Source organism: Roseomonas genomospecies 6 (assembly GCF_008365375.1).
GTDB lineage: Bacteria > Pseudomonadota > Alphaproteobacteria > Azospirillales > Azospirillaceae > Azospirillum.
Window position 1 is genome coordinate 1 of record NZ_QOKW01000023.1, and the last position, 105,184, is coordinate 105,184.

Annotated in this window: 91 protein-coding genes, 1 tRNA gene and 1 CRISPR repeat array; of the genes, 62 read left to right on the forward strand and 30 right to left on the reverse strand. The window is 68.7% G+C overall.

Annotation, left to right across the window (positions count from 1 at the left end):
• Positions 1–276 precede the first annotated feature (276 nt).
• Positions 277–3,210, forward strand: a complete 2,934-nt coding sequence (locus tag DS843_RS23075) for a 2-oxoglutarate dehydrogenase E1 component (RefSeq protein WP_149471185.1) — start codon at positions 277–279, stop codon at positions 3,208–3,210.
• A 42-nt stretch (positions 3,211–3,252) separates the two neighbouring features.
• Positions 3,253–4,500, forward strand: coding sequence for a 2-oxoglutarate dehydrogenase complex dihydrolipoyllysine-residue succinyltransferase (odhB, locus tag DS843_RS23080; RefSeq protein ID WP_149471186.1), 1,248 nt, complete (start codon positions 3,253–3,255; stop codon positions 4,498–4,500).
• 125 nt (positions 4,501–4,625) lie between these two features.
• Here the strand turns inward: odhB and DS843_RS23085 are convergent, their stop codons facing one another.
• Entirely contained in the window at positions 4,626–6,857 is a 2,232-nt protein-coding gene (locus tag DS843_RS23085; RefSeq protein WP_149471187.1) for an ATP-binding protein, read from the reverse strand.
• 249 nt (positions 6,858–7,106) lie between these two features.
• On the opposite strand from DS843_RS23085, the gene DS843_RS23090 reads away from it, so the two are divergent.
• From DS843_RS23090 to DS843_RS23115, 7 genes are all read left to right on the forward strand, one after another.
• On the forward strand, positions 7,107–8,492 hold the full coding sequence (locus tag DS843_RS23090; RefSeq protein ID WP_149471188.1) for a diguanylate cyclase: 1,386 nt from the start codon (positions 7,107–7,109) through the stop codon (positions 8,490–8,492).
• Positions 8,493–8,742: 250 nt separating this feature from the next.
• Positions 8,743–9,900, forward strand: a complete 1,158-nt coding sequence (zapE, locus tag DS843_RS23095; protein WP_149471189.1) for a cell division protein ZapE — start codon at positions 8,743–8,745, stop codon at positions 9,898–9,900.
• Positions 9,901–10,243: 343 nt separating this feature from the next.
• A complete protein-coding gene (locus DS843_RS23100; protein WP_149471190.1) occupies positions 10,244–12,850 on the forward strand; it encodes a tetratricopeptide repeat protein in 2,607 nt (868 codons plus the stop codon).
• Between the two features lie 14 nt (positions 12,851–12,864).
• Complete coding sequence (locus DS843_RS31350) at positions 12,865–13,536, forward strand: hypothetical protein (protein ID WP_167525430.1); 672 nt, start codon at positions 12,865–12,867, stop codon at positions 13,534–13,536.
• A complete protein-coding gene (locus DS843_RS31355; protein WP_167525431.1) occupies positions 13,533–14,348 on the forward strand; it encodes a M48 family metallopeptidase in 816 nt (271 codons plus the stop codon). Before DS843_RS31350 ends, DS843_RS31355 begins: the two co-directional genes overlap by 4 nt.
• A 51-nt stretch (positions 14,349–14,399) precedes the next feature.
• Positions 14,400–15,971 carry a hypothetical protein gene (locus DS843_RS23110; protein WP_149471192.1) on the forward strand — a complete coding sequence of 524 codons (1,572 nt, stop codon included), beginning with the start codon at positions 14,400–14,402 and terminating at the stop codon, positions 15,969–15,971.
• Positions 15,972–16,093: 122 nt separating this feature from the next.
• Positions 16,094–16,507 (forward strand): hypothetical protein, encoded by a 414-nt coding sequence (locus tag DS843_RS23115; protein WP_149471193.1) that lies wholly within the window; start codon positions 16,094–16,096, stop codon positions 16,505–16,507.
• Between the two features lie 9 nt (positions 16,508–16,516).
• Here DS843_RS23115 and DS843_RS23120 read toward each other — a convergent pair whose 3' ends face one another.
• Both DS843_RS23120 and pdxY read right to left on the reverse strand, forming a co-directional pair.
• A complete protein-coding gene (locus DS843_RS23120; RefSeq protein ID WP_149471194.1) occupies positions 16,517–17,095 on the reverse strand; it encodes an LOG family protein in 579 nt (192 codons plus the stop codon).
• A gap of 46 nt (positions 17,096–17,141) precedes the next feature.
• Positions 17,142–18,002, reverse strand: a complete 861-nt coding sequence (pdxY, locus tag DS843_RS23125) for a pyridoxal kinase PdxY (protein WP_149471195.1) — start codon at positions 18,000–18,002, stop codon at positions 17,142–17,144.
• A 157-nt stretch (positions 18,003–18,159) separates the two neighbouring features.
• Here pdxY and DS843_RS23130 point away from each other — a divergent pair, with 157 nt between their 5' ends.
• Positions 18,160–19,041, forward strand: a complete 882-nt coding sequence (locus DS843_RS23130) for an HpcH/HpaI aldolase/citrate lyase family protein (RefSeq protein ID WP_149471196.1) — start codon at positions 18,160–18,162, stop codon at positions 19,039–19,041.
• Between the two features lie 30 nt (positions 19,042–19,071).
• Here the strand turns inward: DS843_RS23130 and DS843_RS23135 are convergent, their stop codons facing one another.
• On the reverse strand, positions 19,072–19,590 hold the full coding sequence (locus DS843_RS23135; RefSeq protein WP_149471197.1) for a hypothetical protein: 519 nt from the start codon (positions 19,588–19,590) through the stop codon (positions 19,072–19,074).
• A 196-nt stretch (positions 19,591–19,786) separates the two neighbouring features.
• Between DS843_RS23135 and DS843_RS23140 the strand changes: the two genes are divergently transcribed.
• The gene (locus tag DS843_RS23140; RefSeq protein ID WP_149471198.1) at positions 19,787–20,107 is read left to right on the forward strand and encodes a con-10 family general stress protein; all 321 of its coding nucleotides are present in this window, start codon (positions 19,787–19,789) and stop codon (positions 20,105–20,107) included.
• Positions 20,108–20,185: 78 nt separating this feature from the next.
• On the opposite strand, the gene leuB is transcribed toward DS843_RS23140, so the two are convergent.
• Entirely contained in the window at positions 20,186–21,301 is a 1,116-nt protein-coding gene (gene leuB / locus DS843_RS23145; protein WP_149471199.1) for a 3-isopropylmalate dehydrogenase, read from the reverse strand.
• Positions 21,302–21,371: 70 nt separating this feature from the next.
• Complete coding sequence (gene leuD / locus DS843_RS23150; RefSeq protein WP_149471200.1) at positions 21,372–21,983, reverse strand: 3-isopropylmalate dehydratase small subunit; 612 nt, start codon at positions 21,981–21,983, stop codon at positions 21,372–21,374.
• 255 nt (positions 21,984–22,238) lie between these two features.
• On the opposite strand from leuD, the gene DS843_RS23155 reads away from it, so the two are divergent.
• From DS843_RS23155 to ftsY, 7 genes are all read left to right on the forward strand, one after another.
• Positions 22,239–23,876: a hypothetical protein gene (locus tag DS843_RS23155; protein WP_286192271.1), complete on the forward strand. Its 1,638-nt coding sequence runs from the start codon at positions 22,239–22,241 to the stop codon at positions 23,874–23,876.
• Positions 23,877–23,988: 112 nt separating this feature from the next.
• Positions 23,989–24,963, forward strand: coding sequence for a glycosyltransferase family 2 protein (locus DS843_RS23160; RefSeq protein ID WP_167525435.1), 975 nt, complete (start codon positions 23,989–23,991; stop codon positions 24,961–24,963).
• 2 nt (positions 24,964–24,965) lie between these two features.
• Entirely contained in the window at positions 24,966–25,400 is a 435-nt protein-coding gene (locus DS843_RS23165; RefSeq protein WP_149471202.1) for a GtrA family protein, read from the forward strand.
• A gap of 155 nt (positions 25,401–25,555) precedes the next feature.
• On the forward strand, positions 25,556–25,891 hold the full coding sequence (locus DS843_RS23170; RefSeq protein WP_149471203.1) for a hypothetical protein: 336 nt from the start codon (positions 25,556–25,558) through the stop codon (positions 25,889–25,891).
• A 95-nt stretch (positions 25,892–25,986) separates the two neighbouring features.
• Positions 25,987–26,847 carry a diaminopimelate epimerase gene (gene dapF, locus DS843_RS23175; protein ID WP_149471204.1) on the forward strand — a complete coding sequence of 287 codons (861 nt, stop codon included), beginning with the start codon at positions 25,987–25,989 and terminating at the stop codon, positions 26,845–26,847.
• A 7-nt stretch (positions 26,848–26,854) separates the two neighbouring features.
• Positions 26,855–28,114: a tRNA (N(6)-L-threonylcarbamoyladenosine(37)-C(2))-methylthiotransferase MtaB gene (mtaB, locus tag DS843_RS23180; protein WP_149471205.1), complete on the forward strand. Its 1,260-nt coding sequence runs from the start codon at positions 26,855–26,857 to the stop codon at positions 28,112–28,114.
• 268 nt (positions 28,115–28,382) lie between these two features.
• A complete protein-coding gene (gene ftsY, locus DS843_RS23185) occupies positions 28,383–29,360 on the forward strand; it encodes a signal recognition particle-docking protein FtsY (RefSeq protein ID WP_475849352.1) in 978 nt (325 codons plus the stop codon).
• 13 nt (positions 29,361–29,373) lie between these two features.
• Here ftsY and DS843_RS23190 read toward each other — a convergent pair whose 3' ends face one another.
• Positions 29,374–29,781 carry a hypothetical protein gene (locus tag DS843_RS23190; protein ID WP_149471207.1) on the reverse strand — a complete coding sequence of 136 codons (408 nt, stop codon included), beginning with the start codon at positions 29,779–29,781 and terminating at the stop codon, positions 29,374–29,376.
• Between the two features lie 103 nt (positions 29,782–29,884).
• Between DS843_RS23190 and DS843_RS23195 the strand changes: the two genes are divergently transcribed.
• The 26 genes from DS843_RS23195 to DS843_RS23320 all read left to right on the forward strand — a co-directional run bounded on the left by DS843_RS23195 (position 29,885) and on the right by DS843_RS23320 (position 58,088).
• Positions 29,885–31,408, forward strand: a complete 1,524-nt coding sequence (locus tag DS843_RS23195; protein WP_475849346.1) for an AMP nucleosidase — start codon at positions 29,885–29,887, stop codon at positions 31,406–31,408.
• A 95-nt stretch (positions 31,409–31,503) separates the two neighbouring features.
• A complete protein-coding gene (locus tag DS843_RS23200; RefSeq protein WP_475849348.1) occupies positions 31,504–32,538 on the forward strand; it encodes a lipid A-modifier LpxR family protein in 1,035 nt (344 codons plus the stop codon).
• A gap of 51 nt (positions 32,539–32,589) precedes the next feature.
• A complete protein-coding gene (locus DS843_RS23205) occupies positions 32,590–33,159 on the forward strand; it encodes a septation protein A (protein ID WP_149471209.1) in 570 nt (189 codons plus the stop codon).
• Positions 33,160–33,194: 35 nt separating this feature from the next.
• A complete protein-coding gene (puuE, locus tag DS843_RS23210; RefSeq protein ID WP_149471210.1) occupies positions 33,195–34,112 on the forward strand; it encodes an allantoinase PuuE in 918 nt (305 codons plus the stop codon).
• 181 nt (positions 34,113–34,293) lie between these two features.
• Positions 34,294–35,457, forward strand: a complete 1,164-nt coding sequence (locus DS843_RS23215) for an SPOR domain-containing protein (RefSeq protein ID WP_149471211.1) — start codon at positions 34,294–34,296, stop codon at positions 35,455–35,457.
• Positions 35,458–35,676: 219 nt separating this feature from the next.
• Complete coding sequence (locus DS843_RS23220; RefSeq protein ID WP_149471212.1) at positions 35,677–36,093, forward strand: response regulator transcription factor; 417 nt, start codon at positions 35,677–35,679, stop codon at positions 36,091–36,093.
• A complete protein-coding gene (locus DS843_RS23225) occupies positions 36,090–38,306 on the forward strand; it encodes a 3'-5' exonuclease (protein WP_149471213.1) in 2,217 nt (738 codons plus the stop codon). The genes DS843_RS23220 and DS843_RS23225 overlap by 4 nt, the downstream gene beginning before the upstream one ends.
• Entirely contained in the window at positions 38,303–38,536 is a 234-nt protein-coding gene (locus DS843_RS23230; protein WP_149471214.1) for a hypothetical protein, read from the forward strand. Before DS843_RS23225 ends, DS843_RS23230 begins: the two co-directional genes overlap by 4 nt.
• A 1-nt stretch (position 38,537) precedes the next feature.
• Positions 38,538–41,276 carry a sensor histidine kinase gene (locus tag DS843_RS23235; RefSeq protein WP_149471215.1) on the forward strand — a complete coding sequence of 913 codons (2,739 nt, stop codon included), beginning with the start codon at positions 38,538–38,540 and terminating at the stop codon, positions 41,274–41,276.
• A gap of 181 nt (positions 41,277–41,457) precedes the next feature.
• Positions 41,458–41,769 (forward strand): STAS domain-containing protein, encoded by a 312-nt coding sequence (locus tag DS843_RS23240; protein WP_149471216.1) that lies wholly within the window; start codon positions 41,458–41,460, stop codon positions 41,767–41,769.
• The gene (locus DS843_RS23245) at positions 41,766–42,131 is read left to right on the forward strand and encodes a response regulator (RefSeq protein ID WP_167525432.1); all 366 of its coding nucleotides are present in this window, start codon (positions 41,766–41,768) and stop codon (positions 42,129–42,131) included. The genes DS843_RS23240 and DS843_RS23245 overlap by 4 nt, the downstream gene beginning before the upstream one ends.
• 31 nt (positions 42,132–42,162) lie before the next feature.
• A complete protein-coding gene (locus tag DS843_RS23250; RefSeq protein ID WP_149471218.1) occupies positions 42,163–44,409 on the forward strand; it encodes a chemotaxis protein CheA in 2,247 nt (748 codons plus the stop codon).
• Between the two features lie 10 nt (positions 44,410–44,419).
• Positions 44,420–44,977: a chemotaxis protein CheW gene (locus DS843_RS23255; protein WP_149471219.1), complete on the forward strand. Its 558-nt coding sequence runs from the start codon at positions 44,420–44,422 to the stop codon at positions 44,975–44,977.
• 112 nt (positions 44,978–45,089) lie between these two features.
• Positions 45,090–48,020 carry a methyl-accepting chemotaxis protein gene (locus DS843_RS23260; RefSeq protein ID WP_167525433.1) on the forward strand — a complete coding sequence of 977 codons (2,931 nt, stop codon included), beginning with the start codon at positions 45,090–45,092 and terminating at the stop codon, positions 48,018–48,020.
• On the forward strand, positions 48,017–48,925 hold the full coding sequence (locus DS843_RS23265; protein WP_149471220.1) for a CheR family methyltransferase: 909 nt from the start codon (positions 48,017–48,019) through the stop codon (positions 48,923–48,925). Before DS843_RS23260 ends, DS843_RS23265 begins: the two co-directional genes overlap by 4 nt.
• A gap of 3 nt (positions 48,926–48,928) precedes the next feature.
• On the forward strand, positions 48,929–49,555 hold the full coding sequence (locus DS843_RS23270) for a chemotaxis protein (protein WP_149471221.1): 627 nt from the start codon (positions 48,929–48,931) through the stop codon (positions 49,553–49,555).
• Positions 49,556–49,558: 3 nt separating this feature from the next.
• On the forward strand, positions 49,559–50,623 hold the full coding sequence (locus DS843_RS23275; RefSeq protein ID WP_149471222.1) for a protein-glutamate methylesterase/protein-glutamine glutaminase: 1,065 nt from the start codon (positions 49,559–49,561) through the stop codon (positions 50,621–50,623).
• An 11-nt stretch (positions 50,624–50,634) separates the two neighbouring features.
• Positions 50,635–51,816, forward strand: a complete 1,182-nt coding sequence (locus DS843_RS23280; protein ID WP_149471223.1) for a methyl-accepting chemotaxis protein — start codon at positions 50,635–50,637, stop codon at positions 51,814–51,816.
• 117 nt (positions 51,817–51,933) lie between these two features.
• Positions 51,934–52,239: an STAS domain-containing protein gene (locus tag DS843_RS23285; RefSeq protein WP_149471224.1), complete on the forward strand. Its 306-nt coding sequence runs from the start codon at positions 51,934–51,936 to the stop codon at positions 52,237–52,239.
• A 5-nt stretch (positions 52,240–52,244) separates the two neighbouring features.
• The gene (locus tag DS843_RS23290) at positions 52,245–52,973 is read left to right on the forward strand and encodes an ATP-binding protein (RefSeq protein WP_167525434.1); all 729 of its coding nucleotides are present in this window, start codon (positions 52,245–52,247) and stop codon (positions 52,971–52,973) included.
• The gene (locus DS843_RS23295) at positions 52,973–54,157 is read left to right on the forward strand and encodes a response regulator (RefSeq protein ID WP_149471226.1); all 1,185 of its coding nucleotides are present in this window, start codon (positions 52,973–52,975) and stop codon (positions 54,155–54,157) included. The genes DS843_RS23290 and DS843_RS23295 overlap by 1 nt, the downstream gene beginning before the upstream one ends.
• Positions 54,154–55,350, forward strand: a complete 1,197-nt coding sequence (locus tag DS843_RS23300; protein ID WP_149471227.1) for a PP2C family protein-serine/threonine phosphatase — start codon at positions 54,154–54,156, stop codon at positions 55,348–55,350. Before DS843_RS23295 ends, DS843_RS23300 begins: the two co-directional genes overlap by 4 nt.
• A 5-nt stretch (positions 55,351–55,355) precedes the next feature.
• The gene (locus tag DS843_RS23305; protein ID WP_149471228.1) at positions 55,356–55,997 is read left to right on the forward strand and encodes a DUF3800 domain-containing protein; all 642 of its coding nucleotides are present in this window, start codon (positions 55,356–55,358) and stop codon (positions 55,995–55,997) included.
• A 248-nt stretch (positions 55,998–56,245) separates the two neighbouring features.
• Complete coding sequence (locus tag DS843_RS23310) at positions 56,246–56,701, forward strand: putative toxin-antitoxin system toxin component, PIN family (RefSeq protein ID WP_149471229.1); 456 nt, start codon at positions 56,246–56,248, stop codon at positions 56,699–56,701.
• 121 nt (positions 56,702–56,822) lie between these two features.
• Complete coding sequence (locus DS843_RS23315) at positions 56,823–57,275, forward strand: hypothetical protein (RefSeq protein WP_149471230.1); 453 nt, start codon at positions 56,823–56,825, stop codon at positions 57,273–57,275.
• A 237-nt stretch (positions 57,276–57,512) separates the two neighbouring features.
• Complete coding sequence (locus tag DS843_RS23320; RefSeq protein ID WP_286192272.1) at positions 57,513–58,088, forward strand: DedA family protein; 576 nt, start codon at positions 57,513–57,515, stop codon at positions 58,086–58,088.
• 81 nt (positions 58,089–58,169) lie between these two features.
• Here the strand turns inward: DS843_RS23320 and DS843_RS23325 are convergent, their stop codons facing one another.
• The 3 genes from DS843_RS23325 to DS843_RS23335 are packed head-to-tail and all read right to left on the reverse strand — an operon-like array spanning position 58,170 to position 60,439.
• Complete coding sequence (locus DS843_RS23325) at positions 58,170–59,339, reverse strand: PP2C family protein-serine/threonine phosphatase (RefSeq protein ID WP_149471232.1); 1,170 nt, start codon at positions 59,337–59,339, stop codon at positions 58,170–58,172.
• A gap of 19 nt (positions 59,340–59,358) precedes the next feature.
• Positions 59,359–60,129, reverse strand: coding sequence for an ATP-binding protein (locus DS843_RS23330; RefSeq protein WP_149471233.1), 771 nt, complete (start codon positions 60,127–60,129; stop codon positions 59,359–59,361).
• 7 nt (positions 60,130–60,136) lie between these two features.
• A complete protein-coding gene (locus tag DS843_RS23335; RefSeq protein WP_149471234.1) occupies positions 60,137–60,439 on the reverse strand; it encodes an STAS domain-containing protein in 303 nt (100 codons plus the stop codon).
• Between the two features lie 235 nt (positions 60,440–60,674).
• On the opposite strand from DS843_RS23335, the gene DS843_RS23340 reads away from it, so the two are divergent.
• From DS843_RS23340 to DS843_RS23350, 3 genes are all read left to right on the forward strand, one after another.
• Positions 60,675–63,011, forward strand: a complete 2,337-nt coding sequence (locus tag DS843_RS23340; RefSeq protein WP_149471235.1) for a PAS-domain containing protein — start codon at positions 60,675–60,677, stop codon at positions 63,009–63,011.
• Between the two features lie 10 nt (positions 63,012–63,021).
• On the forward strand, positions 63,022–65,922 hold the full coding sequence (locus DS843_RS23345) for a hybrid sensor histidine kinase/response regulator (protein ID WP_149471236.1): 2,901 nt from the start codon (positions 63,022–63,024) through the stop codon (positions 65,920–65,922).
• Positions 65,923–66,035: 113 nt separating this feature from the next.
• Positions 66,036–67,376, forward strand: a complete 1,341-nt coding sequence (locus DS843_RS23350; protein ID WP_149471237.1) for a DUF1329 domain-containing protein — start codon at positions 66,036–66,038, stop codon at positions 67,374–67,376.
• Between the two features lie 34 nt (positions 67,377–67,410).
• Here DS843_RS23350 and DS843_RS23355 read toward each other — a convergent pair whose 3' ends face one another.
• Positions 67,411–67,635 (reverse strand): hypothetical protein, encoded by a 225-nt coding sequence (locus DS843_RS23355; RefSeq protein WP_149471238.1) that lies wholly within the window; start codon positions 67,633–67,635, stop codon positions 67,411–67,413.
• Positions 67,632–68,099 carry a Fur family transcriptional regulator gene (locus DS843_RS23360; protein WP_286192273.1) on the reverse strand — a complete coding sequence of 156 codons (468 nt, stop codon included), beginning with the start codon at positions 68,097–68,099 and terminating at the stop codon, positions 67,632–67,634. The genes DS843_RS23355 and DS843_RS23360 overlap by 4 nt, the downstream gene beginning before the upstream one ends.
• Before the next feature lie 462 nt (positions 68,100–68,561).
• Here DS843_RS23360 and DS843_RS23365 point away from each other — a divergent pair, with 462 nt between their 5' ends.
• Entirely contained in the window at positions 68,562–69,998 is a 1,437-nt protein-coding gene (locus DS843_RS23365) for a DEAD/DEAH box helicase (protein WP_149471239.1), read from the forward strand.
• 85 nt (positions 69,999–70,083) lie between these two features.
• Here DS843_RS23365 and DS843_RS23370 read toward each other — a convergent pair whose 3' ends face one another.
• From DS843_RS23370 to DS843_RS23405, 8 genes are all read right to left on the reverse strand, one after another.
• A complete protein-coding gene (locus DS843_RS23370) occupies positions 70,084–71,157 on the reverse strand; it encodes a sn-glycerol-3-phosphate import ATP-binding protein UgpC (protein ID WP_149471240.1) in 1,074 nt (357 codons plus the stop codon).
• Positions 71,158–71,162: 5 nt separating this feature from the next.
• On the reverse strand, positions 71,163–72,035 hold the full coding sequence (gene ugpE / locus DS843_RS23375; protein WP_286192274.1) for a sn-glycerol-3-phosphate ABC transporter permease UgpE: 873 nt from the start codon (positions 72,033–72,035) through the stop codon (positions 71,163–71,165).
• Positions 72,032–72,916 carry a sn-glycerol-3-phosphate ABC transporter permease UgpA gene (gene ugpA / locus DS843_RS23380; protein ID WP_149471241.1) on the reverse strand — a complete coding sequence of 295 codons (885 nt, stop codon included), beginning with the start codon at positions 72,914–72,916 and terminating at the stop codon, positions 72,032–72,034. The genes ugpE and ugpA overlap by 4 nt, the downstream gene beginning before the upstream one ends.
• A gap of 120 nt (positions 72,917–73,036) precedes the next feature.
• Positions 73,037–74,374: a sn-glycerol-3-phosphate ABC transporter substrate-binding protein UgpB gene (ugpB, locus tag DS843_RS23385; RefSeq protein ID WP_149471242.1), complete on the reverse strand. Its 1,338-nt coding sequence runs from the start codon at positions 74,372–74,374 to the stop codon at positions 73,037–73,039.
• A gap of 276 nt (positions 74,375–74,650) precedes the next feature.
• Complete coding sequence (locus DS843_RS23390) at positions 74,651–75,070, reverse strand: hypothetical protein (RefSeq protein ID WP_149471243.1); 420 nt, start codon at positions 75,068–75,070, stop codon at positions 74,651–74,653.
• A 195-nt stretch (positions 75,071–75,265) separates the two neighbouring features.
• Positions 75,266–75,754, reverse strand: coding sequence for a ribonuclease toxin HepT-like protein (locus tag DS843_RS23395; protein ID WP_149471244.1), 489 nt, complete (start codon positions 75,752–75,754; stop codon positions 75,266–75,268).
• Positions 75,726–76,082: a nucleotidyltransferase family protein gene (locus tag DS843_RS23400; protein WP_149471245.1), complete on the reverse strand. Its 357-nt coding sequence runs from the start codon at positions 76,080–76,082 to the stop codon at positions 75,726–75,728. The genes DS843_RS23395 and DS843_RS23400 overlap by 29 nt, the downstream gene beginning before the upstream one ends.
• 77 nt (positions 76,083–76,159) lie before the next feature.
• Positions 76,160–77,290: a PAS domain-containing sensor histidine kinase gene (locus DS843_RS23405; RefSeq protein WP_149471246.1), complete on the reverse strand. Its 1,131-nt coding sequence runs from the start codon at positions 77,288–77,290 to the stop codon at positions 76,160–76,162.
• 199 nt (positions 77,291–77,489) lie between these two features.
• Between DS843_RS23405 and DS843_RS23410 the strand changes: the two genes are divergently transcribed.
• Entirely contained in the window at positions 77,490–78,305 is an 816-nt protein-coding gene (locus DS843_RS23410; RefSeq protein WP_286192275.1) for a M48 family metallopeptidase, read from the forward strand.
• Here the strand turns inward: DS843_RS23410 and DS843_RS23415 are convergent.
• A complete protein-coding gene (locus DS843_RS23415) occupies positions 78,260–78,730 on the reverse strand; it encodes an MgtC/SapB family protein (protein ID WP_149471247.1) in 471 nt (156 codons plus the stop codon). The two genes, DS843_RS23410 and DS843_RS23415, sit on opposite strands and share 46 nt — an antisense overlap.
• 442 nt (positions 78,731–79,172) lie before the next feature.
• On the opposite strand from DS843_RS23415, the gene DS843_RS23420 reads away from it, so the two are divergent.
• Positions 79,173–80,309 (forward strand): type III PLP-dependent enzyme, encoded by a 1,137-nt coding sequence (locus DS843_RS23420; protein WP_149471248.1) that lies wholly within the window; start codon positions 79,173–79,175, stop codon positions 80,307–80,309.
• Between the two features lie 161 nt (positions 80,310–80,470).
• Here DS843_RS23420 and DS843_RS23425 read toward each other — a convergent pair whose 3' ends face one another.
• Complete coding sequence (locus DS843_RS23425; RefSeq protein ID WP_149471249.1) at positions 80,471–80,689, reverse strand: DUF1127 domain-containing protein; 219 nt, start codon at positions 80,687–80,689, stop codon at positions 80,471–80,473.
• Positions 80,690–81,000: 311 nt separating this feature from the next.
• Between DS843_RS23425 and DS843_RS23430 the strand changes: the two genes are divergently transcribed.
• Together DS843_RS23430 and DS843_RS23435 are read left to right on the forward strand one after the other, a co-directional pair.
• The gene (locus DS843_RS23430) at positions 81,001–81,693 is read left to right on the forward strand and encodes an HAD family hydrolase (RefSeq protein WP_149471250.1); all 693 of its coding nucleotides are present in this window, start codon (positions 81,001–81,003) and stop codon (positions 81,691–81,693) included.
• Positions 81,694–81,707: 14 nt separating this feature from the next.
• Positions 81,708–82,064: a cupin domain-containing protein gene (locus DS843_RS23435; protein WP_149471251.1), complete on the forward strand. Its 357-nt coding sequence runs from the start codon at positions 81,708–81,710 to the stop codon at positions 82,062–82,064.
• Positions 82,065–82,072: 8 nt separating this feature from the next.
• Here the strand turns inward: DS843_RS23435 and DS843_RS23440 are convergent, their stop codons facing one another.
• From DS843_RS23440 to DS843_RS23465, 6 genes are all read right to left on the reverse strand, one after another.
• Positions 82,073–82,471 (reverse strand): hypothetical protein, encoded by a 399-nt coding sequence (locus DS843_RS23440; protein ID WP_149471252.1) that lies wholly within the window; start codon positions 82,469–82,471, stop codon positions 82,073–82,075.
• A gap of 96 nt (positions 82,472–82,567) precedes the next feature.
• Positions 82,568–82,972 (reverse strand): gamma-butyrobetaine hydroxylase family protein, encoded by a 405-nt coding sequence (locus DS843_RS23445; protein WP_149471253.1) that lies wholly within the window; start codon positions 82,970–82,972, stop codon positions 82,568–82,570.
• On the reverse strand, positions 82,972–83,208 hold the full coding sequence (locus DS843_RS23450) for a Trm112 family protein (protein ID WP_014238566.1): 237 nt from the start codon (positions 83,206–83,208) through the stop codon (positions 82,972–82,974). The genes DS843_RS23445 and DS843_RS23450 overlap by 1 nt, the downstream gene beginning before the upstream one ends.
• 48 nt (positions 83,209–83,256) lie before the next feature.
• Positions 83,257–83,949, reverse strand: a complete 693-nt coding sequence (locus DS843_RS23455) for an LON peptidase substrate-binding domain-containing protein (protein WP_149471254.1) — start codon at positions 83,947–83,949, stop codon at positions 83,257–83,259.
• A gap of 82 nt (positions 83,950–84,031) precedes the next feature.
• Positions 84,032–84,979, reverse strand: coding sequence for a thioredoxin family protein (locus tag DS843_RS23460; protein ID WP_149471255.1), 948 nt, complete (start codon positions 84,977–84,979; stop codon positions 84,032–84,034).
• A 54-nt stretch (positions 84,980–85,033) separates the two neighbouring features.
• Entirely contained in the window at positions 85,034–85,600 is a 567-nt protein-coding gene (locus DS843_RS23465; protein ID WP_149471256.1) for a prolyl-tRNA synthetase associated domain-containing protein, read from the reverse strand.
• A 150-nt stretch (positions 85,601–85,750) separates the two neighbouring features.
• Between DS843_RS23465 and DS843_RS23470 the strand changes: the two genes are divergently transcribed.
• From DS843_RS23470 to DS843_RS23490, 5 genes are all read left to right on the forward strand, one after another.
• Positions 85,751–85,825 (forward strand) — tRNA-Gly (locus tag DS843_RS23470).
• Positions 85,826–86,517: 692 nt separating this feature from the next.
• On the forward strand, positions 86,518–87,195 hold the full coding sequence (locus DS843_RS23475) for an RraA family protein (RefSeq protein ID WP_149471257.1): 678 nt from the start codon (positions 86,518–86,520) through the stop codon (positions 87,193–87,195).
• Positions 87,196–87,274: 79 nt separating this feature from the next.
• On the forward strand, positions 87,275–88,204 hold the full coding sequence (locus tag DS843_RS23480) for an AEC family transporter (protein ID WP_149471258.1): 930 nt from the start codon (positions 87,275–87,277) through the stop codon (positions 88,202–88,204).
• Between the two features lie 545 nt (positions 88,205–88,749).
• Positions 88,750–89,733, forward strand: coding sequence for a Bug family tripartite tricarboxylate transporter substrate binding protein (locus DS843_RS23485; RefSeq protein ID WP_149471259.1), 984 nt, complete (start codon positions 88,750–88,752; stop codon positions 89,731–89,733).
• A gap of 239 nt (positions 89,734–89,972) precedes the next feature.
• Positions 89,973–91,601, forward strand: a complete 1,629-nt coding sequence (locus DS843_RS23490; RefSeq protein ID WP_286192276.1) for a methyl-accepting chemotaxis protein — start codon at positions 89,973–89,975, stop codon at positions 91,599–91,601.
• A 115-nt stretch (positions 91,602–91,716) separates the two neighbouring features.
• Here DS843_RS23490 and DS843_RS23495 read toward each other — a convergent pair whose 3' ends face one another.
• Positions 91,717–92,688 carry a tripartite tricarboxylate transporter substrate binding protein gene (locus DS843_RS23495; protein WP_149471261.1) on the reverse strand — a complete coding sequence of 324 codons (972 nt, stop codon included), beginning with the start codon at positions 92,686–92,688 and terminating at the stop codon, positions 91,717–91,719.
• A gap of 163 nt (positions 92,689–92,851) precedes the next feature.
• Complete coding sequence (locus tag DS843_RS23500; protein WP_149471262.1) at positions 92,852–94,519, reverse strand: HD domain-containing phosphohydrolase; 1,668 nt, start codon at positions 94,517–94,519, stop codon at positions 92,852–92,854.
• A gap of 219 nt (positions 94,520–94,738) precedes the next feature.
• On the opposite strand from DS843_RS23500, the gene DS843_RS23505 reads away from it, so the two are divergent.
• From DS843_RS23505 to DS843_RS23525, 5 genes are all read left to right on the forward strand, one after another.
• Positions 94,739–99,595, forward strand: coding sequence for an NAD-glutamate dehydrogenase (locus tag DS843_RS23505; RefSeq protein WP_149471263.1), 4,857 nt, complete (start codon positions 94,739–94,741; stop codon positions 99,593–99,595).
• Between the two features lie 138 nt (positions 99,596–99,733).
• The gene (locus tag DS843_RS23510) at positions 99,734–101,371 is read left to right on the forward strand and encodes a tetratricopeptide repeat protein (RefSeq protein WP_149471264.1); all 1,638 of its coding nucleotides are present in this window, start codon (positions 99,734–99,736) and stop codon (positions 101,369–101,371) included.
• Between the two features lie 250 nt (positions 101,372–101,621).
• A CRISPR array of direct repeats spans positions 101,622–103,006; the repeat unit is 37 nt; unit sequence GTCTTCCCGGGCAGAAATGCCCGGGCCTCATTGAAGC.
• A gap of 114 nt (positions 103,007–103,120) precedes the next feature.
• On the forward strand, positions 103,121–103,351 hold the full coding sequence (locus DS843_RS23515; RefSeq protein ID WP_149471265.1) for a hypothetical protein: 231 nt from the start codon (positions 103,121–103,123) through the stop codon (positions 103,349–103,351).
• Positions 103,352–103,359: 8 nt separating this feature from the next.
• Positions 103,360–104,670 carry an MFS transporter gene (locus DS843_RS23520; protein WP_149471266.1) on the forward strand — a complete coding sequence of 437 codons (1,311 nt, stop codon included), beginning with the start codon at positions 103,360–103,362 and terminating at the stop codon, positions 104,668–104,670.
• Between the two features lie 81 nt (positions 104,671–104,751).
• Positions 104,752–104,988: a hypothetical protein gene (locus tag DS843_RS23525; protein WP_149471267.1), complete on the forward strand. Its 237-nt coding sequence runs from the start codon at positions 104,752–104,754 to the stop codon at positions 104,986–104,988.
• Positions 104,989–105,184: the final 196 nt, after the last annotated feature.

Sequence of the window (105,184 nt, forward strand, 5' to 3'; positions counted from 1 at the left end):
GCGGTGATCTCCGGCGGCAACGACACCGCCGACTTCAAGATCGAGTTCATGAAGAGCGCGGGCATCGCCGTGGCGGACAGCCCGGCCAGCCTGGGCTCCACCATGCTCAAGGTCTTCAAGGGCTGATAAAGCCGTAGGCGGGAACCCATATTCCCGCACGCCGCCAAAGCCCGAACGGTCCCTGGGTTCTTCTTCGGAAGGCCAGGGACCGTTCGGGCCACGGCGACAAACAAAAAAACTCTCTGAGGGAACCGGGCAAACGCCCGAGGCAAACATATGTCCGCTAATCTGGAGAAGACCTCGTTCCTGTTCGGCTCGAACGCCGAATATGTCGCGGAGTTGTACGCGCGCTTCCTGAAGGACCCCTCCTCGGTGGATTCGAGCTGGAACGGCTTCTTCAAGGAGCTGGACGACGACTCCCGCGCCGTGCTGGACGAGCTGAACGGCCCGTCCTGGAGCCTGGAGGACGGCGCGCTCGCCAACGGCACGCTCGACCCCGTCGCCGCCTCGCTGGAAGGCATCGGCGCGCCCGCCGCCGGAAGCAATGGTTCCGGCAACGCCGGCCTCGTGGCCCATGCCCAGCAGGTGTATGGCGGCATCAGCCACCAGCAGCTCCGCGCCGCGACGCTCGACAGCATCCGTGCGCTGATGCTCATCCGCGTCTACCGCGTGCGCGGCCACATGAACGCGCATTTCGACCCGCTGGGCCTTGAAAAGCGCGAGCCGCACCCGGAACTGGACCCGGCGACCTACGGCTTCGGCCCGGGCGACATGGACCGCCCGATCTTCCTGAACTACTCGCTGGGCCTGGAAACGGCGTCGCTGCGCCAGATCCTGGAAATCCTGCAGAAGACCTACTGCGGGAACATCGGCGTCGAGTTCATGCACATCCAGGACCCGGAAGAGAAGGCCTGGATTCAGGAGCGCATCGAGGGCGGGCGCAACCACACCGACTTCACGGTGAACGGCAAGCGCGCCATCTACGAGCGCCTGATCGCCGCCGAGGGCTTCGAAAAGTTCCTCCAGCTCAAGTACACCGGCACCAAGCGCTTCGGCCTTGAGGGCGGCGAGTCGATGATCCCCGCGCTGGAGCAGATCCTGAAGCGCGGCGGCCAGCTCGGCCTGAAGGAGGTCGTCGTCGGCATGGCCCACCGCGGCCGTCTGAACATGCTGACCAACTTCATGGGCAAGCCCTTCGCCGCCGTCTTCTCGGAGTTCCAGGGCAACCCGTCCAGCCCGCAGGACGTGCAGGGTTCCGGCGACGTGAAGTACCATCTGGGCACCTCGTCGGACCGCGACTTCAACGGCAACATCGTCCACCTGTCGCTGACCGCCAACCCGTCCCACCTGGAATGGGTCAATCCGGTCGTCCTGGGCAAGGTGCGCGCCAAACAGGCGCAGCGCAACGACCTGGACCGCGAGCAGGTCATGGGCGTGCTGATCCACGGCGACGCCGCCTTCGCCGGCCAGGGCATCGTGGCCGAGACGCTGGGCCTGTCGGAGCTGCGCGGCTACCGCACCGGCGGCACCGTGCACTTCATCATCAACAACCAGATCGGCTTCACCACGAACCCGACCTATTCGCGCTCCGGCGTCTACTGCTCGGACATGGCGAAGATGGTCCAGGCGCCGATCTTCCACGTCAACGGCGACGACCCCGAATCCGTCGTCCACATCAGCCGCATCGCCGCCGAGTTCCGCCAGAAGTTCAAGCGGGACGTGGTGATCGACATGGTCTGCTACCGCCGCCACGGCCACAACGAGGGCGACGAGCCGGGCTTCACCCAGCCGCTGATGTACAAGAAGATCCGCGCCCACGCGACCACGCGGGAGCTGTACGGCAAGCAGCTCGTCGAGGAGAACGTCCTCACCCAGGCCGAGTCCGATCAGATGATCCAGGACTTCATGAAGAAGCTGGAGGGTGAGTTCGAGGCCGCCAACTCCTTCAAGCCGAACAAGGCCGACTGGCTGGAGGGCAAGTGGTCCGGCCTGGAGGCCGCGAAGACCGACGACGAGCGCAAGGGCAACACCGGCGTGGCGATCGACGTCCTGCGCGAAGTCGGCAACAAGCTCTGCGAATACCCGAAGGACTTCGCGATCAACTCGAAGATCGCCCGCCAGCTCGAAGCCAAGAAGAAGTCGCTGGAGACCGGCGAGGGCATCGACTGGGCGACGGCGGAGGCGCTCGCCTTCGGCACGCTGCTGGTCGAGGGCAACGGCGTCCGCCTGTCCGGCCAGGATTCGGGCCGCGGCACCTTCTCGCACCGCCACGCGGTGATGTACGATCAGAACACCGAGGCCAAGTACATCCCGCTGAACCACCTCAGCCCGAACCAGGGGCCGTTCGAGGTGCATGACAGCCCGCTGTCCGAGGCCGCCGTGGTCGGCTTCGAATACGGCTACTCGCTGGCCGAGCCGCACAGCCTCACGCTGTGGGAGGCGCAGTTCGGCGACTTCGCCAACACCGCCCAGACCATCATCGACCAGTTCCTCTCGTCGGGCGAGTCGAAGTGGCTGCGCATGTCCGGCCTCGTGATGCTTCTGCCGCACGGCTACGAGGGACAGGGGCCGGAGCACTCGTCGGCCCGTCCGGAGCGCTTCCTGCAGATGTCCGCCGAGGACAACTGGCAGATCTGCAACCTGACGACCCCGGCGAACCTGTTCCACGCCTTCCGCCGCCAGATGCGCCGCCCCTTCCGCAAGCCGCTGGTGCTGTTCACGCCGAAGTCGCTGCTGCGCCACAAGCTGTGCGTCTCCAACCTGTCGGAACTGGCCGAGGGCACGAACTTCCGCCGCGTTCTGGGCGAGACGGCGACCGACCTGCTGCCGAACGAGCAGATCCGCCGCATCGTGGTCTGCACCGGCAAGGTCTATTACGACCTGCTGCAGGAGCGTGCGGCGCGCGGCATCAAGGACGTGGTGCTCGTCCGTCTGGAGCAGCTCTACCCGTTCCCGCGTTCCGCCCTGACCGAGGAGTTCGCCCGCTATCCGAACGCCGAGGTCGTGTGGTGCCAGGAGGAGCCGGAGAACCAGGGCTACTGGACCTTCGTCGACCGCCGTCTGGAAGGCGCGCTGACCTCGATCGAGCACAAGGCGCACCGCCCCAGCTACGCGGGCCGTCCGGCCGCCGCGTCGCCGGCCACCGGCCTTCTGAAGCGTCACAACCAGGAGCAGGCGAAGCTTCTGGAAGACGCCCTCGTCATCCGCTGACTCGACGCCCAGGCGTAAAACAAGAAAGAACGAGAGGAACTTATGGCTACCGAAATCAAGGTCCCCACCCTGGGCGAGTCCGTCTCCGAGGCGACCGTTGCCCGTTGGCTGAAGAAGGTCGGCGAGGCGGTCGCCGCCGACGAGCCGCTGGTCGAGCTGGAGACCGACAAGGTCACGCTTGAGGTGAACGCCCCGACCGCCGGCACGCTGGCGGAGATCGTCGCCGCCGACGGCGCCAACGTCGGTGTGGGCGCCCTGCTGGGCGTTCTGGGCGAGGCCGGCGCCGCCGTCGCCGCCCCAGCGGCTGCCGCCGCTCCCGCCGCCGCCGCTCCGGCCCCGGCCGCCGCCCCGGCTGCCGCTCCGGCCCCGGCGGGCGCCGCCGCTCTGGCCGACGCCGGCCCGGCGGCCCGCAAGCTGGTCGCCGAGAAGGGCCTCGACGCCTCCCAGATTGCCGGCACCGGCAAGGACGGGCGCATCACCAAGGGCGACGTGATCGACCACGCCGCCAAGCCGGCCCCGGCCGCCGCTCCGGCAGCCGCGCCGCAGAAGTACCAGTGGGCCGCCGGCACCGCGGGCGACCGTCCGCGCGCCGCGCAGGAGGAGCGGGTCCGCATGACCCGTCTGCGCCAGCGCATCGCCGAGCGTCTGAAGGAGGCCCAGAACAGCGCCGCCATGCTGACCACCTTCAACGAGGTGGACATGACCAACGTCATGGCGCTGCGCAACGAGTACAAGGACTACTTCGAGAAGCGCCACAAGGTGCGTCTCGGCTTCATGTCCTTCTTCGTCAAGGCCGCCATCCAAGCGCTGAAGGAAATCCCGGCGGTCAACGCCGAGATCGACGGCACCGACATCGTCTACAAGAACTACTACGACGTCGGCGTCGCCGTCGGCACGCCGCAGGGTCTGGTGGTTCCGATCGTCCGCGACGCCGACAAGCTCGGCTTCGCCCAGATCGAGGGCAAGATCGGCGAGCTGGGCAAGAAGGGCCGCGACGGCAAGCTGTCGATGGACGAGCTGACCGGCGGCACCTTCACCATCTCCAACGGCGGCGTCTACGGCTCGCTGATGTCCACCCCGATCATCAACCCGCCGCAGTCGGCCATCCTGGGCATGCACAAGACCCAGGACCGTCCGGTCGTCGTGAACGGGAAGATCGAAATCCGCCCGATGATGTATCTGGCCCTGTCCTACGACCACCGGATCATCGACGGCAAGGAGGCGGTGACCTTCCTCGTCCGCATCAAGGAAAACATCGAGGACCCGCGCCGCCTGCTGCTGGACGTCTGATACGAACAAAGGGAATGCGGGAGGCATCGTCCTCCCGCACCCGACCGTCGGGGACGAAAGCCCCCGGACCTAAAAAAGGCGCCGCAAGGCGCCTTTTTCTTTGCCGTGGCATCTTTGGACGTCTGTCACACCAACGCGGCGGCGATCTTCGCGGCGGTGTCTTCCGGCTTAACGACCCGTTCGGCGGGCAGGCGCAGGGTCATGGTGGTGCCGGCGCCGAGGGTGCTGGCGCAGGTCAGCGAACCGCCGTGCAGCTCCATGAAGTTCTTGGAGATGGACAGCCCCAGCCCGGTGCCCTCGAACTGGCGGCTGGAGGAGTTGTCGGCCTGCCGGAAGGGCTGGAACAGATGCTCCATGAATTCCTTCGGAATGCCGATTCCCGTGTCGGTCACGGACAGGGCCAAGGCGCCGTCCTCCTCGACGCGGGCGGTCAGGGTGACGCTGCCGCCCTCCGGCGTGAACTTCACGGCGTTGGACAGCAGGTTCAGCAGCACCTGCTTGAAGGCGCGGCGGTCCACCCAGACGGCGGGGAGGCCTCCCGATACGGTGTTGTGCAGATCCACCCCACTGTCGGCGGCGCGGTCGCGGACCATGGTCAGGCACTGGACCGCCGCCTCGCAGGGGTCGATCACCTCTTCCGACAGCTCGTAGCGGCCCGCCTCGATCTTCGACATGTCGAGCACGGCGTTCACGATGTCCAGCAGGTGCTTGCCGCTGTCGTGGATGTCCTTGGCGCAGGCCTTCTGGCGGTCGTTCAGCTTGCCGAAGAACTCGCTGTCCAGAATCTCCGAAAAGCCGATGATGGCGTTCAGCGGCGTCCGCAGTTCGTGGCTCATGTTGGCCAGGAAATCGGACTTGGCGCGGTTGGCCATCTCCGCCTGACTCTTCGAGGCGAGCAGTTCGGCCTCCTGCTGCTTGCGCTTGGTGATGTCGCGGATGACGCCGACGAAGACGCGGCGCGCGGCCTCGCCCTGCCCGTCCGGCCCGCCCAGCCGCAGTTCGCTGACCGCCAGGTTCATGGGGAAGGTGCTGCCGTCGCGGCGCAGCGCCAGAACCTCGCGGTCGTTGCCGATGATGCGCGATCCGGCGTTCGGGCGGTATTCGGCCATCGACCGGTCGTGGCCGGCGCGGAAGGCTTCCGGCAGCAGGATGTTGACGCTCTGCCCCACCACTTCCGCCTCGGCGTAGCCGAACATGCGTTCCGCCGCGGGGTTGAAGGTCTCGATGACGCCGCGGGAATCGATGGTGACCACCGCGTCCACCATGGATTCCAGGATGCCGCGGATGCGGCGGGAGGCGCGCTCCAGCCGGTTCTGGTCCTGCTCCCGCCGGGCCTGCTGCCGCTCCACGTACCAGGTCAGCAGCGCGATCACGACGGACATGGCGAGGCCCATCGCGATCCACACCGCGCTGTCACGCTTCCATTCGCCCAGCGCCTCGGCCTTCGGCAGGGTGGCGGCGACGATGAAGGGATAGTCGGCGACGCGGCGGACGCTGGCGACGCTGGGGCGCCCGTCGGTGGGCAGCACGGTGTCCAGGGTCGCCGCGTCCCGCGCGCTCAGCACGGCGTCGACCTCCGGCCAGTCCGCCAGGCGGGCGAGACGCCGCCGGCCTTCGTCCCAGGGGCGGTGGATCAGCACCGTGCCGTCGGCCAGCGCCAGGGTGACGGTGCCCTCCAGCCCCAGCCGCAACCCTTCGAAGCCGGCCCCCAGCCGCAACGGGTTGATCATGGCCACCACCACCCCGGCGAAGCTGCCGTCCGGGTGCGACCAGCGGCGGCTCATCGGGATGACGTAGGTGCCGGGGAAGGCGACGCTGGGGATCGGCGCCCCGACATGCAGGCCGCCGCCCGCGCCGCCGCCGCCGTTGCCGCTGCCGTCGCGGTGGACCGCGAAATAGGGCCGGTTGGTCAGGTCGAAGCTGGGCGGGCTGGTGTCGGCGGAATGGTGCAGCGCACGGCCGGTCTCGTCAACCACGACCAGACCGGAAATCGGGCTGATGACGTCGCGCCGGTGGCGCAGAAGCTCGCTGACGACCGGCGCGCCGGCGTTGCGGGCCTGCGGGTGGGTGTCCAGGATGGTCACCAGATCGGACAGCAGCAGGTCCACGCTGAACACCGTGCGGACCGCCTGCTCCTCCAGGATTCGGGCAAGGTTGCGGGTGGAGCGCTCCGCCCCCTGGACGGCCTCGGTGTGGCGCTGCCAGACGCCATAGCCGATCATCGCGTTCACCACGATGATGAAGGCGACGCCGGACGCCCTCATCAGGAAACGCACCGACCCCAGAACTTCGAACAGCCGCTCCCCCATTCCGGCGGGCGGCGGGTTCGCGTCGCGAACCGGATTGCGGCTGGCCATGGCTGTGAACACTTCTCCGCACTCAGTCCAAACGGGCCGCCCGCATGGAACACCCCCTGCAAGCCTCACCCAACCGAGGCGGTCCCGCCCCCGGCACACCGCCAATCTTGCGCGAAAACCATAATGGAAGTTTAACCTTAGTGCATCAATGAACCCGCCTGCGGGCAAGCGATTGCCGCTTTGCGTAACGGTCCGCGGGCGCTACAAATCCGGAAGGGTTAGGGCACGGCGCGCAAAGGAACAGGGACGATGGACAGCCAGAAAGACCGCAAGGCAGCGATCCTCGCCGCCACGCTGTCGTCGCTGTGGGCGGACACCGAACCCGCCGTGCGCGAGCGCGTGACGGCCATCGCGCTCGCCGACGCCGAGGCCATTTCGGACATCTTCTACGCGATCCTGCTGGACCGCCCGGACAGCAACAGCTTCCTCAGCCACACGCTGGTCCAGGAACGGCTGCGCCCGTCGCTGGCCCGCTGGATCGGCGCCCTCTTCACGGCCTCCACCGATCAGGCCATCGCGGCGGTTCTGGAACAGAACTACCAGATCGGCCTGATCCACGCCCGCATCAACATCCCGCTGACCCTGGTCAACGCCGGGATGCGCATCATCAAGAAGGAACTGTCCACCCGCCTGCTGGCCGCCGACCTGGACCGCACGCAGACCGCCGCCGCCATCCTGTTCGTCGGCGAATTGCTGGACACCGTGCTGGACAACATGCACGAGGCCTATCTGGGCGACCTGCTGGGCAACGTGCGCCACCAGCAGTCGCTGAAGATGTTCATGAGCGGCGCCAATCTGGCGCTGGAGGGCGAGCGGCTGAAATCGTCGCTGTTCGATTGGCTGCGCAACACGGTCGTCGCCTTCTACGCGCACGAGGACAGCAACCACGCGAACCCGCCGCCCATCGAATCCTCCGATTTCGGCCTGTGGCTGAACCACAAGGCGGAGCTGACCTTCGGCCGCGTGACGGAACTGGACCGCATCCGCGAGAGCACCAACCGCATCAGCGCCAAGGTCACCGCCGCGGTGGAAGGCGGATGGATCACCCCCGCCTTCGTGAAGGGGTTGAACAACGACGTCACGGAGATCGCCTATTTCCTCGGCACCATCATCGAGAAAGCGATGGAGATCGAGGGTGGACGCGACCCGCTGACCCGCCTGCTGACGCGGCGCTTCATGCCGGCCATCTTCCAGCGCGAGGTGTCCATCAGCCTGCGCCATGGAAAGCCCTTCGCCGTGCTGCTGATGGACGCGGACCATTTCAAGACGATCAACGACACGCAGGGTCATCAGGCGGGCGATTCCGTCCTGTCCGACATGGCGGAGCTTCTGCACACGAACGTCCGGGCCGGCGATTTCGTCTTCCGCTACGGCGGTGAGGAGTTCCTCGTCCTGCTGACGGAGATGGACGAGGCGTCCCTGCGCATGAAGGCCGAACGGCTGCGGCAGATCGTGGAGGAGCACCGCTTCAACGGTCCAGGGAAGGGTGGCGCGGCGAGCGGGTTGCGGGTCACCGCCTCGATCGGGGCGGCCCTGCACGACGGCCACCCGGATTACGAGCACACCGTCCGCCGGGCCGATGCCGCGCTCTACGAGGCCAAGCGCCAAGGCCGCAACCGCGTGGTGTTCGCCTGATCCGGTAAATCCGCTTTGTGAAGGAGATGAACCACGAAAGACACGGAGACACAGAGAGGCGAACGGCAAAGCGTCGTCTCCACGCCCGCCGTTACGAAGCCCCAGCCTCTCCCATCCCTCCGTGTCTCTGTGCCTCTGTGGTGAAAGCCCCGACCGCCGGCAGGACGGACCAGCATCCCGGCATCGGGCGTTGCCCTGCGGTGCGGCATCGGCTACGTAAGACCTTTCCCAGCCGAGACCCGCGAATTCCATGTCTGACGGACCGCTTTCGCTCTACCGGGCCCGCCGCGGCACCGGGACGCTGCGCCCCGACCCCGACCAGGAGCTGGCCGCCGAAAAACTCCAGAGCCTTCACAAGGCGCTGAAGGGCTACAGCCCCCTGCCCGCCAGCGGGAAGACCGGCGGCGCCAAGGCCGGCTGGCTGGAGCGGTTCGGTCTGGGCCGCCCGCGTCCGGAGCCGGTGGAGGCGCCGCAGGGCCTCTACATGTACGGCGGCGTCGGGCGCGGCAAGTCGATGCTGATGGACCTGTTCTTCGACACCGCCCCGGTCGAGAAGAAACGCCGGGTCCATTTCCACGAATTCATGCTGGAGGTGCACGAGCGCATCCACCAGCATCGCCAGTCGGGCAGGAGCAAGGGCAAGGACGCCGACGATTCCCTGCCCGAACTGGCCCGCGCGCTCGCCGACGAGGCCTGGCTGCTCTGCTTCGACGAGTTCCACGTCACCAACGTCGTGGACGCGATGATCCTGGGGCGGCTGTTCACCAGCCTGTTCGACCTGGGCGTGGTGGTGGTCGCCACCTCCAACTGGCCACCCGACATGCTCTACAAGGACGGGCTCCAGCGGGAGCTGTTCCTGCCCTTCATCGCCCTGCTGAAGGACAAGCTGGACGTGCTGGCCCTGGAGGGGCCGACCGACTACCGGCTGGACCGGCTTCAGGGCAAACCCGTCTATTTCTGGCCGCTCGGCCCGGACACCGATTCCCGAATCCGCGGAACCTTCGAGACGCTGACCGACGGCGCCCGGGGCGAGCCGACCCATCTGCTGGTCCAGGGCCGGCGGGTGGAGATCGCCTGCGCGGCCAAATGCGTGGCCATGGTCGATTTCTGGAGCCTGTGCGGCAAACCGCTGGGGGCCGCCGACTACATCGCCATCGCGACGCACTTCCACACCGTGCTGATCCACGGCGTGCCGACGATGAAGGACGAGCTGCGCAACGAGGCCAAGCGCTTCATGACGCTGATCGACGCGCTCTACGAGCACAAGGTCAACCTCGTGGTCGCCGCCGAAGGCCCGCCGGAACGGCTGTACCCCGAAGGCACCCACGCCTTCGAATTCGAGCGCACGGTCAGCCGCCTGATGGAGATGCAGTCCGAGGACTATCTGCGGCAGCAGCACCTGACCTGACGGTCGCCGTTTCCCTCGACCCTCGGTCCCGGACGACGAAGCCACTGCGATGCGGTTGCCGAACGCGCAGCCGCCTCCCCTCACTCTCATACACCCGCATGGATTGACCACCCCCAGGAGATGAAGCCGGGGGTCGGTAAGATTCATGTTGGAGAATCGTGAGAATTTTGCGATAAAAAAGGGAGCAAAGTCGTCGAGCAATGTCCGAATACGGACGTTGCTGTCTTTTTCATCACCTTTAAGCGGTACGGCCCGCCCGCAAGAAGTATTCCTGAGCTGAATACTCTGGAATGCAACCGCGTCTTGCGACCAAGCCTGTTCGCCAGAGGTCGGGGAAACGATCGTGACCGGTGCAACGGACCTCCTGCTTTCCGAAGCCAAGCGCTTGGCCCCGGCTCTGCTTGCCCTGGTCGATGGCGAAGGTGGGGAGCCGGGGCTGGAGCAGGTACGGCACCGGCTGAAACGGGCCAAGAGCCGCGTCGGTGCCGCCGGCCTCGGCGCGGCGCTGGGCCTCGACCCGCGCAACGAACTGGGCGTGTTCGAAGGCATCCTGAAGGATCTCGCCGAGCGCGCGGGCCGTGTGGCCGATGCCCCCGGGGAGCGCAGCGTCGAAGAGCGCAATCTCCGGATCGCCGCCCTGCGCTTCCTGGATTTCTGCGCCCTCGTCAGCCACCGGCTGGATCGCCCCGAACTGGCCCCCCGCTACGAACCGTCCACCGACGAGCAGTTGGGGAGGCGGCAGCTTCGCGCGCTGGAGCTGCTGGTGCGCAGCCTCGTCAACGAAACCGCGGACGGGCAGGAGACCCTGCGCCAACGGCTGGAGGCGGCCTTCGGGGCCGAGCGTGTCCAGACCTGGATGAAGACGGCGGACCCCGGCGACTTGCTGTCCGGCACGACCTTCAGCGAACTGGTCAGCATCTTCGTCGACAAGGACGCCTTCCGCACCCACCACGAAACGCTGTTCGAGGAAACCCGCTACCTGCGCTACCTGCGCAACAAGCGCGAGACCATCCGCAGCTTCCTGGAGGATGTCCGCCGCCTGCGCAACATCGTCGCCCACAACCGGCGCATCACCCCGGTCCAGCTCGCCCTGCTCGACCACTATTACGAGGAGTTGGCCCAGCCGGTCGGCGAAGCGTTCCGCAGCAGCAGGACCACGGTCGACCCGCAGGAGTTCATGCAGGTTTCGGGCGCGCAGCTCGACGGCTGGTTCAACGCGCTGAAGGAGGATGTCGGGGCGATCCGCGAGGACCTGCGCGGCCTGACCGGGGTGACGCGCGGCATCGACCTGCGCACCCGTTTCATCGAGCTGAGCACCGGGCTGATCGACCGGCGGACCCAGGTCATCTCCGCGGGCGTCAAGGCGCTGCTGGTGGTGGCGGTGCTGGGGGCGCTCATCCCGCTGTGGGAGGTGGTCCTCTACGTCACCCAGCGTTGGGAGGCCCGCGCCCTGGCCGGGCAATACGCCGGGGTCGCCGACGAGATCTACCACCGCGAGAACAACCCCACCGTCGCCCAGTCGCTGATCGAGCGGGCCATCGCCCTCGACCCCGGCAACCCCCGCCTGCAGACCAGCAAGGCCTACATGGACGGCATGGCGGCGGTGCGCGAACTTCTGAACCTCGACCGCCCGCTGTTCAAGGAGGAGCTGGACCGCGCCCACACGGCCCTGGCGAGTGCCGCATGGCTGGAACGGCTGGACGAAAGCCAGCCGGAGCCGCACATCCTGCGCGGCCAGATCTACATGGCGCTGGACCAGAAACGCGACGATCTGGCCCGCGCGGCCTTCGAACGGGCGGTCGCCATCGCGCCGCGCAACGTCTTCGCCCTGATGCGGCTCGCCGCGTTGAAGCAGCGCGCCGGCGATGCCGAGGGCGCTCTCGCGCTGCTGGACCGGGCGCTGGAGATCGATCCGCGGGACAAATGGTCCTGGCTGTGGCGCGGCATCGTGCACGCCGACACCCTCAAGCAATGGGACAAGGCCCGCGAGGACTACGCCCGCGCGCTGGAGATCGACTCCCGCTTCGACCTCGCCCACTACAACATCGGCTGGACCTGGATCAACCAGCCCCCCGCGGACTACGCCAAGGCTCTGGAATCCTTCGAGCGGGTGCTGCAGATCAATCCCAACTACAAGGAAGCCTACCACGCCATCGGCTTCGCCTTCGCCAACCAGAGGCAGTACGAGGTGGCGAAGTTCCATTACAACCGCGCCCTGCAACTGGACCCGAACTATGTGACCGCCTGGAAATGGCGGGCGGTGATCAATCAGGACATGGGGCTGCGGAAGGAGGCGCTGGCCGATTTCGCCCAGGCGATGGAGCTGTCGCCGCGCGACCCGGATCTCTACGTCCGCCGCGCCCGCACCTACCAGCTCGAAAACCAGAACGATCAGGCCATCGCCGATCTGACCTTCGCCAGCCAGCTCCGGCCCGGAATCGCGCGCATCTGGACCACGCTGGGCGACGTGTACCGCCGCACCCATCAGCACACCGCGGCGATCGAAAGCTACGGCCGGGCGCTGGAGATCAACCCGAAGGACGAGGTCGCCCTGATGGGCCGCGCGGAATCGCGCGGCGCCAACGGCGACCCGGACGGCGCGCGGGAGGACTTCAGCGCGGCCTTCGCCGCCGTCAACTACCGGCCCGAGCGAATCTGGCTCCGCCGCGGCCAGTTCAACCAGCAGTACGGCGACCACGAACAGGCCCTGGACGATTTCCGGCAGGCGCGCAAGGCGGCGCCGCGCGATTTCGAAAGCTGTCTGGCCGAGGCCGCCCTGCTGGTCCAGTTGGTCCGCATCAAGGAGGCGGACGCCGCCATCGCGTCCTGCCGCCGCCTGCGGCCCCAGGACACGACCCTGAACGAGCTGCGGGGGCAGCTCCAGCTCCTGATCGACCGCGCCGCGGCGGAGCAGGAGGGGGACAGGAACGACGACAAGGACGCCAATTGAAGGGGGAATGACCGATGGACCTGAAACCACGTCCCTGGCTGGCCGCCCTGTGCGGCGCCGCGGCCATGGGCCTGCTGGCGGGATGCGTGCCGTCGATGGACAAGCTGCGCGAGATGGCGGACAAGCCGGTCATCTACGGCACCAACATCGACCTGAACAGGCCGGCCTTCGTGGCCTGCCGCGACGCGGCGCTGCTGTCCTCGCCCCAGCGCATGGCCCCCAGGACCGCGGTTCTGGCCTATGGCAGCGCGGTCACGCCGCTCGACTACGCGGGGGAGTATCTTCTGCCGGACTCCCAGCAGGAGAAGCATTCGGGCCGCGAGAGGGCGCCGGAGAAGAAGCACTCCGCCACCTGGACCAAGGTCCGATCGGACAAGGGCGAGGGCTGGGTCGCCACCCTTTGCCTGGCCGACGCCACGCTGCAGGCGCGTCAGGACCCGAACGGCAAGCCCCCCGCCGCCACCGGCGGCACCGCCGTCGCCAGCGCCCGCGGCTTCAGCGAGGCCCAGGTGGCCGACCAGTCGGTGATGCGCGGCGGCACGGGCGCCCTGCGGCGCGCCGCCTGCACGGGCGACTGCAACGGCCTGCCCATCGTGGATCGCCTGATCGCCGACACGCCCATGAAGGATGCGGCCGACTCCACCCGCGCCTTCCGCACCGCCGGCAAGCTGGGAGAATTCAAATGACCACCCGCCGCTTCTTCCTCGCCTCGGCCGCCGCCCTCGTCGCCGTCGGCCCGCAGGCGGCCCTTGCCCAGAACCAGAAGGGCCTGACCATCGCCGACATCCTGAAGGACGCCGAGGCGGCCCGCATGGGGCCGGTCGACCAGTACCAGCTCGGCCGTGGCGCCGCGGCGAACCTCGTCGCCGGTCAGAAGCTGCTGCCGGTGTCCTCCGCTCCGGCGGTCTATGTGCGGCAGGTTCTGGACACGCTGACTCTCGGCTCCCTCCAGCCCTTCACCTACCGCGGGCCGGTGCTGGGCCTGATCGTCTCCGGCGAGTTGAACGCCTATGCCGCTCCCGGCCCCTTCGTCTTCGTCACCACCGGCATGCTGCGCTTCCTTCAGGACGAGGAGGAGCTGGCCGCCATCCTGGCGCACGAGCTGGCCCACACCGAACTGGGCCACACCGTCTACGGCGTGCAGAACGCCAAGGCGGGCATGACCTTCATGAAGGCGACCGATGGCGGCTTCAAGGATCTGCTCACCGACATGACGGAGACCATCCAGAACGGCTATTCGGTGGAGATCGAGGCCGAGGCCGACGCCCGCGCCGTGGAGCTTCTGTCCGCCGCCGGCTACCGTCCGATGGCGCTGGCCGATCTGCTGGAGCGGTTCAAGGCCCGGACCAACAGCTACGGCGGCGCCAAGTATCCGCAGCAGCGCACCCACTATCTGATGCAGAAGGTGGCCGGCCTCGCCTCGCCCGACCCTTCGGCCATCGCGATCCGCGCCGAGCGGTTCCGCAAATCCATGGCGGCGCTTCCGAAGAACGCCTGACCGGCCTTCCGGTGCCGAAGAGTTCCCAATAGCGGACGGAGCGGGACGACCATGAGCGACACGGCCATGAGCGACACGGCCATGAGCGACACGGCGATGACCATCGGCACGCTGGCCGAAGGCGAGGGGCTGATCCGGGCGGGCGATCCGCCCCGGATCGTCGCCGAACACGCGGTCTTCCTGTTCTATCCGTTCCGCCACGGCACCGCATCCTGGCCGCTCAAGCCCACGGAGACGCTCGGCTCGCTGGCGGGGCAGGATTGGCTGCCGAACATCGGGGGGGAACCGAGCGATCCGAAGGGGCAGAGTCTCTGGAAGGAAAGCCCCTGGCCCTTGACGGACCTCGATCCCCAAGTGACGGAACAGTTGACCGTCAGGGACGGCCAAGGCGCCCTGAAGGTCCTGGCGCTCCCCTCCCAACGGAACATCCGGAAATGGCTGACCGGTGGGCAGGTGTCGGAATTGCGGCTTCGGTTGCCCTTTTCGGCCTCCGCCCGGAAACGGCTGGAACGGCGTGGTCTTCCACGGATCGACTCGGTCGGGGTGGACTTCGGCTCGATCCGTCTTCTGCCCTTCCGCACCGGACAAGGGGTGCTTCTGGTCGAGACGCGGTTCGTCACCGGCGGGCCGATGCCGGACACCGTGCTGGTGGAAGCCGCGACCGCTCTCTGCCACGACCGCGGCCTGGAATGGCGGCTCACCAACGGCGACCATGTGCCGACGCGGGGCGGCAAGGACCGCTTCACGCTCGCGAGCCTGCTCGGCAGCCTTGTCCAGGACACCGCGCTCCAGCCGCTGAACGGCCGGCGGTTGTTCAGCTACGCCTTCGCCGCCTTCGACGAACGGCTGGACGACCAGCGGCGCGACCGCCTTCTGGTTCAGTTGAGCCGCAAATACACCGACGACTACCGGATCATGGACCCGCTTGGGGACGCTTCGCATGTCCGGGTGTTCGACACCGTCGCCCACGCCGCCTATTCCGAAGGTTGCGCGACGGTGGTCGAGCGTTTGCCTGCGAATGGAGCCGACAAGCCGCCCGATTTCCTGACCGGGTTCCTGAAAAACGCGGTGGAGGCCCGTTATCTGGGCGTCGCGGCGCTGGACGTCCATGCCCGCGAAGCGCTTCTGACGCTGTCGCGGGACAGCACCTTCTGGCCAGATATGGACAATCCAAGCGAAGAGCAGATCGAGAGTCTGAGCCGCTTGCAGAAGCAGATCCTCGCTTACCGGCTCCGTTGCCGCGTCTCCCGCGTCAGCCCGATCAGCATGCACAACAGCTTCCATGAAATCCTGTCCAACGCTTTCCGGCTGGACGGTATCCTGCGGGACGTCAACGACGACGCTCAGGAGATCGGCACCTACCTGCAAGAGCGCCAAGCCGAACTGAAGCGAGAATCAGAAAAGATCTGGCGCCTTCTCATTAAAATGATCGCAGGCGCCTCCATCCTCAGCGTCGTCACAGATCTTTTGAATTTTTTCGGCATTAAATTCTACAGCGGCGATGCTGCGATCGTTCTGGATTTCGACAGTTACTTGTTATACATCGTCGTGCTGATTTTTATATTTTCTTTCGCATTGTTCTTTGCACCATTGATTTTCCTCAGGAATTCCCGGGACGACTGACCTCCGCAATCGCCCGTGTTACCACGTTCATACCGCCCTACTCCCGTTTCGCGCCGAAGATAATTGGGCGCTCGGCGTTGTATTGCTGAACGCTGGTCCAACGGCAAGGGAGACGGCGGCGCATGCCATGGCGGTTCCGGTGCGGTGCACTGCTGACGCTGGCGCTTTGTCTGACGGTTCCACCGGCCCCCGCCACGGCGGCGGCGGGCAGCGTCGATTGCTGGCTGCTCGACGGGGAAGCGCTGACCCGGGCGCGGGCGAACGGCTGGTGCAAGGACGCCTTTTCCCGGAATTCGCAGACCGGGGCGGCGCCCGTCGTCACGGTCACCGCCGCCCCCCTTCCCGTCCGCAAGCCCGACCCGCCCCCGAAGAAGCGGACCGTCACCGTCCAGCGCAAGGCGAAGGCGCAGCCCGATTCCCAGGCGGCGGCCATCGTCCGCCCCGCGGGCCGGAGCGGTTCGGCCGAAGAGTGGGATTTCGGCACGCAGTTCAAGCGCGACTGGAACGCCCTGATGAAGAAACTCCTGGAGCCGTGAGGAGCCGGATCAGGTGCGGGCCTCGTCCAGCCACTTCCTCACCGCCGGCGGTTCATAGGCGGCGAAGGCGTCCAGGATGCCCGCCGCGCTGTCGCGGACGATCAGCATGTCGCGGTGTTTGGGCTGCATGAAGCGCTCCGCCGCCACATGGTCGAGGAAGCCGGCCAGCCCGTCGTAGAAGCCGGAGGCGTTGAGCAGGCCGCAGGGCTTGTCGTGGCGGCCGAGTTGCGCCCAGGTCCACACCTCGAACAGCTCCTCCAGCGTGCCGATGCCGCCGGGAAGCGCGATGAAGCCGTCCGACAGCTCGGCCATCAGGGCCTTGCGCTCGTGCATGGTGGAGACGATCCGCAACTCCTGGAGGCCCTGATGCCCGACCTCCTTGTCCATCAGGAATTGCGGGATGATGCCGGTGACGGTGCCGCCCGCCGCCAGAACCGAGTCGGCGATCCGCCCCATCAGGCCGGTCCGTCCGCCGCCGTAGACGAGGCCGATGCCACGCTCCGCCATGAGGCGGCCAAGCTGCTCCGCGGCCTCGCCATAGGCCGGGTTGGTGCCGGGGTTGGACCCGGCATAGACGCAAATCCGCATGTCGTTCCTCTGTTCGCGCCGTCTGTGGGCGCTTTTCGTGAATGGCTTACCGGACGCGGGTGACCGTGAAGCGCTGGGAGGGGTTCACGAACTCGTCCTGCGCCGCGATCAGTTGCAATTCCCGCGTGCCCATCCGGCGGGTGGTCTGGAAGATGGCGTAGATGGCCGCCGCCGCCTGCTCCAGCGCCTGGGCCGGGTCGAAGGCCTTCAGGTAGTGGGCCAGGAACAGCGCCGCCACCGCGTCGCCGGACCCGTTGGGCGGCGGGTCCAGCGGCAGGCGCGGGGTGGAGACCAGCCAGGCGCCGTCCCGGTCGTCGGCAAGCATCTCGATGTGGCCGGGGTCGGCGTCCTTGCGGGTCAGGCTGGTCACCAGGACCAAACGCGGCCCGCGCGCCCGCAGCGCCGCGGTGGCGGCCAGCGCGTCGTCCAGCGTCTCCACCATCCGGCCCGTCAGATACTCCAGCTCGAACTGGTTGGGGGTCATCAGATCGGCGGCGGGGACGGCGTGCTCCCGGATGAATTCCGGCAGGCCCGGACGCACGAAGAAGCCGCGCCCGACGTCGCCCATCACCGGATCGCAGGCGTAGACCGCGCGGGGGTTGGCGGCCTTCAGCCGGCCCGCCGTCTCGATGATCACCTGCCCCAGCCCGACGTCGCCCATATAGCCGGACAGCAGCGCGTCGCAGGTCGGCAGGACGCCGCGCGCGGCGACGCCGTCCATCAGATCGGCCACATGCTCCGCCTTGAAGACCTGCCCGGTCCATTCGCCGTAACCCGTGTGGTTGGAGAACTGCACCGTGTTCACCGCGATGGCGTCGCAGCCCAGCCGTTGCAGCGGGAACACCGCGGCCCGGTTGCCGACATAGCCGTAAGCGACGTGGGACTGGATCGAGATGACGGTCTTCATGGGCGGACGGTCCGAAAGGTTGGGGGCGCATCGTAAACCGTCCGCCCCGCGGGCTGGGCAAGCATTCCGCGCAAACCAGCCCTACGCGCCGCATGGACAGCGGGTTTCCTTGCGGCTAATCCTGCGGCAACGACACGGAAACGCTTGAGGGAATGCCATGGCCGCCACCGCCCGCCCGCGCCGCAGCGTGCTCTACATGCCCGGTTCCAACGCCCGCGCGCTGGAGAAGGGGCGCTCGCTGCCCGCCGACGGCCTGATCCTCGACCTGGAGGACGCCGTCGCCCCCGACTCGAAGGCCGAGGCCCGCGCCACCATCAAGGCGTCCATCGCCGCGGGCGGCTATGGCGGGCGGGAACTGGTGGTCCGCACCAACGGGCTGAACAGCCCCTGGGGCTACGACGACCTCGTGATGGCGGCCTCCAGCGGGGCCGACGCCGTTCTGCTGCCGAAGGTGGAGAGCGCCGACATGGTCCGACAGGCGGAGGCCGTTCTGCGGGCCAACGGCTCGCCGGAGGGGCAGACCATCTGGTGCATGATGGAGACGCCGCTCGGCATGCTGAACGCGAAGGAGATCGCCGGGGCCAGCCCGAAGCTGGGCGGGCTGGTGATGGGCACCTCCGACCTCGCCAAGGATCTGCACGCGGCCCACACGCGCGACCGGCTGCCGATGCTGACCAGCCTGGGCCTCTGCCTGCTGGCGGCGCGGGCCTACGGCCTCGCCATCCTGGACGGGGTGCATCTCGACCTGAACGACGACGCGGGTTTCGCCGAGTCCTGCCGGCAGGGGCGGGAGCTTGGCTTCGACGGGAAGACGCTGATCCACCCGAAGACCATCGCCGCCTGCAACGCGGCCTTCGCCCCCGGCGAGGACGAAATCGTCCAGGCCCACCGGATCATCCAGGCCCATGCGGAGGCCCTCGCCCAAGGCAAGGGGGTGGTGCTGGTGGACGGACGGCTGGTCGAGAACCTCCACGTCGAGAACGCCCGGCGCCTCGTCGCGATGGCCGAGGCGATCCGGGCGCTGGAGGCGGCGGGCTGACGCCCACCGCCCCGCCTTCATCGCGCTGTATCAGGAATCGCGGCGCGCCTGGGCGTCCTTGACGAACTGCGACACGCGCCCGATCTCGCGCGGATCGGTGTCCACCGTCCGGCGCCCGCTGGGGATGGACCGCATCCCCTTGCGCGGGGTGCGCCCGGGCGACGGGTGCCGGGGCTGCGCGTCCTTCCTGCGCTTCAGCGCCTCCTCAAGGTTTGCCTGGATGATCTCGCGGCGCCGCTCGGCGCGGAACCGCTCCAGCCGTCCGTTCACCCGTTTCAGGGCGCGCGCGTAGACCTGCTTCTTGGCCGACAGGCCGCGCTCGCTGGCGTCCGCCGCCTGCTGCCCGGTGCCGGCGGCCTTGCCGCGGCGCCCGCGGCGGCGCGAGGCGATGATGTCGCGCGCCCGGTCGCGCTCCCCGCGCAGCCAGCGGGCCAGCGACAGGGTCTCGTCCGGTTCCAGGGACGCCAGATCCGGATAATGGCTGCGGCGGACCTGCTCGAACTCCTTTTCCGAAAGCAGCCGCCGTTCGGCCGCAAGCTCAACTCCCATCGTCAAACCTCCCGGTTCATGGTCCCGCTTCGGCTTCACCCCATCCGGTCAACCGTTCGGGGTGGAGGGCGTTCCCGTCAGCCGTCCGATTCGCCGCCTGCCACTTATGGGTGCCGACGAATTCGGGATCACGCCCCGTGCGGAACCAAGTCGCACCCCATCGGTTTCCGACATGTGGCAGAGGTGGAGGTTGAAGATGGCCTCGAAAGACAACGGCCAGAGCGAAGGCCAAACCGGGAGCGGTCGCACGTCGAACCGCGGCTTCGCGTCGATGGACCGTGACCGGCAACGCCAGATCGCCAGCAAAGGCGGGGAAAGCGTGCCAGCGGACAAGCGCAGCTTTTCCAAGAACCCGGAACTCGCCGCGGAGGCGGGGCGGAAGGGCGGACGAAGCGTGCCGGCGTCCTCCCGCAGCTTTTCCAAGAACCCGTCCCTGGCCGCCGAAGCCGGGCGGAAGGGCGGGCAGGCGAGCCATGGCGGGCGCGGGGCCGCCATACGCCCCGGCGAAGGCGACTGACGGCAACGACGAAAAAAGCCCCTCTCCGGATCGGAGAGGGGCTTTTCTTTCGGCGCGTTATCCGTTCCGCGGGGCCCGTCAGGAGGCCAGCTTCTCCAGCTCGCGCAGGATCGAGTCGCCCATGACGGTCGTGGAGCAGCGGGCCATGCCCGGCGCCATGATGTCCGCCGTGCGCATGCCGCCCGACAGGACGTTCTGCACGGCCCTCTCCAGCATCTTCGCCTCCTCGTCCATGTCGAACGAGTAGCGCAGGCACATGGCGAAGGACAGCAGCGTGGCGCAGGGGTTGGCGAGGTCCTTGCCCGCGATGTCCGGGGCGGAGCCGTGCACCGGCTCGTACAGGGCCTTGCGGTGGCCGTTGGCGTCCGGCGCGCCGAGCGAGGCCGACGGCAGCATGCCGAGCGAGCCGGTCATCATCGCCGCCTCGTCCGACAGGATGTCGCCGAACAGGTTGTCGGTGACGATCACGTCGAACTGCTTCGGGTTCTTCAGGAGCTGCATGGCGCCGTTGTCGGCGTACATGTGCTCCAGCGTGACGTCGGAGAATTCCTCCTGATGGAGCTTCGTGACTTCCTGGCGCCACAGGAGGCCCGATTCCATCACGTTGGCCTTCTCCATCGAGTGGAGCTTGTTGCCGCGCTTGCGCGCCAGCTCGAAGGCCACGCGGGCGACGCGGCGGATCTCGCTGGTCGTGTAGACCTGGGTGTTGACGCCACGGCGCTCGCCGTTGCCGATGTCGGTGATGCCGCGCGGCTCACCGAAATAGACGCCGCCGGTCAGCTCGCGGACGATCAGGATGTCCAGGCCCTTGATGATCTCGGGCTTCAGGGTCGAGGCGTCGACCAGCGCGTCGAACACCACCGCCGGGCGCAGGTTGGCGAACAGGTTCAGCTCCTTGCGGAGCGTCAGCAGGCCGGCTTCCGGACGCTTGGTGTAGTCGGTCGGGTTGTCCCACTTCGGGCCGCCGACCGCGCCCAGCATCACCGCGTCCGCGGCCAGCGCGTCGGCCAGCGTCTCGTCCTTCAGGGGCACGCCGTAGGCATCGATGGCCGCACCGCCGACCAGCCCTTCGGTGACGTCGAAGGTGACGTTGCGCTTGCGGTCGAGCCAGTCGATGACCCGGCGCACCTGGCGCATGACCTCCGGACCGATCCCGTCGCCGGGCAAAAACAGAAGCTTCTTGTTGGCGGGCATGGCGCACGCACTCCCCATTGGAGACTTTATCAGTATCAGTGTTGTCTAATCCGCGAGCCGGCGGACCGGATCAGCCCCACAGCCAGGGCTGGCCGCCGCGCTGCTTGCCTTCATACTGGTCGATGAAGGCGGCCTGCTGCATGGTCAGGCCGATGTCGTCCAGCCCGTTCAGCAGGCAATGCTTGCGGAAGGGATCGACCTCGAAGGCGATCTTGCCGCCGTCCGGCCCGGTGATTTCCTGCTTCTCCAGATCCACCGAAACGATGGCGTTCGACCCGCGCGAGGCGTCGTCGAGCAGCAGGTCCACCTGCTCCTTCGGCAGCCTGATCGGCAGGATGCCGTTCTTGAAGCAGTTGTTGAAGAAGATGTCCGCGAAGCTCGGCGCGATGATGCAGCGGATGCCGAAATCGGCGAGCGCCCACGGCGCATGCTCCCGCGAGGAGCCGCAGCCGAAATTGTCGCCCGACACCAGGATCTTGGCGCTGCGGTAGGCCGGCTTGTTCAGGACGAATTCCGCGACCTCCGCGCCGTCCGGGGTGTAGCGCATCTCGTCGAAAAGATGCTTGCCCAGCCCGGTCCGCTTGATGGTCTTCAGGAATTGCTTGGGAATGATCATGTCGGTGTCGACGTTGATCATCGGCAGCGGCGCCGCAACACCGGTGAGTACCGTAAACTTTTCCATCGCCAGAATCCTGTCGCGCAAAGAGGCGCAAGCGTGTGCATGCGGATTTCCGGTGAATAGCAGACCCGTCCGGCCAATGCCAGAGGAAGCTTGCCGCAATCCCCGCCCGCGCGGCGCGATTCCGTATCCCGGAACACAGCCGGACGAAACGAAATTGCTTCCAATTTCCCTCCGCCACTCTCGAAGCCGCCTCCGGCCCGGCATCCGGTCCTTGATGCGGGCCGCCCCCTCGCCTACCAAGGAGCCGACATTCCCTTGGGCTCCGCCACCTCCATGACGCTTCTCCCGACCGCCCGCCGCCCGCGCACCGCGGCGCTCGCCTTCCTGCTGCTGGCGCCGCCGCTCTACGGCCTGTTCGGGCTGGCGCTGGGCATGGACGCCAACTGGGACTTGCGGAACTACCACTGGTACAACGCCTACGCCCTGCTGACCGGGCGGCTGGGGATGGACATGCTGCCGGCGCAGATGCCCAGCTTCTACAACCCTCTGCTGGACCTTCCCTTCTATCTGCTGGCCACCCATCTGCCGGCCCGCGCGGCGGGATTCGTCTGGGGGACGCTGCATGGGCTGAACCTCGCGCTGGCCTTCCTGCTGGCCCACGCCACGCTGCGCACCGGCACCGCCTGGGGGCGGGTGGCGCTGGCCGCGCTGCTGGCGGTCATGGCGGGCTTCGGCGGCGGCACGCTGGGGCTGCTCGGCACCACCTTCCACGACAACATCGTCAGCCTGGGGGTGCTGGGCGCGCTGGTCGCGGTCGCGGGGTCGCTGCCGGGGCTGATGGACGGGCCGGCGCCGGGAGCCTTCGCGCGGGTCGTGGGGGCGGGGTTGATGGCCGGGGCCGCGATGGGCGCGAAGAATCCCACGGTGATCTACGCCGTCGGGCTCTGCCTCGCCTTCCTGGCGCTGCCGGCGCGGCCCTGGCGGCGGCTGTGGCTCTCCTTCTTCTTCGGCGTCGGGGTGCTGGGCGGCTTGGCGCTGTGCGGCGGCTTCTGGATGGCCAATCTGTGGGTGGAGTACGGCAACCCCGTCTTCCCGCACATGAACCACGTCTTCAAGTCGCCCTTCGCAGCCCTCTCCGGCTACGTCAACGTCAGCTTCTTCCCGGAGTCGCGGCTGGAGCGGCTGTTCTTCCCCCTGGTCTTTCCCTTCGCCCCGCTGAAGGTCGGGGAGGTGCCCTTCTTCGACCTGCGCGTCCTGGTGCTGTTCCTCCTGGTGCCCGTCGCCGCGGCGCTGGCTCTGCTCGGGCGGGCGTTCGGGCGGCCTTCCGCAGATTTGGCGGACAGGGCCGCCACCCGCTACCTGCTGACCGCCATGGCGGTGGTCTACGCGCTGTGGGTGGCGATGTTCTGCATCTACCGCTATCTGGTGCCGCTGGAGATGCTGGCCCCGCTCGCCATCGTCATGGCCGCCGGGCTGCTTCCGGTGCCGCGCCGGGCGGCGCTTGCCCTGGCGGCGGCGCTCCTGCTGCTGGTCCAGGCCACCGCCCGTCCCGCCGATTGGGGCCGCGTGCCGTGGAGCGCCCATTGGGTGGAGGCCCAGGTGCCGCCCATCGGGTCCCCGGACGACACGATGGTGCTGATGGCCGGCTATTGGGCGATTTCCCACGTCATCCCGGCCTTCCCGCCGCGCATCCCCTTCGTGCGCATCCAGTCCAACTTCCTTCAGCCGGATTCGGTCGGCAATGGCTATCTCGCCCTGCTGACGGACAAGGTGGCGGCGCATCGCGGACGCTTCCTGATGCTGAGCACCATCCCCGACACACCGGGCGCTGCGAAGGCCGCCGCCCTGCTGGGGCTGCGGGTGGATCAGGACGACTGCCGCACCATCCCGAACAACCTTGGCGAGCCGCTGAACCTCTGCGCCGTGCAGCGAATGGAGAACCATAAAAGGTGAGTGGATTAAATCAGGCGACTGTGCTGTTTAACTCCACACCGGCACCGTTTCGAAGCGCATCGCCATGACCGTCTCCACCATCGACCGCCCCGCAACGACCGCAGCCCCGGCCATGGACCCTCATTCGGCGCCCGTGGCGGCGCCCATCGTCGCGGTGCTGATCCCCTGCTACAACGAGGAGGCGGCGATCGCCGCCGTCGTGCGCGACTTCCGGGCGGCCCTGCCCGACGCCACCGTCTACGTCTACGACAACAACTCGTCGGACCGCACGGTGGAGGTGGCGAAGGCCGCCGGAGCGGTGGTCCGGCACGAGCCGTTGCAGGGCAAGGGCAACGTCATGCGCCGCATGTTCTCCGACATCGAGGCGGACGTCTATGTGCTGGTGGACGGCGACGACACCTACCACGCCCCCTCCGCCCCGCTGATGGTGAAGCGGCTGTGGGACGACCAGCTCGACATGGTCAACGGCGCCCGCGTCACCGAGATCGTGAAGGCCTACCGGCCCGGCCACCGCTTCGGCAACAAGCTGCTGACCGGCATGGTCGCGCTGATCTTCGGCAACCGCATCGGCGACATGCTGTCCGGCTACCGCGTCTTCTCGCGGCGCTTCATCAAGTCCTTCCCGGCGCTGGCCAGCGGCTTCGAGACGGAAACGGAGCTGACCGTCCACGCGCTGGAGCTGAACATGCCCATCGCCGAGATCAAGGCCCCCTACAAGGACCGCCCGCCGGGCTCGCACAGCAAGCTGAACACCATCCGCGACGGCGTCCGCATCCTGCGCACCATCGTCAATCTGGTGAAGGAGGAGCGGCCCCTGCCCTTCTTCTTCGCCATCTTCGCGGCGCTGGCCGCGGCGTCGGTGATCCTCGCCTGGCCGGTGGTGGCGACCTATCTCCAGACCGGGCTGGTGCCGCGCCTGCCCACCGCCGTGCTGTCCACCGGGCTGATGCTGCTGGGCTTCCTCAGCCTGACCTGCGGGCTGATCCTGGACACGGTGACGCTGGGCCGGCGCGAGGCCAAGCGCATGCGCTACCTGTCCATCCCCGCGCCGGGTGTCCATCCGGTCCGCAAGGCCGCCGGGTCCTGACCATGGGCGGTCTTCTCAGCGCCCTGACCGGCAGCCGCCTCGGGCCGCTGGCCGTGCAGTTCGGCAAGTTCGGCCTCGTCGGCGTGGTCGGTCTGGTGGTGGACACGGCGGTCGTCTACGCGCTGGTGTTCGGGGCCGGGCTGGAGTTCTTCGCCGCCCGCATCCCGGCCTATCTGGCCGCCGCCACCACGACCTTCGCGCTGAACCGCGCCTTCACCTTCCGCGGGGCCGCCGACGCGCCGCTCCACATCCAGTGGGCCAAGTTCCTGGCCGCCAATGCCTTCGGCGGGGCGGTGAACTACGGCGTCTCGGTCGGGCTGGAGGCCGCCCTGCCGCTGGCCGAGGCCCACCCGGTGCTGGCCGTCGCCGCCGGCTCCCTGGCCGGCATGGCCCTGAACTTCGCCGCCTCCAAGCATCTGGTCTTCAAAGGCGCCTGACGAAAGGCGCCCGGAAAGGGGCGCCCCTCCATCCGGATATGACCGGAAGCGGCATTGTGCACCGCCGCAGACACCCGACCTCCATGAAATGGGGCGCATCCTTCGGGAAAGGCCCCCTTCACCGCCCTGCCTCGGCGAGGAGCCGGGAGGTTGCCATGAACAACAGCGATGTGCTGTGGGCCTGGGTGGCCGGCGTCACCGTGTCGCTGGCCCTGCTGGCCGGACTGTCCGGCGCGGAGGGACCGTCACCCCACCCCGCTGACGGACATTTCATGCTGCCGGAGGTGGCGATGGGCGCCGCGGGCTGGGATTACGAGGCGTGGGAGCGCACCGGCGGAACGCCGCCGCGGCCCGAGTCGGGCGATGCGCTCGCCCGGATGCTGGATCTGCTGGAAGGCGTGATGCCCGCAGCCGACGCAGCGTCGCCCGATGCCACCATGCCCGATGGGGACATGGCGGACACGGACACCGGCACGGTGGAGACGCAGTGAACTCTTTGCCGTGAACTCTTTGCCGTGAACTCTTTGCCGCGGCCCCTCCGTGCGGCCATGGACTCCGCGGGTCCGGTCGCCATATAACGGCGGTCATGACCCGCGAATTCCTGAAGATGCACGGGCTCGGCAACGACTTCGTCGTGATCGACGCCCGCAACACGCCGTACGCGCCGGCCGAGGCCGAGGTGCGCGCCATCGCCGACCGCAAGACCGGGGTGGGCTGCGACCAGTTCATCGTGATCGAGCCGGCGAAAACGGAAGGCACCGCGGGCTTCATGAGAATCCGCAACGCCGACGGCGGGGAGGTGTCGGCCTGCGGCAACGCCTCGCGTTGCGTCGGCTGGCTGCTGATGGAGGAAACAGGGGCGGAGCGCGTCGCCTTCGAGACCAACGCCGGCATCCTGGAAGCCTTCCGCGCGGACAACGGGCGCATCACCGTGGACATGGGTCCGGCCCGCCTGGATTGGGCGCAGATCCCGCTGGCCGGTCCGGCGGACACGCTGCGGCTGGACGCGGTGTCGCACGGCGGCTTCGCCGGTCCCACCGCCGTCAGCATGGGCAACCCGCACGCCGTCTTCTTCGTGGACGACGCCGAGGCCGTTCCGCTGGCCGAGGTCGGCCCGGTGTTCGAGCATCACCCGGCCTTCCCGGAACGCACCAACGTGGAGTTCGTCCAGATCCTGTCCCCCGGCAGCGTCCGCATGCGGGTGTGGGAGCGCGGGGCCGGCATCACCCAGGCCTGCGGGACCGGCGCCTGCGCCACCGCGGTCGCCGCGATCCGCCGCGGGCTGACCAACCGCAAGGTCGACGTGATCCTGGACGGCGGCACCCTGACCATCGAATGGCTGGAGGACGGCCGCGTCCTGATGACCGGCCCGGTCGCCCTCAGCTTCTCCGGGCGGCTGTCTCCGGATCTGACGGCGTCCCTGATCGACGACAGCCCCTTTCAGTGACAGAGTAATGAGCGACACCGTGTCCAACGAGCCGGAGATCGTCACCTTCGGCTGCCGCCTCAACACCTACGAATCCGAGGTGATGCGCACCCACGCCCGCAACGCTGGGCTGGGGGACGTCGTCATCGTCAACACCTGCGCGGTAACCTCGGAGGCCGAGCGGCAGGCCCGGCAGACCATCCGCAAGCTGCGGCGCGAGCGCCCGAACGCCCGCATCGTGGTGACCGGCTGCGCCGCCCAGATCGACCCCCAGCGCTATGGCGCCATGCCGGAGGTGGATCAGGTCCTGGGCAACCAGGAGAAGCTCCAGCCCGAAAGCTGGGGTCTGGCTCCGGCGGAGAAGGTGCTGGTCAACGACATCATGTCGGTCAAGGAGACCGCCGGCCACCTGATCGGCGGGTTCGAGGACCGGGCGCGCGCCTTCGTCCAGGTCCAGCAGGGCTGCGACCACCGCTGCACCTTCTGCATCATCCCCTATGGCCGCGGCCCCTCGCGCTCCGTCCCCATCGGGGCGGTGGTGGAGCAGGTGCAGGCGCTCGTGAAGGCCGGCTACAACGAGGTCGTGCTGTCCGGCGTGGACATCACCAGCTTCGGCCCCGACCTGCCGGGCACGCCGACCCTGGGGCAGATGGTGCGCCGCCTGCTGGCCCTGGTTCCGGAACTGCCGCGGCTGCGCCTGTCCTCGCTCGACTGCATCGAGATCGACGACGACCTGTGGCGCCTGATCGAGACGGAACCGCGGCTGATGCCGCACCTTCACCTGTCGCTCCAGGCCGGCGACGACATGATCCTGAAGCGCATGAAGCGCCGCCACAGCCGCGCCGACGCCATCGCCTTCTGCAACCGCGTGCGGTCCTTGCGCCCCGACATGGTGTTCGGCGCCGACTTCATCGCCGGCTTCCCCACGGAAACCGACGAGATGTTCGAGAACACGCTGCGGCTGGTCGAGGAGTGCGGCCTGACCTGGCTGCACGTCTTCCCCTACAGCCCGCGCCCCGGCACCCCCGCCGCCCGCATGCCGCAGGTGGACGGCGGCGTCCGCAAGGAGCGCGCGGCCCGTCTGCGCGCTCTGGGCGCCGAGGCGGAAGCCCGCACCCTCGCGTCCCTGGTCGGGCGCGAGGTGTCGGTGCTGGTCGAGAAGGATGATCTGGGCCGCACCCAGCACTTCGCCGAAATCCGCCTGGGCACGTCCCAAACCCCCGGCTCCGTCCTGCGCGCCATGGTCACCGGATTGGCCGACGGCAAGCTGACCGGCACCCCCCTTTGAGAACAGTGGACACGCCATGATCCTGCGTTGGTTCGGCCGCAAGAAGCCCGAAGAGGAAGCCCGCAAGGACGAGCCGTCCGCCCCGCGTCCGGAAGCGGTCCCCGCCGAGCCCGCGCCTGCGGAGCCCGTCGCCGAGGAACCGCCCCCCGCGCCTGCGCCCGAGCCGGTGCCCGAGCCCGAGCTGCCGCCCCCGCCCGCGGTCGAGACCCCGCCCCCGCCCCCTGTCGCCCCGCCGTCCGGACCGGAGGAGCGCGAGGACGCACCGGAGATCGTCCGCGAGGAAGCGCCCGCCGCCTTCGCCGCGGAGGAGGAAAAGCCCAAGAAGGGCTGGTTCGCGCGGCTGAAGGACGGCCTGTCCAAATCCTCGTCCAAGCTGACGGAGGGCATCTCCGGCATCTTCACCAAGCGCAAGCTGGACGACGAGGCGCTGGAGGAGCTGGAGGAGCTTCTCATCACCGCCGACCTCGGCCCGACCACGGCGGCCAAGGTGACGGCGGAGCTGGCGCGCACCCGCTTCGGCAAGGAGGTCAGCCCGGAGGAGGTCAAGGCCACGCTCGCCGCCGAGGTGGCGAAGATCGTCGGCCCGGTCGCCAGGCCGCTGGAGATCGACGCCGCGCTGAAGCCCCACGTCATCCTGGTGGTCGGCGTCAACGGCACCGGCAAGACCACGACCATCGGCAAGCTGGCGCGCCAGTTCCGGGCCGAGGGCAAGACGGTCATGCTGGCGGCGGGCGACACCTTCCGCGCCGCCGCCGTCAGCCAGTTGAAGATCTGGGGCGAGCGCACCGGCTGCCCGGTGATCGCCCGCGACACCGGCGCCGACGCCGCCGGCCTCGCCTTCGACGCGCTGGAGGAGGCGCGGCGCCAGGGCGTGGACATCCTGCTGATCGACACCGCGGGCCGCCTTCAGAACAAGGCCGGTCTTATGGAGGAATTGCGCAAGATCGTCCGCGTCATCAAGAAGGTGGACGAGAGCGCCCCGCATACCACCCTGCTGACGCTCGACGCCACCACCGGCCAGAACGCGCACAATCAGGTGGAGGTGTTCCGCGACATGGTGAACGTGTCCGGCCTGATCCTGACCAAGCTGGACGGGTCGGCGCGTGGCGGCGTCCTGGTTTCGCTGGCCGAGCGGTTCAAGCTGCCGGTGCATGCCATCGGCGTCGGCGAAGGCGTCTACGACCTGCGACCCTTCGACGCCGACCAGTTCGCCAAGTCGCTGATGGGGTTGGAGGAGGTGCGCTGAGCCCCTCCCGGCGTCAGCCCCCCTGCGCGCTGCGGCCGGGCGGCGGCGTGTAGCCGAGCGTGGTGGGCTGGCGCCGGCTGATTTCCTCGACCCGGCCACGCAGTTCGTAGAATTCGGCCGCCGACGGCATGGCCGCCAGCTTCTCGTCGATGCGGATCATCATGGGCATGAGGTGAGACAGCATCGACTTGATGTCCGTCACCTCGCCACGCAAGGCATGAACCTCGCCGCGCAGAGTGCCGACTTCGCCGCGCAGAGTGCCGACCTCGCTGCTCAGCGCCAACTGGCCGGTGCGCAGGACTCCGACCTCGTCACGCAAGGTGTGAACTTCGCCCCGCAAGGTGCCGACCTCGCCGCTCAGGGTCATCTGCCCATGCTCCAGCCGGCTCAGCCGCTCGCGGAACTCGTCGTCGGTCATCATCGCCTCTGAGGAACGTCCATCGGTTGAAGGATAGGCGCATGCATTCGCATTGTCGAGTCCGCCTCCATGCGGCCTTTCCTCCGGGCCGGCGAGTGTCTATCTGATGAACATGACGCACCGCACACCGCTTCCCCCCGGTCCCGTCGAGCAATTCTCCGACGCGGACGCCGCCCTGGCCCTCGTCAAGGACCTCTACGACCGCAACACCGCCTATCTGCGGGACCGCTTCGCGGCCTTCACCGGCGGCAAGGACGGCGGGCGGCGGGAGCAGGCGCATTACCCCTATGTCCGGCTGATGACCGCCTCGGCGGCCACGGTGGACACGCGTCTGGCCTACGGCTTCGTCGAGGGGCCGGGCACCTATTCCACGACGCTGACCCGCCCGGACCTGTTCGACCGCTACTACCGCGAACAGTTCTCGCTGCTGCTGCGCAACCACCATGTCCCGCTGGAGGTCGGCGTCAGCGACGAGGCCATCCCCATCCACTTCGCCTTCCCCCAGGGCATGCATGTGGAGGGCGACCTGACGCCGGAACGGCTGACCGGTCTGCCCGACCTGTTCGACCTGCCCGACCTTGCCCGCATGGACGACACCATCGTCAACGGCACCTACGAGGAGTCGCTGGACGCGGTGAAGCCGCTGGCGCTGTTCACGGCACCACGGGTGGACTTCTCGCTGCACCGGCTGCGCCACTACACGGCGACGGCGCCGGAGGATTTCCAGAACTTCGTCCTGTTCACGAATTACCAGTTCTATGTGGACGAGTTCATCCGCATGGCCCGCGAGATCATGGAGCCGACGTCCGACCCGGATCTGGCGGCCTACCGCAGCCAATACGACCGCTTCGTCGAGCCGGGCGGTGTCGTCACCTGCAACGCCAACCTGGGCGGCGATCCCGGCGATGCGCCCGTGAACGGCGCCCGGCTGCTCCGCCTGCCGCAGATGCCGGCCTATCACCTGACCCGCCCGGACGGGAACGGCATCACGCTGGTCAACATCGGCGTCGGCCCGTCCAACGCCAAGACGATCACCGACCACATCGCCGTCCTGCGCCCGCACGCCTGGATCATGCTGGGCCACTGCGCCGGGCTGCGCAGCACGCAGCGGCTGGGGGACTATGTGCTGGCCCACGGCTATGTCCGCGACGACCATGTGCTGGACGCCGACCTGCCGACCTGGGTGCCCGTTCCGGCGCTGGCCGAGGTGCAGCGCGCCCTGGAAACCGCGGTGGAGCGGGTGACCGGCCTGTCCGGCTACGCGCTGAAGAGCATCATGCGCACCGGCACGGTGGCGACCATCGACAACCGCAACTGGGAACTGCGCGACCACCGCGAGCCGCTGATGCGCTTCAGCCAGAGCCGCGCCATCGCCCTGGACATGGAAAGCGCCACCATCGCCGCCAACGGCTTCCGCTTCCGCGTTCCCTACGGCACGCTGCTCTGTGTCTCCGACAAGCCGATGCACGGGCAGTTGAAGCTGCCGGGCATGGCCGACCGTTTCTACCGTGAGCGGGTGGACCAGCATCTGAAGATCGGCGTGCTGGCCATGGAGCTTCTGCGGGAGCATGGCATGGAAACCCTGCATTCCCGCAAGCTGCGCAGCTTCGCCGAGGCCGCCTTCCAGTAAGCCGTTCCGCCTTCATCCGAAAGTGCAGGCGCCAAAGGGTGCCCATGCACTATGTTAGGGTGCTCGGCAACGGAGGGAAGTGGAAGGCTATGGCCGTGCGTGCAGGTTGGAGCGTCGTCGCAGCCCTATCCATCGGGCTGACGGCAGGCCCGGTGCTGGCCCAGGACGGCGCTTCGCAAACGGGCACCACCCCCCGCTCCGGCCCGTCCATCGGCTTTTGGGTCGACAACGACCTGTTCGGCGGCGGGACTGACCGCTACTACACGAACGGTTTCCAGTTCCACTACGTCTCCGGCGACCGCCCGACCTACGGCAACATCGACTGGCTGGCCAACCTCGTTCCCTGGATCGGGGCGCACGGGGTGCGGCGCTACGGCATCGCCTTCGGCCAGAACATGTACACCCCCAGCGACATCACCAAACCGAACCCCGATCCGACCGACCGCCCCTACGCCGGCTGGCTGTACGGGCGCCTCTCCGTCATTTCGGAGGAGACGCGGCAGGTGGACCGCATCGACCTGGATGTCGGCATGGTCGGCCCGGCCTCGCTGGCGGAGCAGACCCAGAAGGCCGTGCACCGCGTCGTGCCCGGCGCCCGCTGGCCGGAGGGCTGGGACTACCAGCTCAAGAACGAGCCGGGCATCATCCTCAGCTACGAGCATGTCTGGCGCGCGGAACGCCCCACCCGCATCGGCCCCTTCGAGGCGGACATCAGCCCCCACGTCGCGGGCAGCGTCGGCAACGTCCTGACCTTCGGCGGGGCGGGCGTCACGCTGCGGCTGGGAGGCAACATGGCGCCGCCGGTCGGCGCGCTGATCCTGCGCCCGACCTCCAGCATCCCCTATCAGGACGACGTGGCCGCGGGCGGACCGCGCCCGCCCTTTTCCTGGTACGTCTATGCCGGGGCGGAGGGGCGCGCCATCGCCCGCAACATCTTCCTGGACGGCAACAGCTTCCGCGACAGCCGGTCGGTGGACAAGAACAACTTTGTCGCCGCCTTCCAGCTCGGCCTTACGATGCGCTACGGCCCGTTCGGCGTCTCCTACGCCCAGAATTTCCTGACGCCGGAGTTCGAGGGGCAGAAATCGATGACCAACTACGGCTCCATCCGCGTGTCCTACCAGTTCTGACCGGCCCGCTTCCCTCTTTATCCGGACGCCGGTTCGGTCTATGTGAGGTTCATGAACCAATACGCCCGACTGCTGATCGAAGCCGGCCCGCTGGCGGCCTTCTTCATCGCCAATTCCCAGGCCGGCATCATGATCGGCACCGCCGTGTTCATGGTGGCGACCAGCATTTCCGTCCTGATCTCCTGGCGGTACGAACGGAAGGTGCCGGTGATGCCGGTGGTCGGGGCGGGCTTCGTCCTGCTGTTCGGCGGGCTGACGCTGTGGCTTCAGGACGACCTGTTCATCAAGATCAAGCCGACGCTGGTCAACCTGCTGTTCGCCGCGGTCCTGTTCACGGCGCATCTGACGCGGCGCAACGTGCTGAAGCATGTCCTGGGATCGGTGCTGAACCTGTCCGACGCCGGGTGGCGCACGCTGGCGATCCGCTGGGCGTGGTTCTTCCTGCTGCTGGCCGTGCTGAACGAGGTGGTGTGGCGCAGCATGACCACCGACGCCTGGGTGAACTTCAAGGTGTTCGGCATCATGCCGCTGACCCTGCTGTTCAGCGCCTTCCAGGCTCCGCTGATCCTGCGCCATCAGGTGCCGGAGGAGCAGCCGGCCGAGAAATCCTCCGCTTCCTGATCCCTCCCCCGCCCTTCCCTGACGGAGCGCTCCTCATGTCCCAGAGCTACCCGCGCGACCTGATCGGCTACGGTTCCCATCCGCCGCACGCCAACTGGCCGGGCGGGGCGCGGGTGGCGGTGCAGTTCGTCATCAATTACGAGGAGGGTGGGGAGAACTGCGTCCTGCACGGCGACCCCGCGTCGGAAGCCTTCCTGTCGGAAATCGTCGGCGCCCAGCCCATCGTGGGCATGCGGCACATGAACATGGAGTCGATCTACGAATACGGGTCCCGCGCCGGCTTCTGGCGGCTGCACCGGATGTTCACGGAGCGCGGCCTGCCGGTGACCGTCTACGGCGTCGCCATGGCGCTGGAGCGCAACCCGGAGGCCGTCCGCGCCATGCTGGACGCCGGGTGGGAGATCGCCACCCACGGCTACCGCTGGATCGACTACCAGCATCTGCCGGAGGAGGTGGAGCGCGAGCACATGCTGCGCGCCATCGAGATCCACACCCGCGTCACCGGCTCCCGCCCGCTCGGCTGGTATCTCGGGCGGTGCAGCCCCAACACCTGGAAGCTGGTGTCGGAGGAGGGGGGCTTCCTCTACAACGCGGACAGCTACGCCGACGACCTGCCCTATTGGGACGACCGCTTCGGGCGCCCGCAACTGATCGTGCCCTACACGCTGGACGCCAACGACATGCGCTTCGCGACCAACCAGGGCTTCAACACCGGCGAGCAGTTCTTCACCTATCTGAAGGACAGCTTCGACGTGCTGTACGCCGAAGGGGCCGATCAGCCGAAGATGATGTCGGTCGGGCTGCACTGCCGTCTGGTCGGGCGCCCGGGGCGCGCCGCGGCGCTGGCCCGCTTCCTCGACCATGTGCGGGGCCACGACAAGGCGTGGGTCGCCACCCGGCTGGACATCGCCCGTCACTGGATGGCCGAACACCCCTACCGGTCGGCGGCCTGAGCGGGGAAAGGACGTCCGGAAAGAGGTCCCGGCCCAACTTTCTCACGCCAATTCGTCGCATCGCCGTTTGAACGAACGTCGAAATACAGTAGAAGGTCTTTGGATCGTGGCGCGGCCCTTCGGGGCCGCGTTCCCGTGACTGCCGACTCCTTGCGATCTTCAACTGGGTGCGCACGCCGCCGTGACGTTCAAGGATGAGATGAAGGCCGCCGGACAGGCGGCGGAGCACAAGGCGGACGCCCCCACCGGTGATGCCGGGGAGCGGGACGACATCGCCCGCCTTCTGCGCGCCCTCAACGACGATCTGAAGGCCGATCCGGCGGAAGACGGCGACGACGACCCGCTCGCCCCGGACGCCGGGCGGAAGGCGGAGCGGCATCTGCCGATCGGCAAGATCGCCGCCGCGCTCGCCGCCGCCGTGGGCATCGGCGCGGCTGTCGTAATGCTGGACCAGAGCGGGGAGCCTCCGCCTGCACCGCCCGCGCCGCTCATCACCGCCGTTCCCAGCGCGCCCGCGACCGGCGGCGCCTCGCCCAACGCCACGGCACTGGCTCCCGCCCCGGCCAAGCCGGAACCGCTCATCACCCGCGCGGCGCCCGCACCGGCGCAGCAACCGCCGGCCCCACCGATGCAGACGCAGACCGTCGTCGCACCGGCGCCCACCGTGACGCCGACAGTGACGCCGCCGCCCGTGGCGCTGCCGCAGATTCCGCCGCCCGCCCTGAAGGTGCCGGAGCCGCCGTCCCTGCCGCCCCCCGCTCCCGCCGCCGTCACCCGGCCGACGGACCCCGCGCCGCACGCCATGGAAACGGCGGAGAGCGCAAAGCCCCACGCCCATGCTCCGGCTCCCGCCGCTCCACAGGCGGTACCGGCGGAGACCGCCAAGGCACCGGCCGCCGCGAAGCAGGAAACGGCGGAGCTTCAGGCCATGCTGTCGGCCCCGCCCCCGCCGGCCGCGGCCCAGCGGCAGGCCGCCGCGCCGCGCCCCGCGCCGCAGCCCCCCAAGCCCGCGCCGAAGACCGCCTCCACCCCGCCCGCCACGGCCCCGTCCTCCGGCGTGCTGACGCCCCCGTCGTCCGCCGTGGCTGCGCCCGCCGCCGTTCCGGACGGGCGTTACGCCGTGCAGGTCGGCTCCTTCCAGCAGGCCGACAACGCCGAAGGGCTGGTCCGCCGCCTGCGCGGCCTCGGCTTCAACGCCTACGCGCTCGACTGGACCGACGCACAGCAGCGGTCCTGGCATGTGGTCCGCGTCGGCGGCTATGCCGACACGGCGTCCGCCCGGCAGGCCGCCGCCGGGCTGAAGGACAAGGTGGAAGCGCAGCCCATCGTGGTCTCCACGCGCTGATCGCAGGCAACGGCAGCGCCGCGACAAACTGTCGCCCCCTCCATTTCCGCTTCTTTCCTTTGGGAATGCCCGTCCGCAATTTCGGTGTTGCGGGCGGGCTGCGTCTTGATCTGTCGTTCTCCTTGCCGCTAACATGGGGTTGAACAGGCACGCATATTAGAACAAGCGCAGCCGCAAGAAGCCGGCGCATCAGACCGGCGAACCGGAGGAAACCCTGGTATGAAGCCGACGATCCTGGTCGCCGACGATGAGCCCAGCATCGTCCTGTCCCTGCAGGTTCTGTTGCAGAAGGCGGGCTTTGCCGTGCGCATCGCCCGCAACGGCGAAGAAGCCCTTCAATCGGTTGCGGAAAGCACGCCCGACCTGATCCTGCTGGACGCGATGATGCCGCGGCGCGACGGGTTCGACGTCTGCCAGTCGCTGCGCGCCAACCCCGCCTACCAGTCGCTGCCGATCATCATGCTGACGGCCAAGAGCCGCGACGTGGAGCGGCAGAAGGGCATGGCGCTGGGCGCCACCGACTACATCACAAAGCCCTTCTCCACCCGCGACCTCGTCACCACCGTCCGCAAGTACCTCAACCCGGAAGGCACGCCGGGCAGCGCACAAGGCGGCGATGCGGAGCCCCGGCCATGAGCGGGCCGGCGACGGGAACCGGAAACGCCGGTGCAGCGCCGACACCGGTTGCGGCGGCCCCGGCGGAGCCGCGCCGGATCATTCCCCTGGCCTTCCGCGCCGCCGGAGTCGGCCTGCCCCTGCTGTCGGTCGGCGCCGCCGTCGGCTTCGGCGGAGAGAACGATCCGAACGCCTTCATCTCCTACGCCTTCGTCATGACCGCCGCCGCCACCGTCACGGTCTGGGGCCTGTGGGGGCTGGTGAGCCAGCGGCTTCTGCGCGCGTCGGACACGCTCAGCCGCGAAATCGGGCTGGTCGCCCACGGCGCGGCGGACGGCAAGGCCGGGGCGCGCATTCCGGTGGCGCGCTACGGCGACCTCGCCCCGGTGGCGAAGGCCGTCAACGAACTGTCGGACAAGCTGGCCGCCGCCCGCCGCGACACCGCGCGCATCGTCGCCGAATCGACCGCCAAGGCGGAGGAGCAGAAGACCCGCCTCGCCGCCGTGCTGCGCGACCTGCATGAGGGCGTGCTGGTCTGCAACCTGAAGCACCAGATCCTTCTGTACAACCAGACGGCGCTGGACATCCTGCACCTGACCGGCGACCTGGGGCTGGGCCGCTCCCTGCTGCATTTCGTGGTGGCGGAGCCGGTCACCCACACGCTGGAGCGGCTGACCCTGCGCGTGCGCGAGGGGCGGCACCTCAACCACGAGCATGGAACCGCCGCCCAGTTCGTCGGCGCCACCACCGATGGGCGCATCCTGCTGACCGGGCAGATGAGCGCCATCCTCCAGGACCCGCCGGAGGGGTCGGACGAGCCGCCGACGATAACGGGTTACGTCATCACCCTGTCGGACGCGACCAGCGAACTGGCGGCCCTGGGCCAGCGTGACGCCCTGCTGCGCGAGGCGACGGAGGGTTTCTGCGCCCCCATCGCCAACCTGCGCGCGGTGCTGGAGACGCTGGAGGACACGCCGGAACTGGGACCGGAGGAGCGCGCCGCCTTCCAGGCCGCGCTGATGGACTCGTCCAACAGCCTGTCGGAGCGGCTGGCCCACGTCACCAACGAATACCGCAGCGTCGTCACCGGCTCCTGGCCGATGAGCGACATCCACTCCAACAACCTCATCAACCTGATCCGTCACCGCGTCGGGCCGGACGCGCAGTATGGCGTGACCCTGACCGGCCTGCCGCAGTGGGTGCACGGCGACAGCTACAGCCTCGTCATCCTGTTCGGCTATCTGATCGAGTATGTCTACGCGCTGACCGGGGTTCCCGCCTACGACCTGTCGGTGGAGGCCGAAGGCAACTGGGTCTATCTGGACATCACCTGGCGCGGCCCGTCGGTGCCCAGCGGCATCGTGGACAGTTGGCTGGACCACCCGCTTCCCGACGCGCTGGGCGGCCTGACGGTGGGCGACGTGCTGCAGCACCACAAGAGCACGATGTGGAGCGAGCCGGTCAAAGGCCCCGGATCGGGCGACGAGCTGCTGTCGCGCCTGCGCGTCCCGCTTCCGCCCGCGCTGAAGCCGCCCTCGGCCCACACGGCGACGCGCGGCGCGGCGCGGCCCGAGTTCTTCGACTTCAACCTGCTGCACCAGCCGCTCGCCACCAGCGAGCTTGGCCGCACACCGCTCGACCAGCTCCATTACGTGGTCTTCGACACCGAGACGACGGGCCTGTCCCCCAGCAACGGCGACGAGATCGTCCAGATCGCCGCCGTGCGCGTCGTCGGCGGGCGCATCCTGACGGGTGAGACCTTCAACACGCTGGTCAACCCGAAGCGGACCATCCCGCCGGAGTCGATCCCCTTCCACGGCATCACCGACGCGATGGTGGCCGACAAGCCGACCATCGACAAGGTGCTGCCGCAGTTCCGCAACTTCGTGTCCGGCGCGGTCCTGATCGCCCACAACGCGGCCTTCGACCTGAAATTCCTGAAGATGAAGGAGAAGGCGTCGGGCGTGCGGTTCGACAGCCCGGTGCTGGACACCATGCTGCTCTCCCGGATGCTGCTGGGCGAGGGCGGCGACCACACCCTGGACGGCATCGCCGAACGGCTGGGGATCGAGGTGGTGGACCGCCACACGGCGCTGGGCGACAGCCTCGTCACCGCCGCGGTCTTCCTGCGCATGGTGGAGATGCTGAAGGAACGCGACGTCCGCACGCTCGACGACGCCATCCGCGGCGCGAACATGATCGTCGAACTGGCGGCGCGGGAGCGCGCCTTTTGACCGGCGGGGCCGCTCCGCCCCCCGCACCTCCCCCGCCGCGCCGGGCGGGCGCCGACCGTCTGATCGCCCTGTTCCTGTTCGGGCTGGTCGCCTTCAACCCGCCGCTTCTGCGCGTCTTCGGCGCCGGTGACACGCTGTTCGGCCTGCCGTTGCTGTACCTGTACGCCCTGGGTGTGTGGGGCGGGGTGATTGCGCTGTTCGCGGTGCTTCTGGAACGCAGGGGGCATTGACATGCCCTGGCCCACCATCGTCGCCGCCAGCTTCGCCTACCTGCTCCTCCTCTTCGCCATCGCCTGGTGGGCGGACCGGCGGGCGGACGCGGGGCGCAGCGTCATCGCGTCGCCGTACGTGTACGCGCTCTCCCTGGCGGTGTACTGCACGACCTGGACCTTCTACGGCTCGGTCGGGCGGGCGGCGTCGCTGGGCATCGGCTTCCTGCCGATCTATCTCGGCCCGACCCTGCTGATGCTCCTGGGACCGCTGGTGCTGCGCAAGATCCTGCGCATCGCCAAGGCGCAGCGCATCACCTCCATCGCCGACTTCCTGGCCTCCCGCTACGGGCGCAGCCAGGGGCTGGGCGGGCTGGTGGCGCTGACCGCGGTGATCGGGGTGACGCCCTACATCGCCTTGCAGCTCAAGGCCGTCGCGGTCAGCTTCGACGTGCTGTGGGGGACCGACCCGTCCGGCACCACCGGCGGCCTGTCCCTGCCCTTCGTTCTGGACAACGCCTTCTACGTGGCCATCGTCATGGCGGCCTTCGCCATCATGTTCGGCACGCGCCACATCGACGCCGCCGAGCATCACGAGGGCATGGTGGCGGCCATCGCCTTCGAATCGGTGGTGAAGCTGGTGGCCTTCCTGGCGGTCGGCGCGGCGGTGGTCTGGGGGATGCACGACGGACCGGCCGAGCTGTTCGCGAAGGCGGCGGAGCATCCGGAGATCCGCAGCCTCTTCACCTCCGCCCCGGCGCTGGCGGACGGGTCCTGGCTGACCATGACGATGCTGTCCATGGCGGCGGTGCTGTGCCTGCCGCGCCAGTTCCAGGTGACGGTGATCGAGAATGTGGACGAGCGGCACCTGACCCGCGCGCTGTGGCTGTTTCCGCTCTACATGCTGCTCATCAACCTGTTCGTCCTGCCGGTGGCGGTGGCGGGGCTGATGCGCTTTCCCGGCCACGCGGTGGACCCGGACATGTTCGTGCTGGCGCTGCCGCTGGCGGCGGGGAGCGATTGGCTGGCGCTTCTGGCCTTCGTCGGCGGGCTGTCGGCGGCCACCGGCATGATCGTGGTGGAGGCCATCGCCCTGTCCACCATGGTGTGCAACGACCTCGTCATGCCGATCCTGCTGCGCGCCCGCAGCGCCCGGCTGGAGCGGCTGCACGACCTGTCGCCGCTGCTGCTGACGATCCGGCGCGCCGCCATCGTGGCGATCCTGCTGCTGGGCTACCTGTATTTCCGCATCGCCGGTTCCGCCTACGCGCTGAGCGCCATCGGGCTGATCTCCTTCACGGCGGTGGCCCAGTTCGCTCCGGCGCTGGTCGGCGGCGTCTATTGGGCGGGGGCGACCCGGCGCGGCGCGCTGGCGGGGCTCAGCGCCGGCATCCTGATCTGGGCCTACACGCTGCTGTTGCCCAGCTTCGCGCGCTCCGGCTGGCTGCCCGCCGCCTTCATCGACCAGGGCCCCTGGGGGATGGCTCTGCTGCGGCCCTACGCCCTGTTCGGGCTGGAGGGGATGGACCCGCTGACCCATGCGCTGTTCTGGAGCATGCTGCTGAACATCGGTCTCTACGTCGTCGTCTCCCTGCTCGACCGGCCCGGCTTGGGGGAGCGGGCGCAGGCCACCGCCTTCGTGGAGGTGTTCCAGCACCGCGACACCCCCCTGCCCGCGGGCGCGTGGCACGGCAAGGCCACGGTCGGCGACCTGCAGCGGATCGTCGCCCGCTTCCTGGGGCCGCAACGCGCAGAGGCCGCCTTCGCCCAGTTCGCCCGCCGCAACGGGGCGCTGGAGCCGGACCGCCGGGCCGGGGCGGAGCTGGTGCGCTTCGCCGAACGGCTGCTGGCCGGGGCCATCGGCGCCGCCTCCGCGCGGGTGGCGCTCGCCTCCGCGGTCGAGGGTGGGGAGGTCAGCTATCCCGAGCTGATGCGGATGCTGGACGAGACCAGCCACGTCATCGAATACAGCCGCCAGCTCGAACACAAGACGGCGGAGCTGGAGCGCGCCTCCGCCGCGCTGCGCGCCGCCAACCTGCGGCTGAAGGAGCTGGACCGGCTGAAGGACGAGTTCCTGTCCACCGTGACGCACGAGCTGCGCACGCCCCTGACCTCCATCCGCGCCCTGACGGAGGTGCTGCACGATAACCCCGACATCGAGCTGGAGCAGCGGCAGGAGTTTCTCGGCCTCGTCATCACGGAGAGCGAGCGGCTGACCCGCCTCATCAACCAGGTCCTCGACATGGCGAAGATCGAGGCGGGGGAGATCGTCTGGAAGGTCGCCCCGATGGACCTGGGTGCGGCGCTGGAGCAGGCGGCGGCGGCGACCGCCCGGCTGTTCCACGAGCGCGGCATCGCGCTGGAGGTCGCCATCCCGCCCGGCCTGCCCCCGGTGCGCGGCGACCACGACCGGCTGGTGCAGGTGGCGGTGAACCTGCTGTCCAACGCCGCGAAATTCACCCCGGCGGGCGGCCGCGTTTCCCTGATCGCGGCGGCGGAAGGCGACCACCTGCGCGTGTCCGTCACCGACAGCGGCCCCGGCATCGCCCCGGAGCATCAGGCCATCGTCTTCGAGCGCTTCCGGCAGGTCGGCGACACCATGACCGACAAGCCGCAGGGCACCGGCCTGGGTCTGGCCATCTGCAAGCGCATCGTCGAACATCTGGGCGGGCGCATCTGGGTGGACAGCACTCCCGGCGCCGGCTCCACCTTCGCCTTCACCGTGCCCCTGGCGGGTGCGGAGGTGGAAACCGCGACCTGAATCAATCACAACGTGAAACAATCGCGGCGCACCCTCAGATAACGCCGCGGTTGACTCAGGTCAGTCCAGTTGCCTTAACGAATCCTTATACGTGTTCCTGGCAGGGTTTTTGACAAATGCCGGACATGCTAAAGCCCATCCGGATCGGGTTCTGCCCAGCCGGGTGGCAAGGAGACGAGCGGTGACTTTGATCAAGTGGAGCGACGAAGGAGGGCCGGTGCGGCTGGGCCTGCCCAGCGATCTCGACCTCGCCATGGCGCAGCCCCTGCTGGACAGCCTGCGCGCCGGCTTCGCCGCCTCCGACACCGTGATCGCCGAGGCCGGGGCCGTGGAACGGGTCAGCACCGCCTGCGTCCAGGCGCTTCTGGTCGCCTCCCGGCATGCCGCCGAACACAACCGGACGTTCGCCATCGCCCAGCCGTCCGAGGTCCTCGCGGAAGCCTGCGAGGATCTCGGGCTGGACGGCTGGTTGAAGCAATGGAGCCAAGCGTGAAGAAGAAGGTACTGACCGTCGACGATTCGCGGACCATGCGGGACATGGTCTCCTTCACGCTGAAGGGCGCCGGCTACGACGTGGTGGAGGCCGCCGACGGGCAACAGGCGCTGGGCGTCATCGGTGCCAACAAGGTGGATCTCGTCATCACCGACCTGAACATGCCGGTCATGGACGGGCTGACCCTGATCCGCCGCCTGCGCGCCACCCCGGCGCACCGCACGCTGCCCATCCTGATGCTGACCACCGAGGCCGACGACAAGAAGAAGGCCGAGGGACGCGCGGTGGGGGCGACCGGCTGGATCGTGAAGCCCTTCAACCCGGAAAAGCTGATCTCCGTCGTGCAGAAGGTGTGCGGCTGACGCCGCGTCCTGGCTTTGTGAGGGCACGCCCGTGGAAGACCTGAGCCGGTTCAAGCAAACCTATTTCGACGAAAGCGCGGAGCTTTTGGCCGTCGCCGAATCCGGCCTGCTGCGGCTGACGCCGGGCGATGTCGATTCCGACGAGGTGAACGCCATATTCCGCGCCGTCCATTCCATCAAGGGCGGCGGCGGCGCCTTCGGCTTCACCGAACTGGTCGCCTTCGCGCACGAGTTCGAGACGGTCATGGACGGGGTGCGCAACAACACCGTCCCCGTCACGACGGAGCTGGTGGACACGCTGATCCGCGCCAACGACCTGCTGGGCCAGATGCTGGCCTACGCGCGCGAGGGCGATCCCGCCCCGGCGGGAACGACGGACGGCACCGTGGCCGCCCTGCGCCGCCATCTGTCCGGCGGCGGCGCTCCGCAGACCCAGGCACCGGCGGCTCCGTCCACGCCCCCGGTCCAAGCTCCCGTCCAAACCTATGCGGACGAGGAGGACGACGAGGCCGGCCTGTTCGGCGACGCCATGGCGGCCATCGCCGCCGCCCGCGCCGATGAAAACGCGGTGCCCCCCGGCAAGGTTCGCTGGACCATCGTCTTCCGGCCCAAGACCGATCTGCTGATGTCGGGCAACGAGCCGACCTTCATGCTGCGCGCCCTGCGCCGGCTGGGGGACGCGGAGATCGCGTGCCACACCGACGCCCTGCCCAACCTCCAGAACCTGGAGGCGGAGCTTCTCCACCTCTCCTGGACGGTCACGCTGATCGCCGATCCGGACGTGGATCTGGACAAGATCAACGACGTCTTCGAGTTCGTGGCCGACGAGTGCGACATCCGCATCACCGCGGAAGCCCCGCCGCCCGCCCTCACGGAACCCGCCTCCGAGCCGCCGGCGCCCGTCACCGACCCGGTTCCCGTCGCCGCCGCCGCCGCCGCCCCGCCGGCCATCGCTCCCGCCAAGGCTTCGGAAGCCCCGAAGGCCGAGGCCGCCCGCCCGCGCCCCAACGGCGGCGGGGCGGAGCATGCCGGACTGACCAGCCACACCATCCGCGTGGACCTCGACAAGATCGACCGGCTGGTCAACATGGTCGGCGAGATGGTCATCACCCAGGCGATGATCGCGGAGCATGTGCGCGAACTGCCCCCCGGCGAGTTCCAGGAGCTTCTGGAAGGGCTGGAGCAGTTGGCCCAGCACACCCGCGAGCTGCGCGAGAACGTGATGTCGATCCGCGCCCAGCCGGTGTCCAGCGTCTTCTCCCGCATGCCGCGGCTGGTGCGCGAATGCGCCGCCGCGACGGCCAAGGAGGTGCAGCTCGTCACCAGCGGCGAGACGACGGAGGTGGACAAGACGGTGGTGGAGAACCTCGTCGATCCGCTGACCCACATGATCCGCAACTCCATCGACCACGGCCTGGAAAGCCCGGAGGAGCGGGAGCGCATCGGCAAGCCGCGCGCCGGCACCGTTCATCTGTCGGCGCAGCACCGCTCGGGCCGCATCGTCATCGAGATCACCGACGACGGGCGCGGCATCAACCGGCCCAAGGTGCTGTCCAAGGCCATCGAGAAGGGACTCGTCCAGCCGGGCGCCAGCCTGTCGGACGAGGAGATCGACAACCTCATCTTCCTGCCCGGCTTCTCCACCGCCGATCAGGTGTCCAACCTGTCGGGCCGCGGCGTCGGCATGGACGTGGTGGTGCGGAACATCACCTCGCTCGGCGGGCGCATCGGCGTCTATTCCACGCCCGGCGAGGGCTCGCGCTTCGTGCTGTCGCTGCCGCTGACCCTGGCGGTGCTGGACGGCATGGTGATCTCCGTCGGCGAGGAGCGCTTCGTCCTGCCCCTGACCAACATCGTGGAGAGCCTGCGCCCGAAGGCGGCGGACCTGCACGGGCTGGTCGGCAAGTGCGACGTGATGATGGCCCGCGGCGAGTATGTCCGGCTGGTCTACCTGCACCACCTGTTCGGCATCCCCGGCGCCGTCGCCGACCCCACCGGCGCGCTGGTCGTTCTGGTGGAGACGGAGGACGGCTCCCGCCTCGGCCTCGTCGTGGACGAGGTGCTGGGCCAGCAGCAGGTCGTCATCAAGAGCCTGGAAGCGAACTTCCGCCGCCTCGACGGCGTGGCCGCCGCGACGATCCTGGGCGACGGGCGCGTCGCCCTGATCCTGGACGTCGCCGGCCTGCGCGAAATGAGCCGTCACATGGAATCCAGGGCCCCGCGTCCGCCGTCCCCGGCGGCGGCCGCGCTGCCCGCCCCCGCACTCGAACCGGTCTGAGGCCACAGCGATGAGCAGTTCCACCGCGCTCGCCACCGTCGGAGGCACCCGCACCGACGCCCGAAACGACGTCATGTCGGTCAACGCCGCCGAGGAGCAGTACGTCACCTTCACCGTCGGCAGCGAGGAATACGGCGTCAACATCCTGTCGGTCCGCGAAATCCGCGGCTGGACGCCGGAAAGCCGCCTGCCGAACCTGCCGGACTATGTGCGGGGGGTCATCAACCTGCGCGGCATCATCATCCCCATCTTCGACCTGCGCGCCCGCTTCGGCGGCGGCGCCACGGCGGTCACCAAGCGCCACGTCGTGGTGGTGATCCAGGTGGGGGAACGCACGCGCGGCATCCTGGTGGACGCCATCTCCGACATCCTGGCGATCGGCCACGACGCCATCAAGCCGCCGCCCGACGTGGACAGCGGCATGGTCGACACCGAATATCTCAGCGGCCTCTACACCGCCGACGACCGCATGGTCACGCTGCTGAGCGTGGAGAAGCTGTTCTCCGTCGAGAACGGCGCGCTGGACGCCGCGGCGAAGGCGCTTCCGGCGCTGGAGCGGGCGTCCTGAGCGGCACACCCCCGTGACGTCGACGGGGGGGTGCGTCATGTCGCGGCTTTCCACAAGGACAGGTTTCGAATAGGGCTGACGCCGACATGACACGGCGGGCAAGGGGGATTGCATGGCGCAGGGGCTCGGTTCGTTCGTTGGGGCAATGGGCATCTCGAAGCGGTTGTGGCTGGCCTTCGGCCTTCTGCTGGCCCTGCTGACGGCGCAGGTCGGCGCCGGCCTGCTGAGCATCCGCAGCCTGAACGGCAGCGTTGACGGCGTGCTCGCCAGTTCCGAACTCGCCAGCTTCGCCAAGGAGCTTTCCGCCCGCCTCGCCAACCAGCGCATCCACGGGCGCGACTATCTGGTCTCCGGCGACCCCGCCGCGCTCGGCCGCCAGCGGACCCTGCGGGCCGAGTTCGATCAGGCGATGGCCGCCCACGAAGCGGCCGTCAAGCGCTCCTCCCAGGCCGCAGCCTTCGCCGAGCTGGCGCGCCTGCACGCCGAATACCACACGCAGTTCGAGGCGATCCGGACCGTCCGGGAACGCTACGACGCCGCCATCCGCCAGCGCATGGACCCGCTGGGCACCCAGATCACCGAAACGCTGGAGCGCATCGTCGAAGGCGCCCAGACCACCGGCGACAAGGACGCCGCCCTGGTCGGGGAGGAGATGGTGAAGCACTGGGTGCTCACCCGCCTCTTCGCCAACCGCGCGCTCGGCATGCGCGACGCCGCCGCTCCGGCGCCGATGGAGAAGAATCTGGCCGAGATGCTGGAGCATGTGCGGGAAGCGCAGGCCCTGCTGACCGAGCCCCGTCTGGCCGCCATGCTGCGCGATGTGGAGGAGCGGGCGCCGGGCTACCGCACCGCCTTCCGCGACGCCGTCGCCGCCGACCGGGAGATCGACCGCCTGCGCGCCGAGGTTGTCGCCAAGGTGGTCTCCGCCCTGAACAGCACCCTGGACTCCATCGGCACCGCCGTCCAGTCCGAGCAGGCCGCGATCGAGGCGCGCGCCGAGGCGGAGGTGAGGAACAGCCTCATCCTCGCCCTGGCGCTGGGCGGCCTGTCGCTTCTGCTGGGCATCGGCGCCGCGCGGGTCATCGCCCGCTCGATCACCGGCCCGGTCCAGGGCATCCGCAAGGTGATGACCGACCTGACCGACGGCCATCTGTCCGTCACCGTCCCCCACACCGACGGGCGCGACGAGCTGGGCGAGATGGCCCGCGCCGTCGCCGCCTTCAAGGAGGACGCGGTGACCGCCGTGCGGGCGGGGATCGCGCTGGACCGCGTGTCGTCCTGCATCATGACGGTGGGCGAGGACGGGACCGTCACCTACTGCAACGCCGCCGCCCTGGCGATGTTCAAGGCCGCCGAGTTCGACCTGCGCCAAGCCCTGCCGGCCTTCGACGCCAACGGGCTGATCGGGCGCACCGTCGACGCCCTCGACACGGAGGCGCCGCGCCTGCGCAACAGCCTGACCGGCCTCGCCAGCCCCTACAAGGGCATGGTGAAGGCGGGCCGCCGCAGCTTCGAGATCACCGCCAGCCCGGTGACCGGACGCCATGGCGAGAAGCTGGGCCTCGTCGTCGAATGGCGCGACCTGACCGCCGAACTGTCCATCGAGGCGGAAATCGCCGACATGGTGGACAGCGCGGTGCGCGGCGACTTCTCCCAGCGGATCGCGCTCGACGGCAAGACCGGCTTCTTCCGGCTGGTCAGCGAGGGCATGAACCGGTTGGCCGTCAACATCTCCGGTGTGACCGAGGATCTGGCCGCCATGCTGGAATCGCTCTCCCAGGGCGACCTGTCGCGGCGCATCGACAAGCCGTACGAGGGCGTGTTCCTGCGCCTGAAGGACGATTTCAACGGCACGGTGCAGAAGCTGTCGGAAATCGTCCGCCGGATCAACGGCGCCGCCGAATCCATCGCCGCGGCCAGCCGCGAGATCGCCGACGGCAGCCTGGACCTGTCCGAGCGGACGGAGCAGCAGGCCTCCTCGCTGGAGGAGACGGCGGCGAGCATGGAGGAGCTGGCGGCCACCGTCCGCTCCAACGCCGACAACGCCCAGCAGGTCAACGCCTTCGCCAACGACGCCCGCCGCGCCGCGGAAAAGGGCGGTCAGGTCGCCGTCAGCGCCGTCGAGGCGATGCGCGGGATCGAACGGTCGTCGCAGAAGATCTCCGACATCATCGGGGTGATCGACGAGATCGCCTTCCAGACCAACCTGCTGGCGCTGAACGCGGCGGTCGAGGCGGCGCGGGCCGGCGACGCGGGCCGCGGCTTCGCCGTGGTGGCGCAGGAGGTGCGCAACCTCGCCCAGCGCTCCGCCCAGGCGTCCAAGGAGATCAAGACCCTGATCCTGGACAGCGGGACGCAGGTGAAGGAGGGGGTGGAGCTGGTCCGCTCCGCCGGCTCCTCGCTGACCGACATCGTGGCGGGCATCGCGCGGGTCGCCGACCTCGTGTCGGAGATCGCCCGCGCCACCGCGGAGCAGGCGTCCGGCCTGGACGAGGTGAACACCGCCGTCGCCCAGATGGACGAGATGACCCAGAAGAACGCCGCCCTGGTGGAGGAAAGCACCGCCGCCGCCCGCTCGCTGGAGGAGCAGGCCGGGCAGCTCCGCCAGCAGATGGCCTTCTTCTCCCTGGACGGCGGCGGCCAGCGGGGCGGCGCATCCGATCTCGCCCGCCACGTCCAGTTGATCGAGAACACCAAGATCGACCATGTGACCTTCCGCGAGAACGTGCTGAAGGCCGTCCAGGGCCATGGCGACGCCACCGCGGACCGGCTTTCCGACCATCACGGCTGCCGGCTGGGCAAGTGGTACGACACGGTGACCGACGAGGCCGTCCGCTCCAGCCCGGTCTTCGGCCAAATCGCCGAACCGCACGCCCGCTTCCACGAGGCGGGAAAGCGCGCGCTGCGCGCCCATGAGCAGGGGGACGACGCCGCCACGGCCCAGGCCCTGGCCGATCTGGAGCGGCTGTCGGGCACCGTGCTGGGCCTGCTGGACAAGCTGGCCGCCGACGTCCGGGCCAAGGCCCGCGGACGGGCTGCATGACCACCGCGCCCACCCCCTCCCCGGTGCCGCCGGACCGCGCCGCGGTCTCTCCGGCGGTGTCCGGCCGGCGGGAGTTCCCGTTCGAGCGGCGGCACTTCGACTTCATCGCCCGCATGCTCTACCAGCTTGCCGGGATCGCGCTGGCCCCGCACAAGATCGAGATGGTCTATTCCCGCCTCGCCCGGCGGCTGCGCGACCTGCGCCTGGCGGACTTCGACACCTACTGCGCCCTGCTGGAGAGCGAGGAGGGGGCGAACGAGGTCGGTTTCCTGGTCAACGCCCTGACCACCAACCTGACCAGCTTCTTCCGCGAAGCGCACCATTTCGACTTCCTGGCGAAGAAGGCGGTGCCCGAAATGCGCACCCGTCACGCCGGGGAGTCCTCCCATCCGCGGCTGCGCATCTGGTCCGCCGGCTGCTCCTCCGGGCAGGAGCCCTACACCATCGCCATGGTGCTGGCCTCCAGCTTCGGGCCGGAGCTGCGGCGCTGGGACGCCAAGATCCTGGCGACCGACATCGACACCCACATGGTGGACACCGCCCGGCGCGGGGTCTACGCCGCCGATCTGGCGGCCAGCATCCCGGCCCCCTTGCGCGACCGCTACACCCGGCGCCTGCGCGAGGACGGCGAATCGTCGGTGGCGATGGAGGAGGAGCTGAAGCGGCTCATCACCTTCAAACCGCTGAACCTGCTGGAGCGCTGGCCCATGAAGGGGCCGTTCGACGCGATCTTCTGCCGCAACGTGCTGATCTATTTCGACCGCGTCGGGCGGACCCAGGTCATCGGCAACTTCGCCCGCATGCTGGAGCCCGGCGGCTATCTGTTCCTCGGCCATTCGGAGAGCCTGTACGGCGTGTCGGACCGCTTCCGCCAGACCGGCCCCACCATCTACCGGAGGCTGTGAGGCATGACCGCTTTCGCAAGCCGCCGCGCGGCGGACGCCCGGCAGACCGGCGGCTACTTCCACCCGCAGTTCCGCGCCCACACGTTGAAGGTCTTCCTGGGCCATCATCTGGTCAGCGACCGGTCCGACGTGATGATGGTGACGACGCTGGGGTCCTGCGTGGCCGCCTGCGTGCACGACCCGGCGACGGCCATCGGCGGCATGAATCATTTCCTGCTGCCGGAGGTCCCGGAGTCCGAGGACGGCGGCGCCGGGGCGGCGGCGCGCTACGGCTCGGTCGCCATGGAGCGGCTGATCAACGAGCTGCTGTCCCGCGGCGCCCAGCGCACGCGGCTGGAGGTGAAGCTGTTCGGCGGCGCCCGCGTCATCGACTCCAGCTTCGACGTCGGCCAGCGCAACGCCGCCTTCGCGCTCGATTATGTGCGGCGGGAGGGTCTGAAGCTGGTCGGCCAGGACCTGGGCGGCGCCTCGGCCCGGCGCATCCACTACTTTCCCCACAGCGGACGGGCCATGCGCAAGATGCTGCGGCCCGAGGCGCTGTCGGAGACGGCGAACCAGGAACTGCATTTCCGCACCACCCTCCGGCAGCAGCCGATCGAGGGCGACGTGGAACTGTTCGGGGAGGACTGAGCCATGACACGCCCCATCCGCGTCGTGATCGTGGACGACAGCAGCCTGATGCGGGAGATGCTGAAGGCCATCATCTCCGAGGAGCCCGGAATCGAGGTGGTCGGCGTCGCCCGCGACCCCTACGAGGCGCGGGACGTCATCAAGCACACCAACCCCGACGTCGTCACGCTGGACGTGGAGATGCCGCGGATGGACGGGCTGTCCTTCCTGGAAAAGATCATGACGCTGCGCCCGACGCCGGTCGTCATGGTCTCCTCCCTGACCCAGGAGGGATCGGAGGCGACGATCCGCGCGTTGGAGATCGGGGCGGTTGACTGCGTGGCCAAGCCCGACGGCTCCGACGGCCACGGGTTCGAGGCGATGGCGTACGAGCTGATCGGCAAGATCCGCATCGCCGCCACCGCCCGCCTGTCGATGCGGCGCCCCCACCCCGCGACCGCCACCCTGCCGACGCCGCGCCGCGCCGGGTCGGGCACCCGCTTCATCGCCATCGGCGCCTCCACCGGCGGGGTGGAGCGCATCCGCGACGTGCTGGCCGTCATGCCCGCCGACTGCCCGCCCATCGTCATCACCCAGCATATGGGGCCCAGCTACGTCCCCAGCTTCGCCGCCCGGCTCGACCGCATCTCGCCACCGTCGGTGGAGGTCGCCACCCAGGGCGCCCCGCTGGTCCAGGGCAAGGTCTACATCGCCCCCGGCGACCGGCATCTGGTGATCATCCGCGACGCCCAGGGCTATTCCTGCCACATCCAGGACGGGCCGGCGGTCAGCGGCCACCGCCCGTCGGTGGACGTGCTGTTCTCCTCGGTCGCCAAGGCGGCGGGGGCGAACGCGGTGGGGGTGATCCTGTCCGGCATGGGCCGCGACGGTGCGTCGGGCATGCTGGCGATGCGCGACGCGGGGGCCTATACCATCGGCGAACAGGAATCGAGCTGCGTCGTGTACGGCATGCCGCGCGCCGCCCGGGAAGCCGGGGCGGTCGCCGTCGAACTGCCGCTGGCGCAGATACCGGCCGAGATGCTGCGCGCGTTCGACGCCATCGGCGAACACCGCACGCGCGCGAACTGAGGAGCAGCACCATGTCTTTCTACGGCCGCGCGCCCCACCTGGAAGCCGGACCGGAACCGCAGGAGCCGGGCCATCCGGGAAGCGGTTTGCCGGGAAGCGGTCTGCCCGGAAGCGGTCTGCCCGAAGTGGGCGAGAAGATTCCGTTGACCGGCGAGCTTCTGGCGACCTGGATGGGCTACGCCGATGTCCAGCGCCGCACGCTGGAGGTCATCCAGCACGAGCTGTCGCGCACCTCCACGACGGTGGAGGACGCCACGCTCGACCTGTCCCACCGCTTCCGCGAGCTGGCCGAGAAGGCCATGCAGCAGTCGGAGCGGGTGGAGCAGATCGTCGGCATGGCCGGTTCCGTCTCCATCGACGGCGAGCGGGTGCCGATGGACCAGCTCGTCACCGGCATGCAGCAGATGATCGCGGACATGATCGCGAACATCGTCACGCTGTCCCGCCACGCGATGAGCATGGTCTATCTGCTGGACGACGTGCAGAAGGACGTGTCGGAGCTGGAGAAATCCATCGGCGACATCGACGCCATCAACCGCCAGACCAACTTCCTGGCGCTGAACGCCACCATCGAGGCAAGCCGCGCCGGGGAGGCCGGCCGGACCTTCGCCGTGGTCGCGCAGGAGGTGCGCCACCTCTCCCGCTCCACCGGGGCGCTGGCCGACCGCATGCGCTCCAAGGTCACCGCGGTGGTGAAGGGCGTGCGCAACGGCCACGAGATCCTGCGCCAGATCGCCGACACCGACATGTCCCCCCAGATGCTCGCCAAGGAGCGGGTGGACAAGACCATGGACAGCCTGGTCGACCAGACCAACCATTTCCAGGCGGTGCTGGAAACGGCGGCGGCCGTGTCGACCGACATGTCCACCACCATCAGCCGCATGGTCACCGGGATGCAGTTCCAGGACCTGACCAAGCAGCGGCTGGAGGCCATCAACGACAGCCTCGCCATCATGGCGGAAGGCTTGAACGAACTCGAAAAACGCACCCGCGTCGAAATGCCCGCTTCCTTGGGGCCGCAGGTTCCGCAGGAATGGCTCGACGAACTGCTGGGCCGCTTCAAGCTGAGCGAGATGCGCCAGCGCTTCGTGCGCAAGCTGTTGCTGGAGGGGACGGCGCTGGACGAGCATGGCGCGCTTGACGTGAATGCCGGCCAGGACGACAGTTCCGGCGGCGACATCGAACTTTTCTGAGGTAGCGAACTTTCCCGAGGTTGAGGGATTTTCTGGAATCCTCAACCGCTCTTGCCCCATTCTGGCGTGGTCCCCAAAAGGCCACCCGCCACACGACCCTTCAGGAACACCGGACCGATGGACTACGGAATTGAGGACAAGGAGCAGGAGACCCTGGTTCGGTTGCGCGGTCGCCTGACCTTCAACGACCACGCCAAGCTGCGCGCCCTGATCCGCGAGATGCTGCAGAACAAGGCCAAGCGCCAGGTTCTGGACCTTTCCGCGCTGGAATTCGTCGACTCGGCCGGGATCGGCATGCTGCTGATCGCGCGGGAGGAGATGGCGAACGCGGACAAGCAGCTCGTCCTGCGCTCCGCCGCCGGTCAGGTCAAGCGCGTGCTGACCGTGGCCCAGCTCAACAAGATCGTGACGATCGAGGACTGATCCCCTTGGTCCCCTCCCCCACCCACGTCGCCGCCCTGCACGGCCTGGGCGTGCCGCCCGACCGGCTGGAAGGGCTGTCGGCGGCGCTCCGGCTTCCGCCCTGGCAGCCCGGCTCCCCGGCGGGGGAAGGATTCGGCCCGTCCGTTCTGCTGCTGGTGGGCGACGCCGACGCCGTCGAGGCGCCGGACTTCTGGCAGCGGCCCTATGGGGCCTGGATCGAGGTCGCCGGCCTGACCGACGCGCAGATCGCGGACGCCGCCGGGCGCGCCACCCGCGCCGACCTGTTCGCCTGCGTGACGACGGCGACCGCCAACCGGCTGCATCTGGCCGGGCGCATCCTGAACGCGCTGGCGGCGCTGCACCCCATGCCGGACGCCCAGCGCGACGACATGGAGCTGGCCCTGCACGAGGCCATCAGCAACGCGGTGGTCCACGGCAACCTCCAGGTCGAGGGCATGAAGGGGCTGAGCGTGGAGGCGCTGGAGCGCTTTTCCCACGATCTGGCCGCGCGCATGGCCGATCCCACCTTCGCCGGCCGCCGGATCGAGGTGGCCGTCTGGGTGGAGAGCGCCGCCGTGGTGGTGGAGGTCGCGGACGAGGGAACCGGCTTCGCCCGGCCGGAGCGCATCGATTACGGCGCTTCGGGCCGCGGGCTGGACCTGATTGCCGCCATCGTGGAGGAGCTTCAGCTTCTCGACGGCGGGCGGCGCATCCGCATGAGGTTCCCCCTCTGATGGACTCCGCCATCGCCGCCTGCCGCATCCTGGTGGTGGACGACACCGACTTCAACCGCACGCTGATCGGCGCCCTGCTCACCGAAGCCGGATTCGGGAACATCGCCTACGCCAGGGACGGCTTCGACGCGCTGGCCCAGATCGCGGCGCAGGCGCCGGATCTGCTGATCCTCGACATCATGATGCCGGGGATGGACGGGTTCGAGGTGTGCCGCCGCCTGCGCGCCGACCACGCCTACGCCGACCTGCCGGTCCTGGTGCAGACCGCCCTGTCGTCCAGCGACGACCGCAACCGGGCCTTCGCCGCCGGCACCACCGACCTGATCTCCAAGCCGCTGGACCGGATGGAGCTGGTGGCCCGCGTGCGCATCCACCTGGAGAACCGAGTGCTGATCCGCAACCTCCAGACCTACCGCGCGCGGGTCGAGGGGGAGCTGGCGATGGCGCGCTCCATGTACGACCATCTCCTGCCCTCCGCGTCCCTGCGCGCCTCGCTGAAGGAGAGCGCCGGGGTCGAGCTGCGGTCCCACACGGCGCTCTCCTCCGACATGGGCGGCGATCTCTGGGGGGTGCTGCCCTTGGCGGGCGGGCGGTTCGGGCTGTTCCTGCTGGACATGGCCGGGCGCGGCGTGTCGGCGGCGCTGAACGCCTTCCGCATGCACACGCTGATCCACGAGCTGGCGCCCCGTCTGGGCGAGCGGCCCGACGCCTTCCTGACCGAACTGAACGAGCGGGCCGTCAGCCTGCTGGAGCTTGGACAGCACGCCACGGTGATCTACGGCGTGGTGGACGGGGCTGCGGAGCGCTTCACCTACGCCGCCGCGGCGGCGGCCCCGCCGGTGCTGATCCCGCCGGCCCGGACTCTGCCGGACGGTGCGCCGCTGGCCTTCGGCGAGGGCGCCGGTCCGCCGGCGGGTGTCGCCGCCGGCACCCGCTACGAGGCGCGGACCCTGCCCTTCCCGCCGGACTCCGTGCTGGTCCTGCATTCCACCGCGGTGCTCGACGCGCTGGACGGCGCCGGCGGCGGCCTTGCCGGGCTGCTGCGGAGCGCGGTCGCGGAACGTACCGTCGCGGATGGCGGCGACGCCTTCGCGGCGGTGACCGCGGCCCTGGCCGCCGCGCAGGGCGAGGTGCCGCGCGACGACCACACGCTGGTCTGGATCGAGCGCGGGGGTGCCCGATGAGTGACCTGCTGGAGGCCCCGGGTCTGGAAACGGCCCGCGTCCTGGTGGTGGACGACAACCGCGTGAACCGCCACCTGCTTCAGGCCCTGCTGGAGCGCGGCGGGGTCAGCCGGATCGACATGGCGGAGGACGGCAACGACGCGCTGGCCCGGCTGGACGCCTTCCAGCCCGACCTGATCCTGCTCGACCTGATGATGCCGAACCTGGATGGGTTCGAGATGTGCCGGCGCCTGCGCCAGATCCCCGCCTGGAAGGATCTGCCGGTCCTGGTGCAGTCCAGCCTGAACCGGGCGGAGGACCGCGCCAAGGCCTTCGCCGCCGGGGCCACCGACTATGTGACCAAGCCGATCAACGCGGTGGAGCTGCTGGCCCGCGTCCGCATCCATCTGCAGAACCGGACGCTCCTGCACGACCTCCAGCGCTTCCACGAGCGGACGGAGAGCGAGCTGTCGCTCGCCCGCAAGATGCAGGAACGGCTCATGCCCTCGCCGGAGCGGCTGGCCGAGGTGGAGGCGGCGGCGGGGGTGAGCATCGCCGCCCATTTCGCCCCCTCGTCGGAGCTGGGCGGCGACTTCTGGGACCTGCGGCACGACAGCGGGGATCGGGGCGGGGAACAGGGACCGGGCCGGACCATGCTCTACATGGTCGATTTCTCCGGCCATGGCGTGGGAGCGGCGCTGAACACCTTCCGCCTGCACGCGATCTGCCAGCAGATGGACGTGTCCGGCATGACGCCGGCAGCCTTCCTCTCCACGATCAACCGGCGGCTGTGCGCGCTGCTTCCCAACGGGCAGTTCGCCACGATGCTGGCCGGGGTGATCGAGCCGGCGGAGAACCGCTTCGTCTACGCCTCCGCCGGATCGACGCGCCCGATGGTCTGGGCGCCGGGCGATTCCGCGCCGCTGCTGGGCGACAGCGCCGGCCTGCCGCTCGGCCTGCTGGCCTCGGCGGAGTATGAGGAGCGCTCCGTTCCCCTGCCGCCGGGCGGACGCCTGTTCCTCTATTCCGACGGCGCCATCGAGATCCCGGTCGGCGACGACGTGCTGGACGAGCCGGGCCTCGCCGCCATGGTCGCCGAGCGGATGGGCGAGGCGGACGGTCACCGTTTCCTCGGCGGGCTTCTGGACCGCCTGCGCGCCGCCGGCCCCATCGACGACGACCTGACGGCGCTGCTGCTGACCCGCGCGGGTTGACATGCATGCACGTCTTCTGTGACGAATCCGGCGGGGCGGGACGGGACGACAGCCTGTTCCTGGCCGTCGCCGTGCCGCTGGCGGCGGACCGGGCGGCGCGCCTCATGAAGAGCTTCCGCAAGGCCACCGGGCTGCGCGGCGAGGTGAAGGGCAGCCGCCTGTCCGACCGCGACCGCGCCCTGTTCCTCGACCTTCTGGGCCGCAACGCCGTTCCAGCCGCCGCCGCCGCGGTGTGCAGCGGCCACGACCCGCTGGGCAACTGGGCCATCGGCGCCCTGGACGAGCAGGAGTTGTGGGCGGAGCTGATGGTGGAGTGCAGCCTGACCCTGGGGACCGGCGCCGCGGCGCTGGCGGTGACGGTGGACCGGCGCTATCACGGCTCGCAGGGCCAGCGCGCGCAGCGGCGGATCGCCGCGGCGCTCGCCAACCGCAGCGGGGCCAACCGCATCGCGGTCCAGTTCGTGGACAGCGCGGCCAGCGACGGCGTGCAGATCGCCGACATCCTGGCGAACACCGTCTACCGCGACCTGACCGCGGCGCGCGCCCGGCGCGGCTTCGCGGAAGGTTTGGCCGCCGGCCTCGTCGCCGTCCGCCCGCTGGAGTTGAAGGACCGGCGACCGCACTGGCTGGAACCGGTGACCGCCTGACGACCGTTGCCCGAACCAAAAGAGCCGCCCCGAGGGACGGCTCCTGATTGGGTGTCGGCGCGCCGCCGACGATCCCGCCTGAAGTCACTGACGGGGCCATACAGCCCCTCCTGAGCGGGCGGCGGTTGCGGTGCTTGCGCACGCTTACCACGACACCCTTCGAAGATAGGTCCGCCACCGGCGCCACGTCAAGGCGGCCCGTAACGGTGCGGGTTCCCGGCGCCGCGCTCCGCCCCTATGCTGCCGCCATGACCGCCCGCCCCCATTACGCTGACCGGCCCTTCCGGGCCGTTCTGGACACCAACATTCTCGTCGGCTACGCCCTGCTGGGCGCCGAGGTGCCGCGCCGCAGCATGGCCATCCACGGCAGCGTGGAGGCCGTTCGGCTCCGCGGAGCCGCCTTCGTGTCCGACGCCACGCTGGCCGAATTGCGGGAGGTGCTGATGCGCCCGGACTTCGACCGCTACCGCCCGGCGGAGGAGCGCGCCACCTTCCTCGCCACCTTTGCCGCGGAGGCCCGGCGGGTCGAGCCCGCGCCTGTCGGACGGCTGTGCCGCGACCCCGACGACGACATGTTCCTGGCCGTGGCTCTGGCCGCCGACGCCGACTGGCTGGTGACGGTGGACCGCCAGCTTCTGTCCGTTCGCCAAGTGGGCCGGACGCGCGTCCTGCGCCCCGAACGGTTCCTGGAAGCGGTCGCCTGATCCATTTATCCCCTCGCCGAGAACCCGCCGGAAAAGTTTCCGCTCGACTTCCGGCGCCCGTTCTCTAGAATGAAAAGAGAACACTTCGCAAACCACCGGTGAACGGATAGCGGGAAACCGGATGAGCACGCCCCTCCTTCAGCCTTCCCTGTTCGAAAGCCTGCCCGAGACGGAGCGGGCGCGCAAACCGGCGCGCCGGTCCCGCGCCACCACAGTGGCGGCGCCCGTGGCCGTCGATATGGTGCGGGAAGACGTTCCCCCGCCGGCTCCGACGGTGCCGCCCCTGACCTTGGCGCTCGTCCCCCCGCCGCCCGTCCCGATGGCCCCGCGCGCCGACTTCGACCCGGCGGCCCTGACGAACGCGGAGTTGCGGGCGCTGGTGCTGGCCCTGCCCGACCAGAAGCTGGCCCATCTGCTGGTCGAGGCGGCACGCGAGCTGAAGCGCCGCGCCGCCCCCGGCGCCTGGGACGAGGACGGGGCCGAGAATGGGGAGGACGGCCCCGCCGAACCGAACCCCCTGCTGCTGCGCGCCGCCCGTCAGGCGGTGGGGGAATTGTCGGGCGAGGACGGCTGACCACCCCAGGGTATACACACCCCGACACAAAATAATCCCTTCGCAAAGGATCGTTGCGTACCCCAACTTTGCGCTGTCGCCTCATCCCGATTCGGGAATGATTGCGCGACAAGACGCGCCTTTGTGTGCAATGATGTGTCTGAAGCCCGACCATCGGCGGCGCCTGCTTTTCCCTGGCGCGCTTCCCGAGGTCCGGGTCCAAAAGGAACGACCCGCGGGGAGGGTGCTTTGGACTGGATGACCTGGCTCCAGGAATGGGGCGATGCGTTCTATCCCCTGGCCTTCATATGGGCCTTTTTCGAAGGCGAGACCTTCGTCATTTTCGGCGGGATGGGCGCTCACCTTGGGTTCATCAACCTTTACTGGTTGGTTGCCGCCGTCTGGAGCGGCAGCTTCCTGGGCGACCAGTGCTATTTCTGGATCGGCCGCAAATGGGGCGGCAAGGCGCTGGCCCGCTTCCCGGCGGCGGAGGCCCGCGCGGCGCGCGTCCTCCATTGGCTGGAAGTCTATGGGGTCGGCTTCATCCTGGTCTTCCGCTTCCTGTACGGGGTGCGCAACATCGCCTCGGTCGCCGTCGGCACCTCGCGCATGCCCTGGCGCAAGTTCCTGTTCTGGAACTTCATCGCCGCGGGCATCTGGGCCTGGAGCTTCGCCGGGGCCGGCTACCTGTTCGGCGAGGCCGCCGCCGCCATCGGCGAGAACGGTCCGAAGATCCTTCTCCTCGTCGCGCTGGGCATCGGCGTCACGATCCTGGCGCTGAAGAGCGTGATGTGGGTCCGCCGCCGCTACGCCGCGTCCGAAACCCAGGCCTGAACCGGCACTCCCTCCAGGCATCGAAGCCGCCGCGGGCAACCGCGGCGGCTTTTTCCTTTCCATAGGCTTCCAAAGGCCCCCTCACGCCCGGCGGGCGATCCACACGGCGGTCAGGTCGTCGCGCAGCGGCAGGGTGGTGCGGGCGTAGAAGCGGTCGAGCAGCGGCCCCAGCGGGCGGGCGCGGTTGACGGCCATGGCGCCGCGCAGCAGGTCGGGCACCCCATCCTGCCCGATCGGGCCCCTGTCCGGACCCTTGTCCGGACCGCTGCATTCGATCAGCGCGTCGCTGTAGAGGAACAGGCACCCCCCGCGCGGCAGGCGCAGGCTGTGGTCGGCGTAGACGGCGCGGCGCGACGCGCCCAGCACCAGCCCCGCCGAGTCGAGAAGGCGGATCTCCCCGCCGACCGCCACCACCGGGTTCGGCGCTCCGGCGGAGGCGTAGGTCAGCGTGTCGGTGTGCAGGTCCAGGATGCCGAAGAAGGCCGTGGCGAACTGCCCGGTCGGCAACACGTCCTTCAGCGCGAGATTCAGCCCGGCCAACCATTCCGATGGCGGCACATGCTGCATGGGAAAGCGGTCGATCAGCGTGTGCAGGCGGAAGGTGTTGATGGCCGCGGTGATGCCGTGGCCGGCGAAATCGGCCAGCAGGAAGGCGACGCGGTGGCTGTCCAGCGGGTAGACGTTCCAGAAATCGCCGCCCAGTTCCGACGAGGTCTCGAAATGGGCGTCCAGCACCAGCTCGTACCGCTCGGCGACGGCCTGCAGCCGCTTCGGCTCGGGCAGCAGGGAAAGCTGCATCGCCTTGGCGTGCTTCAGCTCCCGCTCCACCCGCCCGCGGAAATTGGCGAGGTCGGTGAACAGCTTGCGCTTTTCGAGCTGGTGACGGACGCGGGCGACGCATTCCCCCGGCCGGATCGGCTTGGAGATGAAGTCGCTTCCCCCGGCCTCGAAACAGCGCACCTGCTCCTCGTCGCTGTCCAGCGCGGTCTGGAACAGGATCGGCAGTTCCTCGTGGGTCAACCGCTCGCGCAGGCGCCGGCACATCTCCAGCCCGTCCATCACCGGCATGTTGACGTCCAGCAGGACGAGGTCGGGCCGGAAGCTCTCGACCTTGCGCAGCCCTTCCACGCCGTTCTCGGCGAAGTCGATCTGCGTCAGCCCGGCGCGGCGGATCATCAGGGACAGCGATTTCCTGTTGAACTCGTTGTCGTCAACGATCAGGACACGGCTGGCGGCGAGCGAAATGGCCATGCGCGGACCCGCCCGCCCGTCACAGGTCGAACTGCAGCAGGGTGCAGCGCCCGCCGTCGGTCACGTTGATCCGCCGGGCCAGCGCCCGCATGAACAGGAATCCGCGTCCCGAATGGGCGCCGCTGTCGGTGTCCCGCGGCAGGGCCGTGGTGTCGAACCCGTTGCCCTGATCCACGACTGCGATGATCAGGGTCTCTCCGTTCCAGCGCGCGAAGATGTCGATCCGCCGCTGCCGCGCCGCGCCATCGCCCAGCCGCTCGCGCAGCAGCCGGCTGAACAGGCGATAGCCTTCCGGCTGTTCCTTGGTGGCGCTGGGAATGCCCAGATTGCCGTGGACGATGGCGTTGGCGATGGCCTCGTGCAGGCACAGCTCGATGTTGCCGCGCCGCTCCGGCGTCAGCACGCCGCGCCGCGCCAGCTCGTCGCAGACCAGCACCGCGCATTGCAGGCCATAGGCCGTGCCGGTGGTCAGCGACAGATAGAACCCCTGCTCCACCGGCGGAGCGCCCAGCCAGTCGGCGTCGAGCGTGCCGGTGCCGTCCTCCCGCTCCGTCAGCTCGACCGTCAGGAAGCTGTTGAGCCCGAAGGCGTCGCGCACGATGTCCCGGTCGGCCCTGGCCAGCAGCACCGCGGCGGCGAAGCGGTCCGCGCCGTCTCCCGTCAGGCCGAAGCGCGCGGCGACCCGCGCGGCGACGTCCGCCGGCACGCGGTTCCGCACCACGCTGAAGGGGCGCACCTCGCCGGTGGCGTCGGCGGCCGGGCAGGCGGGCGAAGCAGCGGAGCCGTTCATGTCCCGCTCACTCCTCGATGGTGACGATTTCACCGATCCGGGCCAGATCGAAGGAGCGCCGCACATCGCCGCGCAGCTTGCGGACGATCATCTTGATGTTGCGCTGCTCCGCCTCCTCCTGAAGGATCAGCAGCATGCCGAGCCCCGCGGAGTCGATGAAGTCCAGCGCCTCCATGTCCAGGATGAAACGGCGCGCGTCCCCGTTCAGCAGGTCCACGATGTCGGGAAGGCTGTCGTGGTCGGTGAACTCCAACCGGCCGCTCAGGAGCACCTCGATGGTTTCGGGAGAACGGCGCACCTGGAAGTTCATGACATCCTCTTGTGTTGCACCGCCGCAGCGGCTCCCGCGAACAGTAGTGCAAGGCTGCGGACCCCTCAAGCTTCAAGCGTCCATTGCGTCACTTTCTCCAACTAGGGAAAGAATTTTCACGAGCCTCACACTATGGACGACCTGCCCGCCTTGAGAGTACAACCGAAGGACCCGGGATGGCGGCGCCGTGCCGCCGGGCCGCCCCGGGTGCGGCCCCGGGTTCGGAATGCCCTTCATGACGGTGATCGAGCAGGCGTGGAAGACGGTGCCGACGGTGTCGGCAAAGTTCCTGCTGATCCTGATTCCGATCCTGATGCTGACCACGCTGGGCTTTTCCTCGATCTTCTTCTACGGCAAGTACAAGGATCTGCGCGGCGCCCTGCGCGACCGGATCGAGGCGGTGGCGGAGATCAACGCCGTCGCCCTGTCCTCCAGCCTGTGGGCCGTGGACGTCCCGGCCATCCGCAACATCATCCAGGCGATCTCCGTCAACCGCGAGCTTTTGTGCATCGAGGTGGCGGATGAACTGGCCGACGGCTATTTCGCCTGGCCCGACGCCGACTGCCGCCCCTTCGCCGGGCGCCCCTTCGAAGGGCACGACTCCGTGCGCCGTCCGATCCAGGTGCAGAACCGGCGTCTCGGCACGCTGACGCTCCATTTCTCCTACGCCTCGGTGGACGAGCAGATCCGGCAGGAGATGGTCAACACCCTGTGGCTTCTGCTGCTGATGCTGGTCGGCACGCTGGTCACCGCCCTGACCGCGCACCGGCTGACCATCGGCGTGCCGCTGGGCCGGCTGATCGCGTCGATCCGCACCGCGGAGCAGGAGCATCTGCGCCAGCCCGTGCACTGGTCCTCCGCCGACGAGCTGGGGCGGGTGATCGCCGCCTACAACGGCATGCTGACCCGCCTGGACGAGGAGGAGGCCGCCCTGCGCCAGAGCGAGGAGCGGCTGGGGCTGGCCATCGCCGCCACGCGCTCCTCCGTCTGGGACTACGACCTGCGGACCGGCCAGTATTGGTGGTCGAAGGAGTTCCCGGCCCTGCTGGGTTACGGTCCGGCCGAACTGGCGATGACCGTGGCGACGTGGGAATCGCTGATCCACCCGGACGAGCGGAGGCAGGTCATCGCGCAATCCCGCAATCGCATGCGCAACGAGGACAGCGCCTACGCCACCGTCTACCGCATGCGGCGGCGCGACGGGGGGTGGATCTGGATCGAGGACCGGGCGACCGCCCTGCGCGACGCCGAAGGCACGGCGGTCCGGCTGACCGGCACCATGTCCGACGTGACGGAGCGCATGCAGGCCGAGCGGGACCTCGCCCGCGAGCGGAACATCCTCCAGATCACGCTCGACAACACCGACCAGGGCATCATCATGGTGGACCGCAACCTGCGGGTCGTGATGTCCAACCGCCGCGCGGCGGAGCTTCTGGACGTGCCGGCGGGATTCCTCGCCCGCAACCCGCTGTTCCCGGAGATCGTGCGGCTCCAGCGCGCCCAGGGCGCCTTCGAGGATTTCAGCATCGACCCCGACCTGGAGTTGGACGAGACCGCGGTGGTGCCCGACCAGCCCTTCGCCTTCAAGCGGCGGCGGCCCGACGGCACGATCATCGAGGTGCGGTCCAATCCCCTGCCGGAGGGCGGCTTCGTCCGCACCTTCACCGACGTGACGGTGGAGGCGCGCTCCGCCGAGGAGGTGTTCCACGCCATGGAGGCGCTGGAGGCCGCCTACGCCGACCTGAAGGAAACCCAGGACAGCCTCGTCCAGGCGGAGAAGATGGCCTCGCTCGCCCTGCTGGTGGCCGGCGTCGCGCACGAGATCAACACGCCCGTGGGCATCGCCTACAGTTGCTCGACCCATCTGGCGTCGAAGACGCGGGACCTCACCGACGCCTTCGGGAAGGGCGCCATGAAGAAGTCCGACCTGACCGCCTACGTCGCGGCGGCGGGCGAGGCCTCGCGCCTGATCGAACAGAACCTGACCCGCGCGGCGGAGCTGATCCAGAGCTTCAAGCGCGTCGCCGTGGACCAGACCAGCCAGGAGCGCCGCCGCTTCGACCTGCACTCCTATCTGGAGGAGATCATCACCTCGCTGGGGCCGCGCCTGCGCAAGAGCCCGCACAAGGTGACCATCGCCTGCCCGGAGGGCATCACCCTGGACGGCTATCCCGGCGCGCTCAGCCAGGTCATCACCAATCTGGTCATGAACGCGCTGACCCACGCCTTCCCCGACGGGCGCGAGGGGCGGATGGAACTGACCGTGGAGGAGCTGCCGGAGGGCGAGCTGGACATCCGCTTCTCCGACGACGGGGTCGGCATCGCCCCGGACAATCTGCCGAAGGTGTTCGAACCCTTCTTCACGACCAAGCGCGGCACCGGGGGCAGCGGGCTCGGCCTTCACATCGTCTTCAACCTCGTGACGCAGTCGCTGGGCGGGCGGATCTCGGTGGAGAGCCCGGCTTCCGGCCACCCCTCCAACGGGGGAACCGCCTTCACCCTGCGGATTCCCACCACGGCCCCCCGGATGTCCGGGACCGCGGGGAATGCCCCCGAAACCGACGACGCATGACGGACGCAGCATGACCGACGACCTGATCATGCCGGACAACGACGAAATCCTGTTCGCCGACGAGGAGGGCGACGCCGGGGACCGCATCGCGCCCTGGCCCGTCCTGGTGGTGGACGACGAGGAGGACGTCCACTCCATGACGGCCCTGCTGCTGGCCGACGTGGAGTTCCAGGGCCGCCGGCTGGACCTGATCGGCTGCCGTTCCGCGGCGGAGGCCCGCGCCGTGCTGCGCAACCGGCACGACATCGCCGTCATCCTCCTGGACGTGGTGATGGAGGAGGACGACGCCGGGCTGAAGCTGGTCCGCTGGATACGCGGCGAACTGGCCAACCTGGAGGTCCGCATCATCCTGCGCACCGGCCAGCCGGGGCAGGCGCCGCAGCGCGACGTGATCGTCGGCTGCGACATCAACGACTACAAGTCGAAGGCCGACCTGTCGGCGGAGGGGCTGTTCACGGCGGTGATCGCGGCGCTGCGCGCCTACGACTACATCCGCTCCATCGAGACCAAGGTGGCCGAACGCACGCACGAGCTGCGGCAGGGCCGCGAGCAGATGCGCGCCATCCTGGAATCGAGCCCGGTCGGCGTCTGCGCCTACACGCAGGACGGCGTCCTCGTCATGTGCAACGACCGGCTGGTGCATCTGCTGGGCGTGCCGAAGGACCGGCTGGCCGGCGTCTCCATCGCCGCCCTCTTCATCGAACCGGACAACACCGAGGCGCACGAGACCCACTGGACCTTCTTCCGCCGCGCCCTGCGCGACGCCGAGGTGCGGGTGCGGCGGGCCGACGGTTCGACCTTCTGGGCGCTGGTGTCGGTGGACCCCACGACGCTGGACGGGCGCCCGGTCTATCTCGCCTGGGTCTACGACATCACGCGGCGCAAACTGGCCGAGCGCCAGATGGAGGTCGCCAAGGAACAGGCGGAGCAGGCGAACTCCGCCAAGTCCGTCTTCCTCGCCACCATGAGCCACGAGATCCGCACGCCCATGAACGGCGTGCTGGGCATGCTGGAGCTGCTGGAGCGCACGGCGCTGGACGCCGGGCAGCGCGACACCGTGGCGACCATGCGGGAATCGGCGGCCTCGCTGCTTCGGATCATCGACGACATCCTCGATTTCTCGAAGATCGAGGCCGGCAAGATGGACCTGGAGCAGGTGCCGGTCTCCATCCCCGCCCTGGTCGAAGGGGTGGCCGACACGCTGGCCCCGGCGGCGCGGGCCAAGGGGCTGGCGCTGCTGACCTATGTGGAACCGGCGATCCCGCCGGCCCTGACCGGCGACCCGGTGCGGCTGCGCCAGATCCTGTTCAACCTGTGCGGCAACGCCATCAAGTTCACCGAACGCGGGCGCATCGTCGTGCAGGCCACGCTGACGGCGGAGCGGGACGGCATCGCCCGGCTTCGCATCGAGGTGGCGGACACCGGAATCGGTATTTCCGAGACGGCGCGCAACCAGCTCTTCCAGCCCTTCACCCAGGCGGAAAGCTCGACCGCCCGGCGCTTCGGCGGCACCGGGCTGGGCCTGTCGATCAGCCGGCGGCTGGTCGCGCTGATGGGCGGAGAGATCGGGGTGAACAGCGCGCCGGGGGCGGGCTCCACCTTCTGGGTGGACCTGACGCTGGCCGCCGCGGCGCCCCCCGCTCCGCCCGAGCCCGCCGCATCGGCGGAGGAACCGGACCTCTCGGGCTTGACGGTTCTGGTCGGTCTGCCGGAATCGGTGGAGCGCCGGATCGTCGCCCGCTATCTGGAGGCCGCCGGGGCGCGCGTGCTGACCGCCGGGGAACCGGGCGCCCTGGCCGAACAGGCCCGCCTGGCGCAGGCGGAGCGCGGCGCGCTGAACGTCGTGGTGGTGGACGAGGCGCTTCACACCCCCGCCGCCGCCCAGGCGCCGCAATTGCTGGGCCGCCGCGTCGGAGAGCCGCGGGTGCCCACGGTTCTGCTGCAGGACCCCGCGGACAGCGGCGACCGCGGCACGGGCGGGCCGGTGCCGGTGAGCCGCCCGGTCCGCCGCGCCCCCCTTGTGCGCGCCGTGGCGGTGGCCACCGGGCGCGCCATGCCGGACCCGGTGCCGTCCGATGGCCCGCCGGCCGAGGAGCCCGGCGCCCCGATGAACCTGGAGGGCGCCATCGCCGAAGCGGAGGCGCTCGGGCGGCTGATCCTGGTTGCGGAGGACAACGCCGTCAACCGCAAGGTCCTGAAGATGCAGCTTTCCACCCTGGGCCACATGGCGGAGATGACCAACGGCGGGGCGGAGGCGCTGGCCGCGCTGGAGCGGCGGCGCTACGCCCTGCTGCTGACCGACATCCAGATGCCGGAGATGGACGGGTTCGAGTTGACCCGCCGCATCCGCGCGGCGGAGCGGACGAGCGGCGAGCATCTGCGGATCGTCGCGCTGACCGCCAACGCCGCCCCGGCGGACATCGAAAGCTACCGCGCGGCGGGCATGGACGAGGCGGTGAGCAAGCCGCTGGATCTCGCGAAGCTCGCCGCTGTGCTCGACCGCTTCCTGCCGCCCGCGCTTCCAATCCCGTCGCCCGTCGCCCCCGCCCCTTCCCCGCCGGTGTCCGATGAACCTGCCGTGGACCTCGACGTGCTGCGCCGGCTCTGCGGCGACGACCGGGCGCTGATGGACGAGCTGCTGAACGATTTCGCCGGGATCGGGCGCCACATCGCCGACGAATTGGGCGCCGCCGCCGCCGCGCGGGACGGGTCGGCGGTCCGCGCCGCCGCCCACAATCTGAAGGGCTGTTCCCGCAACGCCGGGGCGAAGCCGCTCGGCGACGCGGCGCAGGCGCTGGAGCAGGCGGTGACGGAGGATGCCTCCTGGGACCGGGTGGCGGCGCTGGCCGCGGCGGTGGAGCGGGCGATGCAGGCGGTGGAACGCTTCGTCGGCGAACCGCCATCCCCCTGAAGCCATCCCCCTGAAGCCATCCCCCTGAATGCCCTCCCCGACACCCATTGTCCGTTCGACGCGGCGCCCGATTGGGGTATCGTCGCCGCGACCCGTCACGCCGCGAGACGCGCATGAACCGCCGCCAGTTCTCCAGCCTGCTTTTCTCCCTGCCGGTGCTTCCCTATGCGGCTCCGATCGCCGCCCAGGAGAAGGTCCCCGCCCTGGGGGAGGAGCTGACACCCTTCGGCGCGGTGCGGGGTCCCAGCCGGACGCGGGCCGTTCCGCCCTGGAAGGGAGGGTTGACCCGCCTTCCCGGCGACTGGAAACCGGGCGACCGCCTGCCCGACCCCTTCGACGAGGACGGGCGCTGGTTCACCGTGGGACCGGCGGAGCTGGAGCGCTACAAGGTCCGGCTGTCCGGCGGGCTCCAGGCGATGCTGAGCAAATATCCGTCCTTCGAGATCCCGGTCTTCCCCAGCCGCCGCAGCGCCGCCGCCCCCCAGCGGGTCTACGACGAGTCGATCGCGAACGCCGGGCGCGCGAAGCTGGGCGAGAACGGTTTGGCGCTGAGCGGGGCGCGGGTGGGCGTGCCCTTTCCCATCCCGGCCAACGGCGTGCAGGCGATGTGGAACCACATCCTGCGCTGGCGGGGGAATTCCTTCAGCCGCACCGGCGCCACCATCCTGCCGGAACCCGGCGGCATCTACACCGCGGCGGTCCACCGCGAGGACTGGCAGTCCAGCTACGCCGCCGGGATCGACGGCGGGCGCCCCTTCCACTACCGCCGCGCCACCCTGATGCCGAAGGCGGAGGCCGGGACCACTCTTCTGCTGCACGGCACGCTGAACCCCATCCAGACCGGCTTCGCCGCCTGGTACCGTCAGGGTGAGACCGGCAAGCCCGTCCGCGCCCCCGATTTCGTCTACGACACGCCGGACCCGGCCAGCGGCGGCATCCGCACCGCCGACATGCTGGATATGTTCAGCGGCCCGCTGGACCGGTTCGATTTCGCGCTGGTGACGCGGCGGGAGATGTATGTGCCCTACAACGCCAACCGCATGAACACGCCCGGTCTGGCGCCGGTGGACTTCCTGTGGCTGGGCCACCCCAACCCGCAATTCCTGCGCTACGAGATGCACCGGGTCTGGATCGTGGAGGCGCGTCTCAAGTCCGGCTTCCGCCATGCCCTGCCCGAGCGCACCTATTATCTGGACGAGGATTCCTGGCAGATCGTGATGGCCGACCATTACGACGCCAACGGCGATCTGGTCCGCTATGCGGAGGCGCACGGGGTCGCCTATCCCCAGGTGCCCGTCTTCGCCCCGGCGCTGGAGATCACCTACGATCTCTCCGGCGACCGCTATGTGGTGAACGGCCTCGACAACCAGCTCGCCCCGCCGGATTTCGCCAAGACCCTGCGGCCCGAGGACTTCGCCCCCGACACGCTGGAACGCAAGCGACGGCGCTGGTGAGGCCATTTGAATCTAAAGCGAACGGACGTTCGCTTCAGTGCCGGACCGGACCGGCCACCCACTGGCTGACGATGGTTTCCGCCTGGAAGGGCGGGGTTTCCGGATGGTGGTAGCGGAAGACGGTCACCGCGGCCTCCAGCGCGTAGCGCTCCGGCTGGCCGCAGTCGCACAGGCCGGCGTAGCAGCGCTGGACCGCGTCGCGGCAGTTCAGGGTCACCGCCGGGTAGGGATCGATCGTCAGCCAGCGCATGTTCTTCATGGACGCTCCCCATTTCCCTCGGAATTGCCGTCCATGGCATCGCCGTCAAGAGGGCCGCCGTCGAGCGGAACGCCGTAGATCTCCAGCCGGTGACCGACGATGCGGTAGCCCAGCTCCCCCGCGATGCGCTCCTTCAGCGCCTCCAGCTCCGGGCTGGCGAATTCGATGATCCGCCCGCTGCGCGTGTCGATCAGGTGGTGGTGGTGGTCGGTGGACGCCTCTTCATAGCGGGCGCGCCCGTCGCCCAGGTCCACCTTCTCGATCACCTGCGCGTCCTCCAGGAGGCGCATGGTGCGGTAGACCGTGGCGATGGAGATGCGCGGGTCGATCAGAACGGCGCGGCGGTGCACCTCCTCCACGTCGGGGTGGTCTTCCGATTCCGACAGAACCTGGGAGATGACCCGGCGCTGGCCGGTCATCTTCAGTCCCTTCTCCAGGCACAAGGATTCGAGCCGCGACGTCATTGCCCCACCGCCTTTGCCATCCGTTCCGGCGCCGGACCCGGCGAACCGGAGCGCCATGCTGCAACGCCCACCATAATACTGAAATTCATTCGCAATCCCATAGCCCGTCCTTTCGACCGGGAATTCGCGTGTCAAAAAGCCGCAGCCACCGAAGGGACGCCCCGCCGCCCCGACCGTCCACCGGAACCGCCGCCCGGCATAGCGACATTTCCGGTCCGGAACAGGGCGAAGGTCCTTGTTTGCTTGCCAAACGCCACCCCACGCCCTATGTGTGGGCGGTCGATTTTGCTTTGGGGCTGCCGGCTCCTCGTCGTCCCGGTACCGGCGCCGTTGCGCCTTCCCACGGTGAATTGATGGCTCCGCGCACTCCCGCGGCGGAGCGCCCCAAGCCACGCCGCCCCCGGCACCGTCCGGGCACGGCCAAGGTGCAGCCTCTCTTCACGTGACCAGGACCCATTCCGTATGACCGAATTCAGTGGCCTCGGCCTGATCGAGCCCCTTCTGCGCGCCGTCGCCGAAGAGGGTTACCAGACCGCCACGCCGATCCAGGCCGGCGCCATCCCCGTTCTTCTGGAAGGCGGCGACGTGCTCGGCCTCGCCCAGACCGGCACCGGCAAGACCGCCGCCTTCACCCTGCCGATCCTCCAGCGGCTGTTCGAGAACAAGAAGCGCGTGCAGGCCAAGGCGCCGCGCGCCCTGATCCTGACGCCGACGCGCGAACTGGCCCTTCAGATCGGCGAGAGCTTCCGCACCTATGGCCGGCACCTGCCGATCCGCCGCACGGTGATCCACGGTGGCGTCGGGCAGAGCCCGCAGGTCGCAGCCCTCACCCGCGGCACCGACGTGCTGGTCGCGACGCCGGGCCGCCTGCTGGACCTGATGGCCCAGAAGCAGTGCGTGCTCGACCAGGTCGAGATCTTCGTGCTGGACGAGGCCGACCGCATGCTCGACATGGGCTTCATCCGCGACGTCCGGAAGGTGGTCGCGGTCCTGCCGAAGCAGCGCCAGACCCTGCTCTTCTCCGCCACCATGCCGGACGGCGTGGTCGAGCTGGCGCACAGCATCCTGACCGACGCCGAGCGGATCGAGGTGGCGCCCCAGTCCACCACGGTGGAGCGCATCGCCCAGCGCGTGCTGTTCGTGGAGCGCGCCGACAAGCGCCGCCTGCTGGCCGACCTGCTCCAGGACGACGCCATGGGGCGGACCATCGTCTTCGCCCGCACCAAGCACGGCGCCGACCGCATCGCCGACCATCTGAAGAAGGCCGGCGTCCCGGCGGACGCGATCCACGGCGACAAGTCGCAGTCGGCCCGCGTGCGCGCGCTGGAGTCCTTCCGCAGCGGCGACCTGAAGGCGCTGGTGGCGACCGACATCGCGGCGCGCGGCATCGACATCGACGGCATCACGCACGTCATCAACTTCGATCTGCCGAACGAGCCGGAAAGCTACGTCCACCGCATCGGCCGCACCGCCCGCGCCGGCACCGACGGCAGCGCGGTGTCCTTCTGCGACGCGGAGGAGGTGGCTTATCTGAAGGCCATCGAGAAGACGATCCGCCAGCCGGTCCCGGCGGACCACGACCATCCCTATCACGCGGCGGTGGTCGCGGCGATCCACGCCTCTTCCGCCAAGCCGCCGAAGCCGGCGCCCAAGCAGCCCCGTCCGGGCCGCGGCCAGCCGCAGCAGCAGCAGCCGGGCGGCAACAAGCCGCAGGGCCAGAAGGCTCACGCGCCGAAGGCCCAGGGTCCGAAGCCGCAGGCGCCGCAGGGGGCGCGGGTTGCCGGCGCCACCGGCGACCAGCCGATGAAGGCCAAGGCGTCCGTCAACCAGCAGAACCGCCACAATCGCCGCCCCGCCCCCCATGGCGGCGCGCAGGGCGGTGGGCGGAACGCGGCGTAGGCACTGCGGCGGCCCCCTCCCTAACCCTCCCCCGCGTTGCGGGAGAGGGAGGGACCCACGCGCCAGCGTGGGAGGGAGGGGGCACTCAATCCGCCAGCCTCCGCCCCGTCTCCGCGTCGAACAGGTGCAGCGCGTCGGGCGGCGCGCCGACGCGCAGGGTTTCGCCCTCGCGGCAGAACGGCAGGCCGGAGACGCGGACCACCAGCGCCTCCCCGTCCGGCAGGCGGCCATAGACCACCGTGTCGGCGCCCAGGGCCTCCACCAATTCCACCGAGACGATCAGTGGCCCGTCGCCGGGTGTGACGGCCAGATGCTCCGGCCGGACGCCCAGCTTGACCGGACGACCGGCCATGTCGGGCCGCGGACGCGGCAGGACGAAGGCGGTGCCGCCGGGCAGAGCCACCCCCTGCCCGTTTCCGTCGAAGCGCGCGTCCAGCACATTCATCGGCGGTGAGCCGATGAAACCCGCCACGAACAGGCTGGCCGGGCGCTGATAGACCTCCAGCGGCGTGCCAACCTGCTCCGCCACCCCGTGGTTCATGACGAGGATGCGGTCGGCGAGCGTCATCGCCTCCACCTGATCGTGCGTCACGTACAGGCTGGTGATGCCCAGCCGGTCCTGAAGCCGTTTGATCTCCACCCGCATCTGGGTGCGCAGCTTGGCGTCCAGGTTGGACAGCGGTTCGTCGAACAGGAAGGCGGCGGGTTCGCGCACGATGGCCCGGCCCATGGCGACGCGCTGGCGCTGCCCGCCCGAAAGCTGGCTGGGGCGGCGGTCGAGGAAGCGGTTCAGCTCCAGGATCTCCGCGGCCTTCGCCACGCGGGCCCGGATCTCGTCCTTGGGCAGCCCGCGGATCTTCAGCCCATAGGCCATGTTGTCGAACACGCTCATGTGCGGGTAGAGCGCGTAGTTCTGGAACACCATGGCGATGTCGCGGTCCTTGGGCTCCAGCCCGTTGACCACCCGCCCGCCGATGGCGATCTGCCCGCCGGTGATGCTCTCCAGCCCGGCGACCATGCGCAGCAGCGTGGACTTGCCGCAGCCCGAGGGACCGAGCAGCACGAGGAACTCCCCGTCCGCGACCGCGATGTCGATGCCCTTGATGGCCTCGACGGAGCCGTAGGACTTGCGGACCTGATTCAGATCGACCGTTGCCATGTTCGTTATTTCTCGCTGTCCACAAGGCCCTTGACGAACCAGCGCTGCATCAGCACCACCACCGCCACCGGCGGCAGCATGGCCAGCACCGTCGTCGCCATGATGAGGTTCCAATCGGTCGCGGCCTCGCCGTTGCCGATCATCTTGGTGATGCCGATGACCACCGTCTCCATCTCCGCACTGTTGGTGATCAGCAGCGGCCACAGATACTGGTTCCAGCCGTAGATGAAGAGGATGACGAACAGCGCCGCGATGTTGGTGCGCGACAGGGGAAGCACCACGTCCACGAAGAAGCGCAGCGCCCCCGCCCCGTCGATCTTCGCGGCCTCGATCAGCTCGTCCGGGATGGTCAGGAAGAATTGCCGGAACAGCAGCGTCGCCGTGGCCGACGCGATCAGCGGGATGGTCAGCCCGGCGTAGCTGTCGATCAGGCCGAGATTCGCCACCACCTCGTAGGTCGGGATGATGCGCACCTCCACCGGCAGCATCAGCGTGATGAAGATCATCCAGAAGAAGACCATGCGCAGCGGGAAGCGGAAGAAGGCCACCGCGTAGGCCGAGATGATCGAGATGGCGATCTTCCCCAGCGCGATGACCAGAGCCATCACGAGGCTGTTCCACATCATGATGCGCACGGGCGTGTGCATGACGCGGTTGCCCTGCGACTCGCTCCAGGCGGAGGCGTAGTTGTTCAGCATCTCCCCGCCCGGCGTCAGCGGCAGGTTGCCGCGCCCGATGGTGGCGGCGTCCCAGGTGGAACCGATGACCGTCACGTAGATCGGGAAGGCGAAGACCAGAACGCCCAGAGTCAGGACGAGGTACGGGACCATGTCCATCAGGCGCCCGCCGGAGCGCGGGTTGGCGCGGTCGGGGTTCATGAGTAATGCACCTTGCGCTCGACGAAGCGGAACTGGATGGCGGTCAGCGCGATGACGATGACCATCAGGATCACCGACTGCGCCGAGGAGCCACCGAGGTCGTGGTTGACCACGCCGTCCTGGTAGACGCGGAAGATCAGCGTTTCCGTGGCCTTGCCCGGCCCGCCATGGGTCAGGGCGTGGATCGTGCCGAAGGTTTCGAAGAAGGCGTAGACGATGTTCACCACCAGCAGGAAAAAGGTCGTCGGCGACAGCAACGGGAAGGTGATCGTCCAGAAGCGCCGCACCGGCCCGGCCCCGTCGATGCTCGCCGCCTCCAGGACGGAGCGCGGGATGGCCTGCAGCCCGGCCAGGAAGAAGATGAAATTGTAGGAGACCTGCTTCCAGCTCGCCGCCAGGATGACCATGGTCATCGCCTGCCCGCCGTTCAGCCGGTAGTCCCAGGCGTAACCGAGGTTGTTCAGCGCGCGGCCCAGGATGCCGATGTCCGGGTTGAAGATGAACATCCACAGCACCGCCGCCACCGCGGGCGCCAGCGCGTAGGGCCAGATCAGCAGCGTCTTGTAGGCCGCCGCCGCCCGTATCCTCGAATCGGCCAGCACCGCCAGCCCCAGCGCGGAGGCCAGCGACAGGGCGGTCACCGACGCGCTGAAGACGATGGTGGTCTTCACCGTCTCCAGATAGTTCGGGTCGCTCAGCACCGCCTCGAAATTCTCGAACCCGACGAACTGGCTGCGCAGCCCGAAGGCGTCCTGGAGATGCACCGACTGCCACAGCGCCTGCGCCGCCGGCCAGATGAAGAAGATCAGCGTCACCGCCACCTGCGGCGCCAGCAGCAGATAGGGCAGCGCCCTGTTGTCGAAAATCACGCGACGTTGCATGAAACCCTTCGATTGCTCCCGGTTCTTTCAGCCCTCTCTCGCCCCGGGAGAGGGAAGGGACCCGCCCGCTTCGCGGGCACCCTCTCCCCGGAGGGGAGAGGGGACAAGCCACAGAACCGCTCAGTTCTTGTTGGCGCGCTCGAAGTTGCGCAGGACCGTGTCGCCCCGCTTCACCGCGTTGTCCAGCGCCTGCTGGGCGGTCTGCTGGCCCTGGAACGCCTTCTCCATCTCCTCCTGGATGATGTTGCGGATTTCCGGCAGGTTGCCCAGCCGCAGGCCCATGGTGTTCTCCGTGGTGGCCGTGCGGGTGAGCTGCTCCGCCGGCACCTCGGCGCCGGGGTTCTTGTCGTAGAAGCCCTCCTTCTTCGCCAGCTCGAAGCCCTGGAGCGTCACCGGGACGTAGCCGGTGTCCATGTGCCACTTGGCGTCCACCTCCGGGCGGGCGAGATGGCTGAAGAAGGCGGCGACGGCCTTGTACTCGTCGGCGGTGCGCTTGGGCGAGGTCATCACCCAGAAGGCGGCGCCGCCGATGATCGAGTTCTTCGGCGAGGCGATGGCGTCCGGCCAATAGGGCAGCGGCGCGGCGCCCCAGTTGAACTTCGCCTCCTTCACGATGCGCCCGCGCAGGCCGGACGAGGCCTGGATCATCGCGCATTCGCCCGACGGGAACAGCGAGTCCGCGGCGTTGTCGCGCCCGCCGTAGCGCAGCGCCCCTTCCTTCTGGAGATCGATCAGCGTCTGGAGATGCTTCACGAAGAACGGGTCGTTGATCTTCAGCGTGGCGTTCAGCCCGCCGAAGCCGTTGGCCTGCGACGCGAAGGGCTTGTCGTGGAGCGCGCCGACCTGCTCGAACTGGGTCCAGGTCGGCCAGGAGAAGGTCATCGGGCAGGTCACGCCCGCCGCCTTCAGCTTGCGCGCCGCATCGGCCACCTCCGGCCAGGTCGCCGGGGGCTTGTTCGGGTCGAGCCCGGCCTTCTGGAAGGCGTCCTTGTTGTAGAAGGTGATGGTGGTGGAGCTGTTGAACGGCAGGGCCATCATCTTGCCGTCCTTGGAGCTGTAATAGCCCCGGACCGCCGGAATGTAGGCCGCGGAATCGAAGCCCGAGCCCGTCTCGCTCATCAACTGGTGCACCGGCTTGATGGCCGGGCCGGCGGACAGCATGGTGGCGGTGCCCACTTCGAACATCTGCACGACGTGCGGGGCGTTGCCGGCGCGGAAGGCGGCGATGGCCGCCTGCATCGTCTCCGGATAGCTGCCCTTGAAGGTCGGGTTGACCTGGACCTTGTCCTGGCTGTCGTTGAAGCCCTTCACCACCTGCTCGAGCTGGCCGCCGAGCGGCTGGGGAAGGCCGTGCCAGAATTCGATGACGGTCTTCTGCTGGGCATGGGCGGCGCCGGTGAAGCCGGCGGCGAGCGCGAAGGCGGCCGTCGAGACGGCGAGCTTGCGGCGGGTCAGCATGGTGGTCTCTCTCCCTGAACCATTCGATTGCGTGAGGTGCTGACATGCAGGGCGCGGGTTGCGGTCCCGCGACGGTCTCTTGAAGATTTGATGACGTATCGAACGCGTGCGCGCACAGCCGCGCCGCAGCCACCCCTCACGGTTGCGGCATCGGCTGCGCTGGAACGCAGGGCGGGTTTCAAGACGGTGGCGGGTGCCGTGCCGGCATCGATGGTGTTCCTCCCCGAATGTATGTTTCTCTTTTTTTACGAGCCTTAAGGATAGAGGGAGGAGCTGTCAATCAGCCGTACGTACCAGTACGGACGTATCACCCTGCCGTTGCCTTCCGGCGAGCGCCCAAAGCGCGGCGTCGTCCCGGCACAGGGACCCGGCCAGTTGGGACAGGCTGTCGCCCATCAGCCCCGAGGAGCGCAGCAGGCAATAGGAGCGGCTCGGCGCCGAGAGATAGAGCGCCGCCGCCGGAGGCGCGACCGGAGGCGCCGGGTAGAGTGCGGCGGGCGGCGGGCAGTAATAGGGTTGCGCACCGGGGTTGTAGCCGGACACCAGCCGGTCCAGCCCGGGCCGGGGTCCGAAGACGCAGCCCCGCTGGTCCCACTCCAGGCTTGTCGTCTGGGCCATGGCGGGCAGGACAGAAAAGGCGGTGATCGCCATCCCCGCCAGACGGATGACCAGCCGGCAGCCTGCGTTGCGATGCATGCTTCCCCCCGATCCCATGCCGTGTCAAAGGCGCACCCAGAGCAGGGCGCTGGGCACGGTTGGCCGTGAACGGCCCCATCCTTGGAGGGGAATTATGCGCGCTTCGACGATGCCCGGCGTGACGCCGATGGACGGGTCGCGGAGCGCAGGCGTGGGCACCGCTCTCCGTTCGTTCGGCGGCAGGGTGCGTTCCGGCTATTCCGGCAGGATGCCCATGGACCTTGCGAAGTCCGTCATATCCGTTCGGAAGCTGTCTTCAACCGCGACGGCGACCGGAACATTCTCCGCAGCACGTTTGTAGTCGTAGCCGTCGTAAGCGTGACGCAGCGCATGCCGGAAGGAACGCAGCTTCTGAAGGCGGCTGGCGGTCTCCGGGGTGATCATGGCCGGGCGCAGCCCGGCAACGGGTGCGGCGGCGCGGCGGATCAACTCCGCATGATAGGCCGCTCCGTTGGGCAAGCCACCGTCCACCGCCTGCACCAGCCGCTCCAAGGCACACTCCATGGCGCCATATCCGTTGTGCAGCATCAGGCCGATCGCGTATTCGCGGTCGAGGCGCAGGTCATCGGGCAATTCTCCGCCAGCGTGCAGGGCATCGGCCCGGAGCGCCGCGTTTCGGATGTTCGTCCGCGCGGCATCCAGGTCCCGCTGAACGTCAGCCCAAAGCGCCGGGTTCGCGACCATGGAGTCTCACGCGGTCTCGAAGTGCCGGCGACAGGAAGCGGTCCGGAATGACATCCGCTTCGAACCCGGCAACGGTCAACAGGGTGTCCACGTCCGCCGCCACATCGCTGTCGGCCCCTGCCGGCAAACCGATCAGCGCAACGTCAAGGTCGGACCGCTCGTGAAATCCCCCTTCGGCCAATGATCCGAACACGACGAGCCGCCCGCCGGCGCGGCGCGCCACGGCATCGGCCTGCTTCAGCGCACGCAACGCCGCAGCGCGCCGCTCGTCAAGGCGGCGACGGCGGATGTCCTCGTATCGCGGATGGTCCGCGCCGTTGGTCCCCATGGCCTTTGCTCGAATCCGATCCTTTCGCGGGCCACGAACTCTTCTGGCCCAACAGGATCATACCAGAAAACGCCCCGTCAGGCCGCGCTGCTTTTCTCGGCCGGCAGCGCCTCGGCGCGCTCCACCGCCAGCGGCACCTCCACCACGAAGACGGAGCCCTTTCCAGGCACCGAGCGCAGCGAGACCGGCAAGCCCAGAAGCGCCGCCAGACGCCGCACGATGGACAGGCCGAGCCCCAGCCCGTGCCGGCGGTCGCGGTTCGGGTTGCCGAGCTGGTGGAAGTCGTCGAAGATCGCCGACTGGTCGGCGGAGGCGATGCCGATGCCGGTGTCCCACACCTCGATCCGCAACGTCCCGCCGCGCCGCCGGGCGGCCAGCAGGACCCCGCCCGATTCGGTGTAGCGCAGGGCGTTGGACAGGATCGGGCGCAGAAGCTGTTCCAGCAGCACGGGGTCGGTGATGACCTCCGCGTCCGCCGGACGGACGTTGAAGCGCAGGCCCTTGGCGTCCGCCTCCGGCGCGAATTCGTTGAGCAGGCGGCCCAGCGTCTCGTCGATGGGGAATCCCTGCACCTGCGGGCGGACCAGCCCGGCCTCCAGCTTGGACACGTCCAGAAGGGCGCGCAGAAGCGTCTCCGCCGCCTCGATCGACATTTCCAGCTTCTCGCCCAGATCCCGCGATCCCGGGTCGGTCAGGCGCCCCATCAGCAGATGGTGGAACAGGTGCATCGCCTGGAAGGGCTGGCGCAGGTCGTGGCTGGCGGCGGACAGGAAGCGTCCGATGGCGGTGCGTCCCTTCTCGGCCTCCAACCGGACCCGCTCGGTCTCGGCCCTCGCCCGTTCGGCTTCGGCGCGGGCGGCGGCCAGCGCGGCGGCATCCGTGTCGGCGATGGCGGCGACCGAGGTGACCTTTCCGTCCGCGTCGCGCACCGGGCTCAGCATCACCTCGCCCCTGGGCAACAGGCCGAAGGCGGACACCGGCACCCCGGTAAGGGCGGCGCGGCGGACCTGAGCCTCCACCTGGGACGCGATGGGCGCCGGGACGCCCAGCTCGCCCAGCGCTTTGCCCTCCACCTCCTCGGGAAGCAGACCGAAGGCCGCCGCGAAGGCCTGGTTGACCACGAGAAGCCGCGCGTCCAGCCCAAGCAGAGCGTGAGCCACGCCGTTGGCGGAGAGCAGAGCCTCAAGCCGGATCATGCGATCCGTCATATGACTTTCGGTTGAGTTCTTGCTGGGATACTCGGCCACGACTTCACCGTGAAAGGCTGGGATTACACCATATGTATCTTGCGTCTTGACCATCCGAGTCAAATGTCACATGCAAGACTCACTTGGGACAAATTTCGTTTGAATGTGAAAGACAACGGTCCCATTGGCCCCGACGGGCCGCACGGTCTATAAGTCAGTTATGTTCTTTCGCCGCAAGATCAAAAGTCCCGAAACCCAGGCCCTCCGTCCGAAAGCTCCGCGCGCCCTGGCGGTGGCCGGACTGCCCGTGCCGCTGGAACTGCGGGAAAGCGCCCGCGCCCGCCGGATGACCCTGCGGGTGGACGCCGGGCGCGGGCTGATCCAGGTGGTGATCCCCGTGGGCGTTTCGGAGACGGAGGCGCTGCGCTTCGTCGGACGGCACGACGGCTGGGTCCGGGCGCGGCTGGCGGCTCTGCCCCCGCAGCTCCCCTTCGCCGACGGCGCCGTGGTCCCCTATCTGGGGATCGACCACGTCATCCGGCACAGTCCCGACCTGCGCGGGGCAACGCGGAGGGAGGACGGCGCGATCCTGGTCGGCGGCCGGGCGGAGCATGTCACCCGCCGGGTGCGCGACTTCCTGATGGCGGAGGCGCGGCGCGAGTTGGCCGAACGGTCGCGCGCCAAGGCCGCGCAGATCGGCGCGCGGGTCGCCGCGGTCACCGTGCGCGACACCAAGAGCCGTTGGGGAAGCTGCTCCGCCACCGGCCGCCTCTCCTTCTCCTGGCGGCTGATCCTGACGCCGGAGTCCGTCCTCGACTATGTGGTGGGGCATGAGGTCGCGCATCTGCGCGAGATGAACCACTCCCCGCGCTTCTGGACGCTCTGCGCGCAACTGACCGGCGACGTGCAGACTCCGCGCCTGTGGCTGAAGGCCAACGGCGCGCGGCTGCTGCGCTATGGCGAAGGGGTGGAGGCGGACGGCGGACGGCGTCAATCCTCGTCCTTGGAGGCGTCCGGCAGCCAGCGCATGGCGTAGGTGAAGACGATCATCACGGCGAGGCAGAGCGCCAGCGCCATGCCGGCCAGCACGTAGAAGCCCGCTCCGCAGGCGATCCCCAGCGCGCCGGCCATCCAGATCACCGCGGCGGTGGTCGCCCCCCGCACGGTGGTGCCAGCGCGGAACATCACCCCGGCGCTGATGAAGCCGATGGCCTGGGCCACGCCCTGGATGACGCGGGTGGGGTCCATGTCGCCGCTCTGGGAACGGTCCGACATGCCCCAGTAGAGTTCAAGGGCCACCAGAGTCGTCACCGCCGCGCTGATGGCGACCAGCGTGTGGGTGCGCAGGCCCGCCGCCTTGCCCCGGATCTCGCGGTCCAGCCCCAGCGCGGCCCCGCAAACCGCCGCCGCGGCCAGCCGGGCGGCCATGTCCCAGACCGGGATGGCCGTGTCCAAGTCCATGTTTTTCCTCCGTCTTTTTACCTTTGCGTAACGCTTGCTACTTTTTTGCGCCCGTCCGCATTTTTCTCTTTAAAACGCGGCTCGTTCGATCTATGTAACCGCAACTCGCAAGCGCACGTGCCGCTGGCCCGCCCCTCGTCCTTTTCGAGATGTGGTTATGCAACGACGTAACGCGTGATCCCCGACCGTCCCTTAAGCAAGGCGGCGTCTTGGAGGTTACGATGGTTCATGTTGTTGTGGGTGGGCGCCGGCTCACCCGTCTCCGACTTTTCCCGGTTCTGTCCAGTTCGGCTCTTCCCCGCAAGGCGACACGGCAGTCCAGTATGGGCGGCCTGAACGCCTGACCGTCTTTTCTTTCTGACCGGTCAGCAGCGTTCGGCCGCTCCGCCCCTGCTTTTTCACAATTCGTCCGACACCTTCATCTTGCGTCCGGGAGACTGAGATGACCGATAAGATTGCGCGCTTTTTCGAAGAGCAGCGCCCGCAGACCCCTTGCCTCGTCGTCGATCTGGACGTCGTGGAAGCGAACTACCACGACCTGGAGGAAGCGCTCCCGGACGCCAAGATCTTCTACGCCGTGAAGGCCAACCCGGCGCCGGAGATCCTCAGCCTGCTGACCCGTCTGGGCTCCGCCTTCGACACCGCCAGCGTGCCGGAAATCCAGATGGTCCTGGCCGCCGGCTGCGCGCCGGAGCGCATCTCCTACGGCAACACCATCAAGAAGGAAGCGGACATCCGCCGCGCCTTCGAGCTGGGCGTGCGCCTGTTCGCCTTCGACAGCGAGGCGGAGCTGGAGAAGATCGCCCGCGCCGCCCCCGGCGCCCGCGTCTTCTGCCGCATCCTGACCTCCGGCGAGGGCGCGGAATGGCCGCTGTCGCGCAAGTTCGGCTGCGACCTCGCCATGGCGCGGGAGCTGCTGCTGAAGGCCAAGGGGATGAACGTCGTTCCCTACGGCGTGTCCTTCCACGTCGGCTCGCAGCAGAAGGACCTGATGCAGTGGGACCACGCCATCTTCCAGGTGGCGCAGCTCTTCCGCGAGCTTGAGGTGCTGGGCGTCGATCTGGGCATGATCAACCTGGGCGGCGGCTTCCCCACCCGCTACCGCACCGACGTGCCGGAGACCACCGCCTACGGCCAGGCCATCTTCGAGTCCCTGCGCACCCACTTCGGCAACCGCCTGCCGGAAGCCATCGTGGAGCCGGGCCGCAGCATGGTCGGCAACGCCGGCATCATCGAGAGCGAGGTCGTGCTCGTCTCCCGCAAGTCGGCCAACGACGTGAAGCGCTGGGTCTATCTGGACATCGGCAAGTTCAGCGGTCTCGCCGAGACGATGGACGAGGCGATCCAGTACCCGATCCAGGTGATGGGAGACGACGGAGAGGGCGACGCCGAGGCGGTCGTGCTGGCCGGCCCGACCTGCGACAGCGCCGACGTGCTGTACGAGCGCGCCGAGTACAAGCTGCCGATGGACCTGAAGGCCGGCGACCGCGTGCGCATCCACGCCACGGGCGCCTACACGACCACCTACTCGGCGGTCTGCTTCAACGGCTTCGCCCCGCTCCAGCAGATCTGCATCTGACAGAGCGGCGGTTCGGCTAAGGAAAAGCCCCTCTTCCACCGGGAAGAGGGGCTTTTCTTTTGGCCGCACAGGCGCTCGCGAAACCCGGATGCGAAAAGGGCCGCTCCCTTACACAGGGGCGGCCCTTTTCCTTGCGGTTTCCCGCAGCCGTGACGGCGGCATCACGCCTTCCAGAACGGCTTGCTGATCTCGCCTTCGACGTCGATCTGGGTGATGCCGATGTCGTGCAGCATCCGGTCGTCCAGCCGAGCCAGCTCGCGGCGGGTGATGGCGCGCTGCCGCCACAGGGCGAACGTGTCCAGAACGCTGTCCAGCACATACGCCACCGGAGCAGCCCGCAGGGTGCGGCCCAGCGGGGCCGTGCGCAGAGCGATTGCCATGGTGGTCATCCTATCTTTGAAGGTCCCGAGGGGGCCTGCCGGAAGTGGCCGCCGCGCCCTCGCGTTGTGAGAAAGAATATTGCTCATCCCGCGCAAACCCGCCACCGCGATGTGGGTATGCGAGCCGTGAGCTTTCTCGATAGCTGTCGTAGGAATATCACCGATGCAAGAATAATGGACGAATGCACAGCTTTTGGGCGTCACAAATTGTGCAGTCCACCAACAAACAGGACCGCTCCGGTCAGCGCTGGACAGGCGCCGCACCGCGGCCTACCTCTCGTTCCGACAGCCGCCCCACACGAGTTCCTCCCATGATTGACACCATCGCCTTCGACGGCGACGACACCCTGTGGCACAACGAGTCGCTCTTCTCGATGACGCAGGACCGCTTCCGCGCCCTCCTCGCCAATCACTTGCAGGGCTCGGAGCCGGCGGACATCGACCGGCGGCTGTTGCAGGCGGAGCGCGAGAACCTCCGCGTCTACGGCTACGGCATCAAGGGCTTCGTCCTGTCGATGATCGAGACGGCGGTGGACCTGACCGACGGGCGCATCGGCGGGCGGGACATCCAGAGCCTCGTCGACTTCGGAAAGGCCATGCTGGACCACCCGGTCGATCTGCTGGACGGGGTGCAGGAGGTGGTGGAGGGGCTGTCCGAGCGCTACCGGTTGATGCTCGTCACCAAGGGCGACCTGTTCGACCAGGAAAGCAAGATCGCCCGCTCCGGTCTGGCGGAGCGGTTCGACGCCATCGAGATCGTCAGCGAGAAGGACCCGGCCACCTACCGCCGCCTGCTCGACCGCCACGGGGTGGACCCGGCGCGCTTCGTGATGGTGGGCAATTCCGTGCGGTCGGATATCCTGCCGGTGCTGGCCGCGGGCGGCCACGCCGTTCATGTGCCCTACCACGTCACCTGGGCGCACGAGGTGGCCGAGCCGCCCACCGAGAACTACCGCCGCATCGACAGCCTGCACGGCCTGCCGCCGCTGCTGGCCTCCTGGTGAAGGAAAATTCCGCGATGAGCTTCGCCCTGCTGACCGACCCCGCCCGCCCCGCCGTGGAACCGGAGACCGGCGGCCCGGCCCCCGACCGTGTCCTGTCCGGCGCGCCGGTCTTCACCACCTGGAACGAGTACGAGTCGCCGGACGGCAAGCGCTTCGCCGGTGTCTGGCGCTCCACCCCCGGTTCCTGGCGGATCGTCTACGACGAGTGGGAGTATTGCGAGATCCTGGAGGGCGCCAGCACCATCACCCACGCCGACGGGCGCCGCTGGACGGTCGGTCCCGGTGACCGCTTCACGCTGGAGCCGGGCTTCGAGGGCGTGTGGGAGGTGGTGGAGACCACGACGAAACGCTACGTGGTGACCCTTCCCTGAGGGAGCGCTCAGCCGCCCCGCTCGCCGAGAAGGTGGACGAGGCCCAGGTCGGCGCGGTTCAGCACGACGATGGCCTTGCGCCCGATCTCCACGACCAGCACGCCGAGCGCCATGATCGACAGCACCAGGACGATGCGCGCGATGTCGCGCGCCCAGGCGCGCCGCTTGCGCCGCCGGGCCGCCAGATGCGCGGCCAGCTTCTGCCGCAAGGCGCCGGTGCGGCGCCCATAGCCCCGGGACCAGCCCCAGCCCCGCTCCGGCGGTGGCGTGTCGGGTGCGGCCTCCGGCGCCGGTGCGGTGGGAACGGGCAGCCCGGCACCGCCCGCGGGCGGCGGATCGGTGTCGGACCCGGCCATAGGGTTGGCGGTCGGGGTGGCGGTCGCGCCGGTCGGGTCGGTCGCGGTCACGGCGGTCTTCCTGCGGCGGAGGAACGGTCGGTGAGCCGTTATCTACGCCATTTCCATGAAAGCGCAACATGCCGTGCCACGCCCGCCCGTTGCCGGTTACCGCCGGCCCCTGGGATCGCGGCTCAGCCCCTTGGCCTCCAGCTCCGCCAGATACTCGGCCCACAGCCGGTCCTGGTCCTCGCCCAATTCGTACAGCAGCTTCCAGGAGTAGATGCCGCTGTCGTGCAGGTCGTCGAAGACGATCCGCAGGGCGTAACGGCCGATCGCCTCCAGGCTCATGATGCCGACGTGGCGACGGCCCGTGACGGTCTGCTTCTGGTCAGGACTGTGGCCCTGCACCTCGGCGGAGGGGCTGTGGACGCGCAGGAACTCCGCAGGGTAGGAGAAGGTTTGGCCGTTGTCGAAATCGACCTCCAGCCGCTTTTCCTCCTTCTTCAGCCGGACTTCCACCGGCCAGTGCTTCGTGCCGAAGGCGTCCGACGCGAACCGCTCGTCGGACATCAGGCCGCCCCCGGCTTCCCGTCGAGGCTGCGGGCCTCGTCGATCAGCATGATCGGGATGCCGTCGCGGATCGGATAGGCCAGCCCGGCGCGGTCGCTGATCAGCTCGGCGCGCTCCGCGTCGTAGCGCAGCGGCCCCTTGGTCAGCGGGCAGACGAGGATTTCCAGAAGCTTCGGATCGACGCGCGCCTGCGTCTTGCCGTCGGCGGGCGTGTCGTCGTGGGGATGGGCGCTCATGGATCGTGCCTCGCGGTCGGAATGTGCGGTGTCGGTTGGTGAAGGGCCTCAGTGACGCAGCGCGCCACCGTCGCCCTCGTGGCTGTCGAGAATGGCCATCTCCACCAGGGCGATCAAGAGCTTCCCGCGCTCCGGCAGGTCCGGCGTCTCCAGAAGGGCCTGCTTCTCGCTGGGTGAAAAGGGGCAGATCATGGCCAGCGAGGTGACCAGCCGCTCGTCCGGCGTGCCGTCGATGGCCTTCCAGTCCACCGACAGCCCCTGCATCTTGAAATAGCCCTTCAGCCCGGCGAGCAGCCGGGGCCGGTCCAGCCCGCGCCCGTTGCCGACGGCCCCGCCGCGCTCCAGCGGGTCGACGAGGTCGCCGGAGAAACGGTCCCAGTCCGCGGCGACGCGGCGGTAGCCGCGCTGGCTCTCCACCTCCCGCATGATGGCGAAGCGGGAGACGCCGGTCAGGGTGATGAGATAGCGGCCATCCTCCGCCTCGGCGAAGCTGGTGATCCGCCCGGCGCAGCCGGTGCCGTAGACCGCCGGCTCCCGCTGACGGCAAGCCGGATCGGTCGGTTGGACCATGCCGATCATGCGGTCGCCGGCCAGCGCGTCCTCCACCATCGCGAGGTAGCGCGGCTCGAAGATGTTCAGCGGCAACCGCCCGCGGGGCAGCAGCAGAACCCCCGCAAGCGGGAAGATCGGCAGCAGCCGCGGCAGGCGGTCCGGCGACGGGGCGATGGGGTTCCGGCTCATGCGACGAATATAGAGCCCCCCGTCACGGCGAACAGAGCAGGCCGCGTTCCGGTTCGAATTCCGGCCGGCCTGCTTGCTCCGGTCAACGGAACAGGATCGAGGACAGGCGGCGGCGGGTCTGGATGGTCAGCGGATCGGTCGGGCCGAAGGCTTCGAAGAACTTGACGAGCTGCTTGCGGGCGGCCTCGTCGTTCCAGGCGCGGTCGCGGCGCACCAGCTCCAGAAGCTCGTCCACCGCGGCCTCGCGCTTGCCGGCGGCGAACAGCGCGAGCGCGAGGTCGAAGCGGGACTCATGATCGTCCGGGTTCCGGGCGACCTTCTCCGTCAGTTCCGGGATCGGGCCGGCGTTGGCGGCCTGCTCGGCCACCTCCAGCGCGCTGCGCACCGCCGCGATCTCCTTGTCCTTGGCGATCTGCTCCGGCACCTTGTCGAGCATCTGCTTGGCGCGGGCCAGATCGTCGCTGACGATCAGGCAGCGGACCAGCCCGGCGTAGGCCGCGGCGTTCAGGTTCTCCGGATCGGCCTGCAGGATCTCGCCGTAGATTTCCGACGCGGTCTGAGTGTCGCCGGCCTCCAGAGCCTCCTTGGCCTGGGCCAGCACCTCCTCCAGGATGTCGCCCGCGTCGCCGCCCGCCGCGCCGGCCAGCTTCACCAGCTTCTCCACGAAGGCCTTCACCTGCGATTCCGGCAGGGCGCCCATGAAGCCGTCCACCGGGCGCCCCTGGAAGAAGGCATAGACCGCCGGGATCGACTGCACGCGGAGCTGCGAGGCGACCATCGGGTCCTTGTCGGTGTCGATCTTGACCAGCCGCACCTTGCCCTTCGCGGCCAGCACCGTCTTTTCCAGGATCGGGCCGAGCTGCTTGCACGGGCCGCACCAGGGCGCCCAGAAGTCGACGATCACCGGCACGGACTGCGACGCCTCGATGACGTCGGCCATGAAGGCGCGGTCGCTGCTGTCCTTGATGAGGTCCCCGGCGGCGGGGGTGGCACCGGCGGCGGGCTTGTTGGCGGGCGGAATGGAGAACATGGCGGTCACGTATCCCTTTGCGATCTCGCGTGATAGATGAGCGCACCGAGCGCGTTAAGCAAGCGTCGGCTGAGACTCTGGCAACTCCTCGCCGAAGGGCACGATCAGCGGCTCGTGCCCGCCGGCCCGGATGAAGCGCAGCAGGTCCTCCGCCCCGATGGCCGTGGTCCGGTCGTTCAGCAGCGGGTGGTAGTTCAGCGGGGCGTGCGCCAGCATCTGTTCCTGAAGCACCACCCTGACGCGCCGCTCCCGGTCGTTGACCAGCGCGAAGGGCGTGACGGAGCCGGGCCGCACGCCGAGATGCCGCCACAGCCGGTCGGCGGAGGCGAAGGACAGCCGCGCCGACCCGATCACCTTGTCGAACCGGTTCAGCTCCACCCGCGCGTCCTCCAGCGCGACCACCAGCCAGTGCTGCTCCTTCTTGTCCTTCAGGAACAGGTTCTTGCAATGGCCGCCGGGCAGCGCGCCGCGCAACGCCTTGCTCTCCTCCACCGTGTGCAGCGGCGGATGGCTGTGGGTCACGGTGCGGATGCCGAGCGCCGCGAGATGCTCCAGGAGCTGCTCCGGGCTCGTCGGCAGCGGCTCCTCGGCCGTGCCCTCGGGGGTGTTGAGGCTGTGCATGGAACCATCTTTAGCGGGGCGGGGAAAATTCGTCCAGGCGCCCGAAAAAAGTGAAACATGACGCTTGCATTGCGCCAATCCATGAGTATAGTCCGCCGCACGCCGCCGGACGGCACCGACACGACGGACCGAACGGCAGCGAAACGGAGCGCGGGCGTAGCTCAGGGGTAGAGCACAACCTTGCCAAGGTTGGGGTCGAGGGTTCGAATCCCTTCGCCCGCTCCATTCTCCCGGCGGAGGCGATGATCCTCCCGAAGGGGAAAACAAGACCGCGGATTGATAAGGCTGGGCCTCCGGGTGCCGGCCTTTTTCATTTTTCCTTCCGCCGTCCCTCCCTTCCCCCCTCCGATCGCTCCTCCGCCACGTTGCGACTCCACAACCGCGGCCCGCGAATCCGTGGCCGGGCCGGCACCGCAGCCGCCCGATGGCGGTGCCCGATGCCTCAATTTAAGGTTTTTCACCGCTAAATCATTGCAGTCTTGCGGAGCGTCGATGGCTAAAACCTGCAATCTTTTGGCGCCAAATACGTGAACTGCATGCCTTCGTAGGTCATTCCGCCCGCGCATGACGCCTATGATGGCGTGAATAAATTTACATATTAGCAACCTACTTGCGTATGACCCCCGAAGGGACTATGCTTCAAATGCGAAACAAATAAAACTTTTATCCGATTTGGGTTGTATGCACCATGGATGGTCTGGTCGCGTCGGACGGGACACGTCCGTGATTTTCCCGGACGGGAGATTCCCGTCCGACCGGCGTCCGCCGCTCCGGCACCGCCGGCCCTCCCCGGCCTGATCGTCATCGGCACCGCTGGAATCGCATTCCGACCGGCGGGGCCTCTGCTCGCGCTTCCACGCCCCGCTTCGTACAGCCCAGACGACACGCCCAGTCCAGACGACGAGAGGTCCTTTCCCATGGCTATGCAACGCTACATCGTGAATTTCCCGCGCCTGTCCCCGGACATGCTGGAGATCTGGAAGACGGTCCCCAGCAGCATCGCGTCCGACGTGCAGAACCGCTGCCAGAGCATGGACGCCCGGATCAAGCCCTGCGCCCCGGGCATGCGCATCTGCGGGCAGGCCCGCACCGCCGTTTCGATGCCGGGCGACAACAGCATGCTGCTGACCGCCTGCAGCCTGGCCGAGCCGGGCGAGGTGGTGGTGGTCGCCGGCGCCGGTCTGGAGGATGTGGCGCTGGCCGGCGAATGGGTGGTCCGCGGCTGCAAGTCGCGCGGGCTGGGCGGGCTGGTGATCGACGGCTCCGTCCGCGATCTCCAGGAGATCCGGACCATCGGCTTCCCGGTCTTCGCCAAGGGATCGGTCCCCCGCGGCCCGCACAAGTCCTTCGGCGGCAAGATGGACGTCCCCGCCGGGGTGGGCGGGATGGTCGTCAACCCGGGCGACCTGATCATCGGCGACGACGACGGCGTGACCGTGGTGCCGCTGACCGTGATGGACGAGGTGCTGAAGCGCTGCCTGGAGCTGATGGCGAAAGAGAAGATCTGGTCGCAGCAGCTCGACGCCGGCAAGTCGCTGATGGAGGTTCTGGGCGTGCCGGAGCCGGAAATCGTCGAGACGCCCACCCTGCGCTGATCCCCGGCACCCGCCGGACCGCCACCGAGCGGACCGCAAAAGCCCTTCGAGCCGCCCCCAAAGACCGGTTTCCGTTGCCATGACGCTCATCTTTCAAATCGTGCTGCCGATGTTCGTCCTGGTCGCTCTTGGCTTCTACGCCGGGAAATCGGGCAATTTCAGCAACACGGCGGCTCAGGGGCTGTCGCGGTTCCTCGGCATCTACGCCCTGCCCGCGCTGCTGTTCGCGGCGATGGCGAAGGCGAAGATCCCCGACCCCATCGAATGGGGGTTCGTGGCGTCCTTCTTCATCGCGGCCTTCATCATCTTCGGACTGGGCAGCGCCTGGATGCTGTCCGTCCGGCGGCGGGAGGAGGTGGCGATCGCCGGCTTCGCCCCGTCCTTCTCCTCCATCGGCCTGCTGGGCGCCCCGATCCTGATGGACGCCTATGGTTCGTCGGTGGCCATTCCGGTGATGTTGCTGATCCTGTTCCAGTCGCCGCTCCTCTTCACCACGGCGACCATGATCGCCGAGGCGCAGCGGACGTCCGGCGGGCGGCCCGTCGTCGCCGCGGTCAACGCCGTCAAGGCGACGCTGCTCAGCCCGATGATCCTGTCCATCGTCGTCGGCATGGGGTTCAACCTGACCGGCGTCCATGTGCCGGACGCGGTCATGAAGGCGGCGGACTATGCCGCGGCCACCGTGCTGCCCTGCGCCTGCTTCACGCTGGGCACCTCGCTGTCCTTCGGGAAGCTGTCGGGCAAGTTCGCCCAGGCGTTGGTTCTGGCGGTGATGAAGACGGTCCTGCACCCCGTGCTGACCTGGGTGCTGGCGGTGGAGGTGTTCCACCTGCCGCAGGACTGGCTGGCCCCGGCCGTGACCGCGGCGGCCCTGCCCATCGGCGTCAACGTCTACGCCTTTGCGGAGCGCTACCAGACGGGGCGGGAGCTGGTGTCCATGTCGCTCCTGCTGTCCACCCTGATGTCCCCGATCTCCATTTCCGTCGCCTTCATGGTGGCGATGGGCTGACGCGGTCATTTCGCCGCAGCCCGCTTTGTTTATGCGTCCATTTGACGCTGACTCGGCCATGCCGATCGTAGGCAAACCCACGAAAACACATTAAAATAGAACAATTCGGCGAAAATTGTTCCTAAATAACGCGATATCCTGCGCCCAGCACGATTGATGCACGAAAAATTAAGGGGTATCTTCCACTTTGAAGCGCTCATCTCGCTTCGATGGGTCGAATGAACAGCGTTGAGTCTATGACACTCTCCTTTTTCCGGGAAAGATGGCCGGCACCCACCGCCGCGCCGACGAAGGGGCCCGACAGCCACAAAAGCAGACATACTGAAGTATGCACCCTCGGGTTCGAAGGAAACGAGAGGGCTTCATGGCGTTTTCCGCCGGCGAAGCCCAATGCTGATAAAATCCAAAGCGACCCATCTTTACGAGAATTTCAGAAAAGGAGTCCCAGCCTGTTCCCCCGTGGGAACGGGCGGCAGCTCCCGGGACCCCGCCGCACCCGCGGTGAAGGGGTCGTCCGCAATTCCGCAGGAAAGAAGGGCATCCAGATGATCACTCGCAGCAAGTTCCTGGCGCTGGCCACCGGGACCCTGGCGCTGGCCATGTCGACGACCGCTCTGTCGACGGCGCAGGCCGCCTATCCCGAGAAACCGATCACCATGGTCGTCGCCTACGACGCCGGCGGGTCGACCGACGTGACCGCGCGCCTGCTGGCTCCCTTCATCGAGAGGCACCTGGGCGGTACCCGCATCGAGGTGGTGAACAAGCCGGGCGCCGGCGGCGAGATCGGCTTCGCGGCCATCGCCGACTCCGCGCCGGACGGCTACTCCATCGGCTTCTGCAACACGCCGAACATGGTGTCGATCCCGATCGAGCGTCAGGCCCGCTTCTCGGCGGACCGGCTGGACCCGCTGGTCAACGTCGTGGACGATCCGGGCGTGTGGAGCGTTCCCGGCGACAGCACCTTCAAGACCCTGAAGGACGTCGTGGAGCACGCGAAGGCCAACCCGAACACGGTCACGGTCGGCACCACCGGCGTGGGCTCGGACGACCAGCTCGCCATGCTGCTGGTGCAGCGCCAGGCGGGCGTGCAGTTCACCCATGTGCCCTTCTCCGGCTCCGCCGCCAACCACAAGGCGATGCTCGCCAAGAAGATCCAGATCAGCGGCCAGAACCTGGGCGAAGGGCTGCGCGGCCAGGCCGCCGACCAGATCCGCGTGCTGGGCGTGATGAGCAAGGAGCGCTGGAAGGCCGCCCCGGACATCCCGACCTTCGCCGAGCAGGGCTATGCGGTGCTGATGGCGTCGCTGCGCGGCGTCTGCGCGCCGAAGGGCCTGCCCGCCGACATCCGCGCCAAGCTGGTGGAGGCCCTCACCAAGGCGGCGACCGATCCGGAGTTCGTGGCGAAGGCCGAGGCCAAGGAGACCTTCCAGCCGCTGCGCGTCCTGGGCCCCGACGCCTTCGCGGCGGAGCTGAAGCAGCTCGACGGCGAGCTGAAGTCGCTGTGGCAGTCGTCGCCCTGGCTGAAGTGATCCGGGGCTGAAGCGATCCGGGCTGAAGCGATCCGAATGGGTCACCCGCCCGGGTCCGCCCCGTTCCTGAAACCGCCCGCCGCCGGCAACCCGGCCTGCGGCGGGTGCGGTTCAAGCTTTCCTGACCATCCGGCGCCAACGGACCGGCCAATGGTTGAAGCAGGTGCTCCATGACTTTCCTCAATCACCTCCACATTCCCACGAAAATGGGAATCCCGGCGGCGACAGCGATTCTGGGCATGCTTGCCATCGCGTTGCTCGGCGGCTCCGCCATCACGGAACAGTCACGCCTGCTGGACACGCTGTTCAACCGCTCCTTCACGCGGGAAGCGGATGTCCAGGCGTTGACCGACACCCTGACCGTCGCGCACGCCGGCCTCTACCGGACCGTGATCCTCAGCACCGCCAACGCATCCCCCAAGGCGGTGGAGGAGGAAGCGAAGGCCGTGACCGACCAGCTCTCCAGGCTGAAGGTCCAGGCGGACAAGATGAAGGGCCAGTCGGCCGCGACCGAGGACGAGGGGCAGATCCTCCAGCGCTTCGGGTCCGACACCGCCGCCTATCAGGCGAAGGTGACCAGCTTCCTCGACCTGCTGAAGATGGGCGTCGATCCGCTCGACTTCCTGCAGGAGGTCCAGGCGGCCTACGGGCGCCTGCACGGCACCTCCCGCGATTACCTGACCTACCAGCGCCAGCAGTCGGCCGACGCCTACGCCACCGTGAACACGTCCGTCGATGCGACCACCCAGGCCTTCATCGCCTCCGCGATCGTGGCCCTGCTCATCACGGTGGGCGTGGCGCTGTTCATCGGCTTCAACATCGCCCGCCCGGTCGTCCGGCTGACCACGGTGATGGAACGGCTGGCCCAGGGCCGGCTGGAGGACGAGGTTCCCGCCGCCGACCGCGGCGACGAGATCGGCCAGATGGCCCGCACCGTCCGCGTGTTCAAGGAGAACGCGCTGCGCGTCCAGGAACTCTCGCGCGAGCAGGACGCCATGCGCGCCCGCGCCACGGAGGAGCAGCGCCGGACCATGAACAGCCTCGCCAACGACCTGGAGGCGTCGGTCAAGGCGGTGATGGGCGAGGTGGTGCGGTCCGCCAACTCCATGCGCGGCGAAGCCAACGTCATGCTGGAGAACGCCCGCCAGACCAGCCACCACAGCGACTCGGTCGCCCACGCGGTGCAGGAGGCGACGAGCGAGGTGGAAAGCGTGGCCGCCGGCGCCGAGCAGCTCCGCGCCTCCATCGACGAGATCACCCGGTCCATCACCCAGTCCACCCAGCTCGCCCGCGGCGCCGTGGACGAGGCGGGGCGGACCGACTCGATCGTCCAGGGCCTCAGCGAGGCCAGCCGGAAGATCGAGGAGGTGGTCGGCCTCATCAACAACATCGCCGGCCAGACCAACCTGCTCGCCCTGAACGCCACCATCGAGGCGGCCCGCGCCGGCGAGGCGGGCAAGGGCTTCGCCGTCGTGGCGCAGGAGGTCAAGAGCCTCGCCAACCAGACCGCCAAGGCCACCGACGAGATCGGCTCGGAAATCGCGGCGGTTCAGGCGGCGACCACCGCGGCGGTCAACGCCATCCGCGCCATCGTCAACACCATCCGGCAGGTGGACGAGTCGCTCAGCACCGTCGCCGCGGCGGTGGAGGAGCAGGACGCCGCCACCCGCGACATCAGCGAGCGCTCCCAGCGCGCCGCCACCGACACCGTGGCCGTGCTTCAGGAAATGCGGCTGGTGCAGCAGGCGGCGGAGACCACCGGCCATTCCGCCGGCACCGTCCAGACCACGACGGAGGAGCTGTCGCGCAGCTTCAACAAGCTCGACAACGAGATCGAAGCCTTCATCAGCCGCATCACCGCGGCTTGATGGGGCGGGACGCCGCGGCGTCCTCCAGCCCCCGCACAAAAAAGGCCCCTCTTCCATCGGGAGAGGGGCCTTTTCTTATCCGGCGTCTCTTATCCGGCTGACTGGATCGCAAGCATCACTTCAGCCAGGGGAATTCGCGCCACAGGTTGCGGAAATCGCCGTCCAGTTCCTTCAGCTCCGCCGCGAAGGCCTCCGAGTTGAGGATGCGCAGGGGCTGGAAGGTGTCGCGGGCCTTGCTCTGGAATTCCGGATCGTTGGCGGCCTTTGTCACGGCCTCCACCAGCTTGGCGCGGACGTCGGCGGGCAGGCCCTTCGGCGCGCCGATGCCGCGCAGCGACGCCATGGTGATGTTGTAGCCCAATTCCTTGAAGGTCGGCAGATCGGGCGCCATGTCCCAGCGCTGCGTGCTCATCACGCCGAGGATGCGGATGTTGTCGCCGCCGGCCTTCCCGCGCAGCCCCTCGCCCAGATTCTGGCCGCAGACCTGGGTGTGGCGGCCCAGCATCGAACGGTAGTTCTCGGCGCTGCCCGGAAACGGCACATGGGTCAGGCGGACGCCGGCCTGCCGCTGCAGCAGCAGCATGCCCAGATGGTCGTCCGAACCGACGCCGGTCGAGCCCAGCGTGATGGTGTTCGGGTTGGCCTTGGCCTGCGCGACCAGGTCCTCCAGCGTCTTGTAGGGGCTGTCGCCGTGGACGGTCATGATGCCCGGGTCGTCCACGATGTTGACCAGCGGGTCCAGCCGGTCGAGCGAGAAGCGGGCGTTGCGCTCGATCGGGATGGTGACGACGTTGGGCGTGTTGATGAAGCCGATGGTGTAGCCGTCCGGCGTGGCGTCGGCGATGGCCGCGAAGCCGATCTCGCCACCGGCGCCGCCCCGGTTCATCACCACGATCCGGGCGCCGTCACCCAGATACTTCTCGATGAAGGGAGCCAGCATGCGGGCGGTCACGTCGGTCGATCCGCCGGCCCCGTAGGCGACGACCATCGTGATCGGCTTCTCGGGATAGGCGGCCTGGGCCGCGGCCGCCCCCAGCATCAGGGCGCAGGAGGTCACAAGGGTGGAGAAGAATGTACTGGCTTTCATGGTCGGCTCCGCCAAATGCTGCCGCACGATCACCGCCGCGGAGCGCCGCCGCGGTGCCGGTTGCACAATTCATAGTAACACGATTTTTCGTACACTATAATATAATGAGCGCAACCAGGATGCGAATGTATGATAATTACCCCTCCATCGCATTTCAACCGCATCAGTTGATCGGTTCGGCGCGGTTGCCGAACAGGGCGCGCAGCTTGCGGCCGATGGCCGCCACCAGCAGACCCTGGTTGCCGCCCTCCGGCTGGGGGAACCAGTCCGGCTCGGTCGCCTGGATGCGGCGGACCACGATCAGGAACGCCTCGACCACCAGCGGATCGAAGTCCTTGCCCGCCCGTTCGGCGATCCAGGCGATGGCGTGCTCCACGCCCCACGCCTTGCGGTACTGGCGGTCGGTGATGAGGGCGTCGAACACGTCGGCCACGGCCATGATCCGCGCCGACACCGGGATGGCCTCGCCGCGCAGCCCCTCCACGTAGCCCGACCCGTCGTAGCGTTCGTGGTGATAGCGCGCGATCTCCGCAGCGATGGACAGCAGGCTGCGCCCGCGCAGGGGCAGCGCCGCCTCGGCGAGGATGCGGTGACCGATCAGCGTGTGGCGCTGGATGGCGGCCATGTCGTTGTTCGCCAGCTCGCCCGGAATGCCCAGCGTCTCGTCCGACACGCTCAGCATGCCGACGTCGTGCAGCAGGGAGGCCAGCCCGACCTTCTCCACCAGCTCTTCGTCAAGCTCGTCCAGGAAGCGGCCCTGGGCGCGCAGCTCGCGGGCGATGTCGCCGACCAGCCGCTCGATGCGCTGGAGATGGCCGGCGGCGGCGTTGTCCTTGTATTCGGCGAGCGACCCCATGGCGAGGACGGTCGCCTTCTGGGCGGTGTTCAGTTCCTCGAACAGCAGGGCGTTCTCGAAGGCGATGGAGCATTTGTTGCGGAACAGCTCCAGCAACTGCCATTCACGCGCGGTGCCGTCGTTGTTGTGGCCCTCGACATAGATCATGCCGATGATCCCGCCATGGGCGCGCAGCCGCAGGGCGCAATAGTCCGGCTCCACGATGGTCTCGCTGCTCGGGCTCAGCCGCTCCAGGGCGGCGGTCACGTTGGGCTCGCCCAGATCGGCGACGTCCACGTCCTTCCATTTGGCGAAGCGCCCGGTGGAGGCGCGCACGCGGATGCGGCGGTCGCGCGGCAGCGTGTCCCCCTGGATGCACAGCAGGGCGTGCCGCCCGATGCCCAGCAGGCCGACCACGCGCGGCAGGATGTTGGGGAACAGCACGTCGGGCGTGCGCATCTCCAGAAGGCCGGTGGTCGCCACCAGCATGCGGGCCAGCGCCTTGCGTCCCGCCGCCTGGGTCTGCAGGTTGATGAAGGCGCGCAGCCGCGGGACGACCGCGGTGCGCAGCGTGCGCGCCGTCAACCCGTCCTTCAGGCGGTAGTCGCTGACGTCGTGGCCTTCCACCACCTCCTCTTCCGGCGCCCGCTCGGGATGGGCGGTGCAGACGAGGATGCGGACGCGGCTGTTCCCCAGATCCTTGCGGATGTGCTCGATGAAGCCCAGCCCCGCCGGCGGTCCGTCGTCCGCGGGGTCCAGCACCGGTTCCAGCAGGACGGCGGCGGTGTTGGGGTTCCGGTACAGCGCCTCCCGCGCCTCGGCGGCGGTCGCGGCGGTCAGCACCGACACCGGCGCCCCGTCCAGCACGAAACCGCCGAGCGCGGCGCGGGTCAGCTCCGCCAGCGTGGGGTCGGGATCGACCACGAGAACGTTCAGGCGGGCCTTTTCGGGCGGAACCGGGTTGGCCTCCGGTGGGCGGGCGTCGTCGTTGGGCATGACCGTCTCGCTGGTTGCGCGCAAGGGACGCGCTTGCACAAAAAATACGCCCACTTCCCGATTCATTCAACTTTCATCGATTTGGACACGAAGCGCTTCTCCGTAATAACCGCCTCTTCCGGTTACGCCCCTACGCCTGTTGCCTGCGGCGGCAAATCGGCTACCCTCTGCCTACAAAGGCGGCAAACCGCCGCAAAAAATCAGGGAAGGATTGGAGCGATGGCTCTCAGGGCCGAACAGCTCAAGGACGAGCTGACCGAAGAGGTCGTGCGGCAGGTTCGCGAGCGGCTGGGCCGCAGCCGCGCCGCCCCGGCGGAGCGCTTCGTACGGCAGTTCTACGACAACGTCCCGCCCGACGACATCATCCAGGCTCCGGCGGAGCAGCTCTACGGCGCTTCGCTCGCCATGTGGCAATGGGGCCAGCAGCGCGAGGCGCCGGAGCGGGCCAAGGTCCGGGTCTACAACCCCCGCGTCGAGGAGCATGGCTGGCAATCCCACCGCACGGTGGTGGAGATCGTCAACGACGACATGCCGTTCCTGGTCGACTCGGTGACGGCGGAGCTGAACCGCCAGGGGCTGACCGTCCATCTGGTCATCCACCCCGTGGTCCGGGTGAGGCGCGACGCGGACGGCCAGCTCGTGGAGCTGTACGAATCCGCGGCGGCCCCCACCGACGCCGCGCCCGAATCCTTCATGCATGTGGAGGTCGGCGCGGTCACCGGCGCCGCCGCGCTGGACCAGGCCCGCGAAGGGCTGGAGCGCGTGCTGGCCGACGTGCGCGCCGCCGTGGCCGACTGGCGCGCCATGCGCCGGCAGGTGCGCGCCGCCATCGCGGAGGCCGACGCCGCCCGCGCCGCCGTCCCGGCCCTGATCCCGGACGACGAGGTGGACGAGGCCAAGGCCTTCCTCGCCTGGGCCGACGACGACCATTTCACCTTCCTCGGCTACCGCGAATACCGGTTCGAGAGCGGCGCCGACGGGGCGGACTCCTCGCTGGGGCTGGTCGCCGGCAGCGGGCTGGGCATCCTGCGCGACGACTCGGTCACCGTCTTCGACGGGCTGCGCAACTACGCCACCCTGCCGCCGGACGTGCGCGACTTCCTGCGCAACCCGCGTGTCCTGATGGTGACCAAGGGCAACCGCCCCTCCCCCGTCCACCGCTCCGTCCCGATGGACGCCATCCTCATCAAGCGCTTCGACGCGGAGGGGCGGATCGTCGGCGAGCGGCTGGTGGCGGGCCTCTTCACCTCGGTCGCCTACAACCGCAGCCCGCGCGAGATCCCCTATCTCCGCCGCAAGGTCGCGGAGGTGATGGATCTGGCCGGCTTCGACCCGCAGGGCCATGACGGCAAGGCGCTTCTGCACATCCTGGAGACCTACCCGCGCGACGAGCTGTTCCAGATCCAGGTGCCGGAGCTGCTGGACATCGCGGTCGGCATCCTGCACCTGCAGGAACGGCAGCGGCTGGCCCTGTTCGTGCGCAAGGACCCGTTCGAGCGCTTCGCGTCCTGCCTCGTCTACGTGCCGCGCGACCGCTACGACACCACGCTGCGGCGGCGAATCCAATCCATCCTGGAGGCCGCCTACGACGGCACCTGCTCCGGCTTCACCACGCAGTTGACCGAAAGCGTGCTGGCCCGCCTGCATTTCATCATAAGGACGGAGCCGGGCCGCGTGCCCGCCGTGGACCCCACCGAACTGGAGGCGCGGCTGGTCCAGGCGTCGCGCGGCTGGGACGACCATCTGCGCGACGCGCTGGTGGACGCCCATGGCGAGGAGCAGGGACGCGCGCTGTTCCGCCGCTACGCCGACGCCTTCCCCACCGCCTACCGCGAGCAGTTCAACGCGGAGGCCGCCGTCTTCGACATCGACCGCATCGAGAAGACGATGGCCCAGGGCACGCTGGGCATCAACCTCTACCGCCCGCTGGAGGCCGAAGGGGACGAGCTACACGTCAAGATCTACCACGAAGGCCACCCGGTGCCGCTGTCCGACGTGCTGCCCATGCTGGAGCACATGGACCTGAAGGTGATCACCGAATCGCCCTTCGAGATCGCCGTCGCCGGCCACGCCGCTCCGGTGTGGATTCACGACTTCACCGCGCGCTCCCAGAACGGCCTGCCCATCGACTGCGCCATGGTGAAGGAGAAGTTCCAGGACGCCTTCGCCGCCGTCTGGGACGGGCGGATGGAGGATGACGGCTTCAACCGCCTCGTGCTCCGCGCCGGCCTGACCGCGCGGGAGGTGACGGTGCTGCGCGCCTACGCCAAGTATCTGCGCCAGGCCCGCATCCCCTATGGGCAGGACGTGGTGGAAAGCACGCTGGCCGGCCATCCGGCCATCGCCCGCAAGCTGACCGCCCTGTTCCACAGCCGCTTCGACCCGGCCCGGCGCCCGCAGAACGATCCCGGCCTCGCGGCGGAGATCGAGCGCGCGCTGGACGGGGTGAGGAACCTGGACGAGGACCGCATCCTGCGGCGCTTCCTGAACCTGATGTGCAACACGCTGCGCACCAACGCCTATCAGAACGGGGTGGACGGGCGGCCCAAGACCTACATCTCCTTCAAGATCGACAGCCGGCACATCGACGACCTGCCCCTCCCCCGCCCGATGGTCGAGGTGTTCGTCTACAGCCCGCGGATGGAGGGCGTGCATCTGCGCGGCGGCAAGGTGGCGCGCGGCGGCATCCGCTGGTCCGACCGGCGTGAGGATTTCCGCACGGAGATCCTGGGGCTGATGAAGGCCCAGATGGTCAAGAACACCGTCATCGTGCCGGTGGGCTCCAAGGGCGGCTTCGTGGTGAAGCGCCCGCCGCCCCCGTCCGCCGGGCGCGAGGCGGCGCTGGCCGAGGGCATCGAGTGCTACAAGACGCTGATGCGCGGCCTTCTGGACGTCACCGACAATCTGGACGCCCAGGGGGCCGTGGTTCCGCCGCCGGAGGTGGTGCGGCATGATGGGGACGATCCCTATCTGGTGGTCGCCGCCGACAAGGGCACGGCGACCTTCTCCGACATCGCCAACTCCGTCTCCATCGACTACGGCTTTTGGCTGGGCGACGCCTTCGCGTCGGGCGGCTCCGCCGGCTACGACCACAAGAAGATGGGCATCACCGCCCGCGGCGCCTGGGAATCGGTGAAGCGCCATTTCCGCGAACTGGGGCACGACACCCAGACGCAGGACTTCACCGTCGTCGGCGTCGGCGACATGTCGGGCGACGTGTTCGGCAACGGGATGCTGCTGTCGAAGCACATCCGCCTGCTCGCCGCCTTCGACCACCGGCACATCTTCGTCGATCCCGACCCGGACGCCGCGCGGAGCTGGGAGGAGCGACGGCGCCTGTTCGACCTGCCCCGCTCCTCCTGGGCGGATTACGACGCCTCGCTGCTGTCGGCGGGCGGGCGCATCTTCGACCGTTCCGCCAAGTCGCTGGAACTGACGCCGGAAATCCGCCAGCGCTTCGCCATCGCGAAGGACCACGTCACCCCGCAGGAGTTGATGCAGACCCTGCTGAAGGCGGAGGTGGACCTGCTGTGGTTCGGCGGCATCGGCACCTACCTGAAGGCATCGGAGGAGACCAACGCGGAGGTCGGCGACAAGGCCAACGACGCGCTGCGCATCGACGGGCGCGACGTGCGGGCCAAGGTGATCGGCGAGGGCGCCAACCTGGGCGTCACCCAGCGCGGCCGCATCGAGGCGGCACAGCACGGGGTGCGGTTGAACACCGACGCCATCGACAATTCGGCGGGCGTGGACACCTCCGACCATGAGGTGAACATCAAGATCCTGCTGAACGACGTGGTGGCGCGCGGCGACATGACGCTGAAGCAGCGCGACCAGTTGCTGTCCGCCATGACGGACGAGGTGGCCGGGCTGGTGCTGGCCGACAACTATCTGCAGGGTCAGGCCCTGACCGTCGCCCGCGCCCTGGGTCCGGACGCTCTGGAGGCGCAGGCGCGGCTGATCCGCTCGCTGGAGAAGGCGGGCCGGCTGAACCGCGCCATCGAGTATCTGCCCGACGAGGAGGAACTGTCCGCCCGCATGGCCGACCGCGAGGGGCTGACCCGGCCCGAGCTGGCGGTGCTGCTGGCCTACGCCAAGATCACGCTGTACGACGATCTTCTGGCGTCGGACCTGCCGGACGATCCCTTCATGGCCGACGACCTCACCCGCTACTTCCCCAAGCCGCTGCGCAAGACCCACGCGGAGGCGGTGGGGCGGCACCGGCTGCGGCGGGAGATCGTCGCGACCAGCGTCACCAACAGCCTCGTCAACCGCACCGGCCCGACCTTCGTCAAGGAGATGATGGAGAAGACCGGCATGGGGCCGGCGGACGTCGCCCGCGCCTACGCCATCGTGCGCGACGCCTTCGGCCTGCGGTCGCTGTGGACGGGGATCGAGGATCTGGACACCATTGTCCCGGCCTCGCTCCAGACCGCCATGATCCTGGAGACGGTGCGCCTGATGGAGCGCGCCGCCGCCTGGTTCCTGGCGAGCTGCCAGCAGCCGCTGGACATCGCCCGCGAGACCGACGCCTTCCGCCCCGGCATCGAAGCGCTTCTGGCCGGGCTGGACAAGGTGCTGGACGCCGAGGAGACGGCCCGCCTGACCGCCCGCGTCGCCTCCTACCAGGAGCAGGGCGTTCCCGCCGATCTGGCCCGCCGCATGGCGGCGCTGCCGGTGCTGGCCGCCGCCCCCGACCTCGTCCGCATCGCCGGGCGCACCGGTCGGGACGTGGCGGACGTCGCCGCCGTGTACTTCATGCTGGGCCGCCGCTTCGGCCTGGAATGGCTGCGCGACAAGGCCGCGACGGCGAAGGCGGAGAACCACTGGCAGAAGCAGGCGATCACCGCCCTGGTGGACGACCTGTTCGCCCACCAGACCGCGCTGACCACCCGCGTGCTGGAGGCGGTGGACCAGTTGCCCGCGGAGGCCCCCGTGGACGCCTGGATCGCCCACCGCCGTCCGGTGGTGGAACGGGTGGAGCAGCTCCTGTCCGAGCTTCGCACCCAGCCCAACGTCGATCTGTCGATGCTGGCGGTGGCGAACCGGCAGCTCCGCGGCCTGACGGCGGGGTAAGGGGCGGGTTCAGGAGCCTGAAGCCCTCTTCCGGCCCCCTTCGGGCGGGTCCGGAAGAGGGTTTCCCATGCGTTCGGCCCGTTTTCCGGCTATGGTGCGGCAATTCCAAGGATTTCCCGCCGACCCGGAGCCTCCGCGATGACCGACACCCAGCAGCCGACCCTGCACGACGCCATCCGCCTGCTGCGGGCGAACGATCTGGGCGGGGCGGAGGCGGCCTGCCGGGCGATGCTGGCGGCGGACCCGCACAACGCTCAGGTTCTGCACCTGCTGGGGGTCGTCGCCGCCCACACCGGCCATCCCGACGATGCGCTGGACCTCTTCGTCCGCGCCATCGCGGAGGACGGCAGGGACCCGTCCTTTCACAACAGCCGTGGCAGCCTGCTCTTCCAGCTCGGCCGCGCGGCGGAGGCGGAGGAGGCGTTCCGCGCCGGCATCGCCCTCAACGACCGCCTGCCGGAGCTTCACGGCAATCTGGGCAACGCGCTGAAGGCGCTGGCCCGGTTGGAGGAGGCCGAGGCCGCTTTCCGCGCCGCGCTGGCCCTGCGCGGCGACGCGCCGGAGATGCACAATTTCCGCGGCACCACGCTGCGCGAGTTGGGCCGGCTGGACGAGGCGGAGGCCGCCTTCCGCGCCGCGCTGGAATTGGCGCCGGAGTATCTGGAGGCCCGCTACAACCTCGCCGAGGCGCTGAGCACGCGCGGCGCGCTGGAGGAGGCGGAGGAGGCGTTCCGCGTGGTGATCGCGGCGGCGCCCCGCTTCGTCCCCGCCCATGTCGGTCTGGCCCACACGCTGCAGAGCCTCGACCGCGCCAACGAGGCGGTGGAAGCCATCGAGGCCGCCCGCGCCATCGCACCCGACCATCCGCTGGTCCAGTTCACCCGCCGGCTGATCTATTCCAACGCGGTGCCCGGTTGGCATCTGCCCATGATTAACGATGTCGAGCGCAACGACGCCTACGAGGCGGCGCTGAAGCGCGCGGTGACTCCGGACTCGCTGGTTCTGGAGATCGGCACCGGATCGGGCATCGTCGCCATGATGGCGGCCCGCGCCGGTGCGCGGAAGGTGGTGACCTGCGAGGTGAACCCGATCCTGGCCCGCGTCGCCCGGGAAACCGTCGCCAACAACGGCTACGCCGACCGCATCGACGTGGTGCCAAAGCTGTCCACCCGCCTGTCGGTCGGCGAGGGCGGCGACCTGCCGGAGAAGGCCGACGTCTTCGTGTCGGAACTCATCAACATCGGCATGCTGGCGCCGCGCATGCTGTCGGTTCTTCAGCACGCGCGCACCCATCTGGTGAAGCCCGGCGGCGCGATCATCCCGCGCGCCTCCACCGTCTACGCCATGCTGGTGGAGACTCCGGAGCTGGCCCGCATCAACCCGGTGAAGACCGTCGGCGGCTTCGACATGTCGACGTTCGACGTGTTCCGCTCTCCCGGCTATCAGCAGATCGACCTGGGCGCCGACCCCCACACGCCGCTGTCGGCCCCCTTCACCGCGCTGGATTTCGACTTCACCCGCAACATGCCCGAGGAGGGCACGCGCGAGATCGCCGTGGAAATCACGGCGGAGGGCACCTGCCACGGCGTGGCCTTCTGGTTCGACCTGTATATGGACGAGGAGGTCACCTACCGTTCCGAAAGCCGGGCGCGGACGAACCACTGGAAGCAGGCGATGACCTATCTGGACACGCCGATCCGCGTGCGCCCCGGCGACCGCCTGACCATCGTCGCCCGCTACGACAACAACCAGATTTCGTTCGGCATCGGCGGTTGAGAGGGGTCAAGGAAAGACAACCCGCCCCACGGATGCTATGATCCCTCCACTGCCGCCATCGTTGCGAGCGGTCCGGTGCATGCGAAAAGCCGGGACCCGCTCGCAAGATGGAAACCGTTGATATCGCTGGGTTCTTGGACATCGTGAAGAACGGAACCGGTACGGTTGGAACGCCAATCCGCGCAGAATCACGGACCGCTCGAATCCGTCGCTGTTTTTCCTGGTTGTTCAAAAGGGTAGAAGCTACCCTGTCTTCCCGGGCAGAAATGCCCGGGCCTCATTGAAGCTCATGTCAGTCTCCCGTTTTCCAGTCGGCGCGTAATAGGGTCTTCCCGGGCAGAAATGCCCGGGCCTCATTGAAGCGGTTTTCGACAGCGCCTTGCGGTCGGAGCGGCCGGGTCTTCCCGGGCAGAAATGCCCGGGCCTCATTGAAGCTTGAGCAGGGAACTTGGGCTGGAGACGATCACCGCCGTCTTCCCGGGCAGAAATGCCCGGGCCTCATTGAAGCCTCATAGCCCCTGCGCCTTCTTCTGCACGTAGCGTTTCCAGGTCTTCCCGGGCAGAAATGCCCGGGCCTCATTGAAGCTTGCCGTTCTCGTAGGTGGTCGGGTCCACGGCGAAATCGTCTTCCCGGGCAGAAATGCCCGGGCCTCATTGAAGCGGCGTTACCAATTTGGTAGGTCCCGAACGGTTCCCCCGTCTTCCCGGGCAGAAATGCCCGGGCCTCATTGAAGCGGAACCAGCACTATCCGGTCGATAACGGTATACGCGTCTTCCCGGGCAGAAATGCCCGGGCCTCATTGAAGCAAGAGTCCACAACCCTTCTTCCCCTTCCGGGGGTTAAGCTGGTCTTCCCGGGCAGAAATGCCCGGGCCTCATTGAAGCCTGAGGCCGTCCAGGGAGCCAAGGACGCCGTGGACGAGTCTTCCCGGGCAGAAATGCCCGGGCCTCATTGAAGCTCGCATTTCGCGACCGACCCGGCGGCAGCACAGCCGCGTGTCTTCCCGGGCAGAAATGCCCGGGCCTCATTGAAGCGCGGTTGGGATGCCCTCCGCCTGCATGGTCGGCGCGAGTGTCTTCCCGGGCAGAAATGCCCGGGCCTCATTGAAGCCGCCGTCTCCCCAACTTCCTGCGGCTCCGGAAAGTCGGTCTTCCCGGGCAGAAATGCCCGGGCCTCATTGAAGCACACCCTCTCCGGGTGAATCCATCGCTTCCCTGATCAGCTCGTCTTCCCGGGCAGAAATGCCCGGGCCTCATTGAAGCTTCATGTCCGCGGCGAACTGCTTGGCGAACCACGCGGCCTGTCTTCCCGGGCAGAAATGCCCGGGCCTCATTGAAGCATCGCGTCGGACGCCCTGCCAGGACTCCACCCGGAGTCTTCCCGGGCAGAAATGCCCGGGCCTCATTGAAGCACCCAGATCGAGGTGAATTCCAGCGACAGCACCTTGTCTTCCCGGGCAGAAATGCCCGGGCCTCATTGAAGCCTGCTGACGCAGTCGGCCGGGCTGTTGACGATCTGCGGCGTCTTCCCGGGCAGAAATGCCCGGGCCTCATTGAAGCGCCGATGAACCCAACCACCCCACCGCCATCGACCCGTCGTCTTCCCGGGCAGAAATGCCCGGGCCTCCCTTCATATGTGTCGGAAATGCCTCGTCCTGGTCGAGGTGCGCCATACCAGTGGAAGGGCGATGGCGTTGGTTTCCCCTCCTTCCTGGGGTAAGGTGATCGGCGCCGGCCTGGAGATGCCTCATGAGCACCGAAGAGAATTCCGCCCCTCCCAACACCGCCGTTGCCCTTCCGGAACCCAACCTGTCGGACCTCGAACGGCAAAAGGCGGAAATCGAGGCGATCCAGGCGCAGATGATGCAATTGCATGCCCGGGTCGGCCAAAGGCTGGATGAACGGCGGACCACCATCGACCTGACCCCGGCCGACCTGACCCCGGCCCGCCCCGACGCGATCCCGCCAACCGCCGAATAATCCGACCGATGCCCCCCGCCAACGACACGCCCAGCCGGCGCGCCGTCGCGTCCTGGTGCCTCTACGACTGGGCGAACTCGTCGTACAACACCATCGTCACGACCTTCATCTTCTCCGTCTATTTCGCCCGCGGCGTGGTCGGGGACGAGGTGGCAGGGGCCTCGCGCTGGAGCGCCGCGCTGACCGTCGCCGGGCTGCTGATCGCCCTGCTCAGCCCCGTGCTGGGCGCCGTCGCCGACCGGACGGGGCGCCGCAAGCCCTGGATGGCTCTGTTCACCGGCCTGACCGTGCTGTTCTGCGCCGCCCTGTGGTGGGTGAAGCCCGATCCGTCCCACGCGCTGTTCGCCCTGGTTTGCGTGGTCATCGGCACCGTCGCCTTCGAACTGGCGAACGTCTTCTACAACGCCAGCCTGACCGCGCTGGCGCCGCCGCGGATGCTGGGGCGGATTTCCGGCTGGGGTTGGGGGGTCGGCTATTTCGGGGGGCTGGCCTGTCTGGTGGTCGCGCTGTTCGTCTTCGTGCAGTCCCCCACCCCGCTGTTCGGCCTTCTGGACACGGGGGAGCAGGCGCCGGTCCGCGCCACGGCCCTGCTGGCCGCCGCCTGGTATGGGCTGTTCGCCCTGCCCTTCTTCCTGTTCGTGCCCGACGTGCCGGCGACCGGGCTGGGCATCCGGCAGGCCGCGCGGGAGGGCCTGGCGACGCTGCGCCGGACGCTGGCGGAGACGCGCAAGCACCGCAACACGCTGCGCTTCCTGATCGCCAGCGCGATCTACCGCGACGGCATCAACACCATCACGGCCTTCGGCGGCATCTTCGCCGCCCATGCCTTCGGCATGAGCTTCGAGGAGATCCTGATCTTCGCCATCGCGCTGAACGTGGTGGCGGGCGTCGGGGCCATCGGTTTCGCCTGGGTGGATGACCGGGCGGGGGCCAAGCCGACCATCCTCATCAGCCTGATCGGACTGACCGCCTTCGGCGTGCCGCTGCTTCTGGCGACCGACAAGCTGTGGTTCTGGGTGCTGGCGCTGGGGCTCGGCGCCTTCTTCGGGCCGGCGCAGGCGGCGGGGCGGTCGATGATGGCGCGGCTGGCCCCACCGGGCATGGCCGGGGAGATGTTCGGGCTCTACAGCCTGACCGGGCGCATGGCCGGCTTCGTCGGACCGCTGGCCTTCGGCCTCGCCACCCACCTGTTCGACAGCCAGCGGGCGGGCATGGCGAGCGTTGTGGCTTTCTTCGTGATCGGTTTTGGTATTATGCTGTCGGTTCGGGAGCCGGCACCGGGCGATGCGAATACGGTGCGACAGTCCGCCGCGGCATGACGGCGGATTCGACTGGCGGAAGCTGCTAACTTGCCTTTTGCTGCGACGCACAACGAACTTGGCGCGGAGGGCGGAACGGACATGTTGCACATCAAGGACATCGAGGCCTTCGCGCACATCAACGAGGCGCTGGCCAGCGACCACGCCACCGCGCGTGGGGAGAGCGATTCGGCGGGGCATCACCCGGCGGTTCATCCGGCGATGCTCATCGCCATGGCCGCGACCGGGCGTTTGAAGCCGGATGAGGGCGCGGACGGCGCGCCGCAGCAGGCGAGCGCCGCCACCGCGCTGGCCTGGATGATGGGGCGGCGGCGGTAGGCACTCGACGAAGCCCCCACCCTTCCCACGGCTTCGCCGCGGGCCCCTTCCCTCCCCCGCTGACGCAGGCAGGGCTATCGCATCTGAGTAAAGCAGGTTGCGTCTGTTGACCTGAAGGAAGCGGTCGCTTTGGCCTTTTTCTTCAGGAGACGCGCGATGCTCTCTCTCATGGAAATTTTCCGAGAGGTTCGTGACC

Coding starts and splice junctions, on each gene's coding strand:
- DS843_RS23350 (WP_149471237.1), top strand. CDS start 66,036: ATGAACCGCCGCCAGTTCTCCAGCCTGCTTTTCTCCCTGCCGGTGCTT.
- ugpA (WP_149471241.1), bottom strand. CDS start 72,916: ATGCAACGTCGCGTGATTTTCGACAACAGGGCGCTGCCCTATCTGCTG.
- DS843_RS23130 (WP_149471196.1), top strand. CDS start 18,160: ATGGCCGCCACCGCCCGCCCGCGCCGCAGCGTGCTCTACATGCCCGGT.
- DS843_RS23410 (WP_286192275.1), top strand. CDS start 77,490: ATGTTCTTTCGCCGCAAGATCAAAAGTCCCGAAACCCAGGCCCTCCGT.
- DS843_RS23190 (WP_149471207.1), bottom strand. CDS start 29,781: ATGATGACCGACGACGAGTTCCGCGAGCGGCTGAGCCGGCTGGAGCAT.
- DS843_RS23315 (WP_149471230.1), top strand. CDS start 56,823: ATGAGCACGCCCCTCCTTCAGCCTTCCCTGTTCGAAAGCCTGCCCGAG.
- DS843_RS23325 (WP_149471232.1), bottom strand. CDS start 59,339: ATGGCCATTTCGCTCGCCGCCAGCCGTGTCCTGATCGTTGACGACAAC.
- DS843_RS23140 (WP_149471198.1), top strand. CDS start 19,787: ATGGCCTCGAAAGACAACGGCCAGAGCGAAGGCCAAACCGGGAGCGGT.
- DS843_RS23085 (WP_149471187.1), bottom strand. CDS start 6,857: ATGGCCAGCCGCAATCCGGTTCGCGACGCGAACCCGCCGCCCGCCGGA.
- DS843_RS23305 (WP_149471228.1), top strand. CDS start 55,356: ATGCACGTCTTCTGTGACGAATCCGGCGGGGCGGGACGGGACGACAGC.
- DS843_RS23220 (WP_149471212.1), top strand. CDS start 35,677: ATGAAGCCGACGATCCTGGTCGCCGACGATGAGCCCAGCATCGTCCTG.
- DS843_RS23515 (WP_149471265.1), top strand. CDS start 103,121: ATGAGCACCGAAGAGAATTCCGCCCCTCCCAACACCGCCGTTGCCCTT.
- DS843_RS23270 (WP_149471221.1), top strand. CDS start 48,929: ATGACCGCTTTCGCAAGCCGCCGCGCGGCGGACGCCCGGCAGACCGGC.
- DS843_RS23420 (WP_149471248.1), top strand. CDS start 79,173: ATGACCGATAAGATTGCGCGCTTTTTCGAAGAGCAGCGCCCGCAGACC.
- puuE (WP_149471210.1), top strand. CDS start 33,195: ATGTCCCAGAGCTACCCGCGCGACCTGATCGGCTACGGTTCCCATCCG.
- DS843_RS23335 (WP_149471234.1), bottom strand. CDS start 60,439: ATGAACTTCCAGGTGCGCCGTTCTCCCGAAACCATCGAGGTGCTCCTG.
- DS843_RS23445 (WP_149471253.1), bottom strand. CDS start 82,972: ATGTCCGACGAGCGGTTCGCGTCGGACGCCTTCGGCACGAAGCACTGG.
- DS843_RS23225 (WP_149471213.1), top strand. CDS start 36,090: ATGAGCGGGCCGGCGACGGGAACCGGAAACGCCGGTGCAGCGCCGACA.
- DS843_RS23510 (WP_149471264.1), top strand. CDS start 99,734: ATGACCGACACCCAGCAGCCGACCCTGCACGACGCCATCCGCCTGCTG.
- DS843_RS23450 (WP_014238566.1), bottom strand. CDS start 83,208: ATGAGCGCCCATCCCCACGACGACACGCCCGCCGACGGCAAGACGCAG.
- DS843_RS23275 (WP_149471222.1), top strand. CDS start 49,559: ATGACACGCCCCATCCGCGTCGTGATCGTGGACGACAGCAGCCTGATG.
- DS843_RS23165 (WP_149471202.1), top strand. CDS start 24,966: ATGGGCGGTCTTCTCAGCGCCCTGACCGGCAGCCGCCTCGGGCCGCTG.
- DS843_RS23425 (WP_149471249.1), bottom strand. CDS start 80,689: ATGGCAATCGCTCTGCGCACGGCCCCGCTGGGCCGCACCCTGCGGGCT.
- DS843_RS23405 (WP_149471246.1), bottom strand. CDS start 77,290: ATGACGGATCGCATGATCCGGCTTGAGGCTCTGCTCTCCGCCAACGGC.
- DS843_RS23465 (WP_149471256.1), bottom strand. CDS start 85,600: ATGCACAGCCTCAACACCCCCGAGGGCACGGCCGAGGAGCCGCTGCCG.
- zapE (WP_149471189.1), top strand. CDS start 8,743: ATGTCTGACGGACCGCTTTCGCTCTACCGGGCCCGCCGCGGCACCGGG.
- DS843_RS31350 (WP_167525430.1), top strand. CDS start 12,865: ATGGACCTGAAACCACGTCCCTGGCTGGCCGCCCTGTGCGGCGCCGCG.
- ugpE (WP_286192274.1), bottom strand. CDS start 72,035: ATGAACCCCGACCGCGCCAACCCGCGCTCCGGCGGGCGCCTGATGGAC.
- DS843_RS23370 (WP_149471240.1), bottom strand. CDS start 71,157: ATGGCAACGGTCGATCTGAATCAGGTCCGCAAGTCCTACGGCTCCGTC.
- DS843_RS23395 (WP_149471244.1), bottom strand. CDS start 75,754: ATGGTCGCGAACCCGGCGCTTTGGGCTGACGTTCAGCGGGACCTGGAT.
- DS843_RS23400 (WP_149471245.1), bottom strand. CDS start 76,082: ATGGGGACCAACGGCGCGGACCATCCGCGATACGAGGACATCCGCCGT.
- DS843_RS23255 (WP_149471219.1), top strand. CDS start 44,420: ATGAGCAGTTCCACCGCGCTCGCCACCGTCGGAGGCACCCGCACCGAC.
- DS843_RS23365 (WP_149471239.1), top strand. CDS start 68,562: ATGACCGAATTCAGTGGCCTCGGCCTGATCGAGCCCCTTCTGCGCGCC.
- DS843_RS23160 (WP_167525435.1), top strand. CDS start 23,989: ATGGACCCTCATTCGGCGCCCGTGGCGGCGCCCATCGTCGCGGTGCTG.
- DS843_RS23195 (WP_475849346.1), top strand. CDS start 29,885: ATGAACATGACGCACCGCACACCGCTTCCCCCCGGTCCCGTCGAGCAA.
- DS843_RS23355 (WP_149471238.1), bottom strand. CDS start 67,635: ATGAAGAACATGCGCTGGCTGACGATCGATCCCTACCCGGCGGTGACC.
- DS843_RS23260 (WP_167525433.1), top strand. CDS start 45,090: ATGGCGCAGGGGCTCGGTTCGTTCGTTGGGGCAATGGGCATCTCGAAG.
- DS843_RS23330 (WP_149471233.1), bottom strand. CDS start 60,129: ATGAACGGCTCCGCTGCTTCGCCCGCCTGCCCGGCCGCCGACGCCACC.
- DS843_RS23495 (WP_149471261.1), bottom strand. CDS start 92,688: ATGAAAGCCAGTACATTCTTCTCCACCCTTGTGACCTCCTGCGCCCTG.
- DS843_RS23110 (WP_149471192.1), top strand. CDS start 14,400: ATGAGCGACACGGCCATGAGCGACACGGCCATGAGCGACACGGCGATG.
- DS843_RS23505 (WP_149471263.1), top strand. CDS start 94,739: ATGGCTCTCAGGGCCGAACAGCTCAAGGACGAGCTGACCGAAGAGGTC.
- DS843_RS23170 (WP_149471203.1), top strand. CDS start 25,556: ATGAACAACAGCGATGTGCTGTGGGCCTGGGTGGCCGGCGTCACCGTG.
- DS843_RS23485 (WP_149471259.1), top strand. CDS start 88,750: ATGATCACTCGCAGCAAGTTCCTGGCGCTGGCCACCGGGACCCTGGCG.
- DS843_RS23265 (WP_149471220.1), top strand. CDS start 48,017: ATGACCACCGCGCCCACCCCCTCCCCGGTGCCGCCGGACCGCGCCGCG.
- DS843_RS23075 (WP_149471185.1), top strand. CDS start 277: ATGTCCGCTAATCTGGAGAAGACCTCGTTCCTGTTCGGCTCGAACGCC.
- DS843_RS23295 (WP_149471226.1), top strand. CDS start 52,973: ATGGACTCCGCCATCGCCGCCTGCCGCATCCTGGTGGTGGACGACACC.
- DS843_RS23460 (WP_149471255.1), bottom strand. CDS start 84,979: ATGTTCTCCATTCCGCCCGCCAACAAGCCCGCCGCCGGTGCCACCCCC.
- DS843_RS23475 (WP_149471257.1), top strand. CDS start 86,518: ATGGCTATGCAACGCTACATCGTGAATTTCCCGCGCCTGTCCCCGGAC.
- DS843_RS23235 (WP_149471215.1), top strand. CDS start 38,538: ATGCCCTGGCCCACCATCGTCGCCGCCAGCTTCGCCTACCTGCTCCTC.
- pdxY (WP_149471195.1), bottom strand. CDS start 18,002: ATGAAGACCGTCATCTCGATCCAGTCCCACGTCGCTTACGGCTATGTC.
- DS843_RS23415 (WP_149471247.1), bottom strand. CDS start 78,730: ATGGACTTGGACACGGCCATCCCGGTCTGGGACATGGCCGCCCGGCTG.
- leuB (WP_149471199.1), bottom strand. CDS start 21,301: ATGCCCGCCAACAAGAAGCTTCTGTTTTTGCCCGGCGACGGGATCGGT.
- DS843_RS23090 (WP_149471188.1), top strand. CDS start 7,107: ATGGACAGCCAGAAAGACCGCAAGGCAGCGATCCTCGCCGCCACGCTG.
- DS843_RS23300 (WP_149471227.1), top strand. CDS start 54,154: ATGAGTGACCTGCTGGAGGCCCCGGGTCTGGAAACGGCCCGCGTCCTG.
- DS843_RS23320 (WP_286192272.1), top strand. CDS start 57,513: ATGACCTGGCTCCAGGAATGGGGCGATGCGTTCTATCCCCTGGCCTTC.
- odhB (WP_149471186.1), top strand. CDS start 3,253: ATGGCTACCGAAATCAAGGTCCCCACCCTGGGCGAGTCCGTCTCCGAG.
- DS843_RS23345 (WP_149471236.1), top strand. CDS start 63,022: ATGACCGACGACCTGATCATGCCGGACAACGACGAAATCCTGTTCGCC.
- DS843_RS23390 (WP_149471243.1), bottom strand. CDS start 75,070: ATGCATCGCAACGCAGGCTGCCGGCTGGTCATCCGTCTGGCGGGGATG.
- ugpB (WP_149471242.1), bottom strand. CDS start 74,374: ATGCTGACCCGCCGCAAGCTCGCCGTCTCGACGGCCGCCTTCGCGCTC.
- DS843_RS23360 (WP_286192273.1), bottom strand. CDS start 68,099: ATGACGTCGCGGCTCGAATCCTTGTGCCTGGAGAAGGGACTGAAGATG.
- DS843_RS23285 (WP_149471224.1), top strand. CDS start 51,934: ATGGACTACGGAATTGAGGACAAGGAGCAGGAGACCCTGGTTCGGTTG.
- DS843_RS23205 (WP_149471209.1), top strand. CDS start 32,590: ATGAACCAATACGCCCGACTGCTGATCGAAGCCGGCCCGCTGGCGGCC.
- DS843_RS23115 (WP_149471193.1), top strand. CDS start 16,094: ATGCCATGGCGGTTCCGGTGCGGTGCACTGCTGACGCTGGCGCTTTGT.
- DS843_RS23120 (WP_149471194.1), bottom strand. CDS start 17,095: ATGCGGATTTGCGTCTATGCCGGGTCCAACCCCGGCACCAACCCGGCC.
- dapF (WP_149471204.1), top strand. CDS start 25,987: ATGACCCGCGAATTCCTGAAGATGCACGGGCTCGGCAACGACTTCGTC.
- DS843_RS23340 (WP_149471235.1), top strand. CDS start 60,675: ATGACGGTGATCGAGCAGGCGTGGAAGACGGTGCCGACGGTGTCGGCA.
- DS843_RS23455 (WP_149471254.1), bottom strand. CDS start 83,949: ATGAGCCGGAACCCCATCGCCCCGTCGCCGGACCGCCTGCCGCGGCTG.
- DS843_RS23435 (WP_149471251.1), top strand. CDS start 81,708: ATGAGCTTCGCCCTGCTGACCGACCCCGCCCGCCCCGCCGTGGAACCG.
- DS843_RS23500 (WP_149471262.1), bottom strand. CDS start 94,519: ATGCCCAACGACGACGCCCGCCCACCGGAGGCCAACCCGGTTCCGCCC.
- leuD (WP_149471200.1), bottom strand. CDS start 21,983: ATGGAAAAGTTTACGGTACTCACCGGTGTTGCGGCGCCGCTGCCGATG.
- DS843_RS31355 (WP_167525431.1), top strand. CDS start 13,533: ATGACCACCCGCCGCTTCTTCCTCGCCTCGGCCGCCGCCCTCGTCGCC.
- DS843_RS23135 (WP_149471197.1), bottom strand. CDS start 19,590: ATGGGAGTTGAGCTTGCGGCCGAACGGCGGCTGCTTTCGGAAAAGGAG.
- DS843_RS23525 (WP_149471267.1), top strand. CDS start 104,752: ATGTTGCACATCAAGGACATCGAGGCCTTCGCGCACATCAACGAGGCG.
- DS843_RS23430 (WP_149471250.1), top strand. CDS start 81,001: ATGATTGACACCATCGCCTTCGACGGCGACGACACCCTGTGGCACAAC.
- DS843_RS23520 (WP_149471266.1), top strand. CDS start 103,360: ATGCCCCCCGCCAACGACACGCCCAGCCGGCGCGCCGTCGCGTCCTGG.
- DS843_RS23280 (WP_149471223.1), top strand. CDS start 50,635: ATGTCTTTCTACGGCCGCGCGCCCCACCTGGAAGCCGGACCGGAACCG.
- DS843_RS23480 (WP_149471258.1), top strand. CDS start 87,275: ATGACGCTCATCTTTCAAATCGTGCTGCCGATGTTCGTCCTGGTCGCT.
- DS843_RS23310 (WP_149471229.1), top strand. CDS start 56,246: ATGACCGCCCGCCCCCATTACGCTGACCGGCCCTTCCGGGCCGTTCTG.
- DS843_RS23490 (WP_286192276.1), top strand. CDS start 89,973: ATGCTTGCCATCGCGTTGCTCGGCGGCTCCGCCATCACGGAACAGTCA.
- mtaB (WP_149471205.1), top strand. CDS start 26,855: ATGAGCGACACCGTGTCCAACGAGCCGGAGATCGTCACCTTCGGCTGC.